General features: G+C 61.9%; 60 protein-coding genes and 1 riboswitch. Of the genes, 41 read left to right on the plus strand and 19 right to left on the minus strand.

Annotation, left to right across the window (positions count from 1 at the left end):
* From ACIPZ8_RS26215 to ACIPZ8_RS26235, 5 genes are all read left to right on the plus strand, one after another.
* Positions 1 to 1,194: DUF2345 domain-containing protein (locus tag ACIPZ8_RS26215; protein WP_400729582.1), on the plus strand; the 1,194-nt coding region annotated here is incomplete at its 5' end.
* A 54-nt stretch (positions 1,195 to 1,248) separates the two neighbouring features.
* Entirely contained in the window at positions 1,249 to 2,946 is a 1,698-nt protein-coding gene (locus tag ACIPZ8_RS26220; protein ID WP_400729585.1) for an esterase/lipase family protein, read from the plus strand.
* 115 nt (positions 2,947 to 3,061) lie between these two features.
* Positions 3,062 to 3,949 carry a T6SS immunity protein Tli4 family protein gene (locus ACIPZ8_RS26225; protein ID WP_400729588.1) on the plus strand — a complete coding sequence of 296 codons (888 nt, stop codon included), beginning with the start codon at positions 3,062 to 3,064 and terminating at the stop codon, positions 3,947 to 3,949.
* A gap of 342 nt (positions 3,950 to 4,291) precedes the next feature.
* The gene (locus ACIPZ8_RS26230; RefSeq protein ID WP_400729591.1) at positions 4,292 to 5,272 is read left to right on the plus strand and encodes a T6SS immunity protein Tli4 family protein; all 981 of its coding nucleotides are present in this window, start codon (positions 4,292 to 4,294) and stop codon (positions 5,270 to 5,272) included.
* Positions 5,273 to 5,474: 202 nt separating this feature from the next.
* Positions 5,475 to 6,362, plus strand: coding sequence for a T6SS immunity protein Tli4 family protein (locus tag ACIPZ8_RS26235; RefSeq protein ID WP_400729594.1), 888 nt, complete (start codon positions 5,475 to 5,477; stop codon positions 6,360 to 6,362).
* A 333-nt stretch (positions 6,363 to 6,695) separates the two neighbouring features.
* Here the strand turns inward: ACIPZ8_RS26235 and ACIPZ8_RS26240 are convergent, their stop codons facing one another.
* Positions 6,696 to 6,986 (minus strand): hypothetical protein, encoded by a 291-nt coding sequence (locus tag ACIPZ8_RS26240; RefSeq protein WP_400729597.1) that lies wholly within the window; start codon positions 6,984 to 6,986, stop codon positions 6,696 to 6,698.
* Positions 6,987 to 7,100: 114 nt separating this feature from the next.
* Here ACIPZ8_RS26240 and ACIPZ8_RS26245 point away from each other — a divergent pair, with 114 nt between their 5' ends.
* The 11 genes from ACIPZ8_RS26245 (at position 7,101) to ACIPZ8_RS26295 (ending at position 25,093) form a co-directional block, all read left to right on the plus strand.
* Entirely contained in the window at positions 7,101 to 9,617 is a 2,517-nt protein-coding gene (locus tag ACIPZ8_RS26245; RefSeq protein WP_400729600.1) for an excinuclease ABC subunit A, read from the plus strand.
* A 185-nt stretch (positions 9,618 to 9,802) separates the two neighbouring features.
* A complete protein-coding gene (locus tag ACIPZ8_RS26250; RefSeq protein ID WP_400729603.1) occupies positions 9,803 to 11,557 on the plus strand; it encodes an L-lactate permease in 1,755 nt (584 codons plus the stop codon).
* Positions 11,558 to 11,961: 404 nt separating this feature from the next.
* Positions 11,962 to 15,378, plus strand: a complete 3,417-nt coding sequence (locus ACIPZ8_RS26255; RefSeq protein WP_400729606.1) for a hypothetical protein — start codon at positions 11,962 to 11,964, stop codon at positions 15,376 to 15,378.
* Between the two features lie 108 nt (positions 15,379 to 15,486).
* Positions 15,487 to 17,190, plus strand: a complete 1,704-nt coding sequence (locus ACIPZ8_RS26260; protein ID WP_400729609.1) for a hypothetical protein — start codon at positions 15,487 to 15,489, stop codon at positions 17,188 to 17,190.
* Positions 17,191 to 17,226: 36 nt separating this feature from the next.
* Positions 17,227 to 18,747: a DUF2235 domain-containing protein gene (locus tag ACIPZ8_RS26265; RefSeq protein ID WP_400729610.1), complete on the plus strand. Its 1,521-nt coding sequence runs from the start codon at positions 17,227 to 17,229 to the stop codon at positions 18,745 to 18,747.
* Positions 18,748 to 18,790: 43 nt separating this feature from the next.
* Positions 18,791 to 20,440: an MFS transporter gene (locus tag ACIPZ8_RS26270; protein WP_400729613.1), complete on the plus strand. Its 1,650-nt coding sequence runs from the start codon at positions 18,791 to 18,793 to the stop codon at positions 20,438 to 20,440.
* Positions 20,437 to 21,579 (plus strand): HlyD family secretion protein, encoded by a 1,143-nt coding sequence (locus ACIPZ8_RS26275; RefSeq protein WP_400729616.1) that lies wholly within the window; start codon positions 20,437 to 20,439, stop codon positions 21,577 to 21,579. Before ACIPZ8_RS26270 ends, ACIPZ8_RS26275 begins: the two co-directional genes overlap by 4 nt.
* A gap of 114 nt (positions 21,580 to 21,693) precedes the next feature.
* Positions 21,694 to 22,326 carry a hypothetical protein gene (locus ACIPZ8_RS26280; protein ID WP_400729618.1) on the plus strand — a complete coding sequence of 211 codons (633 nt, stop codon included), beginning with the start codon at positions 21,694 to 21,696 and terminating at the stop codon, positions 22,324 to 22,326.
* A 452-nt stretch (positions 22,327 to 22,778) separates the two neighbouring features.
* Positions 22,779 to 24,077 (plus strand): MFS transporter, encoded by a 1,299-nt coding sequence (locus tag ACIPZ8_RS26285; RefSeq protein WP_400729621.1) that lies wholly within the window; start codon positions 22,779 to 22,781, stop codon positions 24,075 to 24,077.
* A gap of 110 nt (positions 24,078 to 24,187) precedes the next feature.
* On the plus strand, positions 24,188 to 24,493 hold the full coding sequence (locus tag ACIPZ8_RS26290) for a hypothetical protein (RefSeq protein ID WP_400729624.1): 306 nt from the start codon (positions 24,188 to 24,190) through the stop codon (positions 24,491 to 24,493).
* 48 nt (positions 24,494 to 24,541) lie between these two features.
* Positions 24,542 to 25,093 carry a YbhB/YbcL family Raf kinase inhibitor-like protein gene (locus tag ACIPZ8_RS26295; protein WP_400729627.1) on the plus strand — a complete coding sequence of 184 codons (552 nt, stop codon included), beginning with the start codon at positions 24,542 to 24,544 and terminating at the stop codon, positions 25,091 to 25,093.
* Positions 25,094 to 25,121: 28 nt separating this feature from the next.
* On the opposite strand, the gene ACIPZ8_RS26300 is transcribed toward ACIPZ8_RS26295, so the two are convergent.
* Entirely contained in the window at positions 25,122 to 26,054 is a 933-nt protein-coding gene (locus ACIPZ8_RS26300; RefSeq protein WP_400729630.1) for a LysR family transcriptional regulator, read from the minus strand.
* A 123-nt stretch (positions 26,055 to 26,177) separates the two neighbouring features.
* Here ACIPZ8_RS26300 and ACIPZ8_RS26305 point away from each other — a divergent pair, with 123 nt between their 5' ends.
* The 3 genes from ACIPZ8_RS26305 (at position 26,178) to ACIPZ8_RS26315 (ending at position 27,728) form a co-directional block, all read left to right on the plus strand.
* The gene (locus ACIPZ8_RS26305; protein WP_400729633.1) at positions 26,178 to 26,444 is read left to right on the plus strand and encodes a DUF2790 domain-containing protein; all 267 of its coding nucleotides are present in this window, start codon (positions 26,178 to 26,180) and stop codon (positions 26,442 to 26,444) included.
* Between the two features lie 254 nt (positions 26,445 to 26,698).
* The gene (locus tag ACIPZ8_RS26310; protein WP_400729636.1) at positions 26,699 to 27,175 is read left to right on the plus strand and encodes a hypothetical protein; all 477 of its coding nucleotides are present in this window, start codon (positions 26,699 to 26,701) and stop codon (positions 27,173 to 27,175) included.
* Positions 27,176 to 27,419: 244 nt separating this feature from the next.
* Entirely contained in the window at positions 27,420 to 27,728 is a 309-nt protein-coding gene (locus ACIPZ8_RS26315; protein WP_400729639.1) for a hypothetical protein, read from the plus strand.
* Positions 27,729 to 27,872: 144 nt separating this feature from the next.
* Here ACIPZ8_RS26315 and ACIPZ8_RS26320 read toward each other — a convergent pair whose 3' ends face one another.
* The gene (locus ACIPZ8_RS26320) at positions 27,873 to 28,568 is read right to left on the minus strand and encodes a tRNA (adenine(22)-N(1))-methyltransferase (RefSeq protein ID WP_400729642.1); all 696 of its coding nucleotides are present in this window, start codon (positions 28,566 to 28,568) and stop codon (positions 27,873 to 27,875) included.
* 210 nt (positions 28,569 to 28,778) lie between these two features.
* Between ACIPZ8_RS26320 and ACIPZ8_RS26325 the strand changes: the two genes are divergently transcribed.
* From ACIPZ8_RS26325 to ACIPZ8_RS26350, 6 genes are all read left to right on the plus strand, one after another.
* Entirely contained in the window at positions 28,779 to 37,574 is an 8,796-nt protein-coding gene (locus ACIPZ8_RS26325; RefSeq protein WP_400729645.1) for an RHS repeat-associated core domain-containing protein, read from the plus strand.
* A gap of 134 nt (positions 37,575 to 37,708) precedes the next feature.
* Positions 37,709 to 37,915 (plus strand): cold shock domain-containing protein, encoded by a 207-nt coding sequence (locus ACIPZ8_RS26330; RefSeq protein ID WP_400729647.1) that lies wholly within the window; start codon positions 37,709 to 37,711, stop codon positions 37,913 to 37,915.
* Positions 37,916 to 38,092: 177 nt separating this feature from the next.
* Complete coding sequence (locus tag ACIPZ8_RS26335; RefSeq protein ID WP_400729649.1) at positions 38,093 to 38,467, plus strand: RidA family protein; 375 nt, start codon at positions 38,093 to 38,095, stop codon at positions 38,465 to 38,467.
* Between the two features lie 88 nt (positions 38,468 to 38,555).
* Positions 38,556 to 40,688, plus strand: a complete 2,133-nt coding sequence (locus ACIPZ8_RS26340; RefSeq protein WP_400729652.1) for a TonB-dependent receptor family protein — start codon at positions 38,556 to 38,558, stop codon at positions 40,686 to 40,688.
* A 148-nt stretch (positions 40,689 to 40,836) separates the two neighbouring features.
* Positions 40,837 to 42,837 carry a U32 family peptidase gene (locus ACIPZ8_RS26345; protein WP_103447254.1) on the plus strand — a complete coding sequence of 667 codons (2,001 nt, stop codon included), beginning with the start codon at positions 40,837 to 40,839 and terminating at the stop codon, positions 42,835 to 42,837.
* Positions 42,838 to 43,043: 206 nt separating this feature from the next.
* On the plus strand, positions 43,044 to 43,601 hold the full coding sequence (locus ACIPZ8_RS26350; RefSeq protein ID WP_400729729.1) for a TetR/AcrR family transcriptional regulator: 558 nt from the start codon (positions 43,044 to 43,046) through the stop codon (positions 43,599 to 43,601).
* A 109-nt stretch (positions 43,602 to 43,710) separates the two neighbouring features.
* Here the strand turns inward: ACIPZ8_RS26350 and ACIPZ8_RS26355 are convergent, their stop codons facing one another.
* The 7 genes from ACIPZ8_RS26355 to ACIPZ8_RS26385 form a co-directional block, all read right to left on the minus strand.
* Positions 43,711 to 45,114 (minus strand): efflux transporter outer membrane subunit, encoded by a 1,404-nt coding sequence (locus ACIPZ8_RS26355; protein ID WP_400729655.1) that lies wholly within the window; start codon positions 45,112 to 45,114, stop codon positions 43,711 to 43,713.
* Entirely contained in the window at positions 45,101 to 48,241 is a 3,141-nt protein-coding gene (locus ACIPZ8_RS26360; protein ID WP_400729658.1) for a multidrug efflux RND transporter permease subunit, read from the minus strand. The genes ACIPZ8_RS26355 and ACIPZ8_RS26360 overlap by 14 nt, the downstream gene beginning before the upstream one ends.
* 15 nt (positions 48,242 to 48,256) lie before the next feature.
* Positions 48,257 to 49,399: a MexC family multidrug efflux RND transporter periplasmic adaptor subunit gene (locus tag ACIPZ8_RS26365; protein ID WP_400729661.1), complete on the minus strand. Its 1,143-nt coding sequence runs from the start codon at positions 49,397 to 49,399 to the stop codon at positions 48,257 to 48,259.
* A gap of 135 nt (positions 49,400 to 49,534) precedes the next feature.
* Positions 49,535 to 50,929 carry an aspartate aminotransferase family protein gene (locus ACIPZ8_RS26370; RefSeq protein ID WP_400729663.1) on the minus strand — a complete coding sequence of 465 codons (1,395 nt, stop codon included), beginning with the start codon at positions 50,927 to 50,929 and terminating at the stop codon, positions 49,535 to 49,537.
* 86 nt (positions 50,930 to 51,015) lie between these two features.
* The gene (locus ACIPZ8_RS26375; RefSeq protein WP_085678937.1) at positions 51,016 to 51,864 is read right to left on the minus strand and encodes a helix-turn-helix transcriptional regulator; all 849 of its coding nucleotides are present in this window, start codon (positions 51,862 to 51,864) and stop codon (positions 51,016 to 51,018) included.
* A gap of 688 nt (positions 51,865 to 52,552) precedes the next feature.
* Positions 52,553 to 52,987, minus strand: coding sequence for a hypothetical protein (locus ACIPZ8_RS26380; protein ID WP_400729666.1), 435 nt, complete (start codon positions 52,985 to 52,987; stop codon positions 52,553 to 52,555).
* A 58-nt stretch (positions 52,988 to 53,045) separates the two neighbouring features.
* Positions 53,046 to 53,195: a hypothetical protein gene (locus tag ACIPZ8_RS26385; protein WP_400729738.1), complete on the minus strand. Its 150-nt coding sequence runs from the start codon at positions 53,193 to 53,195 to the stop codon at positions 53,046 to 53,048.
* Between ACIPZ8_RS26385 and ACIPZ8_RS26390 the strand changes: the two genes are divergently transcribed.
* The 3 genes from ACIPZ8_RS26390 to ACIPZ8_RS26400 all read left to right on the plus strand — a co-directional run bounded on the left by ACIPZ8_RS26390 (position 53,131) and on the right by ACIPZ8_RS26400 (position 56,422).
* The gene (locus ACIPZ8_RS26390; RefSeq protein WP_400729732.1) at positions 53,131 to 53,421 is read left to right on the plus strand and encodes an integrase; all 291 of its coding nucleotides are present in this window, start codon (positions 53,131 to 53,133) and stop codon (positions 53,419 to 53,421) included. The genes ACIPZ8_RS26385 and ACIPZ8_RS26390 overlap by 65 nt on opposite strands.
* 32 nt (positions 53,422 to 53,453) lie before the next feature.
* Positions 53,454 to 55,040 carry an ABC-F family ATPase gene (locus ACIPZ8_RS26395; protein WP_027919182.1) on the plus strand — a complete coding sequence of 529 codons (1,587 nt, stop codon included), beginning with the start codon at positions 53,454 to 53,456 and terminating at the stop codon, positions 55,038 to 55,040.
* A gap of 188 nt (positions 55,041 to 55,228) precedes the next feature.
* Complete coding sequence (locus ACIPZ8_RS26400; protein ID WP_400729670.1) at positions 55,229 to 56,422, plus strand: MFS transporter; 1,194 nt, start codon at positions 55,229 to 55,231, stop codon at positions 56,420 to 56,422.
* Here ACIPZ8_RS26400 and ACIPZ8_RS26405 read toward each other — a convergent pair.
* Both ACIPZ8_RS26405 and ACIPZ8_RS26410 read right to left on the minus strand, forming a co-directional pair.
* A complete protein-coding gene (locus tag ACIPZ8_RS26405) occupies positions 56,393 to 57,427 on the minus strand; it encodes an alpha/beta hydrolase family protein (protein ID WP_400729673.1) in 1,035 nt (344 codons plus the stop codon). The two genes, ACIPZ8_RS26400 and ACIPZ8_RS26405, sit on opposite strands and share 30 nt — an antisense overlap.
* Before the next feature lie 131 nt (positions 57,428 to 57,558).
* Positions 57,559 to 58,170 carry an FMN-dependent NADH-azoreductase gene (locus ACIPZ8_RS26410; RefSeq protein WP_400729676.1) on the minus strand — a complete coding sequence of 204 codons (612 nt, stop codon included), beginning with the start codon at positions 58,168 to 58,170 and terminating at the stop codon, positions 57,559 to 57,561.
* A 133-nt stretch (positions 58,171 to 58,303) separates the two neighbouring features.
* Here ACIPZ8_RS26410 and ACIPZ8_RS26415 point away from each other — a divergent pair, with 133 nt between their 5' ends.
* Positions 58,304 to 59,206, plus strand: a complete 903-nt coding sequence (locus ACIPZ8_RS26415; protein ID WP_400729679.1) for a LysR substrate-binding domain-containing protein — start codon at positions 58,304 to 58,306, stop codon at positions 59,204 to 59,206.
* Positions 59,199 to 59,558: an MmcQ/YjbR family DNA-binding protein gene (locus ACIPZ8_RS26420; RefSeq protein ID WP_400729682.1), complete on the plus strand. Its 360-nt coding sequence runs from the start codon at positions 59,199 to 59,201 to the stop codon at positions 59,556 to 59,558. The genes ACIPZ8_RS26415 and ACIPZ8_RS26420 overlap by 8 nt, the downstream gene beginning before the upstream one ends.
* Here ACIPZ8_RS26420 and ACIPZ8_RS26425 read toward each other — a convergent pair whose 3' ends face one another.
* Entirely contained in the window at positions 59,559 to 59,987 is a 429-nt protein-coding gene (locus ACIPZ8_RS26425) for a DUF1294 domain-containing protein (protein WP_400729685.1), read from the minus strand.
* 1 nt (position 59,988) lies between these two features.
* Complete coding sequence (locus ACIPZ8_RS26430; RefSeq protein WP_152955043.1) at positions 59,989 to 60,819, minus strand: undecaprenyl-diphosphate phosphatase; 831 nt, start codon at positions 60,817 to 60,819, stop codon at positions 59,989 to 59,991.
* 300 nt (positions 60,820 to 61,119) lie between these two features.
* On the opposite strand from ACIPZ8_RS26430, the gene ACIPZ8_RS26435 reads away from it, so the two are divergent.
* From ACIPZ8_RS26435 to ACIPZ8_RS26480, 10 genes are all read left to right on the plus strand, one after another.
* The gene (locus tag ACIPZ8_RS26435; RefSeq protein WP_400729688.1) at positions 61,120 to 62,754 is read left to right on the plus strand and encodes a methyl-accepting chemotaxis protein; all 1,635 of its coding nucleotides are present in this window, start codon (positions 61,120 to 61,122) and stop codon (positions 62,752 to 62,754) included.
* A gap of 105 nt (positions 62,755 to 62,859) precedes the next feature.
* Positions 62,860 to 63,426: a nicotinamide riboside transporter PnuC gene (gene pnuC, locus ACIPZ8_RS26440; RefSeq protein WP_400729691.1), complete on the plus strand. Its 567-nt coding sequence runs from the start codon at positions 62,860 to 62,862 to the stop codon at positions 63,424 to 63,426.
* Positions 63,423 to 63,974 (plus strand): AAA family ATPase, encoded by a 552-nt coding sequence (locus ACIPZ8_RS26445; protein ID WP_400729694.1) that lies wholly within the window; start codon positions 63,423 to 63,425, stop codon positions 63,972 to 63,974. The genes pnuC and ACIPZ8_RS26445 overlap by 4 nt, the downstream gene beginning before the upstream one ends.
* Positions 63,975 to 64,271: 297 nt before the next feature.
* Positions 64,272 to 64,703: a hypothetical protein gene (locus tag ACIPZ8_RS26450; protein ID WP_400729697.1), complete on the plus strand. Its 432-nt coding sequence runs from the start codon at positions 64,272 to 64,274 to the stop codon at positions 64,701 to 64,703.
* 1 nt (position 64,704) lies between these two features.
* Positions 64,705 to 65,289 carry an adhesin gene (locus ACIPZ8_RS26455; RefSeq protein WP_400729699.1) on the plus strand — a complete coding sequence of 195 codons (585 nt, stop codon included), beginning with the start codon at positions 64,705 to 64,707 and terminating at the stop codon, positions 65,287 to 65,289.
* Positions 65,290 to 65,344: 55 nt separating this feature from the next.
* On the plus strand, positions 65,345 to 66,835 hold the full coding sequence (locus ACIPZ8_RS26460) for a heme utilization protein (RefSeq protein WP_400729702.1): 1,491 nt from the start codon (positions 65,345 to 65,347) through the stop codon (positions 66,833 to 66,835).
* A gap of 68 nt (positions 66,836 to 66,903) precedes the next feature.
* Entirely contained in the window at positions 66,904 to 67,584 is a 681-nt protein-coding gene (locus tag ACIPZ8_RS26465; RefSeq protein ID WP_400729705.1) for a C39 family peptidase, read from the plus strand.
* Positions 67,585 to 67,631: 47 nt separating this feature from the next.
* A complete protein-coding gene (locus tag ACIPZ8_RS26470; RefSeq protein ID WP_400729708.1) occupies positions 67,632 to 68,378 on the plus strand; it encodes a hypothetical protein in 747 nt (248 codons plus the stop codon).
* Positions 68,379 to 68,425: 47 nt separating this feature from the next.
* Positions 68,426 to 69,706, plus strand: a complete 1,281-nt coding sequence (locus tag ACIPZ8_RS26475) for a hypothetical protein (protein ID WP_400729711.1) — start codon at positions 68,426 to 68,428, stop codon at positions 69,704 to 69,706.
* A 121-nt stretch (positions 69,707 to 69,827) separates the two neighbouring features.
* A complete protein-coding gene (locus ACIPZ8_RS26480) occupies positions 69,828 to 72,029 on the plus strand; it encodes an LTA synthase family protein (RefSeq protein WP_400729714.1) in 2,202 nt (733 codons plus the stop codon).
* On the opposite strand, the gene ACIPZ8_RS26485 is transcribed toward ACIPZ8_RS26480, so the two are convergent.
* On the minus strand, positions 72,030 to 73,355 hold the full coding sequence (locus ACIPZ8_RS26485) for a sigma 54-interacting transcriptional regulator (RefSeq protein ID WP_400729717.1): 1,326 nt from the start codon (positions 73,353 to 73,355) through the stop codon (positions 72,030 to 72,032).
* A gap of 344 nt (positions 73,356 to 73,699) precedes the next feature.
* Between ACIPZ8_RS26485 and ACIPZ8_RS26490 the strand changes: the two genes are divergently transcribed.
* Complete coding sequence (locus tag ACIPZ8_RS26490; protein ID WP_027919312.1) at positions 73,700 to 73,966, plus strand: hypothetical protein; 267 nt, start codon at positions 73,700 to 73,702, stop codon at positions 73,964 to 73,966.
* A gap of 114 nt (positions 73,967 to 74,080) precedes the next feature.
* On the opposite strand, the gene ACIPZ8_RS26495 is transcribed toward ACIPZ8_RS26490, so the two are convergent.
* From ACIPZ8_RS26495 to cobW, 4 genes are all read right to left on the minus strand, one after another.
* Complete coding sequence (locus ACIPZ8_RS26495; RefSeq protein WP_400729735.1) at positions 74,081 to 74,647, minus strand: VWA domain-containing protein; 567 nt, start codon at positions 74,645 to 74,647, stop codon at positions 74,081 to 74,083.
* A 101-nt stretch (positions 74,648 to 74,748) separates the two neighbouring features.
* Positions 74,749 to 75,750 carry an ATP-binding protein gene (locus ACIPZ8_RS26500; protein ID WP_400729720.1) on the minus strand — a complete coding sequence of 334 codons (1,002 nt, stop codon included), beginning with the start codon at positions 75,748 to 75,750 and terminating at the stop codon, positions 74,749 to 74,751.
* 1 nt (position 75,751) lies between these two features.
* A complete protein-coding gene (gene cobN / locus ACIPZ8_RS26505; protein WP_400729723.1) occupies positions 75,752 to 79,513 on the minus strand; it encodes a cobaltochelatase subunit CobN in 3,762 nt (1,253 codons plus the stop codon).
* A gap of 3 nt (positions 79,514 to 79,516) precedes the next feature.
* Positions 79,517 to 80,584, minus strand: coding sequence for a cobalamin biosynthesis protein CobW (cobW, locus tag ACIPZ8_RS26510; RefSeq protein ID WP_400729726.1), 1,068 nt, complete (start codon positions 80,582 to 80,584; stop codon positions 79,517 to 79,519).
* 99 nt (positions 80,585 to 80,683) lie between these two features.
* Positions 80,684 to 80,894: riboswitch (cobalamin riboswitch) on the minus strand.
* Positions 80,895 to 81,095 lie beyond the last annotated feature (201 nt).

An 81,095-nucleotide genomic window follows, 5' to 3' on the forward strand; every position in this document is an offset into this window, starting at 1 on the left:
TGGCACTCCAGCGGTTTGATGAGCGGCTACAAGAGCAAGGAAATCGGCGGCGGCGGCTTCAACCAGTGGGTGATGGACGACTCCACCGGCCAGGTGCGCACGCAGATCCACAGCAGCCACGGCCACACCCAGCTCAACCTCGGCTACCTGATCGACCAGCGCGGCAACAACCGCGGCGCCCTGCGCGGCAGCGGCTTCGAGCTGCGCACCGACGCCTATGGCGCCCTGCGCGCCCAGCAAGGCCTGTACCTGAGCACTTGGAAACGCAGCAACGCCCAGGGCGCCCAGCTCGATGTCAGTGAAGCCCAGCAGCAGTTGCAGAACAGCGAGCAACGGCTCAAGACCCTGTCCGATACCGCCAAGCAGCACAACGCCGACGCCCTGCAAGCTGGCCTGGACAGCCTGACCCAGCTCAACGCCGACGCCGACGTCACTTACGGCAGCGACAACAGCAGCCCGAGCCAAGGCCCGAGCGAACAGCAACGCAACGGCGGTGACACCGCCTGGGCCATTCGCAGTGGCGGCCGCGGCAAGACGCCGGGGTATCAGAAGCCGCTGCTGATCGCTTCTTCCCCGGCCGACATCGCCACCGCCACGCCGCAGAACACCCACCTGCACAGCGGCAAGCACCTGACCGTGAGTACCGGCGAGGATGTCAGCATTGCCAGCGGCAAGTCGTTGCTGGCCAGCGTGGTGCAGAGCATCAGCCTGTTTGCGCAGAACGCCGGGGCCAAGCTGTTTGCGGCCAAGGGCAAGGTGGAATTGCAGGCGCAGAACGACGAGATGCTGCTGACCTCGTTGCAGAACATGAAGCTCAGTTCGACCGCTGCCGGTATCGAGATTGCTGCCAAGGATGGGATTTTGCTGACCAGCGGTGGCGGTTACATCCGTATCAAGGGCGGCAACATCGAAATCCATGCGCCAGGAACCATTGATGTCAAAGGGGCAAAAAAGGTCTTCAGCGGCGGCACCAGCCTGTCGCACAGCTTCAATGAAATGCCCAAGACCGACTTTGCCGACCCGTATGTGATCAAGAAGCTCAGCACCGGGGAGCCCGCGCCGGGGGTGAAGGTTGAGGTGACCAGGGCTGATGGCAGCGTGATGCAGTATGTGTCGGATGCGGCCGGGAAGATTCCTGTGCAGCAGAGTCAGATTGCTGAGTTCATGAAGATCAAAGTATTGGGGGATGCATGATGAGTGATTCCGCTAAGCCTCGTGCATCCACAGCTGGAAATAAGGGATCTCGCCATGGGAACTAAAACCTCGACACCTAAAGATGCCGCGTTGCACCTACCTCAAGAATACGACGAGGATGGAATGCTGACGGCCAGTACCACACTTTCCTCATCGAGTGAATCGATTGAAAAATGCCTATCGTGCAAACGTGAAAAAGTGATTCCGATCATCTTTATCCCAGGCATTATGGGCACTCACCTCATGAATATGCAGACCAAGAAGCCCGTCTGGATCGCCCCTAATTTAGATGGCGTCCTACCTAAATTCAAAGTAGTCGGACTACTTCTGGGAAGCTGGTTTAAATCCTCCAAGCAGCGTCAAGCCGAACTGGACTCTACTCCCGGAGTAGTTGGCATATATGAAGATGGAGAATTGGATACTGCAGGTAGCGGGTTAACCAAAGAAGAAATCAAGAAACGCAAATGGGGCTCGCTAATGAGGACGGCTTATCATCCGATCATGGGCACGATGCAGCACCAGATGAATAGCATCATCATCAATAATGAGCCGCAAGGTGATTGGAAAGAACGAATAGAGCAGGAACCTTGTGACTGGGGAGACTGGGAGGAAAACCCAAGTTTAAGCTCACTTGGAAAAGCCAGCGGTCTAACAGAAGCCGCTGATACGCAATATGAAGTCTGGGCAGCCGGGTACAACTGGCTACAATCAAACAGAGATTCGGCTGAAGACATTATCAATTACATAAACAAGACGGTAATACCCCATTACAAAGGAAAGGCCGAGAAGGTAATCATCGTTACGCATTCCATGGGCGGATTGGTTGCACGAGCAATTGTAGCATGTCACGGATTTGAAAACGCCTACGGCATTATTCACGGCGCAATGCCAGCGACAGGCGCACCAGCCAGCTATAAGCGCGTTCGCGCTGGCTTCGAGGCTTTTGCGGAAAAGAAAATCTTAGGAAGAGATGGTGCAGACGGAGTCGCTGTAATGGCGTTTGCTCCGGGCCCTCTTGAGTTACTGCCGACACGTGATTATAACAATGCTCAGCCATGGTTGTTTGCGAGGGATTTGAAAACCGGCAAGAAAACATTGGGCCTTCCAAAAAAATGCCCGTATGAAGAGATTTATAAATCAGATCGATGGTGGGCTCTCATCCCTGAAAGCAATAACAAACTAATGGATCCAGCCAATATAATTACACCAAAGTTTAGCAATGATGAAGACGAAGGCTTTCACCAAAGCGGCAATAAACTTCGCGATCTATTTCACCAAACTATAGACTCAGTGAAAGGATTCCATAGTGATATTGAGGGCAAGTACCACACTAGTACTTACGTGCATTATTCAGCAGAGGCCAAGTCTGAAGGCCTATTCACATGGGGGAATTTGGATTGGTCTGCTGCGAGCCTTGACGGCCTTGACGTTCAAAATGCCACGTTGACAAGCGATAATCTCGATGCCTGCATCAGTCTTAATGGTCAGTATGAGCTTGAGGTAAGTGAGCCGACTCACGCTGGCGACGGAACAGTACCCGTATACTCATCGGCTTCGCCTCGGGGAAAGGTCGGCGTACTCGGAGCCTTTGCTCATGGGCAAAACAATGGGCTTCTTAACAACCACTGCAGGATTGGAAAATATAACTGCACCGTCGGATACAAACACCAAGACGCTTACAACGATAAATACGGGCGCTCTACTTTTGCCACGCTCTACGGGCTAATTAGGCTCTCCGCACCTCAGACTTGACAGCGAACGAAAAATGAAAAGAAGAATAACCAGCGCTGCAAATATAGCACTCATACTGCTAACAACTTTGCTTTACGCTCAACACTCCACAGCTCAGCTACCCCAGGAAAAGAACATGCGCGATTCCGATTGGCAAACTCGTTACTACGGTCGATTCAAGCTCGACTTACCCAAAAACTCAGAAGACTCTGCCTACTTTAAAATATATAATGAAAAAATAGACCTCATCAGCAAAAATGGAAAAAAGGATATCAACACAAAAACTGCCGAGCTAATTGAGCAGCTTAAACAAGGCAAAGCTCGAGGCACCTACAGTCGTTACGAGAAAACAATCACACTTGAAAACGAAAGTGTTTTGATCATATCAAAACTCGAGAAGCTATATACATTCAACTGTTTTTTCTTGACCAACAAAAACACACTGTATCGCATGACCGTAAGCGCCTTAAATGAAGCAGATTACGAAGGGGCTATTGAAAAAATGAAATTGATAAACAATGCCATTAAGTTCAGGTCACCACAGGACGCCCCTCCTGCAGGAGCGTTTGCTATCGAAGCAGGATACTTAAAATTTTCTCCCCAGCAACCTGCAGAGTCAGTTTATATGGGTTCACAAATTGCCGGCCATCCGGGTACATACGTCAGCCTTCTCACACAACGTGTCAGCCAACTAGAAGAGCCTCTCTTTGCTCGTTTTGACAAACAGCACACTAGCGGAATTAGCGGTCAGATCTCAGAGCTTATTAGCAACTCAAAGACCTTGCGCAAACAAAACCGAATGATTGGAGCACTGCCTGCGCAAGAAATTGCAATCATGACCGAGGTCGACGGCAAGCAATTTTACAACTTTCAACTTGAGTACCAAGGCACGGTAAAGTCAAATACCTTGCCTTATTTGGCTTTGGAGTTGGGAACGCATGAGGTGGGTAGCGATTTTAAATCAAGCGAAGAGGCACTTGCATTCTGGGATCGCGTGGTAAACAGCTTGGAGCCCGCCCCCTGAAGCTAGGTTATTTTCAAAAGTAGCATCTATCAGTTCTATTTCCGCATAGAATATTAGTGCAAAAAAATTACTGCATGTCACTTTCTCCTAGATGGCCTTGGGCAGTTTACGAACACCAAGGCCAGAAAACAACGATAAGTCAGCTCACTTCCAGACAGAAACCAGCGGGCGGCCCTGAATTCTCTAACCCAGATGAGCCTAGCGATTTACTGCAAACCAGGCGACCATGATGTAACAGGCTACAAGCACCAAGATGCCTATATAGACAAATTTGGGCCCACCCAATTTGCAACCCTATATAGCTTGACAGATAATGGGCTAAAAAGCGACTGAGGGCAATAAATGCGCAGTACTCACAAGGCTTTTATAATGCTATTTGTCCTTTGGGTGCTCCACGCCACCGTTTCGGCAGCAGACACTATAAAAGGCAATGCAATGAATGAAATCAATTGGCCCTCCCACTACTTTGGTCGCTTTGCAATTTCACTGCCGAAAAACTCAGAAATATCAGCAGACTACAAGCTTTTTAATGAGAAGCTTGAACTAATCAGCAAGAATGGGCGTGCTGATCTCGCAAGCCAGGTGACCGAAAAAACCGAAGAATTAAAAAAAGGCATTGCTCGAGACACTAGCAGTCGTTACGAAAAAACAATACCGTTTGACAATGGTAGTGTACTACTGCTGTCTCGACTGGGCGACTTTTACACGTTCAATGTCTTTTTGCTCACCAGTAAAAATACGCTTTATCACCTGATGGCAAAAACGTTAACCGAAAAGAGCGTGCCCGGCGGCATTGAGAAAATGCGCATGCTAAGCAATGCTATTTACTTCAGGCGCCCAAGCGACGCCCCTCCGCCAGGAGGCTTTGCCATTGAAGCTGGCTATACGACACTACCCGATGACAAATTTTTTGAGTCCATCTACATGGGCGCCCAGATTTCAGGGCATTCTGGCACCTACATAAGCCTTCTTACCAAAGGTATTCTGGAAAAAGAACCCACTCTTTTACAGCGCTTTGATGATTGGCAATACGACAGCGCTCTGAGCGAACTGGCCAACTCAGGCCAGATGCATACGCTACGCAAACGAAAGAGAATCATTGGCGATATGAGCGGCGAGGAGATAGCGATCAGCGCATCTATCGATGGAAAGCGATTCTATGCATTTCAATTCGAGTATGAAGGAACCTTGGAGTCCAACACGCGTCCCTACATTGCCATTGAGCTAGGCACGCACGAGGAAGGCAGCAATTTCAAATCGGATGAAGATGCACTCGCGTTCTGGGATCGAGTGATAGAAAGCTTCAAGCCTCTCCCGGAGTAGCTTCTGAACATCGCGCTGGGTGTCTGCAGGCATCAATGAATCTGCAGCCATTCAGTGTCGAGTCGCTAAAAACATCAGCCACCCACTGCATAAAAAAGGACGACCAGGTGTGTTTCCAATTTCGCGCACGACGTATAGCTTCTTGATCGGATTGCTCTTCACCCCATTCACCATGAAAGCCTATGCCACAGGGGAAACCCTCATGGAAAACGTTAAATGGCGCACCTTCTACATGGGACGTTTTCAACTATCACTTCCTCGAAACTCGGAGGTCTTGATCGACTACAAAATATTCGACGAGAAAATAGAATTCCTAAGTCAGAACGGACAATCCGATTTACCCCTGACCATAGAGCGTCAGATTAACGATTTGCAAAGAGGTGTTGCTCGCGGAACAAGCAGCAAATACGAAAAAACAATCCCGCTCGCCAATGGCAGTATTTTATTGCTGTCGCGCCTTACCAGCTTGTACACCCTCGATTCTTATTTCCTTACAAACAGAAATGCACTCTATCGAATGATGATTAAGCGCGTCACCCCAAAGGGTGTGCCTGAAGCTGTGGAAAACCTGCGCAAACTGAGCAACTCTATCTATTCCAGGCGTCCTGAGGCAGAACCTCCACACGGCGCATTCGCTCTGGAGGCTGGTTACTCCACCCTCCCAAATGATCAATTTTTCGAGTCGATATATATGGGTGCTCAGATTGAAGGACACACTGGAAACTATGTAAGCCTTCTTACACGAAGCATTACCGAGAAAGAATCGAGTCTTCTTGAGCGATTTCATAATAGAAAATATGACCCTGTAGTAGGCGAACTATCAATTAACGCCCACCTGCAGACGCTACGCATGAACAAACGAATGGCCGGCGGCATCGAGGGCGAAGAGATAGCTGTTAGCGCCACAATAGAAGGCAAAACATTTTATGCCTTCCAATTTGAGCACGGCGGCACATTGGAGTCCAACACACGGCCCTATATCGCCATTGAACTAGGCACTCATGAAAATGGAAGCAACTTCAAATCAAATGATGAGGCACTGGCCTTTTGGGATAAGCTCCTGGACAGTTTCAAACCTCTTCCGGAATAAACAGGTGACGGTACTGAGCAAGTACCCTTACAATCACAGTCAACACTATCCAGGGATACCTTTCAGCAATGACAACCCCGAGCTTCGCCTGGGCTTGGACTATAGCTACATATCCAAATTTAAACCGGCGAGCAAACCAGGCTTTTCTGACAACCCGGGGAGCAAACCGCTTGCAGAAATAGAATTCATGAGAATTTGGGATCAGGCTTTAGACTCCCTCTCTCTAAGATGACGTCAATGAGCAGTCATTTCGCGAAAAACAAAGTGCAGTAAGTTGGCCAACACTTTGAAGTGGCTTGAGTGCGAAGTCGATCTTCAGCATTTGCAAAGCGCTCAACCCTCCACGAACAGCAACCCGATCGCCAACAGCATCTGCGCCGCAATGGTCCAACTGAACCAGGCAGGTCGGCGCCCGCACAGCCACACCGCGGCATTCAGCACCAGAGTGATCACGTTGGTCAGCCAGAAGAACGCCAGGCCCCACATGGCCGGGTCGCTGCCCAGAAAAGGCACATAGCCGCCTGAATCGACGGCGACATAAAGCGAGAACAGCACACCGACTACGGCGATGGCAAGGGAGGTAAAACCAAGGTAGCGCGACAAGCGAGTTACAAAAGGCTTCATGCGGGGGCAGTGCTCCTTGAAAAAGGCACAGTCTACCCAGAACCACCCGCGCAAGCGCCCCTGCCATTGGAAATGCTGTTAACTTGAGCGTTCCAAAACGCCAAGGACAGCGCCATGCCGCCACGCCCCACCACCCCCACCGGTTTCATCCGCGTCCGTGGCGCCCGCGAGCACAACCTCAAGAACATCGACGTCGATATCCCCCGCGACGCCTTGGTGGTATTCACCGGGGTGTCAGGCTCGGGCAAGTCCTCGCTGGCCTTCTCCACCCTCTACGCCGAAGCCCAACGCCGCTACTTCGAATCGGTCGCGCCCTATGCCCGGCGCCTGATCGACCAGGTCGGCGTGCCGGACGTCGATGCCATCGAAGGCCTGCCCCCGGCCGTGGCGCTGCAGCAGCAACGCGGCACGCCCAGCGCGCGCTCGTCGGTGGGCAGCGTCACCACCCTGTCCAGCTCGATCCGCATGCTCTACTCCCGCGCCGGCAGCTACCCGGCCGGGCAGCCGATGCTGTATGCCGAGGACTTCTCGCCCAACACCCCGCAGGGCGCCTGCCCGGAGTGCCATGGGCTGGGGCGGGTCTATGAAGTGACCGAGGCGACCATGGTCCCCGACTCGTCGCTGACTATCCGCGAACGCGCCGTGGCGGCCTGGCCAATGGCCTGGCAAGGGCAGAACCAACGCGACATCCTGGTGACCCTCGGCTATGACGTCGACATCCCCTGGCGCGACCTGCCACAGGAGCAACGCGACTGGATTCTCTACACCGAAGAAACACCCACCGTGCCGGTGTACGCCGGCCTGACACCGGCGCAGACCCGCGCTGCGCTCAAGCGCAAGCTCGAACCGAGCTACCAGGGTACCTTCAGCGGCGCCCGGCGCTACGTGCTGCATACCTTCATGCACTCGCAGAGCGCGCAGATGCGCAAGCGGGTGTCGCAGTACATGCGCCCCAGCCCGTGCCCGTTGTGCCAGGGCAAACGGCTCAAGCGTGCGGCGCTGGACGTGACCTTCGCCGGTCGCGACATCGGCGAGTTGTCGCGGCTGCCGTTGCAGGCGCTGGCCGAGGTGTTTCGTCAGGTGGCTGCGCCGGGCTACCTGGAGCAGCATGACGACAACCTGACCCTGGAAAAGCGCCTGGCCGCACAGCGCATCGCCAACGAGCTGCTGGAGCGTATCGACACCCTGATCGACCTGGGCCTGGGCTACCTGGCACTGGAGCGCAGCACGCCGACGCTGTCGTTTGGTGAACTGCAGCGCCTGCGCCTGGCCACTCAGCTCAATTCGCAGCTGTTCGGCGTGATCTACGTGCTCGACGAGCCCTCCGCCGGCCTGCACCCGGCTGACAGCGAAGCGCTGTTCGATGCCTTGCAGCGGCTCAAGCAGGCGGGCAACTCGGTGTATGTGGTGGAGCACGACCTGGGCACCATGCGCCGCGCCGACTGGCTGGTGGATGTCGGCCCCGCGGCCGGCGAGCATGGCGGGCAGGTGCTGTACAGTGGCCCGCCGGCCGGCCTGGCAATGGTCGAGGCTTCGCGCACTGCCGCCTACCTGTTCACCGAACAGCAGCGCAACCTGCGCACACCACGCCAGCCGCACGACTGGCTGGCGCTGGAAGGCATCACCCGCAACAACCTCGACAACCTCAGCGCCCGCTTTCCATTAGGTTGCTTCACGTCGGTCACCGGCATTTCCGGTTCGGGCAAGTCGAGCCTGGTCAGCCAGGCCTTGCTGGAGCTGGTCGGTGCCCTTCTCGGTCATGCCGAACAGAAGGCCGAACCTGAAGAGCAAAGCCTGGAAGATGAGCCCGAGCAGTTCAGCGCCGGGCGCGTCACTGCTGGGCTCGACAGCATCAAGCGGCTGGTGCAGGTGGACCAGAAGCCGATCGGCCGCACGCCGCGCTCCAACCTGGCCACCTACACCGGGTTGTTCGACCATGTGCGCAAGCTGTTCGCCGCCACCGAGCAGGCCAAAGCCTGCGGTTTCGATGCGGGGCGTTTCTCGTTCAACGTCGCCAAGGGCCGTTGCGACAACTGCGAGGGCGAAGGCTTCGTCAGCGTCGAACTGCTGTTCATGCCCAGCGTCTACGCGCCCTGCCCGACCTGCCACGGTGCACGCTACAACCCCGAAACCCTGGCGGTGAGCTGGCAGGGCATGAACATCGCCCAGGTGCTGCAACTGACGGTCGAGCAGGCGCTTGAAGTGTTCGCCGAGCAGCCAGCGGCGCGGCGCTGCCTGCAGGTGCTGCAGGACATCGGCCTGGGCTACCTGCGCCTGGGGCAGCCGGCAACCGAGCTGTCCGGTGGCGAGGCGCAACGGATCAAGCTGGCTACCGAGCTGCAGCGCGTGGCCCGTGGCGCGACCTTGTATGTGCTGGATGAACCTACCAATGGGCTGCATCCGCAGGATATCGACCGCTTGCTGGTGCAGCTCAACCGGTTGGTCGAGGCCGGGCACAGTGTGGTGGTGGTCGAACATGACATGCGCGTCGTGGCGCAGAGTGACTGGGTAATCGACATCGGGCCGGGGGCCGGGAATGCGGGCGGTCAGGTGGTGGTCAGTGGTACGCCAGAGGTGGTGGCCGAGTGTGCCGATAGTCGTACTGCCGAGTTTCTGGCCCGGGCCTTGTAGCGCCTGATCTGGCCTCTTCGCGGCTAAAGCCGCTCCTACAGGAGATTTGCATCCCTTGTAGGAGCGGCTTTAGCCGCGAAGAGGCCGGCACAGGAGAAAGAATCCTTCCTATACTCCCCCTGGCATCCCTGCATGCCGTCTGCCCAAAAATCGCGATACCTCAATAACAACAATCGAGGTGGCAAATGGTCTGGCAGCAAATCTACGATCCGTTCGCAAGCCCCGTGCTCTCCACATTCATGGCCGCGGTGCCGGTGGTGGTGATGCTGGCGGCACTGGCCTTCTTCCATATCAAAGCGCACATCGCCGCCCTGCTCGCCCTGGGCTCGGCGCTACTGATCTCGATCTTCGCCTTCGGCATGCCGGCCAACATGGCAGGCTCCGCTGCTTTGTACGGCGCCGCCAACGGCCTGCTGCCGATCGGCTGGATCGTGTTGAACATCATCTTCCTGCACCGGCTGACCACCGAGAACGGCTCGTTCAAGGTGCTGCAGGACTCGCTGGCGCGCATCACCGACGACCGCCGCCTGCAGCTGCTGTTGATCGCCTTCTGCTTCGGTGCCTTCTTCGAGGGCGCAGCGGGCTTCGGTACGCCCGTGGCGGTGACCGGGGCAATCCTTATCGGCCTGGGCTTCTCGCCGCTGGCGGCGTCGGGGCTTGCCTTGATCGCCAACACAGCACCGGTGGCGTTCGGCGCGCTGGGCACCCCGATCATCACCCTGGCCAAAGTCACCGGGCTGGATGAAATGGAGTTGTCAGCCATGGTTGGCCGGCAGCTGCCGTTCTTCTCGGTGATCGTGCCGTTCTGGCTGATATGGGCATTTGCCGGCTGGCGCAAGATGCTCGAGGTGTGGCCGGCGATCCTGGTCGCCGGGGTCACGTTCGCGGTACCGCAATTCCTCGTGTCGAACTTCCACGGGCCGATGCTGGTGGACGTGATCGCCGCGCTGATTTCCATGGCCTGCCTGACCGCTTTCCTGCGGGTGTGGAAGCCGGCCAGCGTGCACACGTCGGCGGCACTCACCGGGCGCGTCGACGACTCCAAGGTCGAGGACGACGGCAAGGCCGGCGCGTCGACCACCTTTGCCCAGAGCGACCAGCGCAGCGTGTTCAAGGCCTGGTTGCCGTGGATCATCCTCACCGTGTTCGTGTTCGCCTGGGGCACGGCCGGCTTCAAGAACCTGTTCGACACCCGCCCGGCGCTCGACCCGGCCAGCGGCGCGGCCATGCTCGACCCGCAGGGCAAGCCGATGCGTGAAGGCAACCCGGTGTTCGCCCCGGTGTTCACCTTCGACTCGATCCACCAGCAGATCGAGAAAGTACCGCCCGTGGTGCCCACGCCGAAGAAAGAAGATGCCCAGTACAAGTTCACCTGGTTCACCGCCACCGGCAGCGGCATCTTCCTGGCGGCGATTCTCGGTGGGCTGCTGATGGGGTACTCGCCTCTGGAGCTGGGGCGCCAATATCTACGCACGCTGTGGGTGGTGCGCTACTCGCTGATCACTATCGTCGCCATGCTGGCGCTGGGCTTCCTCACCCGCTACTCGGGGCTGGACGCAACCATGGGCCTGGCGTTTGCCGCCACGGGCATCTTCTACCCGATGTTCGGCACCCTGCTCGGCTGGCTGGGCGTGGCGCTGACCGGCTCGGACACGGCCTCCAACGTGCTGTTCGGCGGGCTGCAGCGGGTGACTGCGGAGCAGCTGGGGCTGAGCCCGGTGCTGATGGCGGCGGCAAACAGTTCGGGCGGGGTGATGGGCAAGATGGTCGATGCGCAGTCGATCGTCGTGGCCTCTACCGCGACCCGCTGGTATGGGCATGAAGGCGAAATCCTGCGCTATGTGTTCTTCCACTCGATCGTACTGGCGGTACTGGTGGGGGGGCTGGTGACCTTGCAAGCTTATGTAGCGCCGTTCACCGCCATGGTGGTGGGCCACTAGGGCATTGCGCTAGAGCGCTTGCTGTCAGGGCCTGACATGCCTGCCAGCAAGCGCTTTCATGGATGACCGCGGTGCGGTGAGCGGGGCAGCAATCGACGCATTGACGGTGCGATGCCAATGGCAGTTATCGGACGCGATGCTGATTGATCTGTAACCCTGGCGATACACGATAGACTGCCGCCTGACAAGTTCATACCGAACATCTGGAAGTTGTTGCCCTCCCTAACTCACAACTTGCCTGTTCTTTCCGTCAAACTAAAATCAAGTTGCCAGTTCTTGTGAATCAGGTAAATTTTCGCCGCTCCGCACAGCCGACCCCATCGACGTAGTGCACGCCGCCGCTCGCGGCATCTGGATCCGGTCCCGCATTCGCGCAAAGAGCGACCCGTTTCGGGTATTGCGCCATGGATACGAACAAGGATTCAACTAGCAACTACTCCGTATGGCTGCCTGGCGGTGCAGTGGTTCTGAGCCTGGTTATTTCAACGTTTGCGCTGATCCGTGAACCGTTCGTGGAAACGCGTCCGGTCGGTGCGCAGTTCCAACCGCAAACGCCTATTGAGGCGCGCCTGTGGCAAGACCCCTTCGATGCATTGGAGCGCTATCGAAAACGCATCAAGGACCAAGAGCCAAAACCTGAGCCCGCCTGCACAGCCACCTCCCCAGAAAAACCGGCCCAACTGCTGGTTGCGCTGGTGGAGGATGGCGCCTATGCCGAAGCTGTCGAGCTGCGCCGGCGAATGCGCTATGCCATCCTCGCAGGGCTGAAGGGGGCTCGGTTTGTGCCTGAGGACGAGCAGCATGTACGTTGCCTGGCCATGGCCCCGAGCCTGCAGACACTGACAAGCGGCAAGGAAGCGGTCGAAGTACCCTACGAGGATTTCGCAGCCGACCCACTGGAACCGGCTCCCTCCACCGACGAAGAGCAGCCGCCTGTGGAGCATGTGCGCCTGCTATGGCTCAAACAGAATGCCATTAAGCGTAATCCACTGGGTTTACTCGAAAACCTTCGATCCGCACCGATCGGGGGCAAGGAAAACGGCGTACTCAAAGTGATAGGCCCGGCTGACTCGGCGATGCTGGGCCAGTTTTATGCGCAAGAGGCGGAGGCACAAAACCTCCCGGATGACTATGTGTTCTGGAATTACCTGACCAAGGGCATCGAGATCTATTCACCGCTGGCAACCGCCGACAAAAAATTCCTGTTAGGCCAGATCAGCGCGCCCAAACATTCCGACACCCACTCGTTCAACAGCCTCAAGTTGATTCGCACCATCAGCGACGACACCACGATGGCCCGCCTGCTTCTGGATGAGTTGAAGTTGCGCCACGTTGACCCCACGGCAGGCGCGCGTTGCCAGACGCCGGATGATGAACACAAGTGTTTTCCGGAGGGTGAATGGCGCAACGCCAACCGTATCGCCTTGATCTCGGAATGGGACAGTTTCTACAGCCGTGCCTTGATCCAGAGTTTCCGCAAAAAAATTGCTGAACGGCCTACATTTGACCCTCTGGGAATGGACCGGGTCGACCCATGGGTCCTGCGCTTCAGCTACCTGCGCGGCCTCGACGGCCATTTGCCGGAAGACACGATCGCCAAGACCGAGAAGAAAACCGACAACACCAGACCCGATTTCGACCTCAGCCCTTTGGAAAAGTCCGACGGCAATTCACAGCTGGATTACTTGCGCCGCCTCGCCGAGCACATCGCGATGCAGGACAAGGCTTACCGCAATGCCGGCAAAAGCGGCATCGGCGCCATCGGGGTACTCGGCCTGGACACCTATGACAAGTTGTTGGTGCTGCAGGCACTCAAGAATCGCATGCCCAACAAAGTGTATTTTTCGACTGACCTTGACGCCCGCATGTTGCAACGTGGCCAAGCCGAAGTAACGCGCAATCTGGTATTGGCATCGGCGTATGGCCTGACGCTTACACGTGCCTTGCAGCAAGAGATGCCGCCGTTTCGCGACAGTCTGCAAAGTTCGGTGTTCATCTCGGTACTGGCAGCCATGGCGCCCGAACCCTTCGACGCCAAGCGCTGGCAGTTTGATTATTCCAAGTCGGGCATCCTGTCTCCGAGTATCTACGAGGTCGGTATCAGCGGCTTCATACCGCTGGAAAGCAGCTCCACCCGGGAGCGTGCCATCGACTGCGGCCCTGCCGACAGGCATTCAGGCCAGGGCACTTATATCCGGCCTCAGGACATCATGGCCTTGCGCTGCCTGCAGGATCCTTCCCCGCCCATCTACCCAGAGCCCTCACCGGCACTCCAGGACCGCTTGCATGGCATTCAGTCATTCATGCTGGCGGGCCCGCTGGTACTGATACTGGTCACCCTTGGCCTGCTGCTGAGTTGGTGGAGCAGCAGTAATGGCGAGACGAGCACGGGGCCGAGTGCATGGGTGCCGCCGGCACTCTATGGCATGGCCGCACTATTGGCCTGGGCTGCCACACGCACCTGGCGGGTCGAGTTGATGTGGGTGGCGTTCGGCTTGATCCTGCTGGGGTTGATCGCATCAGGCCTAAACCGTCGCATGCTTGATTGCAAAGCCAACGTGGCAGGCAAAGCCCTCGCAGGCGGTGGCCTGTTCGATGCCAACGCCTGGTATGTGCTGGTGCCATTGGTGATATTCATCCTGGCGCTGCTGGGGGCCTACCAGAAGCGTGAGAGCCTGACTGAACACGGTCTGGGCGAGCCGATGTTCCTGTTTGAAGGGATCAGCGCCTGGCCAACCCTGGGGCTGCGCTTGCTCGCGGTGCTGATTTCGCTGGCCGCGCTGGCCTGGGGTGCACGCAACCTTCGCCTCAATCGCCTGGAGATCGAGCGCGACTATCACCTCAGCAGCGCCATGCGCCATTGCCCGACAAGCCTGTGGCGCCAGCCGCGCCTGCTGACCCGTCGTGGCAAGCTGCGCCGACTCGGCAAACTCGCAAGAGAGGCCGGTGAGTGGCTTCATCATATATTCCTGCCGCTCTCGCCCAACACGCCGCGCATGTATGAAAGGAGAACCGGCCTCGCTCACACGCCAAGGCAGTTCATCGTCTATTGGCAGGAGCACTGTATCTGCGGCAGTTTTGGTGCAAGGCTGCTGCGCGCCATGCTGGGTTCCTGGATCTTCCTGGTACTCACCAGCATGTTCTTCGTGCTCTGGCCGATGGATGGCGACCCCATGCGCGGCAACCTGGCGCTGCGCCAGTGGAGCTGGCTACCACCGCTGCTGACCTTCAACCTGCTGGTGTTCTGGGTTGTCGACGCCAACCGGCTACTGACCCGGTTCATACGCCAATTCAGCGATGAGGACTGGATCTGGCCACAAGGGCTGCAGCGGGAGCACAAGACCCTTTTCGGCAAGCTCGCTCACTGTCAATCGCACCCGAGCATCGACGCCTGGTTCGGCCTGACCCTGATTGCCAAGCGCACCGCCGCCGTCAGCCGGTTGATCTATGCACCGACCATTGTCTTGCTGATCCTGATTGCCTCGCGCAGCAGCCTGTTCGACAACTGGTCGACCCCACCCGGAATGGTCATCACCTTCGTGCTCACAGGGTTGATCCTGCTGGGTTCGGCGCTATCGCTGCGTCGGGCGGCCGAAAGGGCCAGAACGGTGGGCCTGCAGCGCATCGACCAGTACCTGCTGAAAACCCCGGACGAAGCCTTGTGCGGCAAGTTCAGCCTGATCCGCGAGCGCATCGTGACACTCAACACCGGCGCCTTCTCCCGTTACGCCGACGAGCCGCTGGTGCGTGCACTGTTGCTCTCGCTGACCGGTTTGGGGGGCTCGGTATTGGTCGATGCGCTGAACTATTCGAAGTTCTAGTCACAACCTCTCGACACTTAGGCGCATGGAAAACGCCTCTCGAAACGGGCAGGACGCTTGGGTCAATCCAATCGCACGCAGATCGCGGGATCTGCGCAGGAGCCGATCATGCCCAACGCAAACGATGTTCAATGGTTCAAATCCCACTTCCAGTCCCGACTGGAAGGCGCATTGGCCGGTACGCCGCTGACCGTGGACTTTCTCACTGCAATCGCCTGCCAGGAGTCTGGCGAGGTCTGGCCTACCTTGCGTCATGACCTGCCGGAAACCGACGTGCTGCGGTTGTGCGTAGGCGACACGCTGGACTCGGACAAAGGCCGCAAAGCCTTCCCCAGGGACAAGGCTGCACTACTGGCGGCGCCGCGGGGCGAGCAGATGTTCGACCTGGCGCATGAGTCGCTGGTGGAAATGGCTCGACACGTTCAGGACTACGCCACTGTGGCGCGCCGACCCGACAAGTTCTGTCACGGCTTCGGCATCTTCCAGCGCGACCTGCAATTCTTCAAGGATGACCCCGACTATTTCCTCGACCAGCGTTACGCTCAATTCGATGATGCCCTTGACCACTGCCTGAACGAACTCAAGCGCGGCCTCAAGACGCTGGGGCTGGCCGAGGCGCAGGCGCTTGATGACCAACAGTTGGCATCCGTCGGAATTGCCTACAACACAGGGGGGTTCAACCCGAAGAAAGGCCTGCGTCAGGGTTACTTCGACGGCAAACGCTACTACGGCGAGAACCTACTCGACTTCATCCAGCTGGCCCATACCGTGCCCCTGGACGGCGCCCAGCCGCAGATTGCCCCTCCGGCGCCTGGCCTGGCGCTGGTGCCGCCACCGAGCACGCTGACGGCCAGCGGCGCATTCCTGCGGGTGGACACCCGCGAAAGTACCTTGCGGGTGCGTAGCGAGCCACTCATCAGCGAGCCAGCGCAAGCCAACGTCATAGGGAACCTGCCCGATGGCCACCCGGTTCGCGCGGTCACTGGTCGGGCAATGAACGGCTTTCGCGAGATAGAAACCTCGCTGAACGGTGCCTTGCTGCACGGCTTCGTCGCGCAACAGTTCCTGGTGACGGATACATCGATCAACGCGGTGCCAATCACCCTCCCCGCACCTTCGATGCCCGCTACCGGCATTGTCGCCATCGACATGCCACGCAAGCCAGGCCTGGTGACCCGGCGCATCGATCCTGCCAATGCACACTCGCTGAACGAGCCTGGCCAGCCGCAACGCAATGGCGAGAACCCGGAGGCACTGCGCAGCGAACTGGCCGCGATCATCGACTGGCTCGGCGTCGACAATGTCGCCAACAAACGCTACCAGCCCCACGACGGCCTGACCTTCTGCAACATCTATTGCCACGACTACTGCGCCCTTGCCGGTGTGTATCTGCCACGCGTGTGGTGGACATCCAGGGCGCTGCTCGACCTTGCGCAAGACAAGGTCGTCGCACCGCTGATTGGCGCCACGATCACCGAGATGCGGGCGAACGACCTGTTCCGCTGGTTGCGCGATTTTGGCAATGCCTTTGGCTGGCGGCAAACCGGTACGCTCAGCAAGCTGCAGCAGTTCGCCAACCAAGGCGCGGTCGCCTTGATCGTGGCGCGGCGCAAGGAAGATGGCAAATCCGGGCACATCGTCGCAGTGGTGCCTGAAGATGCCGTGCATGGCGCACGGCGCGATGCCAGCGGTGCAGTGATTGCGCCGCTGCAGAGCCAGGCCGGGGCGCGCAACTTCGCGTATGGCACTGGAAAGGCCGAATGGTGGAACGACGAGCAGTTTGCCGAAAGTGCCTTCTGGGTTCATGCGTGATCCATCACCACGTCCACTCGAACGGAGGACGGTCTCATGTCCAACATCGTGATTTGCTGCGACGGTACCTGGAACACGCCCGAACAGCTCGACAAGGGTGTTCCCGCACCCACCAATGTGGTCAGGCTGCATAACGCAGTGGCGGAAAACGACGCTGCCGGCGACCACCAGGAAAAGTACTACCATCCCGGTGTCGGCACATCCGGCAAATGGTGGGACAAGGCGCTTGGCGGCGGCACCGGCTCCGGGCTGGACGACAACATAAAGAGTGCCTATCAAAAGCTGTGCTACTGCTACCAGCCGGGGATGGACATCTATCTGTTCGGCTTCAGCCGTGGCGCCTATACCGTCAGGAGCCTGAGCGGCCTGATCAATAGCTGCGGCTTGCTCAGGATCGCTGGCATCGACGCCGCAGAAGTCTGGAAGCGTCTCGACCGCCTGATGAAATTCGGCTACCGACGCAAACTCGAAAACCGTGAAGACTGGGAAGCTTTGGGCTGGCAGTTCCATAATGCCAAAGGCGAAAGCATTCCGATCCGCTTCATAGGCGTGTGGGACACTGTCGGTGCTCTGGGCATACCGGACGACATGGCATTGCTCAACCTGCTCGATGACCGCAATCGCTACACGTTCCACGACACCACCTTCCATAGCGCCGTCAGGACGGGCCGGCACGCCTTGGCCATGGACGAACGCCGTGCCTCCTTCCAGCCCACCCTGTGGACGAATGTGCCACCAGGTTGCGATGTGCAGCAACTGTGGTTCCCTGGCGTGCATTCCGACGTGGGCGGTGGCTATCGTGAAAGCGGCCTGGCTGACGGTGCTTTGCAGTGGATGGTCGAGGAGGCTGGCAAGTGCGGGCTGGTGTTCAACCCCCTGACGATCCAGCAGATCCGCCCCGACTTTCACGACATGATGCATGACTCGTGCGATGGCGTGTTCAGCCTGCTACCCACGCAACCGCGGAGTATCCCGAGCCTCGACTCACAAGCAGCCAGTTTTCACAAAACCGCCCTTGAGCGCCAGATCGACCCGCCCATCACTCAGCACCCCTATCGCTTGTCGCGTCTTGTCGCACCCTCACCACCGCTAGTGATCGACATTGCAGCCCGCCTCCCCTGGAACGAAACGGGGTTGTGGCTGGAGGCTGGCCGGAGCTACCAGTTCAGCGCCTCCGGGGAGTGGCTCGACAGTTCGATCAGCTGTGGGCCCGGTGGTACCCGCGACGGCAACTTTCAGCCGGCAGAAATTGCCCAGCTGCTTGGCAGTGCGCTCGGCCAGGTCGAGTCCTGGTACAGCAAGTTGTTCAAGAACGACGATGCCAACTTCAGTTTCACCAAGCGCCATGAGCAGTTCGAATGGTTCAGCCTGATTGGCGCGATCGCCAATGGCGAAGGGGTGGATGCCAAAGGCTATCTGATCAAGCCCGAGGTGTTCGAGATCGGTAAAGGGTGCACCTATACACCCAAGCGCTCCGGGTACCTCTACGCGTATGCCAATGATGCCTGGAATTGCTATGGCAACAATCGAGGGCATGTTGCATTGCGGGTGAGCTGAAAAACCATTGAGGCTGGCTGTAGCGCGAAGTACAGTCAGCCCCATGGACAAATACACCCCGCGCCAGTGGCTCCCGCACGAAAGGCCCAGCCTCCCCGGCTCCCCTTCCACGCCCCTGCACACGCCGGCCAAGCGCCTGGCGTATGGCGTGGTCGGCCTGCTGGTGGCGATCACCGGCGGCTTGGGTAACGCACTGGTCACCGCCAACCTGGTGTTCCTGCAGGGCGCGCTGGGCGCGACCAGCGCCGAGATGGCCTGGCTGCCGGCGGCGTATGTGATGACCAACGTGTCGATCAACCTGCTGCTGGTCAAGTTCCGCCAGCAGTTCGGCCTGCGTGCGTTCACCGAGGTGTTCCTGGTGCTGTATGCCCTGGTCACCTTCGCCCACCTGCTGGTCAATGACCTCAACTCCGCCATCGCCGTGCGCGCCGCCCACGGCATGGTCGGTGCGGCACTCAGCTCGCTGGGCCTGTACTACATGATCCAGGCATTCCCCGAGCGCTGGCGACTGAAGGCCATGGTGCTGGGCCTTGGCGCCTCGCAACTGGCCCTGCCGCTGGCGCGGATCTTCTCCGAAGACTTGCTGCAGATTGCCGAATGGCGCGGCCTGTACCTGTTCGAACTGGGCCTGGCGCTGGCTGCTTTGGGCTGTGTGCTGCTGCTCAAGCTGCCCCCCGGTGACCGCTTCAAGACCTTCGAGCCGCTGGACTTCCTCACCTTTACCCTGATGGCCAGCGGCGTCGCCCTGCTCTGCGCCGCGCTGTCGCTGGGGCGCATCGACTGGTGGCTGGAGGCACCATGGATCGGTATCGCCCTGGCCTCATCGATTGCCTTGATCTTCACCGGCCTGGCCATCGAGCACAACCGCCAGAACCCACTGTTGATGACACGCTGGCTGGGCAGTGGCGCAATCATCCGCCTGGGCCTGTGCGTCGTCCTGATCCGCATGGTCACCTCGGAGCAATCCACCGGCGCGGTGGGCTTTCTGCAGGTGCTGAACATGGGCAGCGAACAGATGCGCTCGCTGTACTGGATCATGCTGCTCGGGGCCGTGGCGGGCCTGGCCAGCAGTGCGCTGACCATCGACCCCAAGCACCTGGTGATCCCGCTGTTCGTCTCGCTGCTGGCGATGGCCACCGGGGCGTTCATGGACAGCAACTCGAGCAACCTCACGCGCCCGGCGCAGATGTACCTCAGCCAGTTCCTGCTGGCCTTCGGCAGCACCTTCTTCCTTGGCCCGTCGATGGCCCTGGGCATCAGCCACGTACGCGCCAACCCGCGCAACCTGGTGAGTTTCTCGGTGCTGTTCGGCATCTGCAACAACCTCGGCGGCCTGATCGGCGCGGCGTTGCTGGGCACCTTCCAGACCTGGCGCGAGAAGTTCCATTCCAGCCACCTGATGGACCGCCTCAGCTACCTCGAACCGCTGGTCAATGCGCGCGTGCAAAGCGGCGGCGGCGGTTATGCCGGGATCCTCGCCGACCCGGCGCTGCGCAGCGAGGCCGGCCTGCGCGTGCTGGCCAGCGCCGCCACCCGCGAGGCCAATGTGATGGCCTACAACGACGTGTTCATGCTGATCGGCAGCATCGCCGTGCTGACCATGATCTGGATTACCCTTCGCGGTACCTGGCTGTGGTATGCCGCCCGCCAGGCCGCTTCACCCGACTCCACCAGCGGTACTGCCAGCCGATGACCGAAGAAACCCGCACCACGACCACCACCGCCATCGCCGAAACCCCGGAAGGCAGCACGCCGCCCAGCGAACCGACCAGCCCGGTGCGCACGCGGCGGGTGCGTATCCTGTCCTCGATCAGCTTCGCCTGCGTGGCCCTGGCCGGCATTCTGCTGGTGCTCTACGCCTGGAACCTGCCGCCGTTCAGCAGTGCCATCGAAAGCACCGAAAACGCCCTGGTGCGCGGCCAGGTGACGATCATCGGCCCGCAGCTGAGTGGCTACATCGTCGACGTGCCGGTGCATGACTTCCAGTTCGTCAAGGCTGGCGACCTGCTGGTGCAGCTCGACGACCGCATCTACAAGCAGCGCCTGGCCCAGGCCATCGCCCAGCTGCAGCAGCAGCAGGCGGCACTGGCCAACAACCTGCAGCAGCGCAACAGCGCCGAAGCCACCATTGCCCAACGCCAGGCGGCAATCGGCGATGCCTCGGCCCAGGCGACCAAGGCCAAGGCCGACCTCAGCCGCAACCAGGCGCTGGTCAGCGATGGCTCGGTGTCGCGCAGCTCGCTGGACCTGGCCCGCGCCAGCGAGGCCGCCGCCGTCGCCAACCTGGCCCAGGCCAAGGCCGCGCTGGAAATCGCCCGCCAGGACCGCGAGACGGTGATCGTCAACCGCGCCTCGCTGGAGGCCTCGGTGGAGAACGCCAAGGCCGCCGTCGAACTGGCCCGCATCGACCTCGACAACACCCGCGTCACCGCCCCGCGCGACGGCCAGCTGGGGCAGATCGGCACGCGCCTGGGCGCCTACGTCAACTCTGGCGCACAACTGATGGCGCTGGTGCCCGACACCCTGTGGGTGATCGCCAACATGAAGGAAACCCAGATGGCCGACGTACGCATCGGCCAGCCGGTGAGCTTCACCGTCGATGCCTTGAACCACCTCAAGCTGCTGGGCCATGTGCAGCAGATATCGCCGGCCACCGGCTCGGAATTCGCCTTGCTGCAGGCCGACAACGCCACCGGCAACTTCGTGAAGATTGCCCAGCGCATCCCGGTGCGCATCACCGTCGACCCCGACCAGCCGGACGCCGCACGCCTGCGCCCGGGCATGTCGGTGGTGGTGAGCATCGATACCCGGGAGCCGCCAGGGCATCATTGACGGCGGCTTTGTGAACCCTGTCCAGATGCCGTACTGCCACGATTGCGCCGCTCTAGGCCGTGGGTTCTAATGCCCGCCCAACGGTTTATCTTCGCAATCCAAGGACGTTTCATCATGCACAGGAAGATCGTACCGCTGGCGCTGCTGGCTACCCTGGCTGGCTGCTCGGACAACAACGACGCCATCGAGGCCAATTTCCACAAGGCGGCCCAGGCCTACCTCGACACGCAGTACCCCCACTGTTTCGTGGTCAGCGACTTCCCCACCAAGACCCAGGATTTCGACGTCACCGGCACCAACAAGGCCCTGCATGCCCTGGCCAAGGTCGGCATCGTCAACGAGCAGGAAATCTCCCGCGTCGAAGTGCCAGAGCGCTTGTGGCAACCGGCCCGTACCGATATCTACTATGCCTATGACCTCACCGATGAGGGTCGCAAGTACTACAAGGCCGATGCCCAGAAGATGCTCAACGGCCAGACCCACGGCGGGCTGTGCTTCGGCAAGGCCGAGGTGACGGCGATCGAGCAGTTCAGCGAGCCGGGGCAGATGATGGGGCACACCGTTTCCGATGTGACCTATGCCTACAAGGTCACGGGGTTGCCGGACTGGGCGACCAACGACGAGGTCCGGGCCAATATCCGTGATCTGGGCAATGCGGTGGCGAGCAATCAAACACCGGCCCGTGAAAAGCGCGTGATGGTACTGACCAACAATGGCTGGGTGCACGAGCGACTGTTCGACAAATAAGACGTTGCTGCACCCTGGGGCTGCTGCGCAGCCCTTTCGCGACACAAGGCCGCTCCTACAGAATGATGCGCTCCCCTGTAGCAGCGACCTTGGCGATGTCGGATTGGGGCACAAAGCTGTCGCATCCCGCCCTGCGTCTTCTGGTCGCAGCCTTTAGCCTCTTGGGCAAATCGATCACAACCCGTAGAATCGCGCTTCCTTTTCGCCCGTCGCCTTGAACGGTGGCAACCGGCAGCAACGACAGAGTCCAGGCCTGAACACATGACGCCCATGTGAAATAGGCTCAACCCACCCCGCCCGGCCCAGCTCTTCCAGGGTCCAGCGGTTGAGTCTTGCCCAGGTCGCATCCAGCCCAGGCACATCCGTGCAGTTTTTTCGGCCCTCGATGGGTCCGTTTGGCGTGCGCGTTCGAAGAGGCGCTCCCTGAATCGCCACACCAACTTGAGGTATGTATGTCTCCGCGTTTGCTGGCCATGGCGCTGGCGCCCCTGCTCGGGCTGTTCATCATTGCCCTGGGCAACGGCTTCATGTCTTCCCTTACCACCCTGCGCCTGGACGCTGCCGGCGAATCGGCAACGACCATCGGTATCGTCTCGTCGACCTACTTCATCGGCCTGACCCTCGGCGCCATCTTCAACGACCGGCTGATCCTGCGCATCGGCCATATCCGCGCCTACACCAGCTTTGCCTCGCTGATCGCCGCAACCATCCTGCTGCAGGGGCTGTTCTACGACGCCACCTGGTGGTCGGTGCTGCGCCTGATCAACGGCTGGGCGGCGGTCGGCGTATTCCTGGTGATCGAAAGCTGGCTGCTGCTGGCCGGTGACGCGAAGATCCGCGGGCGCCTGCTGGCGCTGTACATGATCGCCTTCTACGGCGCGGGTGTGATCGCCCAGGCCGGCCTCGGCGAAATCACCCACCTGGGCGACACTGCGCCGTTCATGCTGGCTGGCATGCTGGCTGCGCTGTCGGTGCTGCCGATCGTGATCCTGCCGCGGGTGTCGCCGCTGCTGGACCAGGTCGAGCCGCTCAAGCCACGGCAACTGCTGGGCGTGGCGCCGTCGGGGCTGGTCGGCTGCTTTGGCTCCGGTGTGGTCATTGCCGGTATCTACGCCCTGCTGCCGCTGTACCTGCAGCGCATCGGCCTGGATGTCGGCGAAGTCGGCAACATGATGGCCTGGGTGATCCTCGGCGCCATGCTGCTGCAATACCCGGTGGGCCGCTGGTCCGACCGCAAGGACCGCCAGGATGTGCTGATCGCCCTGGCTGCGCTGTGCATGGTGCTGTCGCTGATCACGGTGTTCCTGCCTTCGCATTCGGCGCTGCTGCCGGCCATGCTGTTCCTGCTTGGTGGCGGCGTGTTCGCGCTGTACCCGGTGGCGGTCAGCCATGCTGCCGACCGCGCGCCGTCTGACGCCCTGGTACCGATGATCCAGGGTTTGCTGTTGATCAACTCGCTGGGCTCGGCCATGGCGCCACTGGCCATCTCGCCGGCGATGACCGAGTTTGGCGAAGTGGGCCTGTTCTGGGCCTTTGCCGTGGTCAACCTGGGCATGGTCTGCTTCTTCCTCTGGCGCCGCGGCAAGCGCCCGGCAGCGGAGCATCCGGCACCGTTCACGGCGTCGACCACCTTCTCGCCGACCGGCGCAGAGCTGCGGGTGACCGAGGACCTGATGCATGCAGCGCAGGAGCATCCGCCGCTGGAACCGGTGCAAGCGAATGCGCCGCCAGCGCAACCGGAAACCAAGTGAATCAGGGGCCGCCATCGCGGCCCTTTTTTCGACCGCCCGTCGCCCATGGGGCACCCCTGCACCCTCCGCCAGCCAAACGAATGACAGATCATCCGCCCAGGAGACTTGCCATGATCCGCATTCACTCGCTGTTGCTCGCCCTCGCCTTGGGTATCGCCGCCTCGACCAGCTACGCGGCGACGGACACCACCAATACCGACAGCCACCCGAAAACCGACCAGCGCGGCGGCAAGACCGCCGGGGAAGGCAGCAGCGTCAACAGCCCGGGCAGCGGCCAGGACAATGACAGCAGCGATACCGGCAGCAACTCGGACGCCGCCGATGGCGCGGCCGGTGGCTCCAACAGCACCGGTGAAGCCACAGGCTCTGGCGCCGGGTACACCGGCGGCACTGCCGAAGACCAGGACAGCCGCTGACCGGCAGCTGGGCTACACTGCGGCGCAAAGCCCTGCCGAGGACTCGCCATGCACCTCAAACCCTGGCTGCTCGCCGCCCTGCTGCCCTGCATTGCCGTGGCTGCCGGTGGCGATTCCGCCGCGCTGTCGGTCAGTTCGTCGTCGTTCACCGATGGCGGTGTCATCGGCCTGCAGCAGGTCGGGCCGGATCCGGCCTGTGGTGCCGGTGAGGGGCGCACGCCGCAGCTCAGCTGGAAGAACCTGCCCTACGGCACGCTGTCGCTGGCCCTGGTGATGTTCGACCCGGACGGCGGCAAGGGCCTGGGCGTGGTGCACTGGCTCGCCTACGACATCGACCCGGCGCTCGACGGGCTGGAGGAAGGCGCTGGCTGGCAGACCAGCCAGGCGCTGATCGTCGGGCGCAATTCCCACGGGACCATGACCTATCGCGGGCCTTGCCCGCCAGCCGGGGACAAGCCGCACCACTATGCACTGACCCTGATTGCCACCGACCTGCCGCTGGGCACCTTGCCTGCAGAGCTGGATCGCAACGGTTTGATGGAGTTGCTCAAAGACCATGCGCTGGGCGCGCAGAGCCTGGTCGGCCGGTATGGCCATTGAGGATTGATGGCGAAAGGGCCCTCACTGACTACAGCCAGTATTGCGCGTCATCGACGACCTTCGCATGCCCTTCGAACAATGCCGGCAGCTGTTCCTTGAGGTAATCGATCCAGGTCCGCACCTTGGCATCCAGGTAGTGCCGCGACGGGTAGATCGCATACAGCGCGCTTTCACGTAGCCGATAAGGCGCCAGCAAGCGCCGCAGACGCCCCTGCTCGATGGCCTGGCTGGCGGTGTAGAACGGCAGCAGGCCAATGCCCATGCCCAGCTCGCTGGCCACCAGCATGGCGTCGGCGACATTGGTCATGAAGCTGTCCCGCGGGGCGATCACGCAATGGTCAAGCCCTTGTGGGAACACCCAGTCACCTTCGTACATCGGGTAGGCCATGCGCAGGCAGCGGTGCTCGTGCAGGTCCTCCGGCCGCTCGGGGATGCCGTTCAGTTCCAGGTAACTGGGCGCAGCACAGGGGATGCTGAAGATATTGCCCAGTGGCACGGCGATGAGCTGCGAGTCCGGCAGCGCCTCGTCCACGGTGATCACCACGTCATGTCCTTCGGCCAACGGGTCGGGGTTGCGCTGGGACAGGATCAGCTCGATCACCACCTCCGGGCATAACGCGTTGTAGCCGGCCACCAGCGGCATCAGCAGCATGCCCAGGCCATGGGGGCAGTGCAGGCGCAGGTGGCCGCGCGGGGTCAGGTGCGCGCCGCGGGCTTCATCCATGGCCTCGTCGGTGAGCAGCATGATCTGTCGCGCCCGCTCGAGGAAGCGCTCGCCCGCCTCGCTCATGCGCAAGCGGCGCGTGGTGCGGTGCAGCAGGCGGGTCTGCAGCTGGTTCTCGAGCTCGGCGACGATGCGCGACACCTGCGCCGCAGAAATATCCAAGGCATTGGCGGCGGCGGCAAAGCTGCCGCACTCCACCACCCGGGCGAAAGTGCGCATGGCGTGCAGCATGTCCATGGGGCTCGTTCCTCATCCGTTCTTATTCGTACGTTCCGGGCAGGAATCTATCACGAGTTAGCCCATTTATTGTGGATCACCAATGAATACATCATGGGTCAAACCTCGAAAAAGGAGCCTGCCATGAACCGTTCCCTCGCTTTTGTCGCCCTGTCCGCCGCCCTCGCCTCGTTTGGCGCCTTCGCCGACACCACGCCTGCAGCAGCCACCAGCCACGATGCCAACTACGAATACGGCATGCCGCTGGACGTGGCCAAAGTCATCTCGATCACGCCCGCCAGCAATGCCGCCGACTGCCAGGTCGGCACCGCGCACATGGTCTATGTCGACCACCAGGGCCAGCGCCGTGAAGTGAACTACCGGGAAATGGGCAACTGCTCGCAGCAGTGAAGCTGATCAGCTCAGTCACGATCCTCGTCAAAGCCCCCAGCAGCTAGTTACAGTCGACTCGTTCTCAATCATCTAACAAGTCTACTTTTCCTACATGATTTAAGGACGCCATGAAGGCGACCTGGAAGCGATACCTCGTTAGCGTCCGATGACACTGCACGCCCGTGCAGGTCATTTCGAGGAGCGCTGATGATTCGCAAACGTACGTCTTACCCTGCCCGAAAAATCCCTCATTGTGACAAGGGTGGCCGCGCATGGCCGCGCCCACCACTCGTCCCCCGCAAGCGGCAACCGTCCCTCTCGACCTCGCCAGCCGCGACGACATCGAAGCCGGCAAGCAAAAGCTCGACCAATGGCTGCGCCAGCTCACTGGCGGAGTGGTCGGCTGGGACGCCCTGCATACTGCCGGCTCTATCATCCCCGGCGTCGGCAGCGTCTTCGCCGCCATCGATGCCATTGGCGACCTGCTGACCTTGATCGAGGGCGACCAGGACGATTACTTCACCTGGGTCAGCTTCGGTGTCAACGTCTTCGGGCTGGTGCCGTTCCCCGGGGTCGGCGCGGCGCGGTTGGCCATCCGCAGTACCCTCTCCGGCATTCGCCGCAATGGCACGGCGGTCATCTCCGAAGCCCTGCTGGAGGCGCTGGAGCAAAACCTCAACGGCAAGGTGGCCGGCACGCTGCAGAACTTCGCCACTGGCCTCGAGGCTCGCCCGGCGATGACAATATAAAGTTATCCGCAGCACTTTACCTTGAAAAATCAAAGCCTCTCTTGGATTCTCAGGCAGTATCCTTGCATGCGATTTATTCCCAAGTAATTTCCCGCAACCATCAATACTCTTGGAGGATACTTATGACTAACGGAGGACTGGTCCAGAAGAGCAGGCTAGTTCATTACTACAGACTTTGGAAGGCTATTGAAAAAAATAACACCATATTACCTGCGGGCTTAGAACCAAAGAATACACGCAAGGCATGGACAATATGATTCAGTTCTTTGGAGGCATACATTTACACAACCCGGAAATGCTGGAGATTGTTAAGCTTCTCCGATCCAGGCCTTCAACTCAAGTTCTGCTCTCAAAGGACGACGAATCAATAGTTCAATTACTGGAGAAAGGATGGGGATGCCCTCCACATCGTTTTCCTCTAGATATATTGAAGCACCTACAAGGCACGGACAATATTCTTATCGCGACCGTTGGCGATTTTGATGATCCGCAAGGAGGCGCAGTAGCGTTAGCAAAACCTGAAATCATTCGAAGTCTACTGCCGCTTCAGTAACATCGTCACTCACGCAAGTTGATATTCGAGGCGGTGGCAGCCGCCTCGTTTTTACGACACTGACAGGTGTATGTCGACCACCAGGGCCAGAACCAGCACCGTGAATTGAACCACCGGGAATGGGCAACGGTTCGCAGCAGTAGGTCAGGCCAATACTGCGTTGATCCAGCCGATCTGCCGGGCGAATTCACCCAGCTTTTCTTGTGGGATAGCGTCCTTGGCACGTTCGAAGTTGGCCAGGCTCTGCTGCTTCTGGCGCAGCATGCGCTGCCACTTGGTGATGAAGGCCGGGGCTTTCTCACGCATCAGCAGCGGGCCGAAATACAGCTCCTCGGCGCTGTAGGCCACCGCCTCGCAACGTTCGGCGACGATGATCTCGTAGTCGAAACGGTTTTCCCGCAGCAACTCCTCGCTGACGATCCGGTAGTCGTTTTCCATCAGCCAACCACGCAATTCACGCTCGCCGCCGTTGGGTTGCAGGATCAGGCGCTGCTTGCCGTTCAGGCGATTCTTGCCGCGTTCGAGGATTTCGCACATGGTCACGCCGCCCATGCCGCAGAGGCTGATGGCGGTGATGCCGTCTGCCGCCTCGATGGCGTCCAGGCCATCGGCCAGGCGCACTATGACCTTCTCCTGCAGGCCGTTGCGGCGCACGTTGCGCTGGGCCGACGCGAATGGCACCTGCGCCACTTCCCCGGCCAGCCCCGCCTCGATCACCCCACGCAACGCCAGCGCCACCGGCAGGTAGCCGTGGTCCGAGCCGATATCGGCCAGGCGCGCGCCCTGCGGCACATGCGCCGCCACGCGCTCCAGGCGCATCGACAAAGTCTGTTCGTTCAACTCAAGCCCCTTGCTCAACAATCGGCAGCGATTTTGACGGCCTCGGCTGATCATTTCAATGCAAAGTAATACTTCTGAGGCACAAAACTAGCATTTTTGCCAGGTGACATCGCGTTCTGGCGGCTCACAATAACAATTGCACAATTCGCCAACTTTCACGGGACTAATCGCTCGCCGATGTTGGTCACATTGACCTAGTAGGAGCCAAGCATGAGCCGCTTTTCCGAGATACTCACAAAAGGCTACAACAAACAGATCATCGACAAATCAAACCTTAAGAAAGGCAGCGAACTGATAATTGGCGATTGGGGAAAGGCTTGGTTTGTCAGCGCTGACGACAAGGGGATTACTGTAAGCTTCAACAGCCAGGAGGGCAATTTTCCCGTCAAGCTCGTATATGACGAAAGCGCACTTCGCGGTGAAAACGTGCGTCGACTAACCTCTATTGAGGGGACCCCAGCTGAGTCGATAAACGTTTATAGCAGCAACCCAAAACACTACGCTATTTGCGATATGCAATACGATGCATTCTTAAAAGAACTCCTGGACGCCGGCGCCCAAAAAAAGATTATTGCGGACGCGGAAGTCCTGGCAGCGTTCAATACGCTAGTACTGATCGAACTTATAAAGCCCTTGCCCTCCTCAGATACTTCTGATCGTTCAACGTATCAACATGACACTCGCAAACCATCACCTCTGAAAGTGCTAAAAAAATACGGCGTACTGGGTGTTCTGAAAAACAATGAATCAAGCTCCAGCATCGTCCAGTCAATCACGGTACTCCCAGACCCAACCCTGACATCGTTTGAAAAAAATCTTACCGATACCTATGACGTACTCAACTATTTCCCTTTGCCCTGCAAAGAATTAACCCTTCCTCTCAGGAATATCAGCGGGCTCTATTCCTTGGCGAACCTTGCCAGCACCGAGCCGATTACCCAGGCGCGAGCTGAAGTCGATGAGCTGGTCCAGGCTGGGGCGACGCTCGTTGAAAGATCTGAATGGACGGACCTCGACACGGGATCCGCCCCCCTACTGGTGTACGTGAAAAGCCAGACTGACAAACTGGAGGGCTACTACGGCTGTTACGGTTGCGTCAGCAAAGTCTCTTCGTGGCCAGCCTCATTCATAGTCAGTTGCAGTGCCGAACAAAAGCAAGCTCATGAATCGCGTAGTTCCCAACAGGCAGCTTTAGCAAAGTTCGTGGCACTGGAAACGGTAGAGGTCCTGGAATCCGATATTGTAGCGATCTACAGGCTGCCGAGCGCAACGCCCCTCTCCGACTCGGAGGGCTTCGAAACCCGAGCACTCCGGAGCATGAGCCCCTACACCCTTTCAACCCAGCCCAACGGCTTCCTGCCTGACATGAGCGACTTCCTGCTCGAACGGGCAGGCAGCATCGACGGTGGCTGGAGCACCAGCAGCACGATCAAGGCAGGCCGCCCACTGGCTGCGGGTGAGGTATTGAGCGCCTTTGTCATCGACCGGCTGGCTGGCGATATCCGCAAGATCGATTACACCGCGCAAGCGGGCAAGCTGTCCGTCGAGCAGTGGCCAAAAGCGTTCGCCGACCACCTGGCGGCCGCCGGCGAGCCGATGACCGCCGGTAACTGGAGCGCCGACAATACCTTCTCCACCGCCACCAAGCCGCTGCGGCTGTGGAGCCCGGCACGCTATCGCGCCTTCAGTAACGCGCCATTTGCCGCCAACATCGTGCAGGCTCTGGCTTGCGACGAATCGTTCAGCCTGGCAGCGAATGAAACACTCTGCCTGCAAGTACGCGACCTGACCTCTCAAGTGTTATACGAGAGCCACTTCTACACCGCCGCAGCCGAGCAAGCCGATCGGCAATGGTCCAAGGCCCTGTGCGAGCAGATCAACCGTGACAGCCGCGTGTTGAAGGCGGGCGTGCTCAATGATTGCAGCGTGGTACCGGCAGATGGCGGCAATGCCTTCTGGGTCCCTCAATGCGCCGAATTGTCCGTCACGCTCACCCATGCCCGCTGGTGGCAAAGCGGGCCTGTCGAGAGTGACCTCTCGCTGGAAGAGGGGCGCACAATTCAGGCATGGGTCTATGATGCGTTCTCCCAACGCTTGCTTGCGCACCACACGTGGACACCCAGCAAAGCCCAGCGCGCCGCGGGCAAATGGTCCAGCGCCTGGGCCAAAGCACTGAACGCCTCTTCAGTGTCGCCCTACCTGCAAGTGGCCACGCACAGCCCGAGCACTGGGCAGGACAATGCAGGGGGCACGTTGAACCTGTGGCAGCGTGGTGATGCCCTGCGCATTTTCACCACGCTGCCAGACTTGGCCAATCGCCTGCCAGCAGGCCCTCCCCTGGAATCGGTCTGGAAGGGAGATCCCACCCATGAGGTGCTGGTGACTGTACGCCATCCGTTCAGCCACAAGTTGCTGCACCATGCGCTGTTCAAACCTGCAGAAGGCGGCTCAGCGACCGACCAGCAAACCTGGTTGGATACCTTGAGCGACTTCATCCTCGAGCAGGCCTGGCCCGAAGTGCAGGTTGACTCAACCGCCGGGCCTCTGTCCGTGCCTCGCTTCAGCGACCTGCAGGTGTTGCTGGAGAACGTCGGCGATGGCACATCCTCCTCCAGCTACGGTGACTACCTCAAGGAAGTGCTCGAAACAGAGGACTTGGCCAGCCCCATGTCCGATGAAAAGGTCCGCGTCACAGTGACTGCGGGTAATGTCACCGTGCAGCTCGATATCCAATCACTGAACGGGGAGCTGGAGTTCCGCCTGGACGATGCCGCGTACAAAAAAGGCTACCGTGTGGCCGCCTGCACACCTCGCGCCAGCGAGCACCCGCTGTGGCCGGTGGCAGTAACCGACACCAGGATCACCTGGGCAGGGCCGATCGAAGCTGGCGTGTACGACCTGTACCTGACCTACCCGGAGAGTGCGCGCGACAGTACCACGCTGACCGTCGGCCACATCGGTGCCTACCACCCCACCCATTTCTGGCACAGCGTGCAGGCCGTCCAATTCACGCCGCCTGCCGCCATGAAGCCTTATGACCAAATCAGCTTCCTGTGCGAAGACTACGGCAACACCAACCACTCCGAAGTGTTCGACACCAGCAACCAGGACCATACAGGCGTGGATGAACGCAGCGGCCTGTTCCACGCCCACTACCCGATCGCGACCCTGCAAGGCCTGCTTGGGCTGGGCCCGGTATGCGAGCTGACCCTGCACTATTCGGCACTGCGGGCCAATGAAGCAGGCCTGGGCGATGGCTGGGCCTGGCGCTTCTCCAAAATCATCACCAGTTCCATCCAGGAAGACGACCACCGCCTGCTCACACTCGCCGACGGCACCCCGGTGGTATTCAGCGACGAGCAGTGGACCCAGCTAGGCGCGGGCCAACCCATCAAGACCAAGGCCTGCCGGGTGACCAGCAACAAGGATTACAGCCAGATCACGGTCGAGTTTCCCAGCGGCCGGCAGGAGATCCTGAGCAAACCGGCTGCGCCAGGCAGTGATGAGATCGAACCCAATGACGCATTCCGCAAGAAGATACTCCAGGCCCTGAAGGCGATTAAAACCAAGAGCAAGCCGAGCTTTCCGGACCTTCCCGAGAAATGGACGCAGTGGGTATTGTTGGTGCTCTCCCCTCTGAACTATGGTGCAACAGCCATGGATTACGGCGAAGCCGTCAGCGCCTGGGAGACGCACGGCAACACCAAGGAACTGGACAGACGTATCGCCCTGTATGAGCGGCCGTTCGTGCAACTGCTGCCCTCACGCATCGTCTCGCAATATGGTGAAGCGCTGGACCTGGTGTGGAAGCGCCAGAAGGGCCAGTTCCTGCTGATGAGCATCAAGAGCGGCGAAAGCGAGTTGTTCAGCGCCGAGTATGTCAATCCCGAGGCCAAGGATGGTGGCCAGGTAAACATGCAGTTGTGGGCGGGCAGCCCCGAGGCGTTCAAGGTCGAGCTCACGCTCCAGCACTACTTGCTGCGTACGCTCAAGCGCGTGCAAAACGGCAGCGTTTTGCAACAGGTAGACTGCGGCTACGACGACGATCCGGTCCTGGACAGGGTGCTGTGCCGCCTGCAAGAACTCGACGGCTCGGTCGAATGTGTCCAGTACGTCAAAAAGGACGCCACGCTGAAGAACGCGCCGTCCCTCCCCCGTGTGGCGTTGCATGCATTATTGCCAGGGGACGGGCAGCAGAACCATATCGACCGCTACACCTATACCGGCAGCTTCCAGGACCCGGATGACCAGGTGTTCATCGCGGCCGTGGAAAGCGGCCCCCACTGCAACGTGGTGCACGATTTGCACGCGTTCGGGCTGGATAAGCAGGGCCGGCGAACCCCGCTGCTGCGGGGCTCTGGCACCACCCAGGCGCATTGGCTGGAATTTTCCCTGCCTCAGGCGCAGGGCACCACCACCTTCCGCTACACGGGTTGGGGTGATGAGTTAGTTGAAATCAGCGAACGAATGCTCATCAAGGTCAAAGGCGAGCAACTCGAGGTCACATCCAAAGCTACGCAGATCGAACGCCAGACGGCCGTATTGCAGCTGTTGTGGCGGTACTCGACCTCGAGCCGCAAGCGGTTGCAGTCAGCGATCAAGCACATGCTCAGCCTGACGCCCAGATCGCAACGTGAAGCATTCGGCAAAACGCTGGACGCTACCACGGTCGTGACTGACGCACAGGGCAACCCCCTGCGGCTGCATGTCAAAGGCTCCCATTCGATCTATTACTGCTACTACGGTGAGCAGACGCAAAACCAGATTACGCTGGGAAGCCTGAACGGACTGAGCGGGGTGCCAACCCTGGAATGCCCTGAGGTGCCAGCCCATGCCATCGCTCCGCTGATGGCGGAGTACCAGTGTGACTACTATGGCAACCCTCAGGGCCTGAAGCTCTACGGCTATCGAAACGTCACCCGTGCAGGCCGTAGTTACCTGGAACTGGCTGAAGTGGTGATGGTGGATGGCCTGCACGGCACACTGGCCAACGATAGCCTCGACAAGGACGCAACTTGGCAACTGGTCGGCACAGAGGCACTGTGGCACCAGATCAGCACCACCACCTCCGTCCCCACCATCAAGAAAACCCCTGGCGGGGACAGCAAGGTGAGGGAATGGTCGATCACCAACAAGCAAGCGACGCATCGCGACGGCGAGACCGTTGAGCTGACCAATGTCCAAGCGTTCATCGACAACCCCAATCAGCCCGGTATTCAGGTGATTGTGAGCGCAACGACTGCAGCGGGCACTGCGCAGGTCAGCAAGGAAATGCGTTCTCGCTACAGCAGACGCGCCCTGCAAAAGGTCGAGAGAGGCGTCGAGACGCACTGGGAACGCGATGCCTCAGGCCGGGTAACCAAGGAAACCCGCTACCTGCTGGCATCGGGCAGCACCGGCAAGGCGACCCATCAGGTTGCCGACGAATGCATCGATTCGGTGTACGACGACAGTAAAAAACAGGTGGAACGTACTCATAAGGATGGCAGCCAGAGCCTCTCGCGCATGGACGGCCTGCAGCGGGCGTGGCGCACCTCGTGGCGCAGATCTGATAAAGAGGCCTATGTGCCTTTGGAGGAACACTGTTTCACCGATTTGGACGAATCCTCCATGTTGGGCAGTTGGGTATGGGATTACCTGCCGGGCGGCCAGGCTGTGAGCAAGGGCACAGCGTTAAGAGCATTATCCAGTCGGCAGTCTTGGTTGACGCAAGAAGTAGAGGTGGCGGCAGATCAGCCTGCGACTATCGAGCCGCTTTCGCTCATTGACACACCGTTTAGCCGAGACCAAACAGTTGCGGATATATGTGTCGATAAAATAATTGCCTGCCTTGGCAAGATTGACACAGAAAATCCACGAAAAAAATTCAAATCGAAATGGCGCAATCTAGACATTGAAGTCAACACCATTAGCCATGCATACATAGCCATATATGATTCGCTGACAGCGGAGTACACTTACGACGTCGGCACATATAATAAAAACATAGGAGTTAAGATAGCCAATGCACCTCAATTACTGAAAAACATTCAAGCCCTTGCGGGACTTGCAGGACTGGAAGGTATAGAAGAAATTACAATTCCAGATATGGACGATGTGACGACCCCCACTAAAGAGGAACTCTCAGATCTGATAGGGTCGACCGATTTTTTCGACACACTTAAACTATTTACTGCTAGCGCTGACACAATGAACTTGATTGACGAGCATGAATTTGAGCAAGCAGTAGCAGATTTAAAAATCTATTACCGAGAAAACCTACCAAACGAAGACCACCTGACCAAACTCGACACAGCAGTAAAAATAACCGAACTGCAAAACTGGGGCTTCGAGCGTCTGTCGAAAACCACCACCACCACCACCGCAAAAACCGACGGCACTTTCCAACGCTCGGTGCAATGGGCCGATGAAGCCGACACACAGCACCTGCAACTCGACCAGCACTACGACGCCGACGGCCGCGTCACCCGTCACGTCCGCACCGTGGGTGAGCAGACGCAGGCCTACGCCCTCGAACGCGACAGCCTCGGGCGGATAACCAAAGTGACCCGCCCCGATAACACCACCATAGAGCGCGCCTACCACGGCTTCACCAAACACGTCTCCACCCTGACCGTGGACGGCAAGACCGTCGCGACGCAAACCGTCAGTGATGCTGGCAAGCTCACCAAACGCAAGGTGGGCAGCCGCGAGTACGGGTTCGCCGATCAGGCCGTGACCCTACCCGACAAAACCCAGCTGCAGACGCTGCAAAGCGCCAATGGCGCACGTTTCGCGGCCAATGGCAGCGCACTGTACAGCGAGGCGCACCAGAACGGGTCGACCTTGATCAGTGCCGCAGCTGGCTCGGAGCCCGGGTCGGGCTGGCAACACTCGATCACTGGCGCGCAAGCACCCGGCCAGATCAAAACCACTAAAAAAACAGCTCGGGGGACGATCAAGGGCGCCGAATGGCAGAGCCTGCGGGGGCAACGCATCGCCGTGTTGCATGCAGACGGCCACACACGACGTGAATTTCTCGACGACAAGGGGCGCTTGCTACGCAGCTGCCAGGCACACGAAGACGTGCTGCTCCGTTACGACGAGCTTGACCGCCTGCAGGCGCGCCAGGTACACGCGCTGGCTGGCGCCGGGCAGTGGCAGGTGCAAAGTGAGCGTGATGGCTTCAACCGCGAAACCGTTCGTACCTTCCTGCGCAACGGCGCCCCCTGTTTCAAGCAGCAGATGACATGGCGTGGTGACGGCCGCATGGCCAGCAAAGCCAGTTACCAGAATGGCAAACTGCTGCGTACCGAACGCTTCACCTATGACCTGCTCAGCCGCCTCGAAAGCTATACCTGCGACGCCGAAGATTCAGAGCATTGCCCGCAGGATGGCAACGGCATCCCGATCAAGGCCCAGACGTTCAGCTGGGACAGCCTGGACAACTTGACCCGTTGCACCAGTACGCCGTTCCAGGGCGATACCGTGACAAAAACGTTCATCTATGCAGCGGCCTCTGACCCCACTCGCCTGACCTCGGTGAAAACCGGCAACCAGACTACCGCCCTGACCTGGAACAGCAATGGCCATTTGCAAACGGACGGCCTGCAACGGGCGCTGGCCTACAATGCCGCTGGCCAACTCAGCAGCGTCAAGGACGGTGAAGACGCCCTGCTCACTCGCTACGAGTACGACGGCCTGCAACGCGTGGCGGCACAGTACGACGCGCAGGCTCAAACCACCCTTGAGTTGCGCTACGACGGTGACCAACTGATCGGCCAGGTGTGTTTCGACCAGGCAGGCAAAGCGACCCGCAGCACCCACCTTTCTCCAGGGCTGGCACAGTATGATGGCGACCAGGTGCGTTGGCTGATCGACGACCCCCAACTGGGTATCGTCGGCCAGGTCCTTGACGGCGAGCTACAACTGGCGCCCCTGCTGCCCTTCGGTGAAGGCGCAGCACTGGATGGCCTGGTCAGCGGCTACAACGGCATGCGCCGCGACCCGGTGACAGGCCATTATCATGCGGGTAACGGTTACCGCTGCTACGACCCGGCCCTTCGCCGTCATGCCCAGCCTGACTGGCTGAGCCCCTTCGGCGAAGGGGGCGTCAATGACTATGCCCACTGCCCCGACCCGGTCAACCTGCATGACCCCAGTGGCGCGATCATGCTCAGCCGTTGGGGGCAGGACCAAATGACCAAGAGTTATGACGATATCCTGCGTGAAACCAAGCCCATGCCGGTCGGTGGGCGTTGGCGCGGCTTGGTACTGTCGGCCGTATTGACGGTTATCGGCATCGCCGCGTCGGTGATGACCGGTGGCGCAGCCTCGGCGCTGTTCATCCCAATGACGATATGTGCGGTACTCTCGTTCGGCTTCGAGGTGGCCTCGGTACTGACCGAGGAATCCAACCCCGAACTGTCCAAAAAGCTAGGGTATGCGTCACTGGCATTCGCAGTGGCGTCGCTGTTCGAATGTGCGGCGGGCCTGATCAAGAAGTTGCCAGCCTTGGCCAAAGGCGCTATGCGGAACGTACGCCAGATCGGTACCAGGATATTGCGAACCAGAGCCATTACAAGGCCGACGACCGCCACCGCGCGCCTCAGCGAGTATGCAATGGAGCAGTTCCCTGGCCTTGTCGCGACCAAGGCCGCAAAACCTATCCGTCGTGGCATGGTTGCCACCCTTAAAGCTAAAGGCAGCCAATGGGTCGATTATCTCGGTGCGGCGGACTCGATAGACCTCAGTAAGGTGGAATATTCGCGCCTGACCCTATTTGGCAAAAGCCAGTACAAACTTAACACTCTGAACAACTTTGCGATCCAGAGCCGGTCTGTAAGCGCACTTGCATGGGTAGCGGGCAAGGGGGTGGAAACATACATTGTTCAAGGCTCGATCGTTTCGTTCATCAATATTGCACAAGATAATGGTGGCGATATCACGCCGTGGGGACGTTACACAGTATCGCTGGAGCAGTCGTTAAACTGGAGTCAAGGGGGCGGCGGTCATCTATTGGCCTAAGCGGGGCGCAAGCCGCCGGTTGTTGCACAGTGTTCAGCAACCGGCAACTGTTAAAACTAACAGTGTAAACGTTCAGTTCGATTGGTTAGCCTTGTGTGGCCACACTGGCATTATTTTTATCAGGAGTTCAAACCATGAGTGATGTGAAAGTAGGAATCGTCAAGATGTTCAATGACAAAATCAGATCGGGATTCATCGAACATGACGGTGAAGAGGATGATGCCATTCTGACGACTGAGGAAGTGAAGCAATTGGCTTTAAAAAACGACGTAAAGGTAGAATACAAAACCACGGAAAAGAATGGAAAAATTTACGCAACCGATGTCAAGCTGAAAAAGTGATCAGATGAAGCAGTGTCGGTGGGCGGGTCGGTGAATACGCATGGCCAGCCCACTCTGCCGCGCATTGCTGGGTGGCAGGACTTTTCACAATCGGTTGGTTCCTCGGCCTGTCACGTTTATCCTAGCGACCGAAAGACGCGTGAATCTTCCCCTTCCGTCGCAAGGCAAAAGCATCCCATGGCAAACATCATCTACACCCCGGATTCCGACGCCGAGTCGATCTCCTCCGACGTCGCCGAGTTCAACGGCATCCTGGTCACTACCCAGATCCCAACCGATGCCGAGGGCAACCTGGTGCTCAACGGGATCGTCGAGCAAAGCGAGCTCACCCTGCAGGCGTTGAAAGTCGCCCTGGAAAAAGCCGGCAGCGGCATGGACAAGGTGATGCACCTGACCATCTACCTCACCGACATGGCCGACCGCGCCGCGTTCAATGAGGTGTACCAGCGCTTCTTCAGCAAACCGTGGCCGGTGCGTGCGGCGGTGGGTGTGGCGGCGTTGGCCTACCCTGAGATGCGTGTGGAAGTTACCGCCATGGCCGCCAAAGGCTAAAACCGAGTTCACCGTGGCATAGCAGGGGCTTGCCTGCGAAGGGCCGCAACGCGACCCCGGCTATTTCAATCCTCAAGCAGGAAGCTGCATGTATTACCCCCCTTTTCGCCGCAAGGCCCTGATCGCCCTGCTGCCCAGCCTGGGCCTGTCCCCGCTCGCCCAGGCCGAACCTGCCACCACCTTCAACCTGCTGGAACCGGTGGTGGTCACCGGCACCTACGCGCCGAACCCGAGCTTCGACCTGCCCTATTCCATCGACACCGTCAGCCGTGAGCAGATCGCCGATGGCCAGCTCGGCGTCAACCTGTCGGAAGCGCTCAACCGCGTACCTGGCCTGGTGGTGCAGAACCGCCAGAACTACGCCCAGGACCTGCAGATTTCCTCGCGTGGCTATGGCGCCCGCTCGGCCTTCGGCATCCGTGGCATCAAGCTGCTCAGCGACGGCATCCCGGCCAGTACCCCGGATGGCCAGGGCCAGGCGGCCTCGTTGAACCTGGACGTGGCGGACCGCATCGAAGTGCTGCGCGGCCCGGCCTCCGCCCTGTACGGCAGCAATGCCGGTGGCGTGATCCAGATGTTCTCCCGCGATGGCGCAGGCCCGCCCAAGGTGGGCGCCGAAACCACCTTCGGCAGCGACGGTTTCAACAAGAATCACGTCTACAGCGAAGGCGGCAGCGAGCAGGCCGGCTTCCTGGTCGATGCCTCGCGCATGGACACCGACGGCTACCGCGACCACAGCGCCGCCCGCCGCGACCAGACCTTCGCCAAGGTGCACGTCAAGCCGGACGAAGACAGCCGCCTGGCGCTGATTTTCAGCACCCTGGAGCAGAACGGTACCGAAGACCCGCTGGGCCAGACCTGGGACGCCTACAAGCACGACCCACGCTCGGTGGCGGCGCGCGCCGAGGAGTACGACACGCGCAAGAGCATCCACCACCAGCAGCTGGGCATGAACTACGAGCGTTATTTCGGCGAGGCGACCCTGCAGTTCAACCTGTATGCGGGCAAGCGCAGCGTCATCCAGTACCTGTCGATCCCAAAGACGATAACCACAGCGAACGGAGCCAAGTTACCGAACCCGGCCAATGAACGCGGTGGCGGCGTGGTCGACTTCGACCGTGAATTCCACGGTGGCACCCTGCGCTGGATCCAGCCGGTGAGCGCCGCCCCCGGCAACCTGACCCTGACCTTCGGTGCCGACTACGACCGCAGCCGCGATGACCGCCGTGGCTTCCAGAACTTCAGCGGCGACACGCTGGGCGTGAAAGGCGACCTGCGCCGGGATGAAAAAGACACCGCCACCAGCCTCGATCCGTATGTGCAGGCCCACTGGGAACTGGACCGCTGGACCGTGGATGCCGGCCTGCGCCACAGCAGCATGGAGATGGAGGTGGACGATCACTTCCTGGCCAACGGCGATGCCAGCGGTTCGAAAAAATACCAGCACACCACGCCGACCTTGTCGGTCATGTACGCCTTTACCCCCGACCTGCATGGCTACATCAGCGCCGGCCAGGGCTTCGAAACTCCGACCCAGGCCGAGATGGCCTATGCCCCCGGGGCACTGGAGGGCTTCAACTTCGGCCTGGAACCGGCCACCAGCACCCAGTACGAACTGGGCCTGAAGATGCGCCCGGACGAGCGCACGCGGATCAATGCGGCGATCTTCGAGATCCGTACCAAAGACGAGATCGTGGTCGCGGCTTCGACCGATGGCCGCACCAGCTACCGCAACGCCGGCAAGACCCTGCGCCGTGGCTTCGAGCTGAGCGTGCAGCGTGAACTGAGCCCGCAGTGGCAGGCCAACCTGGCCTATACCCTGCTCGATGCCACCTATGACGAAGCCTTCACCCAGGGCACCACGACCATCGACAAGGGCAACCAGCTGCCCGGCGTGCCGCGCAGCAGCCTGTTTGGCGAGCTGGTGTGGAAGCCGCGTGACGGCATCAGCATGGGGCTCGAAGGGCAGTACCGCAGCAAGGTGTATGTCGAGGACACCAATGACCAGCACGCGGCGCCGGGTTATGCGATGTTCAACTGGCGAACGCAGTTCCAGCAGCAGGTCGGGCCTTGGACGTTCCACCAGCTGGTGCGCCTGGACAACTTGCTGGACCGCCAGTATGTGGGCTCGGTGATTGTCGGCGATGGTAATGGTCGGTACTACGAGGCGGCGCCGGGCAGGTCCTGGTATGCCGGGGCTGGGCTGGAATACCAGTTCTGAGCCTTTGGGGCTGCTTTGCAGCCCTTCGCGGGTTTACCCGCGAAAGGGCCGGGCCTGGCTGCACACCTCTGGGCACTCAAAGATGCCACCCGCCCCATTCCCCGCTACAATGCCGCCCTAAACCGTGACAGCCCGAACCTATAACGACATGTCCCTTCCAAAGAATCACCTGGAACTGCTCAGCCCTGCCCGTGACGTGGCCATCGCCCGCGAAGCGATCCTGCACGGCGCTGATGCCATCTACATCGGCGGCCCGAGCTTCGGCGCGCGCCACAACGCCTGCAACGAAGTCAGCGATATCGCCGAACTGGTCGAGTTCGCCCATCGCTACCATGCACGCGTGTTCACCACCATCAACACCATCCTCCACGACAACGAACTGGAACCGGCGCGCAAGCTGATCCACCAGCTCTACGACGCTGGCGTCGACGCGCTGATCGTGCAGGACCTGGGGGTGATGGAGCTGGATATCCCGCCCATCGAGCTGCATGCCAGCACCCAGACCGACATCCGCACCCTGGAGCGGGCCAAGTTCCTCGACCAGGCCGGTTTCTCCCAGCTGGTTCTGGCCCGCGAGCTGAACCTGCAGCAGATCCGCGCCATCGCCAGCGAAACCGACGCGGCCATCGAGTTCTTCATCCACGGTGCGCTGTGCGTGGCCTTCTCCGGCCAGTGCAACATCTCCCACGCCCAGACCGGGCGCAGCGCCAACCGTGGTGACTGCTCCCAGGCCTGCCGCCTGCCGTACACCCTCAAGGACGACCAGGGCCGCGTGGTGGCGTTCGAGAAGCACCTGCTGTCGATGAAAGACAACAACCAGACCGCCAACCTGGCCGACCTGGTCGATGCCGGCGTGCGCTCGTTCAAGATCGAGGGCCGCTACAAGGACATGGGCTATGTGAAGAACATCACCGCCCACTACCGCAAGGAGCTCGACGCCATCCTCGAAGGACGCCCGGAGCTGGCTCGCGCCTCCAGCGGGCGTACCGAGCACTTCTTCCTGCCCGACCCGGACAAGACCTTCCACCGCGGCAGCACCGACTACTTCGTCACCGACCGCAAGGTCGACATCGGTGCCTTCGACTCGCCAACCTTCACCGGCCTGGCCGTGGGTGTGGTGGAAAAGGTCGGCAAGCGCGACATGCAGGTAGTCACCGAGGTGCCGCTGACCAACGGCGACGGCCTCAACGTACTGGTCAAGCGTGAGGTGGTGGGCTTCCGCGCCAACATCGCCGAGCCGCGTGGCGAGTTCGAGGAAGACGGCCAGAAGCGCTACCGCTACCGCGTCGAGCCCAACGAGATGCCGGAAGGCCTGCACAAGCTGCGGCCGAACCACCCGCTGTCGCGCAACCTCGACCACAACTGGCAGCAGGCCCTGCAGCGCACTTCGTCGGAGCGCCGCGTGGGCGTGGAATGGCACGCGGTGCTGCGCGAACAGCGCCTGATGCTGACCCTCAGCAGTGAGGAAGGCGTCAGCGTGCAGGTGGCACTGGACGGCCCCTTCGGCGCTGCCAACAAGCCACAGCAGGCACTGGACCAGTTGCACGACCTGCTCGGCCAGCTGGGCACCACGATGTACCATGCCAACCGCATCGAGCTGGATGCGCCGCAGGCGTTCTTCATCCCCAACTCGCAGCTCAAGGCCCTGCGCCGTGAAGCCATCGAGGCGCTGACCGAGGCACGCGTGAAGGCGCACCCACGTGGCGGGCGCAAAGCCGAGACCACGCCGCCACCGGTGTATCCGGAGTCGCACCTGTCGTTCCTGGCCAACGTCTACAACCAGAAGGCCCGCGACTTCTACCACCGCCATGGCGTGCAGCTGATCGACGCGGCGTATGAAGCCCATGAGGAACACGGCGAAGTGCCGGTGATGATCACCAAGCACTGCCTGCGCTTCTCGTTCAACCTGTGCCCCAAGCAGGCCAAGGGCGTGACCGGCGTGCGCACCAAGGTGGCGCCGATGCAGCTGATCCAGGGCGATGAAGTGCTGACCCTGAAGTTCGACTGCAAGCCGTGCGAAATGCATGTGATCGGCAAGATGAAGAACCACATCATCGACCTGCCGACGCCGGGTAGCGCGGTGGCTCAGGTGGTGGGGCACATCAGCCCGGAAGACCTGCTCAAGACCATTCCACGCGGGCCGCATTGATCATCAGCCTGTAAGGGCCATTCGCGGCTAAAGCCGCTCCCACAGGATTTGTGCTGCCTTCCAGGCCGGTGCAGTCCCTGTAGGAGCGGCTTCAGCCGCGAAGAGGCCGGCACAGAAACAAAAATGTCTCAAATGAGACGCCAAGGCTTGATCCCCCTCCCATTTCCTGCACAATGCCAAGCATGCCACCCATGCGAGGCCCCGCGATGCACCCCACGCCCCAAGACGAACGCCTGCTCAAGGCCCTGGCCCACGCCATCGTGGTCCACCCCCGCGCGACCCTCAAGGAACTGGCCGAGACCGCTGGCGTCAGCAAGGCCACCCTGCACCGTTTCTGCGGCACCCGCGACAACCTGGTGGCCATGCTCGAGAACCACGGCGAACAGGTGCTCAACCAGGTCATCAGCAATGCCGCGCTGACCACCACCGAACCGCTGGACGCCGTGCGCCACCTGATCGCCGAACACCTCAAGCATCGTGAAATGCTGGTGTTCCTGATGTTCCAGTACCGGCCCGATACCCTGCTGGGTGACAGTGAGGACCGCCGTTGGCTGACCTATACCCGCGCGATGGATGCGTTCTTCCTGCGTGCCCAGCAGTTGGGCGTGTTGCGTATCGACATCAGCGCGGCGGTGTTTACCGAGATGTTCATCACCCAGATCTACGGCATGGTCGATGCCGAGCGGCGTGGGCGAGCGGCCAGTGCCAATTCGGCGGTGGCGCTGGAACAATTGTTCCTGCATGGGGCCCTGACCCCATCTTGAATTTGGTGCTGGATTCTTCGCGGGCAAGCAGCCCTGACACAAAAAAGGCCCCTGGGCACAAGTCCCAAGGGCCAACGCGGTTGGATCATCCAACCAAAGGAGCCTTTGCTCAGCCGCGTGCCGGCCACCCGCCGCCCAGGGCGCGGAACAGGTCGACCAACGCCAGCTGGCGCTGGGTACTTGCCTTGATGTAAGCCGCCTCATTCACGAAATCGCTGCGCTGCGCATCCAGGTAGCGCAGGTGGCTGTCGATCCCGCCTTCATAACGTGCCTTGGCCAAGGCCAGGGTCGCCCGGCTGGTATCGGCCAGCGCCCGCCGCGCTACTTCCTCGCGGCGTAGCGTATCGGTTGCCGCCAAGGCATCGGCCACCTCGCGGAACGCCGATTGGATCGTCCCCTCATACGCCGCCACCGCCGAATCCTTGCGCGCCTCGGCCAGGCTCAGCCCAGCCTGGTTGCGCCCGGCATCGAACAGCGGCAACGACAGCTGCGGCATGAAGCTCCAGCTGCGCGAACCACCGTCGAACAGGCCGGACATCTGCGCGCTCGACGTGCCGAAGCTGCCGGTCAGGCTGATGCGCGGGAAGAACGCAGCGCGCGCTGCACCGATGTCGGCATTGCGCGCCCGCAGCTGATGTTCGGCAGCGAGAATGTCCGGACGTCGCTCCAGGAGTGCCGATGGCGTACCAGGGGCAATATCCTGCAGCACGCTCGGCGCAGCCTGGCGTTCGGCCGGTATGGCCATGCCGGCATCCGCGCTGCCGACCAGCAACACCAGGGCGTTATACGCCTGGCGTTGCTGGCGCAGGTTGCTCTCAAGCTCGGCGCGGGCCTGCTCGACCAGGCCCAGCGCTTCCTGGTGGTCCAGCGCGGTCGCGGCGCCTGACGCTCGGCGCTGGCCGATCAACGCCAGCGAGTCTTCGCGGCTGGCCAGGGTCTGGCGGGTCAGCGCCAGGCGCCGCTCGGCACCGTCCAGGCTCAGGTAGGCCTGGCTGACCTCGGCGATCAGGGCGATGCGTGCGGCGCGGCCGGCTGCCTCGGTGGCCAGGTATTGCTCCAGCGCGGCATCGCTGAGGCTCTTCACCCGGCCGAACAGATCGACTTCATACTCCGGCAGCGACAAGCCCACTTGATACGTGCTTGTCACGCCCTGTTGTCCATCATTGGAGAGGCTGCCAGGCACATGCTGTCGATTGCCCGACACGCCGGCATTCAGGCCAGGCACGCGGTCGGCCCGCTGGATCCGGTATTGCGCCCGGGCCTGTTCGATATCGAGCAGGGTCTGGCGCAGCGAACGGTTGTTGTCCAGCGCCGTGCCAACCAGCTGGCGCAACGCCGGGTCGACGATGAACGCCTGCCAGTCCAGCTGGTCCACCTGCTGGCCCGCGTGCCCTGCCCCGTCTTGCCAGTGCTTGGCCACTGGCGCCTCGGGGCGCTCATAGGTCGGTGCCAGGGAGCAGCCGCTGGCCAGCACGGCCAGGGCGAACGGCACCACAAGATTACGCATGACCATCAGTCACCTCGGCAGCTTGAACGTGCGGCGCCGGCTTGCGCTTGAGCAGCGACAGCACCCAGACAAAACAGATCGGCACGAACACCACGCCCAGCAAGGTGGCACTGAGCATGCCGCCAATCACCCCGGTGCCGATGGCCCGCTGGCTGGCGGCGCCGGCGCCACTGGCAATGGCCAGGGGCACTACACCGAGGATGAACGCCATGGACGTCATCACGATCGGCCGGAAGCGCAGGCGCGCGGCCTCGATGGCGGCGTCGCGCAGGCTGTAGCCCTTCTCCCAGAGCTCCTTGGCGAACTCGACGATGAGGATCGCGTTCTTCGCTGCCAGGCCGATGATGGTGATCAGGCCGACCTTGAAGTACACATCGTTGGGCAGGCCGGTGACCATCACCGCGAGCACCGCCCCCAAGGCACCAATAGGCACGATCAGCATCACCGTCAGCGGGATCGCCCAGCTTTCATACAGCGCCACCAGCAGCAGGAACACCACCAGGATGGCCAGGGCGAACAGGCTGGTGGCCTGGCCGCTGGAGACCTTTTCCTGGTACGACAGGCCGGTCCAGGCATAGCCGATACCCGGCGGCAGCTCGCTGACCAGGCGCTCCATCTCGGCCATGGCCTGGCCGGTGCTGTAGCCCGGCGCAGCGTCGCCGGAGATGCGGATCGACGGGTAGCCGTTGTAGCGCACGATCTGCACCGGCCCCTCCTCCCAGCGGGTGGTGACGAAACTGCTGAACGGCACCTGCTGGCCCTCGGCGTTCGGTGCGTACAGGCGCAGCACGCTTTCCGGGGTCATCCGCTCGCCCTGCTCGGCCTGCACCACCACGCGCTGCTGGCGGCCGGCATTGGTGAAGTCGTTGAGCACCGCCGAACCGAAGGCGGTGGCCAAGGTGTTGTTGATGGCCTCGAAGCTCACACCCAGGGCGCGGGCCTGCTCGCGGTCGATGGCGACCCGCAGCTGCGGCGCCTCGGCCAGGCCTTCCATCATCGCGTAGAGGATCACCGGGTTGCCGTTGGCCTGGCCCAGCAACTGGTCACGCGCTGCCAGCAGGGCTTCGCGGCCCAGGCCACCACGGTCGAGCAGGCGCAAGGCAAAACCGCCGGAATTGCCCAGGCCATCGATGGGTGGCGGGTTGACCGCCATGATCGCGCCATCGCCATAGCCCGCGAACTGCGCGTTGATGGCGACGGTTTCGGCGTCCACTGACTGCTCCTTGCCGCGCACCGCCCAGTCCTTGTAGGTGGGGAACGCCAGTGCGGCGTTCTCACCCATGCCCGAGAAGCTGAAGCCGCTGACCATGAACGCCGAGGCCAGCGCCTCGCGCGACATCAGGAACTGCTCCAGCGCCTGGCCGGTGGCATCGGTGCGCACGCGGCTGGCACCGGGTGGCAGTTGCACGTCGACGATGGCATAGCCCTGGTCTTCCACCGGTACGAACGACTCCGGCAGGCGCAGGTAGAAGTAGCCGAGCATCGCCAGGATGCCGGCGTACACCAGCATGTAGCGCCCGGCGCGCTTGACCAGGGTGCTGTTCATGCCCGAGTAGCGTTCGGTCAGGCGGGCGAAGCTGCGGTTGAAGGCGCCGAAGAAGCCACGTTTCTCGTGGTGCCCAGGGGCCACCGGCTTGAGCAGCGTGGCGCACAGGGCTGGGGTGAAGGTCAGCGCCAGGAAGCCGGAAAACAGAATGGAAACTGCCAGCGACAGCGAGAACTGCTGGTAGATCACCCCCACCGAGCCTGCCATGAACGCCAGCGGCAGGAACACCGCCGAGAGCACCAGGGTTATACCGATGATGGCCCCCGACACCTGGCCCATGGCCTTGATCGTCGCCTGCACCGGCGACAGCCCCTCCTCGGCCATGATCCGCTCGACGTTCTCCACCACCACGATGGCGTCGTCGACCAGGATGCCGATGGCCAGCACCATGCCGAACATGGTCATCATGTTCACCGAGAAGCCCAGCAACTTCATCACCATCAGCGTGCCGAGCAGGCACACCGGCACCACGATCGACGGGATCAGGGTGTAGCGGATGTTCTGCAGGAACAGGAACATCACCAGGAATACCAGGACCATGGCTTCGATCAAGGTATGGATGACCTTTTCGATGGCCACGTCGACAAAGCGCGACGTGTCGTATGGCACCGAATACTCGACGCCTTCGGGGAAGAACTCGCTCAGCTCGGCCAGGCGTTCCTTGACCAGCTCGGCGGTTTTCAGCGCATTGGCACCGGGCGCCAGTTGCACCGCGCCGGCCACCGCTGGCTTGCCGTCCAGGCGCGAGGAGAAGTTGTAGCTCTCCAGGCCGATTTCCAGGCGCGCGACATCGGCCAGGCGCACCAGCGAGCCATCGAGGTTGGCCCGCAGCACCACGCGACCGAAGGCTTCCGGGTCGTCCAGGGTGCCCTGCACCGCCAAGGTGGCGGTCAGTTCCTGTTCGCTGCTGCCCGGCGCGCTGCCAAAGCTGCCGGCCGGCACCTGCACGTTCTGCCCGCGGATGGCGTTGCTCACGTCATCGATCGACAGGCCATAGCCGACCAGCTTCTGCGGGTCGACCCACACCCGCATGGCTGCTTCCGAGGAGAAGAACTGCAGCTTGCCGACACCGGGCACCCGGCGTAGCTCGTTGTTGATGTTACGCGCGGCATAGTCGCCCAGCGCCGTGGTGTCGGCCTTGCCGGCGCCATCCTTGTAGTTCAGGGCGTAGATCAGCAAGAAGCCTGCGCTGGTCTGCTCGACCTGGATGCCCTGGGTGGTCACCGCCTGGGGCATGCGCGCCTCGGCCTTTTTCAGGCGGTTCTGCACGTCCACCTGGGCCAGTTCCGGGTTGGTGCCCGGCTCGAAGGTGACCACCACCTCGGCCATGCCGTTGGAGTTGTTGGTGGACTCGAAATACAGCAGGTTCCTGGCGCCGTTGAGCGACTCCTCGATGATGCTGGTCACCGACTCCACCAGCACCTTGGCCGAAGCACCCGGGTAGGTGGCGGTGATGGTGATCTGCGGCGGTGCCACGTTGGGGTACTGGGCGACCGGCAGCAGCGGCATCACCAGTAACCCGCCCAGGGAAATGAACAGCGCCATGACCCAGGCAAAGTTCGGCCGTTTGATGAAGAACTTGGACATCTCGCTACCCTCGCCTTACCGCGCCGCGGCCTGTAGTGCCGGGGACGGCGCCACCGGCATGCCGGCAGCCAGGCCCGCCGGGCTGCCGACGATCACCTGGTCGCCCGGCTGCAGGCCTTCGGTGACCTGCCAGCGGGCCCCCTGCATGGCACCGGTGCGCACGCTGCGGGCCTCGGCGATGCCGCCCTTGCCGACCAGCATCACCCGTGCTTCACCGTCGCTGCCGCGCTGGATGGCGCGTTGCGGAACCAGGATCGCCTGGTTGTCGGTGCCCTGGGGCGTCAGCACGCGCACATACATGCCAGGCAGCAGGATGCCGTCGGCGTTGTCGAAGCGCCCGCGCAGGGTCACCTGGCCGGTACCGCGGTCGACCGCAACGTCGGTGAACATCAGCGTGCCCTGGCGTTGGTAATCGGTACCTTCCACGCGAGCGGTCAAGGCCGGGTTCTCACCTGCCGCCAGCGCGCCGTCCTTGAGCGCCTGGCGCAGGCGCAGGGCATCGGCGGCGGACTGGGTGAAGTCGACGTAGATCGGGTCGAGTTGCTGGATACGCGCCATCAGCGTGGCGTCACCCTGCCCGACCAAGGCGCCTTCGGTGATCAGGGCACGGCCGATGCGGCCGGAGATCGGTGCCTTGACCGTGGCGTATCCGAGGTTCAGCTGCGCCGTCTCGACATCGGCCTGGGCCGAACGCACGGCCGCCTGGCCGCTGCGCAGGTCGGCGCTGGCGCTGTCGAAGTCCTGTTGGCTGACTGCTTCGATCTTCACCAGTGGCTGATAGCGGCGCACCCGCGCCTGGGCCTCCAGCATCACCGACTGAGCCCGCGCCAGTTCGGCTTCGGCGCGCGACAGTGCGGCCTTGAACGGCGCCGGGTCGATCTGGAACAGCACGTCACCGGCCTTGACGTCGGCGCCTTCTTCGAAGCGTTTGTGCAGGACGATGCCGGCCACCCGGGCGCGGACTTCCGCCACGCGCATGGGCTCGACCCGACCAGGCAAGGTCGAGGCCAGGGCCAGGGGTTCGGCGGCGACCGTGACGGTCTGGACGGGAACGGTGGTGTTGGCGGCGGACGGTGGCGCTTCCTGCTCGCCGCAGCCGGCTAAAGCGACGGCAGCGGCCAGGTAGCTGGCCATTCCTAGTGCACGCAAGTGGCTCATGATTCACCCGAGCTATAGATAAAAACGGCCCGAATGATATTTCTGGAGGCTTAATGAGTCAATTTTGTCTCATTTGAAACTTTGTGAATATTTGTGAAGCCTGGGGCTGCTGCGCAGCCCCAGCAATCTCAACCCTTACAACAACCCCAACCCGCGCGCGGTGCGATCCACCGCAATCCGGGTCTTATCCACCAGCTCATCCAGCTCGCTGTGGTTGGCCACCAAAGCCGGCGCCATGATCATCCGCCCCAGGGTCGAACGAATGATCACCCCTTCCTCAAAGCCATAAGTACGGCACTGCCAGGCCAGGTCGTTCTCATTGGCATAACGCTTGCGGCTGCCTTTGTCCTCGGCGAACTGCAGCGCCGCCACCAGGCCGGCGCCCTGCACCTGGCCAATCAGCGGGTGGTTGGCGAACACCTCGCGCAGGATGCGCTGCAGGTAAGGCCCGGTGTCTTCCTTGACCTGGCGCACGATGCCTTCATCGCGCAGCGCCTTGAGATTGGCAATGGCCACTGCCGCCGCCACCGGGTGCCCGGAATAGGTCAGGCCGTGGGCAAACACCCCGCCACGCTCGACCAGTGCCTCGGCGATGCGCTTGCTCAGCACCAGGCCACCCATCGGCACGTAACCCGAGGTCAGGCCCTTGGCGATCGACAGCGTGTCCGGCTCGAAGCCGAAGTATTCGTGGGCGAACCACTCGCCGGTGCGGCCAAAGCCACCGATCACTTCATCGGCGCACAGCAGCACGTCGTATTGGCGGCAGATGCGCTGGATTTCCGGCCAGTAGCTTTCCGGCGGGAAGATCATGCCGCCCGCGCCCTGGAACGGCTCGGCGATGAAGCCGGCAACGTTCTCCGCCCCCAGTTCGAGGATCTTCTCTTCCAGTTGCAGGGCGCAGCGGCGGCCGAACTCGGCCGGCGTCAGGTCACCACCGGCGGCGTACCAGTACGGCTCGTCGATGTGCGCCACATCCGGGATCATGCCGCCCATTTCGTGCATGAACTTCATGCCCCCCAGCGCGGTGGCCGCCAGGGTCGAGCCGTGGTAGCCGTTCCAACGGCCGATCATGACCTTCTTGCTCGGCTGGCCAACCACTTGCCAGTAGCGGCGCACGGTGCGGATCAGCACCTCGTTGGCCTCGGAGCCGGAGTTGGTGTAGATGGCGTGGCTATAGTGGCCCGGCAGCAGGCTGAACAGCAGCTCGGACAGCTCGATCACCGCCGGGTGGGTGGTGTGGAAGAACATGTTGTAGTAGGCCAGCTGGTCCATCTGCGCGGCGGCGGCGGCAGTCAGGTCCTTGCGGCCGTAGCCGAGCTGGGTGCACCACAGGCCCGACATGCCGTCCAGGTAGCGCTTGCCGTCGCTGTCCCACAGGTGCAGGCGCTCGCCACCGACCATCACGCGCGGCCCCTCGGCGTTCAGCGCCTTCTGGTCGAGGAAGGCGTGAATGTGGTGGGCCGCGTCGCCGGCCTGGTAGTCACGGGTGTCGCGCTGGGCTTGCAGCTTGGCTTGGAACGGTGCGTTCATTGTTGTTCTCCAGGGTAAAACGCGGCGTGCAGTTGGCCCTGCCAGACCGCTGACAGTAGAAAATCGGGTGGGGTGAAACGGCGCGTTCAGCGCCTTCGCAGGTAGCTTTCCAGCGGGTCCTTGCTCAGGCCTTCCTGGGCCTGGGCCAGCGAGTCGATGAACAGCGAAAACAGCTCGGACTGCTTGGCGATATCGAGCTTGGTGTAGAGGTTCTTGCGGTGGGTCTTGACCGTGTCCTCACTGATACCCAGGCGCTCGGCCAGGGAACGGGTCGAGTGGCCGCGCAGCAGGTACTGGGCGATGCGGCACTCGCGCTCGGTGAGCAAGGAAGAGCCGAAGTTGTTCAGCGCGGCGTTGATCTGCCGGCCCAGGGCACTCTCGAAGCGCCCGCCCAGGGCATCGACATCCAGGTGGCTCCATTGCCGCCGCACCGTGGCCACCACCCACGGCGCCACGCACTTGAGGTCATTGACCTGCTGGCGGTCCAGGCGGCGCGTGCTGGCCAGGGCCACGGCGATGGTCAGGTGCTCGTCGAGCGGCACGATGAAGTTGAGTTCGTCTTCCAGGTGGGCGTGTTGGTAGAACGCCAGGTAATACTCGCTGCGCTTGAAATGGTCGGGGGCGACATCGCTGAGGCGATAGCAACCGGGGGCGATGCCGTCCATGCAGGCCCGGTAGAACGGGCACAGCAGGTAATAGCCTTCGAGGTACTTCTGGATATTGCCTTCCGGCAGCCACGGGCCTTCCTCGTCCTTTTCGAACAGCGCCGACGGCAACCCCTTGCGCGGGTAGAGGAACACGGTGATGGCCTGGCACGGAGCAATCAGCTTGAGTGCGGCAAACAGTGCCTCGACGAAGCCCGGCGAACCCTGGGCGTCGACGACACGGGCCATCTGCGCGTACCAGTCGGGCGATTTCAGCCGGTCTTTGCTCATTGTCGTGGTCCCGTGCCAGGGTTGTTGTGGCTGGGATTCTTGCACGGGGCTTGGGTGCCGACCATCACCCTTCGGGGTGAGCCCCGGGCCCGGTTCGGGGTAAGGCTGGCCCCAGGGATGGGTTCAGCTGATGGCCTCAAGAAACACCCAGGACGCCACCGCCGTCAGGACCAGTACAGCAGCTACAACGAAGATCATGTAGTGGAAGTCGTTCTGAGTCATCACACTGCCCCCAAATCCCCAGTTTTTCAGGGAAGGAGCAATTCCCATTCCACATCGTGCCGCTTGTCTATCTCATGCTTGGCTGCTTGTGAGCCTCCAGCCGCTGAGCGTCCCTGGCGAACCATATCCCTACCGCAATCACCATCAGGCAAATGAACACAACGTCCCATGCCCGGTGCTCGATGGCGGCCAGGATCGCGAAAAACTGCAGGGCGCCTGCCCACCATAGAAATGGCCTGATTTTCGAGTAGCGCATAACCCACCTCACACCCCCAACTATCAAAAGTCTAGTTGAGTACCGACCAGGTAGCAGGCGGGCCAACGGGTGGGTGACAGGCTATCCAGAACTTTTCTCATACCCACCAAGGATCTTGCTCAGCTTCGCGCGACGATACAGGCACCCAGCCTCTGAATCGCATGTCACCTCGGGCCTTACCTTGGCTTCAGGGGGGACTGCCACACAGTCCTAGTGACGCGTTAACGGCTGCTTTTCCATCTTTTTGCATCGAATGCACGACATGGTTTTGTCGGTATCTGTCCTCGACACTTCGATCCACGAGTGGCTTTCCTTCTTCACTTTCGTGAAGTCGCACCTGATGCATTTTTCTTTGACCCTGCAAAAGTCGTCCATGCCCGCGTCGGTGAAGCCCTGATGTTTCTCTTTCAGGTCCTCATGGTCGCAGTGAACACAATGACGGCTCATGGTGCAGTTGTGATGATTTCTGTAGCTGAACTCACCGTACTCATGCATGTGCTTGGTCAGGTGATCGAAACAGTCAGGACACGTCTTTTCGTACAAGCAGGCTGGGCCATTACTTACTTTGGAATATTCACCGCCGTGAATACCAACACCACATTTCGCCTTGAGCGCAAGCTCCTTGACCTTATCGAAAAAACCCATCCTAGACTCCCTAAATTATGGATCCAAGATCGGTTTATCGTCGTAATCCGGCAAAACTTTAGATCACCCCCACAAAATCGTGGCCGTGCGCCATCTGGCGAATCACGCCCAGCCCTTTTGTGTACCAACCGAGCAAAGGTAGGCTGTGGATCAACGAGCCAAGTGGTACAATCCGCCACTTCAAATCGGCGCTCAAGGCGCTGAACATCCGTGACCGCCGTCAGTACGACACCCGCCACACCTACGCAACCAAGTGCCTGATGTCTGGGATGAACCCCACGTTCATCGCGAACCAGCTTGGCCACAGCGTCGAGATGTTGCTCTCTACCTACGCGAAATGGATCAGCTCCTCCTCGGACTTGAGGGAGCTGGAGAAGCTGCCGCCCCGAGTCGAATTGGCCCAGAATTGGCCCAAAACGGACGAGAGGGCCTAAATACACCTCTGGAACCCCCGCAGGACAAGCACTTGATTTCTACCGCCAACATCACCATGCAGTTCGGCTCCAAGCCGCTGTTCGAAAACGTTTCGGTCAAATTCAACAACGGCAACCGCTACGGCCTGATCGGTGCCAACGGTTGCGGCAAATCGACCTTCATGAAGATCCTCGGCGGCGACCTGGAGCCATCCGGTGGCCAGGTCATGCTCGAGCCGAACACCCGCCTGGGTAAACTGCGCCAGGACCAGTTCGCCTACGAAGAATTCACCGTGATCGACACCGTGATCATGGGCCACGGCCAGCTGTGGAAGGTCAAGGCCGAGCGCGACCGCATCTATTCGCTGCCGGAAATGACCGAGGAAGACGGCATGGCCGTCGCCGAGCTGGAAACCGAGTTCGCCGAAATGGACGGCTACACCGCCGAATCCCGCGCCGGTGAACTGCTGCTCGGCCTGGGTATTCCACTGGAGCAGCACTTTGGCCCGATGAGCGAAGTGGCGCCGGGCTGGAAGCTGCGTGTACTGCTGGCCCAGGCGCTGTTCTCGGACCCGGACGTGCTGCTGCTCGACGAACCGACCAACCACCTGGACATCAACACCATCCGCTGGCTGGAAACCATCCTCACGGCGCGTAACAGCACCATGATCATCATTTCCCACGACCGGCACTTCCTCAACAGCGTGTGCACGCACATGGCCGACCTGGACTACGGTGAGCTGCGCCTGTTCCCGGGCAACTACGACGAGTACATGACCGCGGCCACCCAGTCGCGCGAGCAACTGCTGTCGGACAACGCCAAGAAGAAAGCCCAGATCGCCGAACTGCAGACCTTCGTCAGCCGCTTCTCGGCCAACGCCTCCAAGGCCAAGCAGGCGACCTCGCGCGCCAAGCAGATCGACAAGATCCAGCTGGCCGAGGTCAAGCCTTCCAGCCGTGTCAGCCCGTTCATCCGTTTCGAACAGACCAAGAAACTGCACCGCCAGGCGGTGGTCGTCGAGAAGATGGCGAAAGCCTTCGATGACAAGGTGCTGTTCAAGAACTTCGACATCACCGTCGAAGCGGGCGAGCGCGTGGCGATCATCGGCCCCAACGGTATCGGCAAGACCACCCTGCTGCGCACCCTGGTTGGCGAGATGACCCCGGATGCAGGCTCGGTGAAGTGGACCGACAGCGCCGAAGTGGGTTACTACGCCCAGGACCACGCCCACGACTTCGAAGACGACATGACCCTGTTCGACTGGATGGGCCAGTGGACCAGCGGCGAGCAGGTGATCCGCGGTACCCTGGGGCGCATGCTGTTCTCCAACGACGAGATCCTCAAGTCGGTGAAGGTGATTTCCGGTGGTGAGCAAGGCCGCATGCTGTTCGGCAAGCTGATCCTGCAGAAGCCGAACGTGCTGGTGATGGACGAGCCGACCAACCACCTGGACATGGAATCGATCGAAGCGCTGAACCTGGCGCTGGAAAACTACCCGGGCACCCTGCTGTTCGTCAGCCATGACCGCGAGTTCGTGTCGTCGCTGGCGACCCGCATCATCGAGCTGAGCGCTGATGGTGTGGTGGACTTCAGCGGCACCTATGACGATTACCTGCGTAGCCAGGGCGTCGTGGTCTGAGGTAGTTGAGCTGGCCTGATCAACGTGTGCTGGTCGGGCCGGCCTCTTCGCGGGTTTACCCGCGAAGAATCCACCGCCAACCCCACAGGCGGGCACTGCCCGATGAATAATTCGTTAGCCTGCTTTCATTTACTTCGCGCAGCGGCCATGATTAGGGCACGCCCAACCGCCCGCCCGCGAAAGAGCCCATGACCGCGCAACAGCCCGCCCCCGTCAGCAGTACCTTCAGTATTACCCTGCAGATCCTGTCGATCGTCTTCTACACCTTCATTGCCTTCCTCTGCATCGGCCTGCCGATCGCGGTGCTGCCCAGCTATGTGCACGACCAGCTGGGCTTTGGTGCGGTGATCGCCGGGGTAACCATCGGCCTGCAGTACCTTTCCACCCTGCTCAGCCGCCCCTTCGCCGGGCGCGTGGCCGATACCCTGGGGGGCAAGAAGGCGATTGGCTATGGCCTGCTGGGCATCGCCGGGTGCGGGGTACTGACGCTGCTCTCGGCCTGGTCGCTGCAGGTGCCGCTGCTGAGCCTGGCCTTGCTGCTCGGCGGCCGTGTGCTGCTGGGCCTGGCGCAGGGGCTGATCGGCGTCGCCACCTTGAGCTGGGGCATCAGCCAGGTCGGCCCGGAACATACGGCGCGGGTGATCTCGTGGAATGGCATCGCCTCGTACGGCGCGATCGCCATCGGTGCGCCGGTCGGCGTGCTGGCGGTCGCCGGCCTGGATTTCAGCGTGCTCGGCCCGGCCTTGCTGGTGCTGGCGCTGGTGGCCCTGCTGGTGCTGCGCAAACGCCCGGACGCCGTGGTAACGCGCGGCGAACGGCTGCCGTTCTGGTCGGCCTTCGGCCGCGTCGCACCCTGCGGCCTGGGGCTGACCCTGGCGTCGATCGGCTATGGCACCCTGACCACCTTCGTCACCCTTTATTACCTGGAACGTGGCTGGGTCGGTGCGGCCTGGTGCCTGAGCGCCTTCGGCCTGTGCTTCATCATTTCGCGGCTGTTGTTCGTCAATGCGGTCAACCGCTTTGGCGGCTACAACGTGGCCATGGCCTGCATGGCCACCGAAGTGCTCGGCCTGAGCCTGCTGTGGCTGGCGCCCTCGCCGCCCTGGGCGCTGGTCGGGGCCGGCCTGACCGGCTTCGGCTTGTCGCTGGTGTACCCGGCACTGGGTGTCGAAGCGATCAAGCAGGTGCCGAGCAGCAGCCGTGGTGCGGGACTTGGGGCTTATGCCGTGTTCTTCGACATGGCACTGGCCATCGCCGGCCCGGTGATGGGGGCGGTGGCGGTGCACCTGGGCTATGCCTCGATTTTCTGCGTCGCGGCCCTGCTGGCCTTGGCCGGGGTCGGCCTGACGCTGCTACTGGCGCGGCGCAGTCGCCGCGGCTGAGCGCTCGGCGTGCTCCGGCGCGCCCAGTGCCTGGGTAAAGAAGGCGGCCGTATCGCGCTGCAGCGAATGGTGGATGTGGCGCCGGTCGACACCATCGGCGTCCTTGCACAGCGCCGGCATGCGCGCATGCTGCTCCTCGTCACAGCGGGCCATGAACACGAAGTGCCCGGCCCCTGCCAGCAAGCGATAGTCCGGGGTGATCGGCAGCTTGCGCGCCAGTTCCTCGGCATTGCGGTCTACCGCCACCAGCTGGTCGCTGTCGCCACTGTAGATCAGCGCAGGCACCTTCACCCCGGCCAAGGCATGGCGGCCGAACATCAGGCTCAGGGGAGCCATCAGCATCACCGCGCCTACCCGTGAGTCGGCCTTGGGTGCCAGCTCGCTGCGGTCGGCAATCAGCACGCCATGGGTCTTGCAGGCATCGGCATCACCTGGGCGCTCAAGGCAATAGCGGCGCAGGCGATCCAGGTCGGGTTGGGCGCCAGACAGGATCAACGCGGTTTCGCCGCCGGCCGAATAGCCGATCACACCGACCTTGCCGTCATTCAGGTAAGGGCCAAGCAACGTGTCTTCACGGGCGGCCGTGATGGCCTCGCTGACCTGCAGGGGCCGACCATACAGATTGCTCAGCGTGCCCAGGCGGCTGTGGTCCCGGGCATTGTCGCCCGGGTGCACCACCGCCACCACGACGAAGCCCTGGCGGGCCAGGGCGGTGGCCAGGTAATGCAGCGCCAGCGGGCTGCCGGTGTTGCCGTGCGACAGCACCACCAGCGGAAACTGCCCGAGCGCGACCGGGGCCTCTTCAGCGACGTCGATGGGGTAGCCGTCGATGCGGATATTGCGCGGTGCGCCATGGGACGGGTAGAACGCCAGGGCCTGCATCGGCCTGGCGTCGACCGGGTCGTCGAGTGTCATGTGATGCAGACCGGCCACCCACGGAGCGGCCTCGGCATGGGCCAACAGGCCACCGAGCAGCAATGCCAGCAAACAGCGGGGAGTGTTCATCGGTCAGCTATCGCGCAGCAGGCACCAGGATAGCGTCAGCATAGATCCGGCTTTACCACCGGGAGATGAAAAGTGGATGAAAAAACCGGCTGGCGCACGGGGCGCCAGCCGGTTTTTTTGTCGCCCGGCGATCAGGCCGCAGCGAACAGCTCGTTGGCAATCTGCGCCTGTGCGGCGTCGATGGCCTGGGTACGGTGTTCCGGGCCATAGGCCAGGCCGTGGGCACGGACAACTTCCAGGTCGGTGATACCGATGAAGCCGAGGAACACCTTGAGGAAGTCTTCATGACCCACGCCAGTCGGCTGGCCAGCGTGCAGGCCACCGGCGGTGGATACCAGCACCACTTTCTTGTTGCCGCACAGGCCTTCCGGGCCAGCTTCGGTGTAGCGGAAGGTCTTGCCGGCGACGGCCACGCGGTCGATCCAGGCCTTGAGCTGGGTCGGCACGCTGAAGTTGTACATCGGCGCGCCAATCACCACGGCGTCGGCGGCGAGGAATTCTTCCAGGGTTTCGGCGCTCAGCTTGGCTTCGAAGGCCTGGGCAGCGTCGCGGGCTTCTTCCGGGGTGCCGGCAGCCACCAGGGTGGCAGAAGAGAAGTGGGCGATGGCGTCGGCGGCCAGGTCACGGTAGACCACTTCGACACTTGGATCTGCGGCTTGCCAGGCTTCGACCACTTCGCGGCTCAGTTGGCGAGAGGCGGAATTGTCGCCCAGGATGCTCGAATCGATATGCAACAGTTTCATGGGACTCTCCTGTGAATGAAGACCGCGGCGGTGGGCGATCACGATGAAGAGAATCCTACCGGGATGCCGAATGGCTGAAAAGCCAGCAAAAATGCGTTAGTTTGTCCCACAGGTAGAACAGTGAGACAGCCCCATGCAAGACCTCAATGACCTTTTCTATTTTGCCCAGGTGGTCGAAGCCGGCGGTTTTGCTGCGGCCGGGCGCCAGTTGGGCATTCCCAAGTCGCGCCTGTCGCGGCGTATTGCCGAACTGGAAGAACGCCTCGGCACCCGCCTGCTGCAGCGCACGACGCGCCAGCTCAAGCTCACTGCCGTCGGCGAGCGCTACCTGCACCATTGCCAGGCCATGCTGCTGGAGGCCGAGGCCGCCGACGAGGTGGTCGCGAGCATGAGCAGCGAGCCGCGCGGGCGCCTGCGCGTGTCGTGCCCGGTAGCCCTGGCCCATGCGTTTCTGCCGGAGGTGATCAGCCGCTTCCTCGAACAGTACCCCCAGGTGCAGCTGGACATGGTCCTGCTCAACCGCCGTGTCGACCTGATTTCCGAAGGCATCGACGTCGCCCTGCGCGTACGCGACCTGGGCGACGAAGACCCGGCACTGGTGACCCGCCGGCTGCGCCAGGCGCAGATGCAGCTGGTGGCCGCCCCCGGCTTTGCCGACCATATCCGCGAGCCCGCCGAGCTGGCCACGCTGCCGGTGCTGGGCGCCGCCGAAGCCGACCGGCTGGTGCACTTCCGCTTGCTCGGGCCCAATGGCCGTCAGCAGGAGATCGCCCTGGAGCCACGCTTGGCCATTGACGATTTCGTCGTGCGCAACGCCGCCGTGCGCGCCGGGCTGGGCTTTACCGCCCTGCCCAGCATGTTCTGCGAAGAGGAGCTGGAACGCGGCGAACTGGTGAGGCTGCTGCCAGACTGGTCATTGCCAGGCGGCTACCTGCAGGCGGTCTACCCTCATCGGCGTGGCTTGTTGCCAGCCGTGCGGGCCTGGATAGACCACCTGGCGGCATCGTTCGAAGCGTGTGGGGAGCGTTATGTCTAAGCAAAAAATCACCGAGGATCAGGTGGCCGCGTTCTGCCTGAGCCTGCCGGGCGCGCGGGAAGACTACAAATGGGGCGGCATCCGGGTGTTTTCCGTGGCCGGCAACAAGATGTTCGCGGTGCTCGACCTGGCCGGGGCGGGGTTGTCGTTCAAGGTGGCCGATGAACTGTTTCTGGGCTATTGCGACCGGCCTGGCGTGCGGCCGGCGCCTTATCTGGCACGGGCGAAGTGGATCAGCATGGCGCCACCCTACCCCATGGGCCGGGATGAACTGTGCGACCTGCTGCAGCGCTCGCACCAGCTGGTGGTGCGACGGCTGCCAAAACGGCTGCAGGCAGGCCTGCTTAGCTGATCAGTTGAACGGCAGGAAACGGCTGCCCAGGAACAGATAGTCGAGCCAGAACACCTGGTGCAGCAGCACGATGCCCCAGAACACCAACTGGTAGGACAGTTTGCGGGTCTTGTGCCGGAACAGCTGCTGGGCAACCAGCGCGCCGGGCCAACCCCCCAGCAACTCGCTGGCATGCAGGACCTTTTCAGGCGTGCGCCAGGTGTCGCCCTGGGCCTGGCGCTTGTCCTGCCAGTACAGCAGCAGGCTGACCAGGCTGACCAGCGGGTACAACGCCAGTGGCACCCAGGTCTGCCCGTTCCAGCCCATCTGTGCCGCGCCAAGCAACGGCAACAGGCACAGCCCCCCCAGCAGCAACAGCTTCAGGCGCGCATTGCGCACGCCCGCTGTGCGTTGAGCGCCGCGTGGCGCCGTGTGCTGTGCCCGTGCCATGTCAGCTGTGCGCCGTCGACCAGTCGACCCAGCCGAACTGCCAGGTCGCCAGGATCAGCAGACCAAACACAATGCGGTACCAGGCAAAGGCCGCATAGCTGTGGTTGGCGATGAACTTCAGCAACGCCCGCACGGCAATCATGGCGAAGATGAACGAGGTCACGAAGCCGAGGGCGAACACCGGCAGGTCGCTCGGCTCGAACAGGTGGCGGTACTTGTAGCCCGAATAGACCGCCGCTCCGACCATGGTCGGCATCGCCAGGAAGAACGAGAACTCGGTGGCCGCCTTGCGCGACAGGCCGAACAGCAGGCCGCCGATGATGGTGGAACCGGAGCGCGAGGTCCCCGGGATCATCGCCAGGCACTGTACGAAGCCGATCTTCAGGGCATGGGTCCAGCGCATGTCGTCGACATGGTCCACCGCCACGGTGTGTTGGCGACGTTCAGCCCAGAGCATGATCACGCCACCGATTACCAGCGCCGTCGCCACGGTGATCGGGTTGAACAGGTATTCGTGGATCAGGTCGGCGAACAGCACGCCCAGCACCACCGCCGGCATGAACGCCAGCAGCAGGTTACCGGTGAAACGCCGGGCCTTCGGCTGGCTGGCCAGGCCGAACACCACTTCGAGGATCTTGCCGCGAAACTCCCACACGACTGCCAGGATAGCCGCCAGCTGGATGATGATGTTGAACGCCATGGCCCGTTCGCCACCGAACCCGATCAGGTCGGCGACGATGATCTGGTGGCCGGTACTGGAAATCGGCAGGAACTCAGTGAGCCCCTCGACCACACCTAAGATGATTGCCTGGAAGGCGGTCCAAAAATCCATTATTCCCCCGATGAAGCACTGCTGCTTGCAGGCTCCTTGTTCTTGGTTTGCTTGTGATTGCCGCACGCGGCGCGGCCTTTTTTACAGCGACTGCTGGGACCTGCGCCAGGGGAAACGTTCACCCCGGCTAAAGGTTTCATCTTGCGCGGCCGAGATCCTATCAAAGCGGCAAGGCAAAGGCTCGTGCGGCCTGCGGCAGAGTAACCGATAACTAGCACTTAGCCATTAGTCGAGTGCCTGCCGCCTGCAAAGCATGTTTCGATGCACCTGAATAAAAAGAACAAGGCAGGAGTGGATTCGATGAAGGCATTGCGGTCGATGTCGATCAGCCGTCGTCTGTGGCTGATTCTGGTGGTTGCGGTGGGCATGCTGGTGGTGCTTGGCCTGCTGATGCTGCGCCAGATCCATGGCGACCTGTACCAGGCCAAGGCGGAGAAGACCCGCCACGTGGTGCAGACCGCCGCGGGTGTGCTGGCCTACTACCAGGGCCTGGAAGCCGCCGGCACGCTCAGCCGCGAGGCGGCCCAGCAGCAGGCGCTACAAGTGGTGCGGGCGCTGCGCTACGACCAGAACGACTATTTCTGGATCAACGACCTCGGGCCGAAGATGATCATGCATCCGGCCAACCCCAAGCTCGATGGCCAGGACCTCTCCGCCATTCGCGACCCGGACGGCTTCGCCGTGTTCAACGAGATGGTCGCCCTCGCCCGCAGCCAGGGCGCCGGCCCGGTCGACTACCGCTGGCCCAAGCCGGGTGCCAGCGAACCGGTGGCCAAGACTTCCTATATCCAGCTGTTCCAACCCTGGGGCTGGATCATCGGCTCCGGCGTCTACGTCGATGATGTGCAGGCCGAATTCGCCCGCCAGTTGCGCGATGCCTCGCTGGTCGGCCTGTGCATCGCCTTGCTGATGGCCCTGGTGGTCAGGCTCATCGCCCGCAGCATTGCCCGCCCCTTGCAGGAAGCGGTGCAGGCCATGGGCAACATTGCCAGCGGCGAAAGCGACCTGACCCGCCGCCTGGACACCCACGGCCGGGACGAGATCACCCACCTGGGCCAGCACTTCAACCAGTTCAACGGCAAACTGCAAGGGGTGGTCGGCCAGTTGCAGGGCGCCGCCCACGCCCTGGCGCAGTCGGCCGGGCACGTTGGCGACAATGCTGGCGCCGCCGAGCAGCACAGCGCCCGGCAGTCGCAGCAGATGGACCAGGTGGCAACGGCGGTCAACGAGGTCACCTATGCCGTGCAGGATGTGGCCAAGACAGCCGAACAGGCCGCCGGTGAGATGCGCGCCGCGCAGCAGCAGGTGGTGCACGGCCAGCAGGCCATTCACGGCAGCCTGCAGCAGATCGACCGCCTCTCGGAAACCATCGAACAGGCCGTGCAGGTCATCCGTGATCTGGCCGGGCACAGCACCAGGATCGGCGGCGTGCTGGAGGTGATCCGCGCCATCGCCGAGCAGACCAACCTGCTCGCCCTCAACGCTGCCATCGAAGCCGCTCGCGCCGGCGAACAGGGCCGCGGCTTCGCCGTGGTCGCCGACGAGGTGCGCCTGCTGGCGCAACGTACCGCGCAGTCGACGGCCGAGATCCACACCATGATCGAGCACCTGCAAGGCCAGTCCGATGCGGCGGTCAAGGCCATCGACACCAGCAGCGAGGCTTCGCGCCAGACCGTGCAGCAAGCCCGCGAGGCCGGTTCCAGCCTCGATGCCATCAGCCAGGCGCTGCACAACCTCACCGCCCTCAACGCCTCGATCGCCAGTGCCACCTTGCAGCAGTCGCATGTGGTCGAGGAGATCAACCGCAATGTGCTGGACACCGCCGGCTTGTCGCAGCAGGCCGCCGATGCCGCGCGCCAGTCCAGTGATGCCGGTGCGGCCCTGGGGCAGTTGAGCGAGGAGCTTGAACAACTGTTGCGCCAGTTCCGGGTCTGAACCGGCCATGATCACCGGCCCGTGAGCGGGCCGGTCTGGTTGCGCGCTACACCTCTCGCCCTGCGCAAGCTACAATCGCCGCCCTTTGCCAACCAAGGATCGCCGATGTCCGGCCTCGAACTCATCGCCGCCGTGCTCGGCGTCACCGCCGTGTGGCTCACCGTCAAGCAGAACGCCTGGTGCTGGCCGATCGGCCTGGTCATGGTGCTCATCTATGGCTGGCTGTTCTACGAAGTGAAGCTGTACTCGGGCATGCTGCTGCAGCTGGCCTACGCCGTGCTGCAGCTATACGGCTGGTGGCAGTGGAAGCGCCCGGAGCGGGTCGAGGACGCTCGCCAGGTCTCGCGCCTGCCAGCCCGGGCACTGGTTGGCGGGTTGCTCGCAGGGCTGCTGCTGAGCGTGGCACTCGGTGCGGCAATGGCCGGCTGGACCGATGCCGCCCTGCCCTGGCTGGATGCCACGTTGACCGGCTTCAGCCTGGTCGCGCAACTGTGGATGGCGCAGAAGCGCGTGCAGTGCTGGCCGCTATGGATCGTGGTGGATGTGGTCTATGTCGGCCAGTACCTGCACCAGCAGCTGTACTTCACGGCCGGGTTCTTTGCCGTACTGACGCTGATCGCGGTACGCGGCTGGCTGGAATGGCGCCGTGACCCGGCCTTGGTGCACGCTTGAAAGTCCTGGTGCTGTGCGGCCCCGAATCCAGCGGCAAAAGCTGGCTCAGCGGTGAAATCCAGGCGCATTTCGGCGGCATCGTGGTGGGCGAGTACGTACGCCACTTCATCGACCAGGAATGTCGCGACACCTGCTATGCCGATATTCCCACCATCGCCCGCGGCCAATTGGCCTGGGAAGACCAGGCCCGTGAGCAGGCACCTGAACTGCTGATCCTCGATACCCACCTGCTCAGCAACATGCTGTGGAGCCATGCCCTGTTCGACGCTTGCCCGCCCTGGCTGGAACAGGCGTTGCTTGCCCGCCGCTACGACCTGCACCTGCTGCTCAGCCCGCAAGGGGTGGGGTGGGTCGCCGATGGTCAGCGCAGCCAACCGGAGCTTGCCGACCGCCAGGTGTTCTTCGATGACAGCCGCCGCTGGCTGGAGCACCATGGGCGACCGCTGCAGATCATCGAGGGAGACTGGCCACAACGCAGTGCGACGGCCCTGCTCGCGGTTCAGCGCCTGTTGCAGGGAAAACCCCCGCTCTGCCCTACCGAGTGTTAACCCCATGACACACCTGGCTGGGGCCAAGCCCCCGTTTCTGTGGGCTCCCAGCCATTTGTGGAGGCAGTGTCAAGGTGGTGAAACATTCGTGAAAAAAGCCCTTCGAGTAACGCAAATGCTGGGCCAAACGCCAATTCACTGAAAATCTGTCTCAGCCCTGATACAGCAAATTGACAGTTACTTCAGGCAATGCGCTCAACCTGCTGATTTTCAATAAATATCCAAAAACGGCACGGCTTTCGCTCTCCTCCTTCGCAACGCTGAACAAGACCAGCGCTCGCAGAAGGAGTAGCCGTCATGGGGAAACTGGATAAAGGCGTTCTTCGCCTGTTGCTGGTCGGTTGTGTACTAGGTACGGCGCTGCCCGCACAAGCCGACAACGGCATCATCGTGATCACCCGCGATGTGCAGCCACGCATGGCCATTCGTGCGCCACTTGCGCCCGACCCCTACCCTACCACCGCCAATGCCAACCCCTCCGCGCAAGTCCTCAAGCAGACCAACGAATTGAGCGATGGCGACTTCGCCAGCATTACCAGCGGCACGGGGATTTCCTCGCTGATAACCCAGCAGACCGACAACCTCGGCGGCCAGATTGGCAACCAGACGCAGCTGTCGAACCAGGCAGCCGGCCGTGGCACCGGTTCGGGCAACGGCATTTCCAACATGGTCAACTCGAGCGTCCAGCGCGGCCTTGCCCCACTGCAGATCCTCACGGGAGGCAAATGAGATGAGGCAGACGCTGTTTATCCTGGCCCTGTTGAGCAGTGCTACGGCGCTGGCGCAATCACCCTCCCCGGTTCCCGTGATCAACGACGCCAACATCGACAGTTCCGGCGCGCAGTACCAAGGCAACTTCAGCGTCAACCAGGCCGCAGGCGATGGCCAACAGCAAGCCAACGCCCGGGCGATCGCCACCGGCCACGAGGCTGCCGCGACCACGCAGATCCGCCAACGCCAGCTGTCCATCGTCGACCCCAACATGGGCGCCAGCGCCAGTATCCAGGGCAATGCCTTCAGCCATGGCAGCGGCGCACTGGGCGTCAACCAGAGTGCGGGCGCTGCGACCCAGCAGGCCAACGCCCTGCGCATCAGCATCAGTACACAACCGCAAAGCATCGATGACAGCGTCCTGCTGCAACAGAACGTGGCGCTGATCAACAGCTCCGATCCATCTGATACCTCACCCGGCTATCGCCATGTCACCACCGGTGACCAGGCATTCACCGGTAGCCGCGGGGTCATCCAGCTGAATCAGAGCGCCGGGGTGGGCAACCAGACGGCAAACACCCTGAGCGTAAGGGTCGCGAACTGACCCTGTTAGGTAGGTACAGGTAGAACAACACTTAACCTAAAGACGGAGAAACACCATGAAACCCTCGATGGCAATCAAGCCTCTGGTTTTCGCAATTGCTGCGGTCATGGCTGTTGCTGCACAAGCGGATCAGAACAATCGTCGTGATCACGACCACCACAACAACCACCACCGGCAAATGGACAAAGCGGTCTACACCAACGCCACTGCCACTGCCACTGACTCCCAGAGAAGCACCGGCAACACCATTCGCAACCAAGGCACCATCAACGAAGCCGAAATGAGCAGCTCTGGTGCTGGCGCAAGCGGCAACGTGGGTGTCAACGTGGCCGCCGGTAACGGCAACCAGCAGGATAACGCTGCGGCCATCGCCAACACTTCGTCCAACAATGCCGACATCGACAACAGCTTCGTCTTCGGCACTGCCACGGCGACCGCTGAAGTTACCCAGCGCAGCAACAACAACACCGTCCACAACTGGTCGACCCAAAGCTCCGCCGTCATGAGTGGCTCGGCCGACGGTAGCAGCGGCAACATCGGTATCAACATTGCTGGCGGCGACCTGAACCAGCAAAAAAATACCATGGCCATCGCCAACAACGCCGCACCTATCGGCAACTCCACCGCAACTGCCTCGGCCGACCAGAACGGCCCCGGCCTGACGGTGAACAACAATGCCGACCGCACCTACCGGGTCGATACGCTGACCTTCACCACTTCCTCGAGTGGTTCGGCCTCGCGTAGCGGCGCGTTCGATGCCAGCGTCGACAAGAGCTCCAGCTCCAGCTACAGCGCGTCGGGCAGCCAAAGCGCCAGTGCCAGCGGCAGCAAAAGCAGCAGCTCCAGCGGCTCGACCAGCATGACCGCCAGCGGCTCCAACAGCAGCAGCTCCAGCGGCAGCAACAGCATGAACGCCAGTGGCTCCAACAACTGGGCTGCGAACGGCTCGTCCAGCCGCGATCACAGCTCGTCCTCCAACACCACGGTTAGCGCATCGCTCGATGCCAGCGCCAATGGCAGCGCATCGTCGTCGCAAACCTTCGGCAACTTCACTCGCTCGCGCAGCAGCGACTTCGACGCATCGCTCAGTGCATCGCTGGATGCATCGGTCGACAAGTCGCATCAGTCGAACAGCAACTCGTCCTTCGACAAGTCGCTCAGCTCGTCCTTCGACAAGTCCTATGACTCCTCGTATGACCGTAGCCATGACTCGTCCTATGACAAGTCTCGCGATACTTCCTACGAGAAAGCCAACGCCTCGGCATGGGAAAAAGCCAGTGCCTCGGCCTACGAGAAAGCCGGCGAAAAAGCGTCGCAGTCGTCGGACAGCATCTCGAAGAGCTTCAGCGAGTCTAGCGAGTATGCCCTGAGCAATACCGTGTCGTTCCAAGTGCTGACCCCGACCGGCTGGGCCAACCCTGTGACCAACACCGCTACCCTGAGTGGTTCGGTGAACGGTGGCAGCGGCAACCTGGGCGTGAACGTGGCAGCAGGTGTGGGCAACCAGCAAAGCAACTCGCTGGCCATCTCCAACACCTCGATGTAACCACTGCGGTCTGGAGGCTCCCTTCGGGGAGCCTCTTTCTAACAAGAAAAAGGCAGGGGGCGTCGAACATGCGCATTATCGCCTTGGCAATTCTGTTGTGCATCGCCAGTGTCGGCGAAGCCTCGCAGATGCCGTTGTCCGTACTGCCGGGTGGTGCGGTGATCTACAAACCGGTGCAGAGCATCCGCGAGCGCAAGTTCGCCGACCTGGTACAGCAGAAAACCGACTTCAGCTGCGGTGCGGCATCCCTGGCGACCATCCTGCGCCAGGCCTACTGGCTGGACGTGGATGAACACCAGGTGATCGAGGGCATGCTGGCCCACGCCAACGAGGATCTGGTCCGTACCCAAGGGTTTTCCATGCTCGACATGAAGAAATATGTCGAAAGCCTGGGCATGCGTGCGCGCGGCTACAAGGTAGCGCCCGATACGCTGCACAGCATCCGCATCCCGGTGGTCGTGTTGATGGACATCCGCGGCTACAAGCACTTCGTGGTGATGCAGAAGGTCGACAGAGGCTGGGTGTACATCGGTGATCCGGTCCTGGGCCACAAACGCTTCAAGCTCGACGATTTCGTCAAAGGCTGGAACGGCATCATCTTCGCCGTCATCGGCAAAGGCTATGACAAGAACAATATTCTGCTCGACCCACCGATACCCCTGAGCGCCAAGAATCGCATCAGTAATTTCACGCCGGTGCCGGACGCGGAGTTGGTGGACTTCGGTTTCATTCAAAGCGACTTCTTCTAATGACCTTCTTTCAATTGAAGTAGGGCAAGACGCTCTGGGAGCATTCCATGAAGACTTCCCTGTGGCTGGCAGTGATCTGCCTGGCCGCCAGCCTGCCAACCCAGGCAGAAACGTTCAAACCGATCGAGTTGAAGGACCAGGAACTGGCCAGCCTGCGCGGGCGTTACGTGATGCCTGGGCGGATCGTGAGCTTTGGCGTGGTCATGACCAGTACCTGGCAGAACGCCAATGGCGAAGTGATTGGCGCGACCTCGGCAATGCAGATTCAGCAATCGACCATCAAGCCGCAGTTCTATGTCTCGATGATCGATGAAAAAGGCACTGGCAGCGCACAGACCAGCAGCACCGGTACCGGTACCGTCAGCGGCGGCAGCGGCCTCAACACGACCCAAGGCGTGACCCAGGTGGTCCGTGCCGCCGGTGACTTCAACGCGGCCAACAACAATGTCGACATCAACGTCATCAAGGGCAATCAAGCGCCAGCCGGCCAGCCGCAGGGCCAGGCCCTGGCTGCAGGCTCGACGCTGGTCGGGAGCAATGGCGCAGGTTCGTTGAGCGTGTCGTCCACCAGCAGTGGCGTGCAGATGAATATCGTCGCCAATGGCAACCAGGGCAATTCGACGCAAAGCCTGGGCCAAGGTGGGCTGATGCAGAACACCACCCTGCTGGGTGCCAGCAACCGTGTCAGCAACCTGACATCACTCAATGTCGTGTTGCGTGACAGTGCGCCAATGGGCGGTTCCGTGAGCGCCAATCTTGAGCAGCTCAAAGGCATTCGCAATCTCGGATACTGAACTACGCTCATGTCTCATCGTATGTAGTCAGAAGGGACGGCTAATCCATGCACCGTTTGTCGACGTTCAGAGCTATCGTTTGTATTTCAACACTGGCCCCAGCCACTCTGCTGCAAGCGGCAACCGACCCTCAGGTCGAAGCACTCAAACAGGAACTGATTGCGCTGAAACAGCGCTACGAAGCCCAACAGAACGCACTGATGGTGCTTGAACAACGGCTCAAGCAGGTCGAGGAGGCCCCCGCACAACCGGCACCGAAGCGCCTGACCAAGTCCCCCGCAGAGGGGGTAAAGGGTGGTCAGACCGTGGCCACCGGTACACCGGGCAGCAGCGGCAGCTCCTACGGGCAGTCGCTGCAGGACAACTCGGAGCCGGCGCAGAGCGTGTCCAACCTGTATGACGAAGCGAGCGGTTTCTTCGGTGGCGGCAAGTTCAGCGTCGAGACCGGGCTGACCTACACCCACTACGACACCCGCGCCCTGGTGCTCAACGGGTTTCTGGCGCTGGACTCGATCTTCCTCGGCAACATCAACATCGACCGCATCAAGGCGGACAACTGGACCCTGGACCTGACGGCGCGCTACAACGTCGACCAGCGTTGGCAGTTCGACATCAACGTGCCCATCGTCTACCGCGATTCCACCTACTCGTCCGGTGGTGCAGGCGGGGCCGCCGGGGTCACGTCCGACGCTTCTGTCACTCGCGACCCGACCATCGGCGACGTCAACTTCGGTATCGCCTACAAATTCCTTGATGAGAATGAGACCTGGCCGGATGCCGTTGCCACCTTGCGCGTCAAGGCACCCACCGGCAAGGACCCGTACGGCATCAAGCTGCAGCAGGTGGCCGGCAACGACAACCTGTCGGTGCCTGAGGACCTGCCGACCGGCAACGGCGTGTGGTCCATTACCCCTGGCATCTCGCTGGTCAAGACCTTCGACCCTGCGGTGCTGTTCGGCAGCCTGTCGTACACCTACAACATGCAGGACTCGTTCAGCGACATCAGCCCGCAAGTGAACACCAAGGTGCCGGGTGACGTGAAACTCGGCGACTCCTGGCAGATCGGCGGTGGTATTGCCTTCGCCCTCAACGAGAAAATGAGCATGTCGTTCTCGGTCACCGATCAATTTGCCCGCAAGAGCAAGATCAAGCCCGACGGCAGCGATTGGCAATCGATCACCAACAGTGACTACAACGCGGCCAACTTCAACGTCGGCCTGACCTTTGCCGCCACCAACAACCTGACGATCGTGCCGAACTTGTCGATTGGCCTGACAGACGATGCACCGGACTTTTCCTTCAGCCTGAAGTTCCCGTATTACTTCTGACATCCGGGGCGCATCGCGCCCCAATTGGTTACCAACCTTGTAGCCAACGGCTTTCCGGGTATCGGCCTGTTATCATCGCGCACAAATATGTGACGATTTCATGGCAAAAAGGAAAGTTTTCGTGAAGAACCTGCAAGGCCCACCACGCACCCGGCTGCTCGCCCTGGCAACTCTGGTGCTGGTGATTCCCCTGGTCGTGCGCGCCGTGCTGGGCTGGTCCAGCCCGTATGGCTATCTCTCGGACCTGGCACTGGGTAGCCTGCTGGTGCTGGTGCTGCATCGCCGTGCATGGTGGCTGTCGCTGCCGGTTCTGCTGGCCTGGGCTGTGCTGTGGGTGGCTTCGGCCGAACTGGTCAGCGCCGTTGGCAGGCTGCCGAACAGTGCCGACCTGAGCTATCTGTTCGACCCGCAGTTCATGGAAAACTCCACCGGTGGCGGCCTGGCCCATGCCTGGCTGCCCGTCTTGCTGGGTGGCGGCCTGCTGGTCTGGCTGGGGAGCGCCTGGCGCAGCCGCCGCCAACCTGGCGAGCAGTTCACGCGCAAGGCCTGGGCCATCCCGGCGCTGCTGTTCGCGGCACACTGGAGCAGCCAGCACCTGGCACCCAGCGACGCCGACCAGTGGCGCCAGTACAACCTTCCCCATCAGTTGCTGACGGCCGCCACCGGCGACCTGCAGCGTCAGGTTCAGCACTGGGCCGGCCAGACGCCCACGATCACACCGCTGCCAACTGCCGGGTTGACCCAGCATGACCTGAGCGGGCAAAAGCTGCTGGCAGCGCCAGGCCGCGCTCGCAACCTGCTAGTGATCACCCTCGAAGGCATCCCGGGCGCCTACCTGCGCCCCAACCGTCAGGCCCTGCACAGCCGTTTCGACGAAGACCTGATGCCCAGGCTCAGCCGCTGGGCAGAGCGTGGCATGAACACCCCAGACTACGTATTGCATACCCACCAGACCATCCGCGGCTTGTATGCGATGCTGTGCGGCGACTACGACAAGCTGGCCAACGGCACGCCGAAAGGTGTCGAACTGCTCACCCAGCAGCAGCGCAACCAGGCCTGCCTGCCGGCACAGCTGCGCCAGGCCGGCTTCACCACGCACTACCTGCAAGGCGCCGGCCTGCGCTTCATGGCCAAGGACCGGATCATGCCGCATATCGGCTTCGACTCGGTTCACGGGCTGGAGTGGTTCAACAACAAGAACTACCTGGAATTCCCGTGGGGCAAGGATGATCGCGCTTTCTTCGAAGGGGCGCTGGACTATGTCGGCCAGTTGCGCCAGCAGGGCCGCCCGTGGATGCTCACGTTGCTGACCGTCGGCACTCACCAGCCCTACTCCGCACCCGACGACTACCTGCAACGCTACGACACCGCCAAGCAAGCGGCGGTCGCCTACCTCGACGATGCGATCGGCGCCTTTCTCGACAACCTCGAACGCCAGGGCGTGCTCAAGGACACCCTGGTGGTGGTCACCTCGGACGAATCCCACGGTATCGATGGCGTGCGCCTGGCTTCGTCCTGGGGCTTCAACCTGACCCTGGCACCGGAGCAGGCGCAACTGCCGCACATCAAGAACGGTACTTACGGCCACATCGACCTGGCCACTTCGCTGCTCGACTACTTTGCCCTGCCGATCCCGGTCGCCCTCGGCGGGCGCTCGCTGTACCGGGATTACGACAGCGGCCGGGAGATGATTTCCTACACCAACGGCATGCTGCGCTACCACGATGGCAAGGGCGTTTTTACCGAGTGCGACTTCCAGCAGCGTTGCCGTCGCTACGACAGCCCCGGGTTCATCGCCGAGAAGGCCCGCTATCTCGGCCCTGGCGACAATACCCTCGGCGCCCAGATCGGTGCCCTGGCCGGGGTGCTAGACCAGTCCCTGCTACAAACGCCGATGAACCTGCGTTACCAGTTCGGCGGCCCATCGGCCATTCAGTTGCAGGCGCGCATTCGCGACGACTGGGCAGACAACCTGATCGGTGCGCAGTACCTGGAAATGCCCGAGGGCTCGCACACCCGGGTGCGGGTCAAGGTGCGTTCGCTGGACCCGCAGCACGCGGCCTATATCCGGCTCAAGGCCAAGGAGCTGGAGCAGGATGTGCCGCTGGGGTTGCCCGAGGAGATGCGGGTGACGGCCGACCAACCGCTGGAAATGGAGTTCGGCTTCGATAACCCGACAGTGCGCAAGGCGTTTTCTTTCCACCTGCTCGGCTATGGCGGCGGCGAGGTCGAGGTCAGTGACTTCAGCGTGATCACCGCGCTACCGGGCGAGGAAGAACCACTGGAAGACTTGTCTGACGGGCATATCGCCCAATCCAGCTGATCAGCGGATCTGGTGCTTGTGCAGCAGCCGGTAGAACGTCGGCCGTGATACCCCAAGCACCTTGGCAGCAATACTCATATTGTTGCTGTGCCGGTCCAGGACATCGCACAGCGCCTGGCGCTCAGCCCGGTGCTTGTAGTCTTCCAGGGTGCCCAGCGGCTGGTCTTCCTGTTCCAGACCCTGCAGGCCGAGGTCCTGGGCCTCGATCTGGCGCCCTTCGGCCAGCACCAGCCCGCGCCTTACCCGGTTGGCCAGCTCGCGTACATTGCCCGGCCAGTTGTGGCGCCCCATCGCCGCCAGCGCATGATCGCTGAATGACCGCGGCCTGCGGCCTGTTTCCAGGCTGTAGAAGTGCGAAAAGTGGTTGGCCAGCATCGACAGGTCGCCATGGCGGTCGCGCAGCGGCGCCGTCACAACCTGCAGCACGTTGAGCCGGTAGTACAGGTCTTCGCGAAAACGCCCATGCTCGATGGCCTTCTCCAGGTCCACATGGGTGGCCGCCAGTACCCGCACGTCGACCGGTATCGGCTGGCTTCCACCGACCCGCTCGATGTGCTTTTCCTGCAGAAAACGCAGCAAATTGGCCTGTAACTCCAGAGGCAGGTCGCCAATTTCGTCGAGGAACAAGGTGCCGCCATGGGCTGCCTCGATCCGCCCCACCTTGCGCTGGTGGGCGCCGGTAAAGGCACCTTTCTCATGCCCGAACAACTCGGACTGGATCAGGTTTTCAGGTATCGCCCCGCAATTGATGGCGATGAACGGCATTTCGCTGCGCTGCGATTGCCGGTGCAACGTGCGCGCCACCAGTTCCTTGCCGGTGCCGCTCTCGCCACGGATCAGCACAGGGGATTCGGTAGGCGCCAGCTTGCCCAGCAACTTGCGCAATTCCAGGATTGGCCGGCTGTCACCGAGCAGCTCATGTTCCAGCCCATCCACCCTCACCGTGCCCTTGCCACGCAGGCGGGCCATGCCGAACGCCCGCCCCAGCGTCACCAGCACGCGGGAAAAGTCGAACGGCAAGGTGTGAAAGTCGAAGAACCACTCGCAGACAAAATCACCGACATTCTGCATGCGCAACTGCTCGGCGTTGAGCACGGCAATCCACTCGGTATTGCTGCGCTTGATCATGTCCTTGACCGCGTCGGGATGGCGCAGGTGCGACGCCTGCAGGCGCAAGATGCCAATATCGCAGCGATGCTCCAATGCCAGGTCCAGGCTACAGCTGTGAACCTCCCAACCGGCACTCTCCAGGCCAGGTAACAGACGGTGACAATCGTCGCAGGGGTCGACGATGAGCAAGCGACGCAGGGCGGCAGTCTCGTGCATGACCGTTCCTTGGCGCCAATTGTTGGTTTTATACGTGAAAACAGTAAGTTGCGGCGCCGAATTAACAGTAGCAACGAACTTGACGCTGCCCACGACCGTCTGTCTGCCGGATTCTCTCCAGCCAATCCTGCGCGGGAATTTTTCAATTTTATTGGCGTCACAGGCGGCGCCGGCAAACAAAAAATGTGTAACGGGCAAAAAATTTACAGTACCTGTGTGACTCCATCCCTAACTTGGAGCATCAGTACGAGTAACCCCGCGCTGCGGATCGCGCTAACACCTGAAGCGACGTAGCAGTTACGCGGACTTAATTTCGATGTTTGGGACCATAGAGAGACCGAACCATGAATGCACCGCTGCGTGTCAACGAGGCACTGCTGATTGCCGACCACGCCTTCGAACCCTTCCAGTGCGTTGCCTGGGATGCGCCCAATGGCACCGGCGAGCTGAGCCTGGCGGTGATCGACCGGACCAGCACCCGTATCGGCAGCAAACAAGTATCGTCGCGTATCTATTCGGACCCTGCGCAATGGGCCAGCCTGATCGAGGAAGTACGTGCCGAACTGTGCCAGAAAGGTTATGACCTTCAGCCTTGGTCGATGCCGAAGTAATATCGCTGTGTCCCTGCAAGTGCGTGCCTGGCACGCACTTGAACAACTTTTCATTCCCCTGCCAGGCAACTTTCTTATTGCGACATAGTGTCGCGCCTATCCCTTCCGCCTAACTCACTCCATTACCTTGAAGTGCTCAAGATGCTGATAGTCGGCCTGCAGTTCCGTGGCCAACTGTTGTGCCCGACCCAGGCGTACTGGCGCCAATTCCATGTCCACCAGCAGGGTGGCGCAAGGCATGGGGTGCACGGCTTGCCAGCGCTGCAGGCGACCATCGGTGAACACCAGGCAGCGCTGCAACTCGTGGGGATGGGCTTTCTGCCGGGCCTGCAGCCAGTGCCGTGCCTGCTCGAGCGCTGCGATCAGAGGCGTGCCGCCGCCAGCACCCAGGGCCTGCAACCAAGGCTGCAGGCTTGCCGACGCCTTGAGGCCATGGCGCTGCCATTGCGGTGCACCACCGCTGGCCGTCAGCAGGGCAAGACGGGCGCGTTGCCGATAGGCCTGGTCGAACAGCTCGGCCAGCAGGCCTTTGCATTGCGCCAGGGCCTGATGACGCCGCGTAGAAGCCGAGGCGTCGACGATCACCAGCCACAGTTCACTGGCCTGGGCCTGGCGCTGTTGCCAGCAAAGGTCCTGGCGCAGCTTCGGGCGCCCCTTGAGCAAGGTCGGCAGCCAGGCCACCCGGCCTGAGGATGCCGCACGGGCACGGCCACGGCTGACACCCGCCAGTTTTCCGGCACGGGGCAAGGCATCCGCCACCCTCAAACCTGGCTGGCGGATGCTCAGGGCTTTTTTGCCCAGTTCGGCACCTCTCGCCGCGCGCCACTGCTGACAGGCTGCGCGGGCAGCGCGCCCCAATCGCCCTGCCCGCCCTCGTCCTGCCTGTCGCGGCCATCCGCCGCACCGGGTGGCACAGCGGCTGGCGCCTCGGGCGCCGTGCGGCGGCGATGGCGCAAGGCGAACTCGGCCACGGCATCGACATCCGCCTCCTCGATCGCCTGGCCACCGCGCCAGGCACAATGGGCCCGGGCAGCGCGCAACCAGACCAGGTCGGCACGCAGGCCATCGACGCCGGCGGCGAAACAACGCTCGGTGATCCAGGCCAGGGCCTGATCGTCCAGGGCAATTGCCGCCAGCCCCTGGCGCGCCGCCTGGCAGCGCGCGCGCAGTTGCGCCTGGGCACTGGCCCACTGCTCGCAAAACGCTTGCGGGTCGCTGTCGAAGGCCAGCCGCCGGCGAATGATCTGCTGGCGTGCCGCCGGAGCAGGCAGGCCATCGAGTGCCACATTCAGGCCGAAGCGGTCGAGCAGTTGCGGGCGCAACTCGCCTTCCTCGGGGTTCATGGTGCCGATCAGGACAAAACGGGCGCTGTGCCGATGGGAAATGCCGTCACGCTCGATGCGGTTGGTGCCGCTGGCGGCGACATCCAGCAACAGGTCGACCAAGGTATCGGGCAGCAAGTTGACTTCATCGACATACAGCACGCCGCCATCGGCGTGGGCCAGCACGCCGGGGGAAAACTGCGCCTTGCCCTGGCCAAGTGCGGCGTCCAGGTCCAGGGTCCCTATCAGACGCTCCTCACTCGCCCCCAGCGGCAAGGTCACGAACGGGCCCTCGCCCAGCAGGTCGGCCAGGCCGCGAGCCAGGGTGCTCTTGGCCATGCCGCGCGGGCCTTCGATGAGCACGCCGCCGATTTTCGGGTCGATGGCGGTCAGGCACAGGGCCAGCTTGAGGTCATCGGCACCGACCACGGCGGCCAGTGGGAATTGTACGGGTTCACTCATTTCAAGCCTGTTCCTCGCCGTCGAGCAACTGCTCCTCAAGCGCCTCGCGGTACTCTCCGGGGGCTTCCCAGAGCCCGCGCTGCTGGGCTTCCAGCAAGCGTTCGGTGAGGTCGCGCAGGGCCTCGGGGTTGTGCTCGCGCATGAAGTCGCGGGTCGCCGGGTCGAGCACGTAGGCATCGGCCAGCGACTGGTAGTGATGGTCGTCGATCAGGTGCGTGGTGGCGTCGAAGGCGAACAGGTTGTCGACCGTCGCGGCCAGCTCGAACGCGCCCTTGTAGCCATGGCGTTTCGCCCCGTCGATCCATTTCGGGTTCAGGGCACGGGCACGGATCACCCGATTCAGCTCTTCCTTCAAGGTACGGATCCGCGGCCGGTCGACCTGGCTGTGATCGCCGTGGTAACTGGCCACCGCCCCACCGGACAGGGTCTCCGACGCCGCCAGCATACCGCCCTGGAACTGATAGTAATCGTTGGAATCGAGCAGGTCGTGCTCGTGGTTATCCTGGTTCTGCAACACCGCCTGCACCTGGCCCAGGCGCCGAGCGAACTGGGCGCGCGCCGGGGTGCCTTCATCGCTGGCACCGTAGGCGTAACCGCCATGGTTGAGGTAAACCTCGGCGAGGTCGTCACGGCTGTGCCACAGGCGGCCATCGATGGCGTTCTGCACGCCGGCCCCGTAGGCGCCAGGTTTGGCCCCGAACACCCGCCAACCCGCCTGGCGCGCCGCCTGTTCGGCGTCCACGCCCTGCGCCTGCAGGCTGGCGCGCTCGTTGCGCACCCGTGCGGCCAGGGGGTTGAGGTCGTCCGGCTCGTCCAGTGCCGCCACGGCCTGCACCGCCGCATCGAACAGGCGGATCAGGTTGCCGAAGGCATCGCGGAAGAAGCCTGAAACACGCAACGTCACATCCACCCGTGGGCGGTCGAGCAGGCTCAGAGGCAGGATCTCGAAGTCGTCGACCCGCTGGCTGCCGGTGGCCCACACCGGGCGCACGCCCATCAACGCCATGGCCTGGGCGATGTCGTCGCCCCCGGTGCGCATGGTCGCCGTGCCCCACACCGACAGGCCCAGCTGGCGCAGGTGGTCGCCATGGTCCTGCAGGTGCCGCTCGAGGATCAGGTTGGCCGAAGCGAACCCCAGGCGCCAGGCCGTGGTGGTCGGCAGGTTGCGCACATCCACGGTGTAGAAGTTGCGGCCGGTAGGCAATACGTCCAGGCGGCCGCGGCTGGGTGCACCGCTGGGGCCGGCCGGTACGAAACGCCCGGCCAGCGCGGCAAGCAGGCCATTGATTTCTGCAGCACCGCACGCATCCAGGTCAGGTGCGACCTGCTCGCACAGGGCTTTCATCACCTCGTGTACCGGCTGCCATTCGGGCTCCTCGGGCAGCTGCGCATGCCCCTGCAGGGCCTGCTCGATGATGCGCAGCGCAAGCAACTCGAGGCGCTCGCGGGTGTCGCCGCAGGTGCGCCACGCGCCGTCGCTCACGGCCTGCAGCAGCGCCGGGCGTGGCCCTGGCCAGGCCTCACCCAGGTCGCAATCGAGGGGGTCAAAGCCCAGCGCCAATGCCTTGGCCAGGGCCCGCAACAAGCTGGCATTGCCACCGCGGCCATCGCCGCGCTCCACGCGCAGCAAGGCCAGCAAGGTGTCGATGCGCAGGCGCGCCTGCGGCGACTCGCCGAAAACATGCAGGCCATCACGGATCTGCGATTCCTTGAGGTCGCACAGGTAGGTGTCCAGGCGCGGCAGCCATACCGAGGCATCGTCCAGCTGGCCCTCCAGCTGAAGCTCTCGGTCGATATGGTTGGCCTTGACCAGCTCGAGAATGTCGCGCTGCAGCTCACGCGCGCGCCGCGGGTCGAGCAGCTGGGCTTCGTAGAATTCGTCCGCCAGCTGCTCCAGGTGGCGCAAGGGCCCGTAGGTTTCGGCGCGGGTCAGCGGCGGCATCAGGTGATCGATGATCACCGCCTGGGTCCGGCGCTTGGCCTGGGCGCCTTCGCCCGGGTCGTTGACGATGAACGGGTAGATGTTCGGCAACGGGCCGAGCAGCGCATCCGGCCAGCATTGCGCAGACAGGCCAACGCCCTTGCCGGGCAGCCATTCCAGGTTGCCGTGCTTGCCGACGTGGATCACGGCATCGGCAGCAAAGGCATGGCGCAGCCAGAAGTGAAACGCCAGGTAACCATGGGGCGGCACCAGGTCCGGGTCGTGGTATACCGCGCTGGGGTCGACCTGGTAGCCACGCGCCGGCTGGATGCCGACGAAGGTCAGGCCAAAGCGCAAACCGGCCACCATCAGGCGACCTGCGCGGTACATCGGATCCTGCTCGGGCGGCCCCCACCGTTCCAGCACGGCCTGGCGGTTGGCCTCGGGCAGGCGTTCGAACGCCGCCTGGTAGTCCGCCAGGCTCAGGCTCTGGGCGCAGGGGCGCTGGTCGAGGTGTTCGAGGTCGTTGGTAACCCCGCCGAGCAACTGATGAATCAGTTGCGTGCCACTGCCTGGCAGCTCCGCGAGCGGATAGCCCTCGGCCTGCAGCGCCTTGAGGATGTTCAGGGCGGCAGCCGGGGTGTCCAGGCCGACGCCATTGCCAATGCGGCCATCGCGGGTCGGGTAGTTGGCCAGCACCAGGGCCACGCGCTTTTGCCCATTGGGCAGGCGCGCCAGTTCGACCCAGCGCCGTGCCAGCTCGGCGACAAAGTCCATGCGCTCGGGGTGAGCACGGTAACAGACCACGTCGGACTGGCTGCGCTCGCTGCGCCAGGCCATGTCCTTGAAGCTCACCGGGCGGGTGATGATGCGCCCGTCCAGTTCCGGCAGGGCGATGTGCATGGCCAGGTCGCGGGCGCCGAGGCCCTGCTCGCTGGCTTCCCAACCGGGTTGGTTGTCCTGCGCGCAGATGGCCTGCAGCACCGGGATGTCACGGTGGAACGGGCGCAGGTTGGGGCGTTCCGGGCTGGACAGGGCGAACCCTGTGGTGTTGATCAACACCTCGGCGCCCACTTCGTCCAGCCAGGCCTCGACCTGCTCCAGGCAGGCACTTTCCTTGAGGCTGGCCACCGCAATGGGCAGCGGGTTGAGGCCGGCGGCCTGCAAGCGCTCGCAGAACACGTCGATGAAGGCGGTGTTGGCGGCTTGCAGGTGCGAACGATAGAACAGCAACGGGGCCACCGGGTATTCCGGGTTCCACTGGCTGTACCAGTCCTCGAGCAACGCGCCGGGTTTGCGCGGGTGATAAACCGAAGTCCGCGGCAAAGGCTGCGGTTCGTCCCAACGGTAGTCGCGCCCCAGCCACTGGTTTGCCAGGCATTTGAACAGGTTGACAGCATTGCCCTTGCCGCCCTGGCGCAGGTAGTGCCAAAGGCGCTCGGCCGGTTCGCCAGTGACCGTGCCGAGGCCGGTCAGCTCCGGGTCCGGGCGGTCATCGCCGGGGACCAGAATCAACTGCACGCCCCGCGCCGCCAGCTCGACCAGCTGCTCGACGCCGTAGCGCCAGTAACCGACACCACCGTGCAGCGACACCAGGATCACCTTGGCATGGCGCAGTACCTGGTCGACATACAAGTCGACCGAGGCATGGTTCTGCACTTGCATCGGGTTGGCCAGGCGCAGGCTGGGGAAGTCGTCCGGCAGTTGCTCGGCGGTTTCGGCGAGCAATGCCAGGTGCGAGTCGCCGCTGCAGAGAATCACCAGGTCGGCGGGTGTCTGGCCGAGGTCGGCGATGCTGTCGTCCGGCACGAAGCCGCCGGGCTGGGTCCGCAGCAGGTGCATGGGTCAGGCGCCCAGGGCCTGGCGCAGGCGCGCTTCCAGTTGCACGGCATCGAGGTCCTGGCCAATCAGCACCAGGCGGGTGATGCGTGGCTCGTCGGCGCGCCAGGCACGGTCGAAGTGTTTGTCGAAGCGGGTGCCAACGCCCTGCACCAGCAGGCGCATCGGCTTGCCGGGGATGGCCGCGAAGCCTTTGGCGCGCAGGATGCCGAATTCCACCACCAGCTGGGTCAGGGCGTCGAGCAGCAGGCTTTCGTCGGCTTCGGGCAGGTCGATGGAGATCGAGTCGAAGGCGTCGTGGTCATGATCGTCGTGATCATCGCCGTCATGGTGGGAATCGTGATGGGTGCGACGGCCATCGATGTGCGCCTCGGACTCTGCGCCCACGCCCAGCAGCACCTCCAGCGGCAGCCGGCCGCTGCTGGCTTCGATCACCTTGACCGCTGGCGGCAGCTCCTCGGCCACTTCGGCACGCACCTTGGCCAGGCCCTCGGCGTCGATCAGGTCGGCCTTGTTCAGCACCACCAGGTCGGCGCTGGCCAGCTGGTCGGCGAACAGCTCGTGCAGCGGCGATTCGTGGTCCAGGTTGGGGTCGAGCTTGCGTTGCGCGTCGACCTGGTCCGGGTAGGCGGCGAAGGTGCCAGCGGCCACAGCCGGGCTATCGACCACGGTGATCACCGCGTCGACGCTGCAGGCGTTGCGGATTTCCGGCCACTGGAAGGCTTGCACCAGGGGCTTGGGCAGTGCCAGGCCGCTGGTTTCGATGAGGATGTGATCGAGGTCGCCGCGGCGTGCGACCAGTTCGCGCATCACCGGGAAGAATTCCTCCTGCACGGTGCAGCACAGGCAGCCGTTGGCCAATTCATAGACGCGGCCGCTGGCTTCTTCCTCGGTGCAGCCGATGCTGCATTGCTTGAGGATTTCGCCGTCGATGCCAAGCTCGCCGAATTCGTTGACGATGACCGCAATGCGGCGGCCCTGGGCGTTGTCGAGCATGTGGCGGAGCAAGGTGGTCTTGCCCGAGCCGAGGAAGCCGGTAACGATGGTGACGGGGAGCTTGGCCAGTGTTTTCATGTCGCGTTGCCCTTGGCAGGTTGGCGCGGGCACACGGGACGAAAGCCGCGGGCCAGGCCGGCCGGGCTCGTTCGCCACCGGATCACCCCGCCCGGTTGAAAGTCGAAATCGTCTCGAGGCAGGTCTCCTGGCTTGCACCGTTCCAGCTCTTCACAGGCTAGAGACTGGCGGGATGACGCCTTCCCGCGCTGGGCGCAGTGGCTGTGTCGATCCGTTGTCGGTGCTTACAGTTGCGGGGGCAGCCGCGGCTTGTACCGCGTTCCCGTCTTAGCTTCGGCAGGGCCGAAGAACCTCGAAGACGCAAGGCTACGCGGGGGGTGGCGGGTGGTCAACCGTTGGCCGCCCTGCTGGTGACAAACCAGTGTTCTGCTTTTGAGTTGCGGGAGGGCTCACAGGTGTTCGCCGATAGCCTTGCGGCGCCTATGAGATCGAGCGCCGCCCGCGCGGCGCATCGCAGGCAAGCCTGCTCCTACATTTGTTTCGGGCCAGTCATGCCTGTGCCATTGGCGCG

The sequence above is a fragment of the Pseudomonas sp. NPDC089422 genome (assembly GCF_044749405.1).
GTDB lineage: Bacteria > Pseudomonadota > Gammaproteobacteria > Pseudomonadales > Pseudomonadaceae > Aquipseudomonas.

Excerpts from the sequence above, each read along its gene's own strand:
- ACIPZ8_RS26265 (WP_400729610.1), top strand. The coding sequence starts at position 17,227 with ATGTCCAACATCGTGATTTGCTGCGACGGTACCTGGAACACGCCCGAA.
- ACIPZ8_RS26490 (WP_027919312.1), top strand. The coding sequence starts at position 73,700 with ATGAATGCACCGCTGCGTGTCAACGAGGCACTGCTGATTGCCGACCAC.
- cobW (WP_400729726.1), bottom strand. The coding sequence starts at position 80,584 with ATGAAAACACTGGCCAAGCTCCCCGTCACCATCGTTACCGGCTTCCTC.
- ACIPZ8_RS26470 (WP_400729708.1), top strand. The coding sequence starts at position 67,632 with ATGAAGACTTCCCTGTGGCTGGCAGTGATCTGCCTGGCCGCCAGCCTG.
- ACIPZ8_RS26240 (WP_400729597.1), bottom strand. The coding sequence starts at position 6,986 with ATGAAGCCTTTTGTAACTCGCTTGTCGCGCTACCTTGGTTTTACCTCC.
- ACIPZ8_RS26335 (WP_400729649.1), top strand. The coding sequence starts at position 38,093 with ATGGCAAACATCATCTACACCCCGGATTCCGACGCCGAGTCGATCTCC.
- ACIPZ8_RS26255 (WP_400729606.1), top strand. The coding sequence starts at position 11,962 with ATGGATACGAACAAGGATTCAACTAGCAACTACTCCGTATGGCTGCCT.
- ACIPZ8_RS26330 (WP_400729647.1), top strand. The coding sequence starts at position 37,709 with ATGAGTGATGTGAAAGTAGGAATCGTCAAGATGTTCAATGACAAAATC.
- ACIPZ8_RS26250 (WP_400729603.1), top strand. The coding sequence starts at position 9,803 with ATGGTCTGGCAGCAAATCTACGATCCGTTCGCAAGCCCCGTGCTCTCC.
- ACIPZ8_RS26450 (WP_400729697.1), top strand. The coding sequence starts at position 64,272 with ATGGGGAAACTGGATAAAGGCGTTCTTCGCCTGTTGCTGGTCGGTTGT.
- ACIPZ8_RS26345 (WP_103447254.1), top strand. The coding sequence starts at position 40,837 with ATGTCCCTTCCAAAGAATCACCTGGAACTGCTCAGCCCTGCCCGTGAC.
- ACIPZ8_RS26500 (WP_400729720.1), bottom strand. The coding sequence starts at position 75,750 with ATGAGTGAACCCGTACAATTCCCACTGGCCGCCGTGGTCGGTGCCGAT.
- pnuC (WP_400729691.1), top strand. The coding sequence starts at position 62,860 with ATGTCCGGCCTCGAACTCATCGCCGCCGTGCTCGGCGTCACCGCCGTG.
- ACIPZ8_RS26415 (WP_400729679.1), top strand. The coding sequence starts at position 58,304 with ATGCAAGACCTCAATGACCTTTTCTATTTTGCCCAGGTGGTCGAAGCC.
- ACIPZ8_RS26295 (WP_400729627.1), top strand. The coding sequence starts at position 24,542 with ATGCACCTCAAACCCTGGCTGCTCGCCGCCCTGCTGCCCTGCATTGCC.
- ACIPZ8_RS26455 (WP_400729699.1), top strand. The coding sequence starts at position 64,705 with ATGAGGCAGACGCTGTTTATCCTGGCCCTGTTGAGCAGTGCTACGGCG.
- ACIPZ8_RS26305 (WP_400729633.1), top strand. The coding sequence starts at position 26,178 with ATGAACCGTTCCCTCGCTTTTGTCGCCCTGTCCGCCGCCCTCGCCTCG.
- ACIPZ8_RS26340 (WP_400729652.1), top strand. The coding sequence starts at position 38,556 with ATGTATTACCCCCCTTTTCGCCGCAAGGCCCTGATCGCCCTGCTGCCC.
- ACIPZ8_RS26375 (WP_085678937.1), bottom strand. The coding sequence starts at position 51,864 with ATGAGCAAAGACCGGCTGAAATCGCCCGACTGGTACGCGCAGATGGCC.
- ACIPZ8_RS26235 (WP_400729594.1), top strand. The coding sequence starts at position 5,475 with ATGGAAAACGTTAAATGGCGCACCTTCTACATGGGACGTTTTCAACTA.
- ACIPZ8_RS26370 (WP_400729663.1), bottom strand. The coding sequence starts at position 50,929 with ATGAACGCACCGTTCCAAGCCAAGCTGCAAGCCCAGCGCGACACCCGT.
- ACIPZ8_RS26385 (WP_400729738.1), bottom strand. The coding sequence starts at position 53,195 with ATGTTCAGCGCCTTGAGCGCCGATTTGAAGTGGCGGATTGTACCACTT.
- ACIPZ8_RS26400 (WP_400729670.1), top strand. The coding sequence starts at position 55,229 with ATGACCGCGCAACAGCCCGCCCCCGTCAGCAGTACCTTCAGTATTACC.
- ACIPZ8_RS26290 (WP_400729624.1), top strand. The coding sequence starts at position 24,188 with ATGATCCGCATTCACTCGCTGTTGCTCGCCCTCGCCTTGGGTATCGCC.
- ACIPZ8_RS26325 (WP_400729645.1), top strand. The coding sequence starts at position 28,779 with ATGAGCCGCTTTTCCGAGATACTCACAAAAGGCTACAACAAACAGATC.
- ACIPZ8_RS26300 (WP_400729630.1), bottom strand. The coding sequence starts at position 26,054 with ATGGACATGCTGCACGCCATGCGCACTTTCGCCCGGGTGGTGGAGTGC.
- ACIPZ8_RS26270 (WP_400729613.1), top strand. The coding sequence starts at position 18,791 with ATGGACAAATACACCCCGCGCCAGTGGCTCCCGCACGAAAGGCCCAGC.
- ACIPZ8_RS26275 (WP_400729616.1), top strand. The coding sequence starts at position 20,437 with ATGACCGAAGAAACCCGCACCACGACCACCACCGCCATCGCCGAAACC.
- ACIPZ8_RS26410 (WP_400729676.1), bottom strand. The coding sequence starts at position 58,170 with ATGAAACTGTTGCATATCGATTCGAGCATCCTGGGCGACAATTCCGCC.
- ACIPZ8_RS26310 (WP_400729636.1), top strand. The coding sequence starts at position 26,699 with ATGGCCGCGCCCACCACTCGTCCCCCGCAAGCGGCAACCGTCCCTCTC.
- ACIPZ8_RS26460 (WP_400729702.1), top strand. The coding sequence starts at position 65,345 with ATGAAACCCTCGATGGCAATCAAGCCTCTGGTTTTCGCAATTGCTGCG.
- ACIPZ8_RS26285 (WP_400729621.1), top strand. The coding sequence starts at position 22,779 with ATGTCTCCGCGTTTGCTGGCCATGGCGCTGGCGCCCCTGCTCGGGCTG.
- ACIPZ8_RS26475 (WP_400729711.1), top strand. The coding sequence starts at position 68,426 with ATGCACCGTTTGTCGACGTTCAGAGCTATCGTTTGTATTTCAACACTG.
- ACIPZ8_RS26230 (WP_400729591.1), top strand. The coding sequence starts at position 4,292 with ATGCGCAGTACTCACAAGGCTTTTATAATGCTATTTGTCCTTTGGGTG.
- cobN (WP_400729723.1), bottom strand. The coding sequence starts at position 79,513 with ATGCACCTGCTGCGGACCCAGCCCGGCGGCTTCGTGCCGGACGACAGC.
- ACIPZ8_RS26405 (WP_400729673.1), bottom strand. The coding sequence starts at position 57,427 with ATGAACACTCCCCGCTGTTTGCTGGCATTGCTGCTCGGTGGCCTGTTG.
- ACIPZ8_RS26365 (WP_400729661.1), bottom strand. The coding sequence starts at position 49,399 with ATGAGCCACTTGCGTGCACTAGGAATGGCCAGCTACCTGGCCGCTGCC.
- ACIPZ8_RS26425 (WP_400729685.1), bottom strand. The coding sequence starts at position 59,987 with ATGGCACGGGCACAGCACACGGCGCCACGCGGCGCTCAACGCACAGCG.
- ACIPZ8_RS26435 (WP_400729688.1), top strand. The coding sequence starts at position 61,120 with ATGAAGGCATTGCGGTCGATGTCGATCAGCCGTCGTCTGTGGCTGATT.
- ACIPZ8_RS26465 (WP_400729705.1), top strand. The coding sequence starts at position 66,904 with ATGCGCATTATCGCCTTGGCAATTCTGTTGTGCATCGCCAGTGTCGGC.
- ACIPZ8_RS26350 (WP_400729729.1), top strand. The coding sequence starts at position 43,044 with ATGCACCCCACGCCCCAAGACGAACGCCTGCTCAAGGCCCTGGCCCAC.
- ACIPZ8_RS26245 (WP_400729600.1), top strand. The coding sequence starts at position 7,101 with ATGCCGCCACGCCCCACCACCCCCACCGGTTTCATCCGCGTCCGTGGC.
- ACIPZ8_RS26380 (WP_400729666.1), bottom strand. The coding sequence starts at position 52,987 with ATGGGTTTTTTCGATAAGGTCAAGGAGCTTGCGCTCAAGGCGAAATGT.
- ACIPZ8_RS26280 (WP_400729618.1), top strand. The coding sequence starts at position 21,694 with ATGCACAGGAAGATCGTACCGCTGGCGCTGCTGGCTACCCTGGCTGGC.
- ACIPZ8_RS26420 (WP_400729682.1), top strand. The coding sequence starts at position 59,199 with ATGTCTAAGCAAAAAATCACCGAGGATCAGGTGGCCGCGTTCTGCCTG.
- ACIPZ8_RS26225 (WP_400729588.1), top strand. The coding sequence starts at position 3,062 with ATGCGCGATTCCGATTGGCAAACTCGTTACTACGGTCGATTCAAGCTC.
- ACIPZ8_RS26315 (WP_400729639.1), top strand. The coding sequence starts at position 27,420 with ATGGACAATATGATTCAGTTCTTTGGAGGCATACATTTACACAACCCG.
- ACIPZ8_RS26485 (WP_400729717.1), bottom strand. The coding sequence starts at position 73,355 with ATGCACGAGACTGCCGCCCTGCGTCGCTTGCTCATCGTCGACCCCTGC.
- ACIPZ8_RS26220 (WP_400729585.1), top strand. The coding sequence starts at position 1,249 with ATGGGAACTAAAACCTCGACACCTAAAGATGCCGCGTTGCACCTACCT.
- ACIPZ8_RS26260 (WP_400729609.1), top strand. The coding sequence starts at position 15,487 with ATGCCCAACGCAAACGATGTTCAATGGTTCAAATCCCACTTCCAGTCC.
- ACIPZ8_RS26355 (WP_400729655.1), bottom strand. The coding sequence starts at position 45,114 with ATGGTCATGCGTAATCTTGTGGTGCCGTTCGCCCTGGCCGTGCTGGCC.
- ACIPZ8_RS26430 (WP_152955043.1), bottom strand. The coding sequence starts at position 60,819 with ATGGATTTTTGGACCGCCTTCCAGGCAATCATCTTAGGTGTGGTCGAG.
- ACIPZ8_RS26360 (WP_400729658.1), bottom strand. The coding sequence starts at position 48,241 with ATGTCCAAGTTCTTCATCAAACGGCCGAACTTTGCCTGGGTCATGGCG.